The organism is Corynebacterium tuberculostearicum (genome assembly GCF_013408445.1).
Lineage (GTDB): Bacteria > Actinomycetota > Actinomycetes > Mycobacteriales > Mycobacteriaceae > Corynebacterium > Corynebacterium tuberculostearicum.
The window spans coordinates 916568-1031910 of record NZ_JACBZL010000001.1; the positions used below are offsets into that span (position 1 = coordinate 916568).

Annotated in this window: 111 protein-coding genes, 2 tRNA genes, 1 other RNA gene and 1 riboswitch (2 of these 115 running past the window's edge); of the genes, 47 read left to right on the forward strand and 67 right to left on the reverse strand. The window is 59.9% G+C overall.

The features are described from left to right. The 4 genes in view from BJ985_RS04330 to lspA are tightly spaced (at most 60 nt apart) and all read right to left on the reverse strand, a layout consistent with a single transcriptional unit that may run on beyond the window. Positions 1-118, reverse strand: partial view of an HNH endonuclease signature motif containing protein gene (locus BJ985_RS04330; RefSeq protein WP_179386704.1) — the start only. 920 nt of this gene lie to the left of the window's left edge; only the first 118 of its 1038 coding nucleotides appear in the window; it begins with the start codon at positions 116-118; its stop codon lies beyond the left edge, outside the window. 60 nt (positions 119-178) lie between these two features. Continuing rightward, on the reverse strand, positions 179-715 hold the full coding sequence (locus BJ985_RS04335) for a hypothetical protein (RefSeq protein ID WP_040425205.1): 537 nt from the start codon (positions 713-715) through the stop codon (positions 179-181). Next, positions 712-1638: an RluA family pseudouridine synthase gene (locus BJ985_RS04340; RefSeq protein ID WP_179386705.1), complete on the reverse strand. Its 927-nt coding sequence runs from the start codon at positions 1636-1638 to the stop codon at positions 712-714. The genes BJ985_RS04335 and BJ985_RS04340 overlap by 4 nt, the downstream gene beginning before the upstream one ends. After that, positions 1631-2122 (reverse strand): signal peptidase II, encoded by a 492-nt coding sequence (gene lspA, locus BJ985_RS04345; RefSeq protein ID WP_373366767.1) that lies wholly within the window; start codon positions 2120-2122, stop codon positions 1631-1633. The genes BJ985_RS04340 and lspA overlap by 8 nt, the downstream gene beginning before the upstream one ends. A 41-nt stretch (positions 2123-2163) precedes the next feature. Here lspA and BJ985_RS04350 point away from each other — a divergent pair, with 41 nt between their 5' ends. Continuing rightward, on the forward strand, positions 2164-3105 hold the full coding sequence (locus BJ985_RS04350) for a hypothetical protein (protein ID WP_179386706.1): 942 nt from the start codon (positions 2164-2166) through the stop codon (positions 3103-3105). On the opposite strand, the gene BJ985_RS04355 is transcribed toward BJ985_RS04350, so the two are convergent. Continuing rightward, positions 3106-3756 carry a WKL family lipoprotein gene (locus BJ985_RS04355; RefSeq protein ID WP_179386707.1) on the reverse strand — a complete coding sequence of 217 codons (651 nt, stop codon included), beginning with the start codon at positions 3754-3756 and terminating at the stop codon, positions 3106-3108. Positions 3757-3864: 108 nt separating this feature from the next. Here BJ985_RS04355 and BJ985_RS04360 point away from each other — a divergent pair, with 108 nt between their 5' ends. Next, complete coding sequence (locus BJ985_RS04360; RefSeq protein WP_179386708.1) at positions 3865-4758, forward strand: asparaginase; 894 nt, start codon at positions 3865-3867, stop codon at positions 4756-4758. Here BJ985_RS04360 and BJ985_RS04365 read toward each other — a convergent pair. Continuing rightward, a complete protein-coding gene (locus BJ985_RS04365) occupies positions 4755-6143 on the reverse strand; it encodes a DNA polymerase IV (RefSeq protein ID WP_005324549.1) in 1389 nt (462 codons plus the stop codon). The two genes, BJ985_RS04360 and BJ985_RS04365, sit on opposite strands and share 4 nt — an antisense overlap. 158 nt (positions 6144-6301) lie before the next feature. Between BJ985_RS04365 and BJ985_RS04370 the strand changes: the two genes are divergently transcribed. The 6 genes from BJ985_RS04370 to BJ985_RS04395 all read left to right on the forward strand — a co-directional run bounded on the left by BJ985_RS04370 (position 6302) and on the right by BJ985_RS04395 (position 12573). Then, the gene (locus BJ985_RS04370; RefSeq protein WP_179386709.1) at positions 6302-7282 is read left to right on the forward strand and encodes an ABC transporter ATP-binding protein; all 981 of its coding nucleotides are present in this window, start codon (positions 6302-6304) and stop codon (positions 7280-7282) included. A gap of 9 nt (positions 7283-7291) precedes the next feature. Next, complete coding sequence (locus tag BJ985_RS04375; protein WP_150851776.1) at positions 7292-8353, forward strand: ABC transporter substrate-binding protein; 1062 nt, start codon at positions 7292-7294, stop codon at positions 8351-8353. Between the two features lie 3 nt (positions 8354-8356). Then, the gene (locus BJ985_RS04380; protein WP_179386710.1) at positions 8357-10021 is read left to right on the forward strand and encodes an ABC transporter permease; all 1665 of its coding nucleotides are present in this window, start codon (positions 8357-8359) and stop codon (positions 10019-10021) included. Further along, a complete protein-coding gene (locus BJ985_RS04385) occupies positions 10011-10634 on the forward strand; it encodes a metallophosphoesterase (RefSeq protein WP_179386711.1) in 624 nt (207 codons plus the stop codon). The genes BJ985_RS04380 and BJ985_RS04385 overlap by 11 nt, the downstream gene beginning before the upstream one ends. Before the next feature lie 65 nt (positions 10635-10699). Continuing rightward, complete coding sequence (locus tag BJ985_RS04390) at positions 10700-11344, forward strand: GntR family transcriptional regulator (protein WP_005324538.1); 645 nt, start codon at positions 10700-10702, stop codon at positions 11342-11344. After that, on the forward strand, positions 11341-12573 hold the full coding sequence (locus tag BJ985_RS04395) for an MFS transporter (RefSeq protein ID WP_005324537.1): 1233 nt from the start codon (positions 11341-11343) through the stop codon (positions 12571-12573). The genes BJ985_RS04390 and BJ985_RS04395 overlap by 4 nt, the downstream gene beginning before the upstream one ends. Positions 12574-12644: 71 nt before the next feature. On the opposite strand, the gene ileS is transcribed toward BJ985_RS04395, so the two are convergent. Further along, positions 12645-15815: an isoleucine--tRNA ligase gene (gene ileS / locus BJ985_RS04400; protein WP_179386712.1), complete on the reverse strand. Its 3171-nt coding sequence runs from the start codon at positions 15813-15815 to the stop codon at positions 12645-12647. 288 nt (positions 15816-16103) lie between these two features. On the opposite strand from ileS, the gene BJ985_RS04405 reads away from it, so the two are divergent. After that, entirely contained in the window at positions 16104-17105 is a 1002-nt protein-coding gene (locus tag BJ985_RS04405; RefSeq protein WP_034668492.1) for an HNH endonuclease signature motif containing protein, read from the forward strand. A gap of 75 nt (positions 17106-17180) precedes the next feature. On the opposite strand, the gene BJ985_RS04410 is transcribed toward BJ985_RS04405, so the two are convergent. The 21 genes from BJ985_RS04410 to BJ985_RS04510 all read right to left on the reverse strand — a co-directional run bounded on the left by BJ985_RS04410 (position 17181) and on the right by BJ985_RS04510 (position 39118). Further along, the gene (locus BJ985_RS04410) at positions 17181-17402 is read right to left on the reverse strand and encodes a zinc-binding dehydrogenase (RefSeq protein WP_179386713.1); all 222 of its coding nucleotides are present in this window, start codon (positions 17400-17402) and stop codon (positions 17181-17183) included. A 101-nt stretch (positions 17403-17503) separates the two neighbouring features. After that, positions 17504-18679: a DivIVA domain-containing protein gene (locus BJ985_RS04415; RefSeq protein WP_179386714.1), complete on the reverse strand. Its 1176-nt coding sequence runs from the start codon at positions 18677-18679 to the stop codon at positions 17504-17506. 203 nt (positions 18680-18882) lie between these two features. Next, a complete protein-coding gene (locus tag BJ985_RS04420) occupies positions 18883-19176 on the reverse strand; it encodes a YggT family protein (RefSeq protein WP_150850916.1) in 294 nt (97 codons plus the stop codon). Between the two features lie 76 nt (positions 19177-19252). Further along, positions 19253-19705, reverse strand: coding sequence for a cell division protein SepF (locus tag BJ985_RS04425; protein WP_005324522.1), 453 nt, complete (start codon positions 19703-19705; stop codon positions 19253-19255). A 104-nt stretch (positions 19706-19809) separates the two neighbouring features. Then, positions 19810-20508, reverse strand: coding sequence for a YggS family pyridoxal phosphate-dependent enzyme (locus tag BJ985_RS04430; RefSeq protein ID WP_179386715.1), 699 nt, complete (start codon positions 20506-20508; stop codon positions 19810-19812). After that, a complete protein-coding gene (gene pgeF / locus BJ985_RS04435) occupies positions 20508-21239 on the reverse strand; it encodes a peptidoglycan editing factor PgeF (protein WP_179386716.1) in 732 nt (243 codons plus the stop codon). The genes BJ985_RS04430 and pgeF overlap by 1 nt, the downstream gene beginning before the upstream one ends. Before the next feature lie 24 nt (positions 21240-21263). Next, the gene (gene ftsZ, locus BJ985_RS04440; protein WP_179386717.1) at positions 21264-22583 is read right to left on the reverse strand and encodes a cell division protein FtsZ; all 1320 of its coding nucleotides are present in this window, start codon (positions 22581-22583) and stop codon (positions 21264-21266) included. A gap of 314 nt (positions 22584-22897) precedes the next feature. Then, entirely contained in the window at positions 22898-23569 is a 672-nt protein-coding gene (locus BJ985_RS04445) for a cell division protein FtsQ/DivIB (RefSeq protein ID WP_179386718.1), read from the reverse strand. Continuing rightward, positions 23569-25032 carry a UDP-N-acetylmuramate--L-alanine ligase gene (gene murC / locus BJ985_RS04450; RefSeq protein ID WP_179386719.1) on the reverse strand — a complete coding sequence of 488 codons (1464 nt, stop codon included), beginning with the start codon at positions 25030-25032 and terminating at the stop codon, positions 23569-23571. Before murC ends, BJ985_RS04445 begins: the two co-directional genes overlap by 1 nt. Then, a complete protein-coding gene (gene murG, locus BJ985_RS04455; protein ID WP_179386720.1) occupies positions 25033-26133 on the reverse strand; it encodes an undecaprenyldiphospho-muramoylpentapeptide beta-N-acetylglucosaminyltransferase in 1101 nt (366 codons plus the stop codon). 23 nt (positions 26134-26156) lie between these two features. Continuing rightward, positions 26157-27557: an FtsW/RodA/SpoVE family cell cycle protein gene (locus tag BJ985_RS04460; protein WP_179386721.1), complete on the reverse strand. Its 1401-nt coding sequence runs from the start codon at positions 27555-27557 to the stop codon at positions 26157-26159. Positions 27558-27586: 29 nt separating this feature from the next. Further along, positions 27587-28999 carry a UDP-N-acetylmuramoyl-L-alanine--D-glutamate ligase gene (gene murD / locus BJ985_RS04465; RefSeq protein WP_308936798.1) on the reverse strand — a complete coding sequence of 471 codons (1413 nt, stop codon included), beginning with the start codon at positions 28997-28999 and terminating at the stop codon, positions 27587-27589. Positions 29000-29019: 20 nt separating this feature from the next. Continuing rightward, on the reverse strand, positions 29020-30126 hold the full coding sequence (gene mraY / locus BJ985_RS04470; RefSeq protein ID WP_179386723.1) for a phospho-N-acetylmuramoyl-pentapeptide-transferase: 1107 nt from the start codon (positions 30124-30126) through the stop codon (positions 29020-29022). Between the two features lie 30 nt (positions 30127-30156). After that, positions 30157-31686, reverse strand: a complete 1530-nt coding sequence (locus tag BJ985_RS04475) for a UDP-N-acetylmuramoyl-tripeptide--D-alanyl-D-alanine ligase (protein ID WP_005328922.1) — start codon at positions 31684-31686, stop codon at positions 30157-30159. A 2-nt stretch (positions 31687-31688) separates the two neighbouring features. After that, positions 31689-33224, reverse strand: coding sequence for a UDP-N-acetylmuramoyl-L-alanyl-D-glutamate--2,6-diaminopimelate ligase (locus BJ985_RS04480; protein WP_179386724.1), 1536 nt, complete (start codon positions 33222-33224; stop codon positions 31689-31691). A gap of 9 nt (positions 33225-33233) precedes the next feature. Then, positions 33234-35105, reverse strand: coding sequence for a peptidoglycan D,D-transpeptidase FtsI family protein (locus BJ985_RS04485; protein ID WP_373366783.1), 1872 nt, complete (start codon positions 35103-35105; stop codon positions 33234-33236). Between the two features lie 195 nt (positions 35106-35300). Next, positions 35301-36098: a cell division protein FtsL gene (ftsL, locus tag BJ985_RS04490; protein ID WP_005324501.1), complete on the reverse strand. Its 798-nt coding sequence runs from the start codon at positions 36096-36098 to the stop codon at positions 35301-35303. Beyond that, the gene (rsmH, locus tag BJ985_RS04495) at positions 36095-37135 is read right to left on the reverse strand and encodes a 16S rRNA (cytosine(1402)-N(4))-methyltransferase RsmH (RefSeq protein WP_049377658.1); all 1041 of its coding nucleotides are present in this window, start codon (positions 37133-37135) and stop codon (positions 36095-36097) included. Before rsmH ends, ftsL begins: the two co-directional genes overlap by 4 nt. A gap of 158 nt (positions 37136-37293) precedes the next feature. Further along, entirely contained in the window at positions 37294-37728 is a 435-nt protein-coding gene (gene mraZ, locus BJ985_RS04500) for a division/cell wall cluster transcriptional repressor MraZ (protein ID WP_005324499.1), read from the reverse strand. A gap of 450 nt (positions 37729-38178) precedes the next feature. Then, the gene (locus tag BJ985_RS04505; RefSeq protein ID WP_005328929.1) at positions 38179-38577 is read right to left on the reverse strand and encodes a DUF3040 domain-containing protein; all 399 of its coding nucleotides are present in this window, start codon (positions 38575-38577) and stop codon (positions 38179-38181) included. A 109-nt stretch (positions 38578-38686) separates the two neighbouring features. Then, positions 38687-39118, reverse strand: a complete 432-nt coding sequence (locus tag BJ985_RS04510) for an SAV_6107 family HEPN domain-containing protein (protein ID WP_179386725.1) — start codon at positions 39116-39118, stop codon at positions 38687-38689. 228 nt (positions 39119-39346) lie between these two features. Between BJ985_RS04510 and BJ985_RS04515 the strand changes: the two genes are divergently transcribed. From BJ985_RS04515 to BJ985_RS04525, 3 genes are read left to right on the forward strand one after another with little or no spacing between them, the layout of a single operon-like run. Then, positions 39347-39901 carry a GNAT family N-acetyltransferase gene (locus BJ985_RS04515; RefSeq protein ID WP_049377659.1) on the forward strand — a complete coding sequence of 185 codons (555 nt, stop codon included), beginning with the start codon at positions 39347-39349 and terminating at the stop codon, positions 39899-39901. Positions 39902-39951: 50 nt separating this feature from the next. Then, a complete protein-coding gene (locus BJ985_RS04520) occupies positions 39952-41031 on the forward strand; it encodes a polyprenyl synthetase family protein (RefSeq protein WP_179387578.1) in 1080 nt (359 codons plus the stop codon). 8 nt (positions 41032-41039) lie between these two features. Continuing rightward, positions 41040-42530 carry an alpha-(1->6)-mannopyranosyltransferase A gene (locus BJ985_RS04525; protein ID WP_179386726.1) on the forward strand — a complete coding sequence of 497 codons (1491 nt, stop codon included), beginning with the start codon at positions 41040-41042 and terminating at the stop codon, positions 42528-42530. Here BJ985_RS04525 and BJ985_RS04530 read toward each other — a convergent pair. Then, positions 42499-42903, reverse strand: a complete 405-nt coding sequence (locus BJ985_RS04530) for an Rv2175c family DNA-binding protein (protein ID WP_080970387.1) — start codon at positions 42901-42903, stop codon at positions 42499-42501. The genes BJ985_RS04525 and BJ985_RS04530 overlap by 32 nt on opposite strands. Positions 42904-42913: 10 nt before the next feature. Here BJ985_RS04530 and BJ985_RS04535 point away from each other — a divergent pair, with 10 nt between their 5' ends. Further along, complete coding sequence (locus tag BJ985_RS04535; protein ID WP_049377662.1) at positions 42914-44266, forward strand: protein kinase domain-containing protein; 1353 nt, start codon at positions 42914-42916, stop codon at positions 44264-44266. Here the strand turns inward: BJ985_RS04535 and BJ985_RS04540 are convergent. Together BJ985_RS04540 and BJ985_RS04545 are read right to left on the reverse strand one after the other, a co-directional pair. Next, the gene (locus BJ985_RS04540; RefSeq protein ID WP_179386727.1) at positions 44263-45651 is read right to left on the reverse strand and encodes a class II 3-deoxy-7-phosphoheptulonate synthase; all 1389 of its coding nucleotides are present in this window, start codon (positions 45649-45651) and stop codon (positions 44263-44265) included. The genes BJ985_RS04535 and BJ985_RS04540 overlap by 4 nt on opposite strands. Positions 45652-45695: 44 nt before the next feature. Then, on the reverse strand, positions 45696-46205 hold the full coding sequence (locus BJ985_RS04545) for a polyadenylate-specific 3'-exoribonuclease AS (RefSeq protein ID WP_049377664.1): 510 nt from the start codon (positions 46203-46205) through the stop codon (positions 45696-45698). Between the two features lie 74 nt (positions 46206-46279). On the opposite strand from BJ985_RS04545, the gene BJ985_RS04550 reads away from it, so the two are divergent. Beyond that, a complete protein-coding gene (locus tag BJ985_RS04550) occupies positions 46280-47461 on the forward strand; it encodes a glycosyltransferase 87 family protein (RefSeq protein WP_179386728.1) in 1182 nt (393 codons plus the stop codon). Here the strand turns inward: BJ985_RS04550 and BJ985_RS04555 are convergent. The 12 genes from BJ985_RS04555 to ctaC all read right to left on the reverse strand — a co-directional run bounded on the left by BJ985_RS04555 (position 47367) and on the right by ctaC (position 60573). Further along, positions 47367-48458 carry an acyltransferase family protein gene (locus tag BJ985_RS04555; RefSeq protein WP_236587099.1) on the reverse strand — a complete coding sequence of 364 codons (1092 nt, stop codon included), beginning with the start codon at positions 48456-48458 and terminating at the stop codon, positions 47367-47369. The genes BJ985_RS04550 and BJ985_RS04555 overlap by 95 nt on opposite strands. Before the next feature lie 65 nt (positions 48459-48523). After that, positions 48524-49264, reverse strand: a complete 741-nt coding sequence (locus BJ985_RS04560) for a lysophospholipid acyltransferase family protein (protein ID WP_179386729.1) — start codon at positions 49262-49264, stop codon at positions 48524-48526. A gap of 23 nt (positions 49265-49287) precedes the next feature. Further along, the gene (locus tag BJ985_RS04565) at positions 49288-50220 is read right to left on the reverse strand and encodes an ROK family protein (RefSeq protein WP_179386730.1); all 933 of its coding nucleotides are present in this window, start codon (positions 50218-50220) and stop codon (positions 49288-49290) included. Between the two features lie 38 nt (positions 50221-50258). Next, positions 50259-51362 carry a glycosyltransferase family 4 protein gene (locus BJ985_RS04570; RefSeq protein ID WP_179386731.1) on the reverse strand — a complete coding sequence of 368 codons (1104 nt, stop codon included), beginning with the start codon at positions 51360-51362 and terminating at the stop codon, positions 50259-50261. Next, the gene (locus tag BJ985_RS04575) at positions 51363-52406 is read right to left on the reverse strand and encodes a C40 family peptidase (protein WP_179386732.1); all 1044 of its coding nucleotides are present in this window, start codon (positions 52404-52406) and stop codon (positions 51363-51365) included. Between the two features lie 114 nt (positions 52407-52520). Beyond that, positions 52521-53150 carry a C40 family peptidase gene (locus BJ985_RS04580; protein ID WP_005324468.1) on the reverse strand — a complete coding sequence of 210 codons (630 nt, stop codon included), beginning with the start codon at positions 53148-53150 and terminating at the stop codon, positions 52521-52523. Positions 53151-54111: 961 nt separating this feature from the next. Next, the gene (gene qcrB, locus BJ985_RS04585) at positions 54112-55734 is read right to left on the reverse strand and encodes a cytochrome bc1 complex cytochrome b subunit (protein WP_179386733.1); all 1623 of its coding nucleotides are present in this window, start codon (positions 55732-55734) and stop codon (positions 54112-54114) included. Beyond that, on the reverse strand, positions 55734-56954 hold the full coding sequence (qcrA, locus tag BJ985_RS04590; protein WP_005324466.1) for a cytochrome bc1 complex Rieske iron-sulfur subunit: 1221 nt from the start codon (positions 56952-56954) through the stop codon (positions 55734-55736). The genes qcrB and qcrA overlap by 1 nt, the downstream gene beginning before the upstream one ends. Next, complete coding sequence (qcrC, locus tag BJ985_RS04595) at positions 56951-57838, reverse strand: cytochrome bc1 complex diheme cytochrome c subunit (RefSeq protein WP_005324465.1); 888 nt, start codon at positions 57836-57838, stop codon at positions 56951-56953. Before qcrC ends, qcrA begins: the two co-directional genes overlap by 4 nt. Before the next feature lie 53 nt (positions 57839-57891). Then, complete coding sequence (gene ctaE / locus BJ985_RS04600) at positions 57892-58503, reverse strand: aa3-type cytochrome oxidase subunit III (RefSeq protein ID WP_430516378.1); 612 nt, start codon at positions 58501-58503, stop codon at positions 57892-57894. Positions 58504-59048: 545 nt separating this feature from the next. Next, entirely contained in the window at positions 59049-59480 is a 432-nt protein-coding gene (gene ctaF, locus BJ985_RS04605; RefSeq protein ID WP_005328946.1) for an aa3-type cytochrome oxidase subunit IV, read from the reverse strand. A 19-nt stretch (positions 59481-59499) separates the two neighbouring features. Next, on the reverse strand, positions 59500-60573 hold the full coding sequence (gene ctaC, locus BJ985_RS04610) for an aa3-type cytochrome oxidase subunit II (protein ID WP_005324460.1): 1074 nt from the start codon (positions 60571-60573) through the stop codon (positions 59500-59502). Positions 60574-60963: 390 nt separating this feature from the next. Between ctaC and asnB the strand changes: the two genes are divergently transcribed. Then, positions 60964-62886, forward strand: a complete 1923-nt coding sequence (gene asnB / locus BJ985_RS04615) for an asparagine synthase (glutamine-hydrolyzing) (RefSeq protein WP_005324458.1) — start codon at positions 60964-60966, stop codon at positions 62884-62886. Positions 62887-62952: 66 nt separating this feature from the next. Here asnB and BJ985_RS04620 read toward each other — a convergent pair whose 3' ends face one another. Further along, positions 62953-63297 (reverse strand): HesB/IscA family protein, encoded by a 345-nt coding sequence (locus tag BJ985_RS04620; protein ID WP_005324455.1) that lies wholly within the window; start codon positions 63295-63297, stop codon positions 62953-62955. 141 nt (positions 63298-63438) lie between these two features. Here BJ985_RS04620 and BJ985_RS04625 point away from each other — a divergent pair, with 141 nt between their 5' ends. After that, the gene (locus tag BJ985_RS04625; RefSeq protein WP_179386735.1) at positions 63439-64131 is read left to right on the forward strand and encodes a DUF3043 domain-containing protein; all 693 of its coding nucleotides are present in this window, start codon (positions 63439-63441) and stop codon (positions 64129-64131) included. Between the two features lie 12 nt (positions 64132-64143). Beyond that, a complete protein-coding gene (locus BJ985_RS04630; RefSeq protein ID WP_179386736.1) occupies positions 64144-64938 on the forward strand; it encodes a nicotinate-nucleotide--dimethylbenzimidazole phosphoribosyltransferase in 795 nt (264 codons plus the stop codon). 8 nt (positions 64939-64946) lie between these two features. Here BJ985_RS04630 and BJ985_RS04635 read toward each other — a convergent pair whose 3' ends face one another. Beyond that, positions 64947-66044, reverse strand: a complete 1098-nt coding sequence (locus tag BJ985_RS04635; RefSeq protein ID WP_218840687.1) for a branched-chain amino acid aminotransferase — start codon at positions 66042-66044, stop codon at positions 64947-64949. A gap of 103 nt (positions 66045-66147) precedes the next feature. Between BJ985_RS04635 and BJ985_RS04640 the strand changes: the two genes are divergently transcribed. The 3 genes from BJ985_RS04640 to thiC all read left to right on the forward strand — a co-directional run bounded on the left by BJ985_RS04640 (position 66148) and on the right by thiC (position 70417). Then, on the forward strand, positions 66148-67635 hold the full coding sequence (locus BJ985_RS04640; RefSeq protein ID WP_179386738.1) for a leucyl aminopeptidase: 1488 nt from the start codon (positions 66148-66150) through the stop codon (positions 67633-67635). A gap of 38 nt (positions 67636-67673) precedes the next feature. Further along, positions 67674-68210, forward strand: coding sequence for an isochorismatase family protein (locus BJ985_RS04645; protein WP_179386739.1), 537 nt, complete (start codon positions 67674-67676; stop codon positions 68208-68210). A 316-nt stretch (positions 68211-68526) separates the two neighbouring features. Beyond that, positions 68527-68637, forward strand: a riboswitch (TPP riboswitch). Further along, positions 68636-70417, forward strand: coding sequence for a phosphomethylpyrimidine synthase ThiC (thiC, locus tag BJ985_RS04650; protein ID WP_179386740.1), 1782 nt, complete (start codon positions 68636-68638; stop codon positions 70415-70417). Its footprint overlaps the riboswitch before it by 2 nt. Here thiC and BJ985_RS04655 read toward each other — a convergent pair. Beyond that, complete coding sequence (locus BJ985_RS04655; RefSeq protein ID WP_179386741.1) at positions 70409-70819, reverse strand: oxidoreductase; 411 nt, start codon at positions 70817-70819, stop codon at positions 70409-70411. The two genes, thiC and BJ985_RS04655, sit on opposite strands and share 9 nt — an antisense overlap. Before the next feature lie 125 nt (positions 70820-70944). Here BJ985_RS04655 and sucB point away from each other — a divergent pair, with 125 nt between their 5' ends. The 7 genes from sucB (at position 70945) to BJ985_RS04690 (ending at position 80614) form a co-directional block, all read left to right on the forward strand. Then, positions 70945-72990, forward strand: coding sequence for a 2-oxoglutarate dehydrogenase, E2 component, dihydrolipoamide succinyltransferase (gene sucB, locus BJ985_RS04660; protein ID WP_179386742.1), 2046 nt, complete (start codon positions 70945-70947; stop codon positions 72988-72990). A 293-nt stretch (positions 72991-73283) separates the two neighbouring features. After that, positions 73284-76127 (forward strand): aminomethyl-transferring glycine dehydrogenase, encoded by a 2844-nt coding sequence (gcvP, locus tag BJ985_RS04665; RefSeq protein ID WP_179386743.1) that lies wholly within the window; start codon positions 73284-73286, stop codon positions 76125-76127. Between the two features lie 2 nt (positions 76128-76129). Continuing rightward, complete coding sequence (gcvT, locus tag BJ985_RS04670; RefSeq protein ID WP_179386744.1) at positions 76130-77242, forward strand: glycine cleavage system aminomethyltransferase GcvT; 1113 nt, start codon at positions 76130-76132, stop codon at positions 77240-77242. A 36-nt stretch (positions 77243-77278) separates the two neighbouring features. Continuing rightward, positions 77279-77671, forward strand: a complete 393-nt coding sequence (gene gcvH, locus BJ985_RS04675) for a glycine cleavage system protein GcvH (protein ID WP_179386745.1) — start codon at positions 77279-77281, stop codon at positions 77669-77671. A gap of 80 nt (positions 77672-77751) precedes the next feature. Then, positions 77752-78555 (forward strand): lipoyl(octanoyl) transferase LipB, encoded by an 804-nt coding sequence (gene lipB / locus BJ985_RS04680; RefSeq protein WP_179386746.1) that lies wholly within the window; start codon positions 77752-77754, stop codon positions 78553-78555. Positions 78556-78682: 127 nt separating this feature from the next. Then, complete coding sequence (lipA, locus tag BJ985_RS04685; protein WP_005327094.1) at positions 78683-79747, forward strand: lipoyl synthase; 1065 nt, start codon at positions 78683-78685, stop codon at positions 79745-79747. An 81-nt stretch (positions 79748-79828) separates the two neighbouring features. Further along, complete coding sequence (locus BJ985_RS04690) at positions 79829-80614, forward strand: DUF4191 domain-containing protein (protein WP_179386747.1); 786 nt, start codon at positions 79829-79831, stop codon at positions 80612-80614. A gap of 76 nt (positions 80615-80690) precedes the next feature. On the opposite strand, the gene BJ985_RS04695 is transcribed toward BJ985_RS04690, so the two are convergent. Beyond that, the gene (locus BJ985_RS04695) at positions 80691-81164 is read right to left on the reverse strand and encodes an RDD family protein (RefSeq protein WP_005328129.1); all 474 of its coding nucleotides are present in this window, start codon (positions 81162-81164) and stop codon (positions 80691-80693) included. A gap of 118 nt (positions 81165-81282) precedes the next feature. Here BJ985_RS04695 and glnA point away from each other — a divergent pair, with 118 nt between their 5' ends. From glnA to BJ985_RS04720, 5 genes are all read left to right on the forward strand, one after another. After that, positions 81283-82716: a type I glutamate--ammonia ligase gene (gene glnA, locus BJ985_RS04700; RefSeq protein ID WP_179386748.1), complete on the forward strand. Its 1434-nt coding sequence runs from the start codon at positions 81283-81285 to the stop codon at positions 82714-82716. Between the two features lie 337 nt (positions 82717-83053). Next, the gene (locus BJ985_RS04705) at positions 83054-83959 is read left to right on the forward strand and encodes an Abi family protein (protein ID WP_179386749.1); all 906 of its coding nucleotides are present in this window, start codon (positions 83054-83056) and stop codon (positions 83957-83959) included. A gap of 172 nt (positions 83960-84131) precedes the next feature. Next, complete coding sequence (locus tag BJ985_RS04710) at positions 84132-85103, forward strand: TDT family transporter (RefSeq protein WP_179386750.1); 972 nt, start codon at positions 84132-84134, stop codon at positions 85101-85103. An 18-nt stretch (positions 85104-85121) separates the two neighbouring features. Continuing rightward, positions 85122-85331 carry a hypothetical protein gene (locus BJ985_RS04715; protein WP_005324418.1) on the forward strand — a complete coding sequence of 70 codons (210 nt, stop codon included), beginning with the start codon at positions 85122-85124 and terminating at the stop codon, positions 85329-85331. After that, a complete protein-coding gene (locus BJ985_RS04720; protein ID WP_005324416.1) occupies positions 85331-85705 on the forward strand; it encodes a hypothetical protein in 375 nt (124 codons plus the stop codon). The genes BJ985_RS04715 and BJ985_RS04720 overlap by 1 nt, the downstream gene beginning before the upstream one ends. Positions 85706-85707: 2 nt before the next feature. On the opposite strand, the gene BJ985_RS04725 is transcribed toward BJ985_RS04720, so the two are convergent. The 4 genes from BJ985_RS04725 to thrC are packed head-to-tail and all read right to left on the reverse strand — an operon-like array spanning position 85708 to position 88686. After that, positions 85708-86253 (reverse strand): NUDIX hydrolase, encoded by a 546-nt coding sequence (locus BJ985_RS04725; protein WP_179386751.1) that lies wholly within the window; start codon positions 86251-86253, stop codon positions 85708-85710. Positions 86254-86282: 29 nt separating this feature from the next. Next, complete coding sequence (locus BJ985_RS04730) at positions 86283-87116, reverse strand: trypsin-like serine protease (RefSeq protein WP_179386752.1); 834 nt, start codon at positions 87114-87116, stop codon at positions 86283-86285. After that, on the reverse strand, positions 87094-87240 hold the full coding sequence (locus BJ985_RS04735) for a hypothetical protein (RefSeq protein WP_179386753.1): 147 nt from the start codon (positions 87238-87240) through the stop codon (positions 87094-87096). The genes BJ985_RS04730 and BJ985_RS04735 overlap by 23 nt, the downstream gene beginning before the upstream one ends. 3 nt (positions 87241-87243) lie before the next feature. Further along, positions 87244-88686 carry a threonine synthase gene (gene thrC, locus BJ985_RS04740; protein WP_179386754.1) on the reverse strand — a complete coding sequence of 481 codons (1443 nt, stop codon included), beginning with the start codon at positions 88684-88686 and terminating at the stop codon, positions 87244-87246. A 39-nt stretch (positions 88687-88725) separates the two neighbouring features. Between thrC and BJ985_RS04745 the strand changes: the two genes are divergently transcribed. Further along, a complete protein-coding gene (locus BJ985_RS04745; RefSeq protein WP_179386755.1) occupies positions 88726-90033 on the forward strand; it encodes an MFS transporter in 1308 nt (435 codons plus the stop codon). Positions 90034-90047: 14 nt separating this feature from the next. On the opposite strand, the gene BJ985_RS04750 is transcribed toward BJ985_RS04745, so the two are convergent. The 6 genes from BJ985_RS04750 to BJ985_RS04775 all read right to left on the reverse strand — a co-directional run bounded on the left by BJ985_RS04750 (position 90048) and on the right by BJ985_RS04775 (position 96448). After that, entirely contained in the window at positions 90048-90755 is a 708-nt protein-coding gene (locus tag BJ985_RS04750; RefSeq protein WP_005324405.1) for an AAA family ATPase, read from the reverse strand. 10 nt (positions 90756-90765) lie between these two features. Further along, positions 90766-90984, reverse strand: a complete 219-nt coding sequence (locus tag BJ985_RS04755) for a hypothetical protein (protein WP_040425194.1) — start codon at positions 90982-90984, stop codon at positions 90766-90768. Between the two features lie 145 nt (positions 90985-91129). Further along, positions 91130-91579, reverse strand: a complete 450-nt coding sequence (locus BJ985_RS04760) for a hypothetical protein (protein WP_236587100.1) — start codon at positions 91577-91579, stop codon at positions 91130-91132. Positions 91580-91589: 10 nt separating this feature from the next. Continuing rightward, positions 91590-91934, reverse strand: a complete 345-nt coding sequence (locus BJ985_RS04765) for a Cgl2226 family protein (protein WP_179386756.1) — start codon at positions 91932-91934, stop codon at positions 91590-91592. Between the two features lie 97 nt (positions 91935-92031). After that, a complete protein-coding gene (locus BJ985_RS04770) occupies positions 92032-95103 on the reverse strand; it encodes a bifunctional [glutamine synthetase] adenylyltransferase/[glutamine synthetase]-adenylyl-L-tyrosine phosphorylase (protein ID WP_179386757.1) in 3072 nt (1023 codons plus the stop codon). A gap of 7 nt (positions 95104-95110) precedes the next feature. Beyond that, positions 95111-96448: a glutamine synthetase family protein gene (locus BJ985_RS04775; protein ID WP_150850861.1), complete on the reverse strand. Its 1338-nt coding sequence runs from the start codon at positions 96446-96448 to the stop codon at positions 95111-95113. 192 nt (positions 96449-96640) lie between these two features. Here BJ985_RS04775 and BJ985_RS04780 point away from each other — a divergent pair, with 192 nt between their 5' ends. After that, the gene (locus tag BJ985_RS04780) at positions 96641-97699 is read left to right on the forward strand and encodes a DUF2786 domain-containing protein (protein ID WP_005324399.1); all 1059 of its coding nucleotides are present in this window, start codon (positions 96641-96643) and stop codon (positions 97697-97699) included. Between the two features lie 136 nt (positions 97700-97835). After that, a complete protein-coding gene (locus tag BJ985_RS04785; protein ID WP_179386758.1) occupies positions 97836-99572 on the forward strand; it encodes a CYTH and CHAD domain-containing protein in 1737 nt (578 codons plus the stop codon). A gap of 59 nt (positions 99573-99631) precedes the next feature. Here the strand turns inward: BJ985_RS04785 and BJ985_RS04790 are convergent, their stop codons facing one another. Continuing rightward, the gene (locus BJ985_RS04790) at positions 99632-99820 is read right to left on the reverse strand and encodes a hypothetical protein (RefSeq protein WP_179386759.1); all 189 of its coding nucleotides are present in this window, start codon (positions 99818-99820) and stop codon (positions 99632-99634) included. 259 nt (positions 99821-100079) lie between these two features. Between BJ985_RS04790 and BJ985_RS04795 the strand changes: the two genes are divergently transcribed. Further along, complete coding sequence (locus BJ985_RS04795) at positions 100080-101354, forward strand: galactokinase family protein (protein WP_179386760.1); 1275 nt, start codon at positions 100080-100082, stop codon at positions 101352-101354. 12 nt (positions 101355-101366) lie between these two features. Here the strand turns inward: BJ985_RS04795 and BJ985_RS04800 are convergent, their stop codons facing one another. The 5 genes from BJ985_RS04800 to BJ985_RS04820 all read right to left on the reverse strand — a co-directional run bounded on the left by BJ985_RS04800 (position 101367) and on the right by BJ985_RS04820 (position 106236). Then, on the reverse strand, positions 101367-102761 hold the full coding sequence (locus tag BJ985_RS04800) for an RNB domain-containing ribonuclease (RefSeq protein ID WP_179386761.1): 1395 nt from the start codon (positions 102759-102761) through the stop codon (positions 101367-101369). Positions 102762-102786: 25 nt separating this feature from the next. After that, positions 102787-103234: RNase P RNA component class A (rnpB, locus tag BJ985_RS04805), an RNA gene on the reverse strand. A gap of 15 nt (positions 103235-103249) precedes the next feature. Continuing rightward, positions 103250-104380 (reverse strand): bifunctional RNase H/acid phosphatase, encoded by a 1131-nt coding sequence (locus tag BJ985_RS04810; protein WP_179386762.1) that lies wholly within the window; start codon positions 104378-104380, stop codon positions 103250-103252. Then, on the reverse strand, positions 104380-105096 hold the full coding sequence (locus BJ985_RS04815) for a zinc ribbon domain-containing protein (RefSeq protein WP_005324390.1): 717 nt from the start codon (positions 105094-105096) through the stop codon (positions 104380-104382). Before BJ985_RS04815 ends, BJ985_RS04810 begins: the two co-directional genes overlap by 1 nt. Beyond that, the gene (locus BJ985_RS04820) at positions 105097-106236 is read right to left on the reverse strand and encodes a Nif3-like dinuclear metal center hexameric protein (protein ID WP_179386763.1); all 1140 of its coding nucleotides are present in this window, start codon (positions 106234-106236) and stop codon (positions 105097-105099) included. Positions 106237-106331: 95 nt separating this feature from the next. On the opposite strand from BJ985_RS04820, the gene BJ985_RS04825 reads away from it, so the two are divergent. Then, positions 106332-106823: a low molecular weight protein-tyrosine-phosphatase gene (locus BJ985_RS04825; RefSeq protein WP_179386764.1), complete on the forward strand. Its 492-nt coding sequence runs from the start codon at positions 106332-106334 to the stop codon at positions 106821-106823. 43 nt (positions 106824-106866) lie between these two features. Here BJ985_RS04825 and BJ985_RS04830 read toward each other — a convergent pair whose 3' ends face one another. Continuing rightward, on the reverse strand, positions 106867-107073 hold the full coding sequence (locus BJ985_RS04830; RefSeq protein WP_179386765.1) for a hypothetical protein: 207 nt from the start codon (positions 107071-107073) through the stop codon (positions 106867-106869). On the opposite strand from BJ985_RS04830, the gene BJ985_RS04835 reads away from it, so the two are divergent. The 5 genes from BJ985_RS04835 (at position 107036) to BJ985_RS04855 (ending at position 110673) form a co-directional block, all read left to right on the forward strand. After that, positions 107036-107135: transfer RNA gene (locus BJ985_RS04835), tRNA-OTHER, on the forward strand. The two genes, BJ985_RS04830 and BJ985_RS04835, sit on opposite strands and share 38 nt — an antisense overlap. Further along, positions 107092-107841: an SURF1 family cytochrome oxidase biogenesis protein gene (locus BJ985_RS04840; protein ID WP_179386766.1), complete on the forward strand. Its 750-nt coding sequence runs from the start codon at positions 107092-107094 to the stop codon at positions 107839-107841. Before BJ985_RS04835 ends, BJ985_RS04840 begins: the two co-directional genes overlap by 44 nt. 446 nt (positions 107842-108287) lie before the next feature. Then, positions 108288-108686: a helix-turn-helix domain-containing protein gene (locus BJ985_RS04845; RefSeq protein WP_179386767.1), complete on the forward strand. Its 399-nt coding sequence runs from the start codon at positions 108288-108290 to the stop codon at positions 108684-108686. A gap of 138 nt (positions 108687-108824) precedes the next feature. Next, on the forward strand, positions 108825-109022 hold the full coding sequence (locus tag BJ985_RS04850) for a hypothetical protein (protein WP_179386768.1): 198 nt from the start codon (positions 108825-108827) through the stop codon (positions 109020-109022). Positions 109023-109480: 458 nt separating this feature from the next. Next, a protein-coding gene (locus BJ985_RS04855) for an IS3 family transposase (protein WP_100067808.1) occupies positions 109481-110673 on the forward strand; the annotation gives its coding sequence in 2 pieces (ribosomal slippage) (positions 109481-109760 and positions 109760-110673; 1194 coding nt in all). A 30-nt stretch (positions 110674-110703) separates the two neighbouring features. On the opposite strand, the gene BJ985_RS04860 is transcribed toward BJ985_RS04855, so the two are convergent. Continuing rightward, positions 110704-110856: a hypothetical protein gene (locus tag BJ985_RS04860; protein WP_179386769.1), complete on the reverse strand. Its 153-nt coding sequence runs from the start codon at positions 110854-110856 to the stop codon at positions 110704-110706. Between the two features lie 488 nt (positions 110857-111344). Between BJ985_RS04860 and BJ985_RS11695 the strand changes: the two genes are divergently transcribed. The 4 genes from BJ985_RS11695 (at position 111345) to BJ985_RS11865 (ending at position 114438) form a co-directional block, all read left to right on the forward strand. Beyond that, entirely contained in the window at positions 111345-112115 is a 771-nt protein-coding gene (locus BJ985_RS11695) for a PH domain-containing protein (protein ID WP_179387580.1), read from the forward strand. Between the two features lie 63 nt (positions 112116-112178). After that, positions 112179-112616, forward strand: coding sequence for a hypothetical protein (locus tag BJ985_RS04870; RefSeq protein WP_179386770.1), 438 nt, complete (start codon positions 112179-112181; stop codon positions 112614-112616). Positions 112617-112656: 40 nt separating this feature from the next. Further along, positions 112657-113277, forward strand: a complete 621-nt coding sequence (locus BJ985_RS04875) for a hypothetical protein (protein ID WP_179386771.1) — start codon at positions 112657-112659, stop codon at positions 113275-113277. A 342-nt stretch (positions 113278-113619) separates the two neighbouring features. Next, a complete protein-coding gene (locus BJ985_RS11865) occupies positions 113620-114438 on the forward strand; it encodes a tyrosine-type recombinase/integrase (protein WP_179387581.1) in 819 nt (272 codons plus the stop codon). On the opposite strand, the gene BJ985_RS04885 is transcribed toward BJ985_RS11865, so the two are convergent. Both BJ985_RS04885 and BJ985_RS04890 read right to left on the reverse strand, forming a co-directional pair. After that, positions 114398-114470, reverse strand: a tRNA-Val gene (locus BJ985_RS04885). The genes BJ985_RS11865 and BJ985_RS04885 overlap by 41 nt on opposite strands. 68 nt (positions 114471-114538) lie before the next feature. Further along, positions 114539-114937: a DUF3052 domain-containing protein gene (locus BJ985_RS04890; protein WP_005324380.1), complete on the reverse strand. Its 399-nt coding sequence runs from the start codon at positions 114935-114937 to the stop codon at positions 114539-114541. Between the two features lie 337 nt (positions 114938-115274). Here BJ985_RS04890 and aceE point away from each other — a divergent pair, with 337 nt between their 5' ends. Further along, positions 115275-115343, forward strand: partial view of a pyruvate dehydrogenase (acetyl-transferring), homodimeric type gene (aceE, locus tag BJ985_RS04895; RefSeq protein WP_179386772.1) — the 5' end (the start) only. The gene runs 2679 nt beyond the window's last position; only the first 69 of its 2748 coding nucleotides appear in the window; the start codon lies at positions 115275-115277; the stop codon falls past the right edge of the window.

A 115343-nucleotide genomic window follows, 5' to 3' on the forward strand; every position in this document is an offset into this window, starting at 1 on the left:
CAGCCGTGGCATCGGGCATGCCAGCGGCGGTAAGGTCCGCGGCGGAGGCATCGGCGGCCTCGGCGAGGATGTCCATCGCCGAGTTGAGCGCCGCGATATAAGCCCGAATGTGTTCCATGCCCTCTATGCTAAAAGCGCTGGGCGGCCACCGCGCGCCACAGGTCCCAGGAGGGCGATATTAGCTGGGAGGGCGGATGGCGAAGCTGCCCCAGGCGGCGTCCGCGGGTGCGGGTTCGACGGCGGCGACGGAGGGGGTGGAGGCGACGTCGGCAAGCTGCGCGCCCGACCCCCACACCACGGCGGCGCTCACCGCGGAGGGGCGCTGGCCATAGGAGGCATCGATGCGGTCGAAGGCGCGTTGGATGACAGCGGCGCGGTCCTCGCCGGCGGTGGGTTCGGGGACGTCAATGGGGGCGGTGGAGCCGATAAGGATGGCATCCATGCGCGGGGCGGCGGCGACGGCGGCCGCGGCGGCTACGGGTGGCAAATCCTCGTCGAAGGTAACAAGGGCGTAGGCAGGCGCGTCCGGAATGTCGCTACCGGATACGCGCGCAATATACTCCGCGCGCGTCTCGCCATCCGGTCCGAGCTGATCGCCTTGTACTTGCGAAGAAGCCTGGGTCCCTAGGGCGCCAAAAAGCGCGAGCGCGGCCAAGAAAAGCACCGCAAGCACCGCCAGGGCCGCTAGCCGACGCCGCCGGTAGACCTTCCTCATCCCCGCAGAACCTCCAAAGCGTGCTCGAGATCGGCCGGGTACGGCGCTTCAATCTCGAACCACTTGCCGGTGCCGGGGTGGGTAAAGCCGAGCTTTACCGCGTGCAGCCATTGACGCTGAAGCCCAAGGCGCTTAGCCAAGTTGGGATCCGAGCCGTACATTGGGTCGCCCACGCACGGGTGGCCGGTGGCGGACATGTGCACGCGAATCTGGTGGGTGCGGCCGGTCTCTAGGTGCACCTCGATGAGGCTGGCCTCGCGGAAGGCCTCGATGAGGCTGTAATGGGTGATGGCCGCTTTGCCGTCGTCAAGCACGGCGAATTTCCAGCCCGACTTGGGGTGGCGGCCGATGGGCGCATCAACGGTGCCCTCGATGGGATCCGGCAGCCCCTGCACCACGGCGTGGTAGGTCTTTTTCACGCTGCGGTACTTAAAGGCGTGCTTGAGCGCGGAATAGGCGCGCTCCGAGGAAGCCACGACCATCACGCCTGACGTGCCCACATCGAGGCGGTGCACGATGCCCTGGCGCTCGGTCGGCCCGGACGAAGCCACGGTATAACCGGCCGCGCGCAGCCCACCAATCACCGTCGGCCCGTCCCACCCCACGCTGGGGTGCGCGGCCACGCCCACCGGCTTATGCACGCAGATGATATCGGCATCGTTGTAAAGCACGTCCATGCCCTCGACCAGCTCTTCGCGCGGCAGCAGCGGCTTTTCTGGCTCCGGCAAAAGCACGGAGACCACGTTGCCGGAAATCAAACGCTCGGACTTGCCCAGCTCCTGGGAATCGATGGTCACGCTGCCCTCGGCGCACAACTGCGCGGTGGCGCTGCGGGAAAGGCCAAGGAGCTTGGCCAGGGCGGCGTCGGCACGCATGCCTTCTAGGCCTTCAGGAATGGGGAAGCTGCGCATCTGCCTATTCATGCTCGGCCTTCCTTTCCTCCAGCACCATGGCGATGATGAAGACCACCACGCCGCAGGTAATGGCCGCGTCCGCGATATTAAACACGGCGAAAGAGCCGACCGAAATATAGTCCACCACGTGCCCGAACCAGAAGCCAGGGGCGCGGAAGATGCGGTCGGCGAAATTACCCAGCGCGCCACCGGCAATGAGCGCTAGGCCTACCGCCTGGCCGGAGTGGGTAATGCGCGGGGCGGCAATGGCCACGCCGAGCACAAAGACCAGCTGGATGGTGGTAAAAAGCCACGTCGATCCCTCCCCGCCCATGGAAAAGGCGGCGCCAGGGTTAAAAAGCAGGGTAAACCGGAACCAATCCCCAATAACTGGCAGGGGCTCGCCCTCCGTAAGGGTGGAGAGCATTATTTGTTTTACGGCTTGGTCCACCAGCGCCACGGCAATGACTACCGCGGCGATAAGTCCTGTCTTGCTCCTTCGTTTTTGACTCACCCGCTCTATTCTAAACGGGAGCGTCCGGTATTTTGGTAAGCGTGTTTCGAGTCAAAGTTTTTGCAGCCCTGACCACAGCCGCCGTAGCGCTTACGGCGTGTTCCTATGAAAAGCCGGGACCCGCGGTAGAACAGCCCGTGGGCCTGACTATCGACGCCCCACGCGTCACCGTGGACAATCCCGGCACCGGGGAGAAAAAGCTCCTAGAATACCGCGATATCGACTCCACGCAGGACGTGAACTACCGCGTTACCGAGGGTTTTTCGCAGGACTTGCTCAAAAAGTCCGCGGCCGAGAAGTTTCAGGCCTCCGACGTCAAATCCACCACCACTACCCTGCCGCTATCGGCCAAGGTAGATAAGGCCAGCGAGGACGTCGAAGATCAGCTGCCGGCCACCCGCAATGCCTTCGTCACGGCTGGTGCGCCGGAAACTTCTGGCGACACCGACGTCTCCTCAGCCGAGGGATTTCAATTTGGCTGGCGCGGCCAAAATACCGGCCAGATGAATTCCTTGCGCCTTGCCGCACCCCAAGAGGCCACGGATGAAGCCCGTGGCTCTGTCGAACAGGCGATCATGAAGCTGACGGCCCTGCCCGTGGTTTTCCCCTCCGAGGAGGTGGGTAAGGGCGCGAGCTGGACGGTGGATTCGCGCGTTACCGGCGAGTCCACCCTGCTGCAGACCACGCGCTATACGGTCGCTTCCATCGAGGGCGACCAGGTCAAGCTCAACGTAGAGGTAGAACAGCGGCCGTCGCTAGGCGCGCTGTCCTTTGAGGGCCAGGCCCAGGGCACGGAGTTGGAGGACAAGGAGCTCAAGGTTGTGGACTCCCGCACCCAGTCCAAGGGCAACATCACGGTGGACCTGAGCAAGCCGCTGCCCGTGGGCGGTGACGTGTCTTTCGACACGAAGGTCATTTATGGCGCCGCCGGCTCGGAGCTGCGCGTGGTGCAGTCGAGCCTGACGGAGCTGAACTTCACCTAGTTACTCGGCCGGGGCTTCTACAGGGGCCTCGGCTGGAGCTTGCTCGGCGCCGGCAGCCGGGGCGTCGCCTTCAGCCGGGGCAGCATCGCCCTCGGCCGGTGCCGGGGCGGGTGCAGAGGCACCGGCGCCGGTATCCGCGCACATTTCCGGAACCTGCTCCGGCGGCACGGTGTTTTGGATGAGCGTGCAAGCCCACGCCTTGGAGAGCTTCCAGGTGCCGTCTTCGTACACGAATTCCACCTGTTCAGCGGTCTGCTGCTGGCCGTCAGCGGTGGTGAAGTTCACGGTGGTCAGCACGGACTGCGGGTCATAGCCCGGAAGCACAGGATCGACGACCTCGAACTCGGCGCCGGATTCCGCCTTGGACTGTGCCATGGTGTCAAAGATTTCCGGTGCGGTCTCGCCGCCCTGCACGGTGGCGGTCTTTTCCTGCTCAGAGGCGTTCGGATCCGTGGCCTTGGCCAGGATGGCGTTGAGATCCGCCGGGGATGGCAGCGCTGGGGCGGCGGAATCGCCGTCGGAAGAGGCGGATTCCTGCGCCTCGGTGTTGGTGGCGGCGGTATCGTCCTGCTCGTCGTCGGAAGAGCAGGCGGCCAGGGCGGTGGCCGCGGTCAGTGCGAGGCACGCGGCGCTAAACTTGCGGAATTTCACTTCTAACTCCTCACGTCTGGGTTCTAAACTCCCATCAGTTTACAGCTGCACCAGCCTTTTCCGGGCTGCGCCCGCCGCGTGGGCGGAGATTTCTTTAACCTTGAGTGCATGACCCGACTTGCTTTGATCGCCACCGGCGGCACGATCGCGTGCACCACCGTGGCCGATGGTTCCCTGGTTCCCACAATCTCCGGCGCGGACCTTGCCGCTGAAATCGACGCCGAGGTAGTGGAGTTTCGCCAGCTCGACTCGTCCTCTATTACCCTGGCGGACCTCGATGAGCTCATTGCGGTGGTCAACGAGCACACCGCGCGCGAGGACATCGGTGGCGTGATCATCACCCATGGCACCGACTCCATGGAGGAAACCGCGCTGGCGTTGGAGATTTTCTGTGGAGGGGAAAAGCCCATCGTGCTTACGGGCGCGCAGCGCGCCTACGATCACCCCGCGGCGGACGGCCCCACCAATCTGCGGGCTGCCCGCGAGCTTGCGGCCAGCGGGCACCCTGGGGTTTTCCTCTGCTTTGGCGGTGAGACCATCCCGGCGCGCGGTGCGCGCAAGCGTCACACCAGTGACCTGCGCGGGTTTGAGTCGCTGCCCGTTCCTGGCACTACCCCTCGGTTGCATCCTGCCCCGCTGGCGTCGCAGCGTATCGAGATCATCCCCGCCTATCCGGGAGCGGGGCGCCTGCTGGTCGACGCCGTCGTAAACTCCCCCACCACCGGTCTCATTGTGGAGGCCATGGGCTCGGGAAATATGGGCGAGGACATGGGCCGCGCGCTTGCCGACGCCCTCCACGCCGGCCTCCCCGTCATCATTTCTACCCGCACCCCCTATGGCCCGACGGCGCTGGCTTACGGTGGCGACGGCGGTGGCGCGAGCCTAGGGAAACGCGGCGCCATCAACGCCGGATGGTTCCGCCCGAGCCAAGCGCGAATCCTGCTCGCGGCGGCGCTGGCCACCGGCACCGATCCGGCAGAGCTTTTTGCTCAGGAGGGCTAGTCCTCGCTGGTCAGCCAGTCTTGCCAATCCAGCGAGTCGAGCGGGTCTGCTGGCACGAGCGCGGGATCATTAGCCGCGAAGGATTTGGTGCGGCCAGGACCCGTGGCGCGGGTTTCAAAGCGCACGCTGACTACCCCGTGGCCGGCGCCTTGAATCCAACCGTGGCCGTAATCAGGGTGGAAAACATCCTGCGTGGCGTGCCACTGGTTATCGGTTTCTTCCTCCACCGTCACCGTAGGCGCTGGAATGGCCGGTGTTGCGTCGTCGCTCACCCCAGTTTCATAGTCCGTATCCGCCGGTGCAGGGCGCACTATTTCGCGGTCGAGCTCCGGAAAAAGCACGTCTTGGCGAGCGGTCTCTAGCCCGGAATAGCTCACCCCTACCAGGCGGATGGGCCCCAGCTCATCGGGGTAGCGGGCAAGCTTGAAGGCGGCGGCGGTGAGCACGGCGGCGTCGTCAGTCGCGTAGGGCAAGGTGGTCGAGCGCGATTCGATATGAAAATCCGCCATGCGCAGCTTTACCGTTACGGTGCGCGCGCCGCGCCCATCCTTAAGCAACCGGCGGTGCGCACCCTCCGCCGCGCGAGTGATGGCTGCATCGACCTCAGGGGCGGTCTGCAGGTCTTTCGGGTAGGTGTGCTCGGTAGAAATCTGTTTAGAAATAGCGCGCGGCGCCACCTCACGGTCATCAATGCCGCGGGCCAGCTGCCACAGCTGCAGCCCCACCACACTGCCGATGGAAATCTCTACTTCCTTGCGCGTCATCGCCGCTAGCTGCCCAATGGTTTCTACGCCGATGGACTTGAGCTTCGCCCCAGTCACCGGGCCGACTCCCCACAGCTTGTTCACCGCAAGGGGGTGCAGCATATCTAGCTGGCGCTCCGCCGGAATAACAAAGGTGCCGTCGGGCTTCGCTTCGCCGGAGCCAATCTTGGCAAATTGTTTGCCCGAGCCCGCCCCAATGGAGCACGGCAGACCCGTCTCCTCCCGAATGAGCGCGCGCAGCTCATCCGCCCAGCGCTTGACCTCCTCCGCGCTCGCTCCTTCCAAGGCGGCGGGTTCCATAAAGGCTTCATCGATAGAAAGCTGCTCGATAACCTCCACGTGTTGCGCGATGATGCCAAATACGCGCCGCGAGGCTGCTGAATAGACTGCCCGGCGCGGCTGCACCACCACCGCGCGAAGTCCAACAAGCTGCTGCGCGCGGTACATCGGCATGGCCGAATGCGCACCGTACACGCGCGCCTCATAGGAGGCGCCGGCCACCACGCCGCGCCCGCTGGTACCTCCCACCAGGACGGGACGCCCCTGCAGGGTAGGCCGGGTCAGCTGCTCGACGGAGGCGAAAAACGCGTCCATGTCGATGTGTAGAACCCAGCGTTGCATGCGGCCCAGTCTAATAGGCGCACCTCCACATGCACTCCTGGGTGTTTGCGTGCCGTTAATTAAAGCTTTTATTTCTTTCCATCTTCACGTCACCCACATGCAATATTGCGGCCTTATCTTTTTCGAGGTTATTTCTTGAAGAAAGTATTTCGCTGATTATGAACTCACCCCACGTCATCTTGCGCGGCGTTAAGCGCGAATTCGCCGATAATACGGGCCTCCACGAGACCGATCTAAGTATCAACCGCGGTGAATTCATCTCTATTCTGGGTCCCTCCGGCTGCGGTAAGTCCACCCTGTTGCGCTGCATAGCCGGATTAGAAACGCCTGACGCGGGAACCATCTCCTTCGGAGAGATGGAGGTATTTGGTCCACGAACCAACGTGGCCGTCAATAAGCGCCGGCTGTCTATGGTCTTCCAAGACCTCGCACTGTGGCCGCACATGACGGTGGAAAAGAATATCGAGTTTCCGCTGACCACCCCAGGCAATAAGGTGGCGGCAGGCCAGCGGGCCGAGAAAGTCCGCGCCTGCATGGACATGGTGGGCATCGCTTCCAAGGCGAAGGCGCGGCCGAACCAACTTTCCGGTGGCCAACAGCAGCGCGTTGCCATCGCCCGCGCGTTGGTTTCTAATCCAGATGTCCTGCTTATGGATGAGCCGCTCTCCGCCCTCGACGCCGCGCTGCGCGTGCAAATCCGCGCAGAGCTCACCCAGCTGGCACAGGAGCTGGGGCTCACGGTCATCTACGTCACGCACGACCAAGCCGAGGCACTTGCCATGTCGGATCGCGTCGTTGTCATGAACCAGGGCCACATCGAACAATTCGCGGATCCGGTCACCATTTATGAAAAGCCGGCCACCGATTTCATCGCTGGCTTTGTAGGCACCATGAATCGCCACCCACAGCTGCCCAATGTGCGTCCAGAAAATCTCACCGTCACCACTGCGGAGGAGGACACCGGCGCCTCCCCGCGCCGGGTCGAGGCGCAGGTTCTTGGCGCTCACTACATCGGTGGGCGCTACGAGTTGCGCTGCGATGTTCCCGGGTCCGAGGAGCCGTGGGTGGCGTATTCACCGCATCGCTTCACTCGCGGCGAGACCGTCTACCTCAACTATCCATCTTCTCTTTCTGCATAGGAGCCACAAATGTTTACCAAGAAGTTCACCGCCACCATCGCCACCACCGCTGCTGGTGCGCTCGCCTTGACCGGTTGCGGATCCGTCGAGGACAGCGCCGATACCGCCACCGACCAGTCCACCTCTTCTGCCGAAAAGTGGCAGGCACCTGAAGGCCTGTCCGGCGAGGTGGATTACTACTCGGCTAACCCGCAGGGGCTTACCGACGCCCTCGTGGAGGCCTTCGAAGAAAAGACCGACGTCCACGTCAACGTCTTTGCCGATACCACCGGCAAGATCACCGCCAAGCTCAAGGCCGAGGAAGCCAACCCGCAGGCTGACGTGGTCTACCTCGCCTCCTGGGCGGCAGCTAGCAAGCAGGAAAAGTCCGGCGCTCTTGAAAAGTACACGCCGGAGGGAGCGGACAAGATTGAGTCCAAGTGGGCGTCGGAAAGCGGGGCGTTTACCGGCCGCGATGGTTCGGCCCTAGCGCTGGTAACCAACACCAACGTCGTGGACGAGGCCCCGAAGGACTGGGAGGACCTCACCGATGAAAAGTACAAGGACCAAATCATCATGCCGGACCCGCGCGAATCCGGTACCGCAGCCGACCTCATCGCGGCCATGGTAGATCAGTGGGGCGAGGAGAAGACCTGGGATCTCTTTGACAAGCTCTTTGACAACGGCATGATCGTCCAAGGCGCCAATGGCCCAGCGCTGGACCAGGTCACCTCCGGCTCCCGCGGCATCGTCCTCGGCGGCGTGGACTACTCCGCATACTCCGCGCAGAAGAAGGGCGAGCCGCTCGAGGTTGCTATCCCAACCTCCGGCACCACGGTTACCCCGCGCCCAGTCATGATCCTCAAGTCCTCCGATAACAAGGAAGCCGCAGAGGCATTCGTGGACTTCATGTTCTCCGATGAGGCGCAGGAGATCTCGGCCTCCAAGAACATGATCCCGGCTAATAAGGACATCGCTCCAAAGAATGGCCCGAAGCTGGATGAGATTAAGACCCTCAACGATGACCTCGATGGCCTGGTTTCTCAGTCCAAGGACATCAAGGAAACCTTTGCTAAGCGCTACCTGAAGTAACCGATGAGCTCCACCACCACTCCCCAACGTCGCCTTGGGATCTACGGGGTCCTTCTCATCTTGCTTGTCCTCGTCGCCGCGCCGCTAGCCTCCGTGCTGGTCAACGCGGCCGTGGGCTACCACGATGAGCCCTCAGCCCTAGGCAGCATTGTCCAACCGGGCATGCTGCACATCCTTGGCAATACCGTCCTGCTCTCCGTGCTGGTCGTGGCTTTTGCCACGCTCATGGCCGCGCCGCTCGCCTTCCTCCGTTCGTGGACGCGGTTTAGCAGGGCCAATTGGATCGAGATCGTCATCATGATCCCGTTTATGACCCCACCCTTTGCGGCAGCGATGGCGTGGATGGATTTCACCCGCCGCGGTGGTGTGGCCGAGATGCTGCTCGGCCACGGCGCCGGCAAGCTCGCCCACGATGCCATCTACTCGGTGTGGGGAATGGCCTTCATCATGGCCGCGGAGCTCTTTCCATTCTTGTACCTCATCCTGCGCACCTGCCTGAATTCCATTCCGGCGTCCACGCTGGAGATGGCACAGATAGCCGGCGCGAGCCGCTGGCAACAAGCCGTGCGCATCATCGCTCCGAACATAATCGGCCCCTTTTCCCTCGGCGCGCTGATTATCTTCATTAAGGCCGCCGGCGAGTTTGGCACCCCAGTCACGCTTGGCAACGCCATTGGCTACAAGGTGCTCGTCTCCTCCATCTATGAAGACGTCACCATCGACCCCCTCGATTTTTCCAGCGCCGCTGCCTCCTCGTCGGTGCTCTTTGCCATCGGCGTGGCCGCCTGGGCTTTCCAACAGTGGATTTCACGCCGCGACCTCTCCGGCGGTGGCCGAGTAAGCCGCCCCGTACATATCCGCCTCGGCTCGGTCGGCACCGTCTTCGGCGCTGTGGTGACCGCAATAATCTTCATGGCCGCGGTGGTCATCCCCTACCTTTCCATCACTTTGGCCGCGATGACCATTCTGCGCTCGGCCCCGCCTACGCCTAATAACCTGACCTTCGATTACTTTTCCATCGTTGTGCAGATGCCCACCGCTCAAGAGGCACTTGTTCGCTCCATCGGACTAGGCGCCCTTGGCGCGACCACCGCCGTTGCTCTCGGCGTCCTCGTCACGGTACTCACCCGCCGCCAAAGCACCATTACCGCAAAATTCAGCGATTTCTTGGCTATCGCCCCCGACACCGTTCCCGGCATTGTCCTGGCCATTGGATTTATTTTGCTGTGGAACTCTCCCTGGCTGCCATGGTCGCCCTACGGCACTATGGGCATGCTAGTTATGGCCTTCACCGTGCTCTTTTTGCCCATGGCCATCCAAAACATCAAGGCTTCAGCAGACTCCGTCTCCCCTACCGTCTACGAGGCCGCTGCTATTTCCGGCTCCTCCACTCTGCATACCTTTGGGCGCATCACCCTGCCACTGCTTGCCCCTGGCATCTTCGCTGGCTGGCTCCTCGCCTTCTTCGTAGGCATCCGCGAGCTGGTCATGTCCTCACTCATTCGCCCGAGCCAAGTCAACCTCTTGGCTCCGTGGATCATGAACCAATTCGATCAAGGCCACCGTGCCGAGGCCATGGCCATGACGCTCATCGGCGTCGGAACCTCCACCGTTGTCTTGGTAGCTATCACCTGGTGGCAAAACCGAAAGGCCGCACATGCCCGCTAGCATTTTTGTCTTTGCCGATCTGCACCTAGGCCGCCCGGGCGCCCCTGGGCTGGACTGGGCCCTGCAAGAACTCGAAGTTGCCGCCAATAGTGGAGCCACGGCGTGCGTATGCTTGGGCGATATCATTGACCGCAACGCTGAGGCGTCCGAATTCGTGCCCCAGGCCCGCGCCGTAATGGCCCACGCTGCCACACTGTTCGGCGAGGTCCACTTCATTTCCGGCAACCACGATACCCACCACAATCTGGACTTCCCGCCCGAGGTCACGGTCCACGGCACGCAGGTGCACTCCTTTCGCATAGGAAACACCACGGTTCTAACCGCAGCGGTGGCCACCGATCCGGACCCGCGCCGACTCCAGCTTCCGCCGCGCCCGAGCGACGGCCCCGTCCTCGGCCTCCTACATTCTTCCGTCACCGGTGAGTTTTCTAAAGGCACCTGCCTGCCGCTTTCCGTGGCTGAGCTACAGGCCAGCGAGGCCGATGCCTGGATCCTTGGGCACGTCCACACCCCGCACACGCTTGCCGACGCCCCCTTCATCGGCTGGGTCGGCATGGGCCACGGCTTACTCTTCGACCCCGATACGTGCCACGTCACACGTTTGCCTAGCTAGATCCGTTCCCCACAAAGTGCCACTGCACGCTTGCTTGCATGCAAGCTTGCATGCAAGATGGATGCATGTCCAATGAACGAATGCAGCCCGCCGCGGAGCGCGCCTATGACTTCGTCAAAGAGAAGATCATTGACGGCTCCTTCGAGCCCTCGCAGATGCTTTCCGAGGCCTCCCTGGCTACCGAAATGGGAATTAGCCGCACCCCGATGCACGAGGCTTTCCTGCGCCTAGAGGTCGAAGGCTTTCTGCAGCTCTACCCCAGGCGGGGTGCGCTCATCGTGCCGATCAGCCCGCAAGAAATCCGCGAGGTCTATGAGGCACGCTTGCTCGTGGATAGGCACTGTGCTGAAAAGATCTGCGCAATGTCTGATGCCGAGCGCGCGGACATCGCTGATCAGCTAGATGCGACCATCGCGGAGCAGGACACTGCGTTGGATGGCGCAGACCTGCATGCCTATACGCATCTTGATGCGCGTTTCCACCAGATCATCATGGATGGCGGTGCCAATAGCCTGCTGGCCGGGCTGGGACACCAGCTGCGCGAACGCCAGCAGCGTTTTACCGCCACGGCCATTGGCCGCAACGTGGCTCGCGCCCGCACCTTCGTGGATCAGCACCGCACGCTTGCCGATGCCCTCCGCACCGGCGACCTCGACGCCTACCTTTCCGCATTGGACACCCACCTAACCAACTCGAGGAATCAACTATGACCGAAAAGTTTGCCAAACACTCATGGTTTCCCGTCGCTGGCAGCATGGTCGCTGTCGCGTGGGGCGGCAATGAGTTCACCCCTCTCCTAGTCATGTACCGCGAGGAGTCACACTTCTCGCAGGTCACCGTCAATGGCCTCTTGGCCGCCTACGTGCTCGGCATCGTGCCTGCGCTGCTGATTTCTGGCCCACTTTCGGACTACATTGGCCGCCGCCCCACGATGCTGCCTGCCGCACCACTATCGCTGCTCGGTTCCTTCCTTTTGTCCATCGCACCGAACGAGCCACTCGTCATCGCCGTGGGCCGCATCATGTGCGGCTTGGCTTTGGGCATCGTCATGGCGGTCGGCTCCACGTGGGTGGCAGAGCTCATCACCCGCGCCGGCGGCGATCCTGCCGCCGGCCCGCGCCACGCCTCCATGTGCCTGACATTAGGCTTCCTCATCGGCGCCGGCCTCGCATCGGTGCTGGCCCAGTGGGGTCCGTGGCCGACCCACTTGGCGTATATCCTGCACATCCTCCTCACCGTTGCCACCGCTATCTGGCTGATGAAGACCCCGGAAACCCGCCCGCCGCGTGGCGCTACGGTAAAAGACACCTTCCTTGACTTAAGCATCCGCGACATGCTGCGCATGCTGCACATTCCCTCCGCAGCGCACCACCGCTTCGTGCGCATTGTTCTGCCGGTCGCCCCGTGGGTCTTCGGCTGCGCTGGCGCCGCCTATGCCCTCCTGCCCCAGCTTCTGTCCGAGTCCGCTGGCGATGCCCCCATCGCTTTTTCCGGCCTGATGACCGTTATCACCTTGGGCTGCGGCGTTGGCATCCAGATGCTCGGCAAGGTTATCGATACCAGCCGCTCGGCCCGCGCATCCGCAGTCGCCATGGGCGTTATCACCGTGGGCACCATCCTCGGCGCGGTTGCCTCCCATACTCGCTCCCTGCCGCTCGGCATCGCCGGCGCAGCGGTCATGGGTGCAGGCTACGGCCTCGCCCTTGTCGCCGGTCTCTCCGAGGTCCAGCGCATCGCCCGTGCCGAAGAACTCGCCGGACTCACCGCCGTGTACTACTCGGTCTCCTATACCGGCTTCTTCATCCCCATGGCCTTCAGCGCACTCGCGCCGCTGCTCGGCTTTACCACCCTATTCCTCATTGGCGCCGTGCTCGCACTGTGCTGCCTCGTTAACGTCGTCCTCGGCTGGCGTGCTCACCTGCCCGGCCCGGTCCGTTAAGTCCTATCACTCATAAAAAATTGCCCAGCCGCACTGGCTGGGCAATCATTTTTTCGGTGGCAACGTACGCGCTACTGCTTGACGACGGTAGCCTTAACCCCCTTCACCACCTCGTGCACGTCCGCACCATCGAGCGCCTCGGTGGTTACCTGGAAATCGGTGGCGAGCACTTCACCGGCGATGTGGTCGGCGTGACGCTCCGCCCAAGCCTTCTTCTCCTCTGGGACAGAGAGCACGGCCGCGATGCGGTCCGAGACCTCGAACCCAGAAGCCTTGCGGGCATCCTGGAGGCCGCGGATAACGTCCGCCGCCCAGCCTTCGGCCTCGAGCTCTTCGGTCACCTCGGTATCGAGTACTACCAGGCCGTCGAGGCCCTCGATACGCGCGGTGGACTTCGGATTCGCTGCCTGCAGGCGCTCGGTGTACTCATCCGGGCCAAGCACGATATCGCCGTCCACTACAACCTCTTCGCCGCGGCGTTCGTAGTTGCCCGCCTTGAGGTTCTTGATGGCGCGCTGCACATCCTTGCCCAAGCGCGGGCCGGCGACCTTCGCGTTGCAGACAACCTGGAAGGTGCCTACCGAATCGACGTCGTCAGTAAGCTCAACTTCCTTGACATTGACCTCGTCGCGGATGATATCGGCGAAGTCCGCCAGGCGCTGCGCCCCATTGAGAGCCACCGTCAGCTTCGGCAGTGGCAAACGGTTGCGCAGCTTATTGGACTTGCGCACCGAGGATGCAGCCGAAGCGACCGCGCGGGTCGCATCCATTGCAGACACCAGATCTGCATCGGACGGGTAGTCCGCAGCCTGCGGGTAATCCGCCAGGTGCACCGAACGCTCACCGGTCAGTCCACGGTAGATAACCTCCGCCACGTGCGGCAGCAGCGGCGCCACCACGCGAGTCACGGTCTCCAGCACGGTGTACAAGGTATTAAACGCCTCAGGATGGGCGTCCTCGCCCTCCCAGAAACGATCACGCGAGCGACGGACGTACCAGTTGGTCAGGACGTCGGCAAACAGGCGTACTTCTTCGGTTGCCGTGGCGATATCGGTATCGGCAAGCGCCGCGTTGACATTGGCCACGACGTCGTGGGTCTTGGCCAAGATATAGCGGTCCAAAACATGCGTGGAGCTGGTGTCGAACTTTGCTTCCTTCTCTGCGTAGAGCTGCAGGAAGGTATAGGCATTCCAGATAGGCAAGATTGCCTGGCGCACGCCCTCGCGAATGCCCTGCTCGGTCACGATGAGGTTGCCTCCGCGCAGGATAGGCGAAGACATCAGGAACCAGCGCATGGCATCCGAGCCATCGCGATCAAAGACCTCGTTGACGTTCGGATAGTTGCCCTTGGACTTAGACATCTTAAGGCCATCGTTGCCCAGCACGATGCCATGGGCCACGACCTTCTTATACGCCGGGCGATCAAAAAGCGCGGTGGACAGCGCGTGCATCACATAGAACCAACCACGCGTCTGACCGGAGTACTCCACAATGAAGTCGGACGGCGAGTGGGTTTCAAACCATTCCTTATTCTCGAATGGGTAGTGCTTCTGCGCAAACGGCATCGAGCCGGACTCGAACCAGCAATCCAGCACGTCTGGCACGCGGCGCATCATCGACTTACCGGTCGGATCATCCGGGTTCGGGCGCACCAACTCGTCGATATGCGGACGGTGCAGCGACTCCGGGCGGACACCGAAATCGCGCTCCAGCTCATCCAAGGAGCCGTAGACATCCATACGCGGATAGTTGTCGTCATCGGACATCCACACCGGGATAGGCGCACCCCAGTAGCGGGTACGGGAGATATTCCAGTCGCGCGCACCCTCGAGCCACTTGCCAAACTGGCCATCTCGGATGTGCTCCGGCAGCCACTCAATCTCCTTGTGGTTGAGCTCCACCATGCGATCGCGGAACTCGGTCACCTTCACGAACCAGGCCGGCAGCGCCATGTAGATAAGCGGCTCGCCCGAGCGCCACGAGTGCGGATAGGAGTGCTCGATGGTTACGTGGCGCACCACTCGCCCAGCAGCCTTCAAGTCCTTGATGATGTCCTTATTCGCATCAAAGACCAGCTGGCCCTCATAAGGCGGAACCTGCGAGGTGAACTTGCCGTCCTCGTCCACTGGGATAACCAGCTCGATGTCGTACTGGTTGGTGGTATTCATGTCGTCTTCACCAAACGCAGGAGCCTGGTGTACCACACCGGTGCCGTCCTCAGTGGTGACGTAATCAGCGATCAAAACCTGGTAGGCATTGCGCAGATCCGGGAAGAAGCCGAAGATAGGCTCATAGGTAAAGCCCTCGAGTTGCGCGCCGGTAAACGTCTCCAGTACCTCGGCCTCCCCTAGTTCCTTCTCCAAGGTGGCCAGCAGGTTTTCCGCCATGATGAAGGTACGGCCGGCGAAATCACCCTCCGTAGCCTTAAAGAGCACGTAAGTAACCTCTGGATGAACCGCCAAGGCCTCGTTCGAAGGCAAGGTCCAGGGGGTGGTGGTCCAGGCGAGGAAAGAGGCGTCGGCAAGCGCAGGGTGCTCCGCCAACGTCTTTTCTGCCGCGCTTCCCTCGCGCGCGCCCTCTACTGGGAAGGTAACGGTTAGGGTCGGATCCTGGCGCATCTTATAGGAATCGTCCAGGCGGGTCTCCTGATTGGACAAAGAAGTGTGCTCCGCCCAAGAGTACGGAAGAACTCGGAAGCCCTTGTAGATAAGGCCCTTGTCATAAAGCTCCTTGAACGCCCACATGACCGATTCCATGTAGTTGATATCCATGGTCTTGTAGCCGTTGTCAAAGTCCACCCAGCGGGCCTGGCGGTTGACGTACTCTTCCCACTCGTCGGTGTACTCCAGCACGGACTTAGCGCAGTATTCATTGAACTTTTCCAAGCCCATGTCCTCGATCTGCGCCTTTTCAGTGATACCCAGCTGCTTTTCCGCCTCCAGCTCAGCGGGCAGACCGTGGGTATCCCAGCCGAATACGCGAGGTACGTAATTGCCAGCCATCGTGCGGTAGCGCGGGACGATATCCTTCACATAACCCGTCAGCAGGTGGCCATAGTGCGGCAAGCCGTTTGCGAATGGAGGGCCATCATAAAAGATGTACTCGGGGCAGTCCTTTGTCTTTTCTAGCGAAGCCTGGAAGGTATCATCCTGCTTCCAGTACTTCTGGACTTCCTCTTCCATATCTGGGAAGCGGCTGGAGCCGCCGGTCATATCGACCTTGGGGTAAATCTTCTTCGCCATAATTATCCTTCACTCTTAACACGGTGCAGGGACGCGCCTTAAAGGCTCGCGGTACCACCCTGCTTGAGCCCGAAGGCTCCGCTTCGTTTCGGTGAAGGAGTTGACGGTCCCACCCGTTCAGTTCTACTGGGCCACACTGGCTGTTCTTCTGAATTACTCCCCGGTGATGGCCGGATCACTGCGTGTAGGCCACAGTATAGCGCCCCAGAATCTTCGTGCACAAGAAGTTATCCACAGGCTAAAAACTTTCCCTTGTGGGGGCTTGCGCGGGGAAATAAATTGTGAGTCGTGAACGCGCTAGATACTTACCTCGCAGCCATGGCACCCGGGATGGACATCGTCCTCGGGTGCGCAGGCATGTCCGAGGACGACCTCTGCGCGCGTGGCGCCGCTGAAAAGACGGCCCGCGAGTTGGCATTGCTCAAAGAGGCGTACTGCGGCACGACCAAGTTCACAAGGAAGCGTCGTCGTGCTATCGAAGGAGCTCAGCACAATGGGCATTCCATCGTTGCGTTATCCATCATTGAAAAGTATGCACGCAAGATGCCCACGCTTTTCGACGCATGGGTCCTCCGCGAACAGCTATGCACCACCAAGGCCACAGCAGCGGCACTAGAAAAGCTGGCGCAATCCAAGGTTCCGAAGAAAAAGCGCAAGGTAAAGCCTGGTGTACGCATCATCCGCCGCAAGGATGCGCCGTGGACGTTAGCTATCGACGGCTCGTCCTCGTTCATTGCAGACCTCCACGCGGCGGTGGAGAACCAGGATAAAAAGCCGCTGGATGTGGTGGAAGATACCTTCTTCGGCAGCGATACGGGGCAACGAAGCACGGTGGTAACCAATGTCATCGTGCGCTTGGAAGACTACGTGCGCATCGTCAACGGTGATGGCGAGGAAATCACCTTGCAGATGACCAACGGAGCAACGCTTACGGGAGCGCAGTATGTGCGCCGCACGTTAAAGGAGCATGGGCTCATTACCCTGGTGAGCCCCTATGAAGGCGCGGTGAACCTGTACCGCACGGAGCGCTTCGCCAATGCCAAGCAGCGGTTGATGGCGGGCGCGGAAAATCCGGTATGCCCATGGCCGCGCTGCGCTAAGCCTGCTGACGAATGCCAAATTCACCATTTGGAGCCGTGGTTGCACGGTGGATTGACCAATATCGCGAACTTATCCACAGCCTGCGCGTACCACAATGGCGCGAACGATGACGATCCCAATGCCCCGCCGCTGCGCGGGCAACTTGCCCGAACCAACGGACGGATTCGGTGGCAACCGCCCGATTGCTAGAGCCCGACTGCAGAATAAGGCGCCTCGTGCGCCTTATTGGCATGCCTGCAACCGAAAGCTTGGGGTCTCGCGGCGTTAGTCCTCGCGAAAGGCTGCGCGCACAGCCTCCCCCTCGGGGGATTCAGTTGACTTGGCTTTGTCGGCGCGATGTTTATGCGCCCAGTCCAGGATAAAGCACACGAGTCCGATGCCGGCGGCGGCAAAAACGATATACAACGACCAGTCGGCTCCCGAGATAACGAAGTTGACCAAGGCCACGAATGCCACGAGGGCGAGAACTAAAGCGGCAACGAGCACAGTGGTTCCTTTCGTTAGGAGCGGGCTAAAGCACGACGGTCTAAAACAACAATAGCGCCCCCGCCGCGGTGGCGGGGGCGCTAGAAAGAACGGGGCGCGGTTTAGTTGTTGCCAGCCTCGCCGTTCGGTGCTGCGGTGCCGCGGGTAGCCAGCTCTTCCAGCTGAGACTCCAGCAGGGTCTTCAGGCGGGTGCGGTACTCGCGCTCGAAGGTGCGCAGCTCGGAGATGCGAGCCTCCAGCGCGGTCTGCTGCTGCTTGACGGTGTTCATAACCTCGGTGTGCTTGCGCTCGGCATCGGCCTGCAGCGAAGCAGCCTTCTCCTCAGCCTGGCGGATTTGCGCCTCTGCGCGGGAGGAGGCATCAGACTCGGTCTGCTTTGCCTTAGCCTCAGCGTCAGATACCAGCTTCTTGGAGCGGGAATCTGCGTCCTGCAGCTGGGCGTCGTACTTCTTCTGGGCGTCGGCAAGCTGTGCCTTGGAGCGGGAATCTGCATCGGTCAGCTGCTTCTCGGCGGCGGTGCGCGCCTCGGACAGCATGGACTCGGACTCCGCACGAGCCTCGGAGGTCAGGCGGTCTGCCATCTCCTGTGCCAGACCCAGAACGCGGGCAGCCTGCATGTGGGTTTCCGGGGTAGCCAGGCCATCGGCGGTCTGTGCAACACCAGCGCCTGCGATACCCGCTGCCGCTGCACCAGCCTTGGAGGAACCAGCTGCGGAAGCCGACTTCTTCAGCTCATCGTTTTCCTTCTTGGAAGCCTCGAGGTCCTTCTTTGCCTGGGCTGCCTCGGCGCGAGCTGCCTCGGCGTCCTTCTTGGCCTGAGCCGCTTCATCGCGGGCTGCCTTCAGGTCTGCGGAAGAGGAAGCAGCAGCGGAGCCAGATGCCTGCGCCTTGGAAGCCTCAGCCTGGGCAGCCTTAACCTGCTCCTGTGCCTTCTTGGTCTCTTCCTTGGCACGGGAAACCTCGGACTTGGAGTCCGCCAGCTTGGTTTCGTACTCGGCGCGCAGCTTAGCCTCAATCTCCTTGCGCAGCGCAGCCTCATCGGTGCGGGTGGAAGCCGCAGTTGCGGTACCAGCAGCACCGGCGCCAGCACCCGCCTTGGCCTGGGAGTTCAAATCGCTAACCTGCGCCTGCAGGTCTTCGTTCTCATCCTGCAACTGGGCAAGGGCGTCCTCTACGAGGTCGAGGAACTGATCCACCTCGTCTTCGTTGTAGCCACGCTTGCCAATCGGCGGCTTGCTGAACGCGACGTTGTGAACATCAGCTGGTGACAGTGGCATGTCTTCTCTTCCCCTTCAGGTTGGTACAACCCCGGAGCTTCCAGGGCCTTAGGAGTGCGGTTCAGGTCTAACTAAACCTTCCCCACAAAGGTACATGTGGTTCATAATACGGGTTATCGCGATTTATCGTAACCAAACGCCCACAATAATCGACGCCCCGCCGAGTCTCAACGTTTACCACAGGTTTCGAGGCGACGGGGGTGCTACGTCAGGAAAATTATCCGCAAGATCATTGTGAGTATCGAGAGCAAGACGAACAGTACAAGCACCGATACATCAAGCGCTACGCCACCCATTTGCAGGGGCGGGATCAGGCGGCGCAACGCCTTGACCGGCGGGTCCGTAATCACAAACAGAGGCTCCGCTACAACCATGAACCAGCGTGGAGGGTTGAACTGCCGCGAGAAGGACTGGATCATCTCAATAATGATGCGGGCGATGAGCACCCACGTATAGATCCGCACGAGCAGGATAAGAATAATTCCGAGTTGTGTCACAATGACCGAGCCTATCGAATAAACCCCCGCGGGTGCCCAATCGGCACTCCACGGGGGCTAAATGAAACGTGCTGCTTTAGCGCAGGCCTGCGGCGCGCTCGAGTTCGTGCTTTGCAATGTCCGCAGACTTCGGCACGATGGAAAAGACCTTGCGCTCAGTGTCCATACCCTTGGTGAGGTTGAGCATACGGCCCTCCAGGCCGAAGCAGAGGCCGGCAGCGAAGTCGATGAAGCGCTTGGCGGTGGCTTTTTCGGCGTCGGTAAGCTCGAAGACCACGGCATCGCCGTCGCGGAAGGGCTCGCCTACCTTGGCGGCGTCATTGAAAGACGTCAGGGAAATAGCCACGATGGTCGGGACGAATTCCTCCTGTACCGGGGCCGGCTCGTAGGACTGCGGGGCGCGGCGAGGTGCGTAGGCCGAGGAGCTATTTTCGGAGTAACGCGGCTCCTCGTTGTAGTAGGCATCGTCTTCTTCGATGTCCACCGGGCCCAGCCCGAAGAAATCCTTCGTCTTATCAATGAATGACATTTTTGGGTCTCCCTCTGACCTAAATTTGTACAAGTCTAAACGCGTAAAATGTGTCTGGTGTGACTCATGTGATTTACGCCGTGAAATGCGCTTTTGCGATGTTTTTAACCTACTGGCCGCGGCCCCATGATACTGGTTCCGACACGCACGATATCACTGCCCGCAGCAATTGCCTCGGCCATGTCCGCACTCATGCCAGCAGACATTTTCAGCGGTCGATCGAGCTCAGATGACAAGCGATCTACCTCTCCGCGGACGTTTCGGAATACCTCACCAGCATCGGCATCAAGTGGCGGAACTACCATGAGTCCGGCAAGTTCCAAGTGCTGCGCTTCTTCTACGGCACGCACAACCTCATCGAGGGCGTCCGGTGTTACCCCGCCTCGAGCGCCATCGCCGTCGGCGGAGACTTGGATGAAGACCGGCAGATTGCTTTCGCGTTCGCCTCGTTCCTTGGCTAAGGAAACGCCTCGCTCCAGTGCGTGGGCGAGTTTGAGGGAATCAAGCGAATGCACGCTGGCTGCCCATCGGGCTACATGGTTGGCCTTCTTGGTTTGGATTTGGCCAATCATGTGGAAACGCAGCTGCGGCAGCTCAGCGGCCTTGGCACGGGCCTCTTGTTCCCGGTTTTCGGCGACGTCGGTAACTCCTAGATCTGCCAGCAGAGAAATATCCGCAGCTGGGTGAAATTTCGTTACGGGCAACAGCTGGGGTGGTTTTCGCCCTGACTGCGCTGCTAGCCGTTCAATCTCGGCGCGGGTGGCCGCTAAATTTTCTTGTAGCTGTGCCTTTCGGTCTGACATTACTTAGCCTCCAACCAAATTAGTCCAGCCTGGCGGCCGGTGGTTCCTTCGCGCCGATAGGAAAAGAAGTCTTCGTCTTCAATGGTGCAGCGCGGGTCGGATTCAATCGCGGTGATGCCTAGCCCCATGAGCTGCCGAATCAGCCCTGCTCGCACATCGATGCCCCACGTGCCCTTCGACGTCCGAGTCTTGGAGCCGGGCAAGCGGCGCTCGACGTCAGTGGCCATTTCCTCGGGCACTTCGTAGTTCTTTCCGGAAGCAGCCGGCCCCATAACTACCTGAATACGCTCGGGCTGTGCGCCAAGCTTCTGCATTTCGCGCACGGTATTGACCACAATGCCGTTGCGGGCACCCAAGCGGCCGGCGTGGGCAGCGGCGATGACGCCAGCGGCGACGTCGACAAGCAGCACCGGCGTGCAATCCGCAACGAGAACGCCTAGCCCGAGGCGTCGCTGGGTGGTGACAATTGCGTCTGTGGCTGGCACGGGCTCGTCCTGTGGACCATCGACGACGGTGACGGTATTGGTGTGCAGCTGTTCCATCCACACGATGTCGTCCAGACCGGTCACGCGCTTCAGGCGCTCGCGGTTAGCAGCAACCGCGTCGGGGTCATCGCCGACATGGTGCCCCAAGTTAAAGGAGTGGTATGGAATAGCAGACGCCCCGCCAGCACGGCTAGTAAAAACCATGCGGACGGGGCGTGTGGTGCGATGTTCCTCGTTTACTGGCATGCACACCAGCGTAGCGCTTTGCGCTTAGCGCATGAAGGAAGGCACGTCCAGATCGTCGTCGCCGTCATCGTCACGACGCTGGGATGGGCGGGACAAACGGTAGTCATCGCGGCGCTCCTCGCGGGAGAAACGGTCAGAGTTGGTGAACAGACCGCTAGATTCTGGGCGACGCTCCTCGGCAGGACGCTGCGGGGTGTAGCGCTCTCGCTCCTGGCCGGCGCGCGGCTCGTAGGAGTGGCGCGGGGAGTAGTCATCCTGTGCCGGCTGAGCGGCAGCAGGCTGCGCCGGTGCCGGGGTGACGGGCTCTGCGGTCTCGCGCTGGCGATTGTCAAAAAGGGAGCCGGGCTTGCGCTGTTCCTGCTGCGGCTGCTGCTGCGCGGCGACCTGGGTCATATTGGCCTCGGCATCGAAGCCGGTGGCGATGATGGTGATGCGGATTTCATCGCCCAGGGTGTCATCGATGATGGTACCGAAGATGAGGTTGACGTCTTCGTCAGCGCGCTCTTCCACCATGGAGGCAGCGGCGTTTACTTCGTGCAGGCCGAGATCGGAGCCGCCGGCGATGGACAGCAGCACGCCCTTGGCGCCTTCCATCGTGGATTCCAACAGCGGGGAGTTAATGGCTTGCTCAGCAGCGGTCATGGCGCGGTTATCACCGCGGGCGGAACCGATACCCATGAGCGCGGAGCCAGCGTCAGACATGACGGAGCGAACGTCCGCAAAGTCGACGTTGATCATGCCCGGGATGGTGATCAGGTTGGTAATACCCTGCACACCATTGTGCAGCACCTCATCGGCAGCGCGGAAAGCCTCAACGATGGAAAGCTCTTCCCCACCGAGCTGCATCAGGCGATCGTTCGGGATGACGATGAGGGTATCGCAGACCTCGCGCAGCTCCTCAATACCGGCCATGGCCTGGCGGGTACGGCGAGCGCCTTCGAACTTGAACGGACGGGTGACAACACCGACGGTCAGCGCACCCATTTTCTTCGCGATAGACGCCACGACTGGAGCAGCACCGGTGCCGGTGCCGCCACCCTCGCCGGCAGTCACGAAGACCATATCGGAGCCCTCGAGGGCGTCTTCAATTTCGGACTTGTGGTCTTCTGCGGAGGTCTTGCCTACCTCAGGGTTAGCGCCGGCACCGAGGCCGCGGGTGGCCTCACGGCCAATGTCGAGCTTGGTATCTGCGTCAGAGAAGATGAGGGCCTGGGAGTCAGTGTTGATGGCGACGAACTGAACGCCCTTGAGGCCTTCTTCGATCATGCGGTTCACGGCGTTGACGCCGCCACCGCCGACGCCAACGACCTTGATATCCGCGAGATTGTTATTGGAAGAGATCATGTGAGTTGGTCTCACCTTTCGCTACTTTAAGTCTGCACGTGCATTAAACGAGGAATGTAATGCGGTCCGCCGAGGGCGAATCGCGTTCCTTTCCATCTTTAACGACAGCGGTGTAATTTTCACGCACATTTTCCGCGTGTCGAGACCCTCAAGTTCCACTTTAGGGTTTCTCACCTGCGGTTTTATAAGTCACATCCGTATCATCCGCCCCATGGTTCAGGCACTGAAATGGGCCCGTGCAGCGCACACGCCTAAGCGGTGCTGCACGGGCCCACAAGAGCGATAAAGGCACCTACGGGGGCACCCGTCGCGCCCTATCCGCGGGTGGTGACCAACTCAGGGTTGGAAATATTCCACTCGCGGCCTTCCATCTTCAACACTGTGGCAAAGGCATGCGCCTTGTCCTCATCGTTAGAATCGCTGGCACCCCAGAAGACGCGCCGGTCGTCTTTAGTGGTGAAAGTCAGCGAGTATTCGCCAGCAACTTCGAGTTTTGCTACCTGGTTGCGGACGTCGTCGGAAAGCGCTGCAATCGCACGCACCGCATCCTGGGTTTGCGGGGAGCCGCTATCGACGGAGCCCGTCACCTCAACCGCGCCCGCGGGAGGCTCAGCGGAGGTAAACTCCTCGCCTTTATCATCGATCAGGAAGGGCTTATTATCGCGCTTTACAAACGCCACGGCCTTGTGCTCGGCCACGTTGATGGTCAAGGTCGAAGGGAAATCACGAGAGACGGTCACCGAATCGACCCAGTCCAATCCAGCAACGCCGGAAGCTGCCTCGCGCGCGTTCACGCGCAGCAAATTCTCGCCCTCCGGAACCCCGGAGGCTTCCTCCACCTGTGCGGGATCGAGTTGGTGGACGCCTTCCACCTGAAAATTGCGCACCTTCAGGACGGGAACGGTCCACATCACGGCGGCCGCTATAAGGGCCACGGCGACAATTGCGGCGATGACCCCAGCGATGAGCTTTGCGGATACGCGCACTAGCTTGCCCGCAATTCATCGAGGATTTCCGCTGCCACCATGGTTACCGAGCCAGCACCAATGGTCAGCACCACATCGCCTGGCTCCACCACCGACACGACGTCGCGGGCGGCGGCGGAAAAATCCGGCTCGAAGATGACCTGCATGTCAGCGGGCATCTTATCGGTAATGATGCGAGAGGTAATTCCCTCCACGGGCTGTTCGCGGGCGCCGTAGATATCGAGTACCACGGCGGCGTCGGCAAGCGAGAGTGCCTGGGCAAACTCGGCGTCGAATTCCATGGTGCGTGAGTACAGGTGCGGCTGGAAGCAGGCAATGACGCGCCCGCCGTGGCCTTCCGCCTCAACCTTGGCGCGCGCGGCCCGGAGCACCGCCGCAACCTCGGTGGGATGGTGCGCATAGTCATCGAAGACGCGCACGGGTTTGCCCTGCTTGTCGACGCTCCCCCGGTACTCAAAGCGCCGGCGCACACCGCTAAAGTCAGCCAAACCCTCGGCGATGGCGGCCGGGGTGCCACCGGAGAGCACACCGGCGATCAAGGCACCCATGGAATTGAGCACCATGTGGTGGCCTGGGATCTGCAGCTCGTAGCGCACGGTTTCAGAAACGCCAGGAAGGTCGAGCTTGACGGTGGTGTCCATGCCTTCCGCGGTGGTCTCTTCGCGGACCAGCTCGGCGGCCAGTGGCACAGTAGAGGTAAAAGACTTCTCCGCCGAGCCGTAGGCCACGACGTTGATGCCGCGCTCCAGCGCCCGCTCGCCAGCGCGGGCAGCGTGCTCGTCTTCGGCGCAGACAACGAGGTAGCCGGTCTCCGGGGTGACCAAGTCAGCAAAGTCATCGAAGACTTGGAAGTAGGCTTCCTCGCTGTGGAAGAAGTCGAGGTGATCAGGCTCGATAGTCGTGAGCACCGCGACGTCCGGGCTATAGCGCAGCAGCGAGGCATCGGATTCATCGGCCTCGGCGACAAAAGCTTCCCCGGTGCCACCGTGGGCATTGGTTCCCGCGCGATTGAGCTGGCCGCCGATGGCAAAGGAGGGATCGAGACCCGCGTGTTGCATCGCGCTCACGGTCATCGACGTGGTGGAGGTTTTGCCGTGGGTGCCAGCCAACAGCACCTGCTTGTGGCCTTCCATCAACGCGGCGAGCAGATCGGAGCGGCGAATCACCGGGATATCGTTATCCTTTGCGGCCACTAGCTCCGGGTTGTCTTGGGGAATGGCGGCAAAAGAAGTAACCACGACGGTGGGCAGTTCGCCAGACAGTCGCAGGTTTTCCGCGGCGTGGCCGATGGCGACCTTGGCGCCCATGGTGCGCAGCACCTCAACCGGGGTGGAGTCTTTGACATCGGAACCTGTTACCACTCCGCCGCGAGCGGCGAGGATTCGCGCGAGCCCCGACATGCCGGAACCACCAATGCCGATGAGGTGGACGCGGCGCAGATCGTAGTGTGCGGGATCGGTCATTTACTTGTCCTTCCTTCCAGCGGCGTCTTCGGCCTCGGATACGCGGGCGGCGATGCGGTCTGCGATGGTATTGGCCACGTCCCCAGCGCTGGCATGGGCGGCGGCGTGCGTCATCGACTCGAGGCGTTGCGGGTCATCGAGAATGCCGCGCACCTCGGAGATGAGTCGCTCTGCGGTCAGCTCCGCGTCCGGGATCTGGATGGCGGCGCCTGCCTCGACCACGTCGCGGGAATTGAGCGCCTGTTCGCCATTGCCGTGCGGCAGCGGAACGTAGATGGCCGGCAGGCCTGCGGCGGATACTTCGGCAACGGTCATCGCGCCGGACCGGCATACGACGAGGTCGGCCACCGCAAGGGCGGAGCCCATGTCCTCGATATACGGCAGTGCGGCGTAGTTCGGGTGTTCCGCGGGCGGGTCATTCTTCTTGCCATAGGCGTGCAGGAGCTGGAAGTCCTGTGCCAGGTCCTCTACCGCTCCGGCAACAGCGCGGTTGATGCTGGCCGCGCCTTGGGAACCGCCGGTGATGAGAATGGTGGGAAGCTCGGCCAAGTTCCACTTGGTGCGCGCGTCTGCGGCCAGGTTGCCATTCGGGTCGTCTGCCAGGCTCGGCCGAACGGGAATGCCAACGACCTCGCCCGGCATGCCAGAATCCGAGTGGGCGTTGAGTCCAATGCCGCCCATCTTCACGCCGAGCTTATTGGCCATTCCAGCCAAAGCATTGGTCTCTAGAACATAAAAGGGGATGCCGAGAGATCGCGCAGCGATATAAGCCGGCCCGGCCACGTAGCCGCCGGTGCCAAAGACGACATCCGCCTCGACATCCTTGAGTACCTGCTTGGCCTCCCCCACCGCGCGAGAGAGGTTAAACGGTAGCTTGAAGAGCTGCGCGTTGACCTTGCGCGGGATTGGCACGGGGGTAATCAGGCTAAGGTCCACGCCGCGGGCGGGAATGATATCGCGCTCGAGGCCCTTTTCGGTACCGAGAGCGGTGATGCGTGCGCCGTGGCGCTCGCGCAAAGCTTCGCCTACGGCGAGGGCGGGTTCAATGTGTCCGGCGGTGCCGCCACCTGCGATGACGACGGAAATAGGCGTGGAATTCATAGCCTAAAGGCTACCAGCGCCACCTATCGATAGCGGCGCTCGGCGCGCGGATAGCGGTGGCCGCTTCCGGTCACGGGGCGACCAAAGCGCTCCTCACGCACGCGGGATCGCGGTTCCTGCGGACGAGCGTGACGACCCTGCTGCTTCTTCTTCGGCTTCGGCACCGGCTGCGGCTCGCCGATGAAAAAGAGGCGGTCGAACAGTGGGCGGCCGAAATTCTGCATGGCGGAAATCTGCATCGGCTCATGACGCGCCACGTTGCACAAGATGCCCATCGAACCGATCGTGATGATCGCCGCGGTACCGCCGGCGGAAATCATGGGCAGCTGAATACCGGTCACCGGCAGCAGGCCAATGACGTAACCGATATTCACGAAGGCCTGCGTGACCACACCGATGGTCAGCGTTGCGGCCAGCAGGGACTGGAACTGGTTCTGCGCGCGCATCGCGGTGCGCAGGCCCACATAACCCAAGGCGGCGAAAAGCACGATGACGAGCGCACCGCCCCACCAACCGAGCTCCTCGCCCACGATGGCGAAAATAAAGTCATTCTTCGCCTCGGGCAGGTAGAACCACTTGGCACGAGATTGGCCGATGCCTACGCCCCAGAAGCCGCCGTCGGCAAGCGAGAGAAAGCCCTGATAGGACTGGAAACCCGTACCTTGAGTATCGGAGATATTGCCGACGAGGGCGTCGAAATAAGTGTGGAAGCGGTTGGACCGGAAGCCGCCAGAAAGGAAGATAAACAGCAAGCCACACACGGCTGCGACGCCGATGGTCGCCGGCACGCGCCAGTCGACACCCGCGAAAATCAGGGTGAAGACAACCACGAGGGCCAAGGACAAAGCCATACCGAAGTCGCCCTGAAAGACGATGAGCAAGAACATAACGCCGGCAATGAGGGAGTACATCATGAAGGGATCCGTCACCTTCATGGATTTGTGCTCCTTATCCGCCAATACGGTCGCACCAAACATGCCTACGGCGACGCGGGCAAGCTCCGAGGGCTGCAGGGAGAACGGCCCCAAGTAAATCCAGGACTGGGAACCTACCTCTTCACGGCCGGTACCCACGCCAGGGATCAGCACCGCGATGAGCAAAATGATGGACAATCCCACAATCCACGGCACGCACTTGCGCAGGGTATGCGGCGACACCTTGAGGCCAAACCAAAAGGCAACGAGGCCCAAGAACACCATCACGCACTGGCGCAATGCTTGGTTCCATACGCCGCCGTCCTCGGTGAGGGAAGTAGCCATGGAAGAAGAAAAGACCATGAGCACGCCAATGCCCACGAGGAAGAAAATGATAAAGCGCAGCAGCTGGTAATCAAGGCCTGCTTCCTGGCGGGCTCGCTCGCGCAGCTCGCGAACGCGGTCGCCAAAACTCTTGGAGCGCGGGCGCTGCTGGGAGGTGGCCGTCATGTGTTCTCCTGATCCTTAAATCTATAGCTCTAGTTGCGGGTAAGCTCCCGCGCGGCCGCGGCGAATACATCACCGCGTTGAGCCATGCCGGTATACATGTCTAACGATGCCGCAGCCGGCGCCAAAAGAACGGTATCCCCGGCGTCGGCGTGTTGCAGTGCAGCCTCCACCGCAGCATTCATGGCTGCGAAAGGCTCCTGCGTTTCGATGACGTCCACTGGGGCATGCGGCGCGTGGGCGGCGAGGGCCCGGGCAACCGCTTCCCTATCCACGCCCAGGACTACCGCGGCTTTGATGTGGGCGGCGTGCTTGGCGACGAGCCCGTCCACCTCCGCGCCTTTCAACTGCCCGCCGGCAATCCAGACCACGGAATTGAGCCCCTTGAGCGCCGCATCCGCCGCATGCGGGTTGGTGGCCTTGGAATTATCGATGAAGGTGATGCCGGAATGCTCATGGACCACAGCGCCGCGGTGCCCGGCGACGGTGTATGCGGACAGCCCCTGTGCAATGGACTCCGGGGTGGCGCCTGCCAGACGCGCGACGCTGGCTGCGGCCGCAGCGTCTAGGACTCCTGCCAGGCCGGCGGGCTCAATGCCCTCTGCGGACGCGAGATCCTCGCGCTGCTCGTTAAGCCGCGAAACAAGGCGGCCGGCGCTTACGCCCACCTCTCCCTGTGTGGGTTCAGCGGCGGTAAAGCCGTAGCGGTCTGTGGTATCTGCGGCGTAGCGCACCGCCTCGGCGTCATCCTTGCCTACCACAGCGACGTCACCGGAGAGCACCTTGGCCTTTGCGCGGGCATAGGCATCGAATGATCCATGCCAATCCAGGTGGTCATCAGCCAAATTCAGTAGCACGCCCACATCCGGGCGCAAGTGGCTGGACCAATGCAACTGGAAAGAAGAGAGCTCGGCGCAGAGAACGTCGACGCGAGGGGTGGCCGTGAGGGCGTCGAAAAGCGAAACGCCGATATTGCCCACCGCCAGTGCGCGCTTGCCGGTGCGCTGGGCATCTGCCTGCATGATCTGGGCCAACATACCGGTAGTGGTGGTTTTGCCGTTGGTTCCGGTAACTACCAGCCAGGTGCGCGGCGCGCCGAAGACGCCCGCGCGATCCAGGCGATACGCGAGCTCCACGTCGCCGATGACCTCTACCCCAGCGTCCTGGAGGGCGACCAACAAGGGCGAATCGGGACGCCAGCCCGGCGAAGTAACCACGAGATCAAAATCGCCTTGGGCGGCAGAATCGACGGAGACGGTTGCTACCCCGTATTCCTCCGCCAATTCCGCCAGCGCGGTCTGGTTGGAATCTGCCACGGTGGTATCCACCCCGAGGCTCGCCAGCATAGCGACGCAACCGCGTCCCGATACTCCCGCCCCGGCCACGAGCACTCGCCCGCGCAACGAGGATGGCAACTCGGTCATCTCTATTCCTCTTTCCTCGATAAAGCTAAAAAGGCATGAGTTTAGGAAGCAAAGCCGACGGCAGACAGCCAGTCGCCGTAGAAGATGCATACGCCGGCAATAGCAGCCATGGCGCTCAGCAGCCAGAAGCGGGTGACGACGGCGGTCTCAGCCCAGCCACCATTTTCAAAGTGGTGGTGGATAGGCGCCATGCGGAAGAAGCGCTTTCCGGTGCTGCGGAAGACGATGATCTGGATAACTACGGAGACCGTCTCAATCACGAAGATGGCGCCGATGATGATCATGAGCAGCTCGGTGCGAGTGGTCACCGATAGGCCGGCGACGAGGCCGCCGAGCGCAAGCGAACCGGTATCGCCCATGAAGATCTTTGCCGGTGCGGCATTCCACCACAAAAAGCCCAAGCAACCACCCAGGCCAGCTGCAGCCAGCACGGCCAAGTCGAGCGGATCGCGAACTTCATAGCACCCCGCCGCTGGCGACACGGCGCAAGAGTTGCGGAACTGCCAGAAGGAAATCAGTGCATAGGCACCCATCACCATCGCGGTGGTGCCTGCGGCCAAGCCGTCGAGTCCGTCGGTGAGGTTCACGGCGTTCGACCACGCAGCAATGAGTAGGTAAAGAAAGACTAGGAAAACGATGGTGCCAATGACGGCACCGCCCACGGCGATGTCGAAGGTTTCAAAATCGCGAACGAAAGAAAGGTTGGTAGACGCTGGGGTCAATCCGTGCTCGTCTGGGAACTGCAGCGCCAGGATGCCGAAGATGAGCGCCACGGCCAGCTGACCTACCAGCTTGGCGGTCTTGTTCAGGCCGAGGTTGCGCTTTTTGAATAGCTTGATGAAGTCATCGGCAAAACCCAAGCCGCCAAGGCCCATCGTGAGGAAATAAACCAAGAGACCAGAGGGGCTAAAACCACCGTTACCGGTCACGCGGGCATAAGTTCCCACCACGAGGTAGGCCACGGTGATAGCCAGCAAAATCGCGAGACCGCCCATGGTGGGCGTGCCGCGCTTGCGCAAGTGCAGTTGCGGCCCGTCCTCGCGAATTTCTTGCCCCTTGCCTACCCCGGAAAAGTAGCGGACCAACATGGGAGTGGTAAAGATCGCGACGAGGAAGCTGAGGATGCCCGCGATAATGATCTGAGTCATTGCTAGAGGTCTTTCTCCTTGTACTGAGGACTAACGGCGATTGAGCTGTTCTGCCACGCGCCACAGGCGCTGGGCATTCGATGACTTGATGAGGACTACATCTTTGGCCTCGCGCCCCGTCCAATCTTCGATGCCGGCAGGCGCTACCCTGATGATGTCTTCGACCGCCGCCGCAGCGGCGTCAACATCCGGGCTGATAGTAGTATTTATACCCCGCGCCTGTGCGGCCTCGACCATGGCCCTCATATTATCGTTGTCTCCCACGGCCACGAGGTGGTCAACGTGGTACTTGGAAAGCACCTCTCCCAATGCGCGGTGGGCGGCCACCGCTTCTCCACCGAGCTCGCCCATCTCACCGAGCACGGCGATGGCGCGGGCATCCGGTCGGGCGGCAGAAGTATAGGCCAGCGCGGCAATGGCCGCGTGCATGGAATCGGGGTTGGCGTTATAGGAATCATCGATGGTGGTTACTCCATCGCGGCGGGTACGCACGTCCATGCGGTGTTCCGAGGCATTCTGGTGCCCGGATAGCGCGTTGGCTACTACCTGCGGGTCCATGCCCGATTCGATGGCAGCCGCGGCCGCTGCCAACGCGTTAGAGACCTGGTGCTTGCCAAAGACCTGCAGCTTCACCGGAAGTGGGTCCGTTCCCGGCGCATGCAGCACAAACGAGGGGCGGGCGACGTCATCGAGCTGGATATCGCTGGCGTAGTACTGGGCGTCGGAAGCCGGCGGCTTATTGGCCGAGTAGTAGACGACCTTGGCTGAGGTGCGCGGCGCCATGCCGGCGACGAAGGGATCATCGGCATTGAGCACAGCGACGCCGCCCTCAGCGGCCGAGGGCAAGGCTTCCACGAGCTCGCCTTTGGCCTGGGCAATATTTTCCCGTGAGCCAAACTCACCCAAGTGCGCGGTACCAACGTTGAGTACCACGCCGACGGTGGGCGCGGTAATGGTGGTCAGGTGACGGATATGACCGATGCCGCGGGCAGACATTTCGGCAACCAGGAAGCGGGTATGCTCATCGCAGCGCAAAGCGGTATACGGCAGGCCGACCTCGTTATTAAAGGAGCCGGGAGGAGCGACGGTGTCGCCCTCAGCGCGGAAAATGGTAGCCAGTAGGTCCTTGGTGGAGGTCTTTCCGGCCGAGCCGGTTACGCCCACGATGTCTAGGCCCTGCTCGGCGGTCAGGCGGCGCGTGACCTCCCGCGCAATATCGGATAGCGCCTGCACCACCGCGGCGGCCGAGCCGTCCTCGTCGTGGGCATAGATATCGGCGTTGGCGGCATCACCGGTTACGCGGCCTTGGGGCTTGACGACGACCGCCGGAACCCCCACCGGCCGCGCAGCCAACACCGCCACTGCGCCCTGCTCGATGGCCTTTTCTGCATAGTCATGGCCATCCACACGGGCGCCGGGCAAGGCAAGGAAGAGCCCGCCCTTTGTCACCTTGCGGGAATCGAATTCGATGAACCCGGTAACGCGCTGGTCTGGGTCAGACACGCAGTCGAGGCTGCCCCCGGTGATTTCGGCAATATCGGCAATAGAAAGTGGAATCATGTCTACTCCTTCGCATCCCCAAGGGTATCGCGGTGCGGGGTTCCGGCCAGCTTTTCCTCGATGGCGCGGGCCATTTCCTCGCGGTCATCAAAATGCAAGGTCTTTCCGTTCACGAGCTGTCCCACCTCGTGGCCCTTGCCCACGACGATGACGGCATCGCCCGGCTCGGCCCAATCGACGACCTCATCAATGGCACGGGCACGGGAGCCTACCTCGCGGATATCGCCTTCTGGGGCGGCGTCACGTGCACCCGCCATCACCGCCGCGCGAATGGTGGCAGGGTCCTCGGAGCGCGGGTTGTCATCGGTCACCACGGTAAGGTCTGCGCGGCTGGCTGCGGCTGCGCCCATGATGGGCCGCTTAGAGCTATCGCGGTCTCCGCCGGCGCCGACGACAATGCCGACGCGACCTGTGGTTCCCTCCAGCTGACCACGCAGGGTGTCGAGCACCGCGGCGATGGCCGCGGGCTTATGCGCGTAGTCCACTACGGCCACAAAGTCTTGGCCGCGGTCGATGCGCTCCATGCGGCCAGGGACTGCGACCTTCTCCACTCCCGATAGGAACTCCGCTGGGTCCTCTCCTACCGCGGTGGCCATGCCGAGTGCCAAGCACGCATTGGCGATATTGAACTCGCCAGGTAGCGGCAGCCGGAAGGTGAAATTGGCGCCGTCATAGTCCAGGGCTACCTCTTGGGCACCGGTGGCCTCGGTGGCGGTTTGGCGCGCGCTGATCGTGGCCGCAGCGCCCTGGGTGTCCACCGTAGTCACTTCGTGGCCCGCGCTCTTGGCGACGCCGCGCATGCGCTCGCCCCACTCATCATCGATGCAGAGGACGGCTCGCTCGGCCGCCTGTTCCCCAGCAAAAAGCTTCGCCTTGGCCTGGAAGTAGTCCTCCATTGTGGGGTGAAAATCGAGGTGGTCCTGGCTCAGGTTCGTAAACCCGCCTACCGCAAACCGAGTTCCGCGCACGCGTCCCAGCTCCAGCGCATGCGAGGACACTTCCATCACCACGTGGGTAACGCCCTCGTTCTTCATGCGCGCGAAAAGCTCTTGCAGGGTCGGCGCCTCAGGCGTAGTGAGTGAGGTGGGAACCGGCGTGCGGTTGATACGGGTACCGGTGGTTCCGATAAGGCCCACGGAATGCCCGGCGTGGAGCAGGCCGGCCTCCAGCAGGTAGCTGGTGGTGGTTTTGCCGGAGGTGCCGGTAACGCCGATAACCGTCAAGTCTCGGGTGGGGTGGCCATAAATCTCGGCGGAGATTGGACCGAGCACGGCACGAATATCCTCTACCACCAAGATGGGGCGGGTCTCTTGGGCCTCGGTAAGCAGGTCGAGTCCGGCGGCGTCGGTAAGCACAGCTGCAGCCTTGGTATCGCGAGCGAACTGCGCGCCGTGTACGCGCGTGCCCGGCAGGGCGGCAAAGAGCGCGCCTTCCGGCAAACGGGAAGAATCCAGCCCGCACGCGGAGACCTCCACGGAGGCATCACCAATGACGCGCCCGCCAGAAAGCTGGGCGAGAGTATCCAAAGAAACGGTCATACTAAGCTCCTATTGTGCCCGCAGGGTCAGCCGCGGTGCTGGTTTCGAAGTCGGAATATTGTCACGATTAAGTAGCCACGAGGCGATATCGCGGAAGATAGGTGCCGCCGACTGGCCGCCGCCTCCATTGCCCTCCACGCCGGACTTAGGCTCATCCACCATGACCGCAACAACGAAGCGCGGATCATCGGCGGGTGCGACGCCGGCAAAGGTGATCCAATAGGCGGAATTCGAATACGCCCCGGTATTTGGGTCCACCTTCTGGGCCGTACCGGTCTTGCCGGAAAGCTGATAGCCCTTAAGCTGCGCATTGCCGGCCGTACCGTTTTGCAGGCCGGCATCATCGTCTTGGAAGACGGCACGGAACATGTCCACCGTAGTCTTGGCAGTCTCCGGGCTAACCACCTGGTTCTTTTCCGGTTCCTCTAGCTTTTCGTCCTTGCCGTCTGGGCCCTTGACCGAGTCAATGATGCGCGGCTCGATACGCTCGCCACCATTGGCCAACGCTTGGTACACGCTGGCCATCTGCAAGGTGGTCCACGACTGGCCCTGGCCAATAGGCAGGTTAGCGAAGGTGCCGCCGGACCATTGCTCCAAGTCTGGGACGCTGCCGGCCGATTCGTTCGGCAGCTCAATACCGGTGGTATTGCCCAACCCAAACTTCTTGAGGTACTCGGCGTACTTTTCTTGGCCCAACTTATCGGCGATCATCAAGGTACCGACGTTGGAGGACTTACCAAAGATGCCGGTGGTGGTATACGGCTCGGTGCCGTGTTCCCAGGCATCATTGACCGTCACGCCCGCCATATCGATGGAACCGGGGACCTGGTGCACCTCATCCGGGGTGGTCACGCCCTCCTGCAGTGCAGCAGCCGCGGTAACCACCTTGGCTACAGAACCCGGCTCATAAGGATGGGAAACGCTGCGGTTTTCAAAGTCCTTACCCTCATCAAGCTGATCCTCAACATTCTTATTGGGATCCACGGTATCGGTATTGGCCATGGCAAGCACCTGGCCGGTGGCAGCATCGAGAACTACTGCTTCCGCACCAGAAGCCTTGGAGTTGGCCTTGGCCTTTTCCAGCTTCTGCTGAACGTAGGTCTGCAGGTCCAGATCCAAAGTGAGGGTGACGTCGCGACCATCAACGGTATCCACGACGTCACGCAGAGTGCCTGGAATCACCTGGCCATCTGCGGAGACGTCCTCGGTGGACTGGCCGTCAATGCCAGTAAGCTCCGTATCGCGCGCGGCCTCGAAACCGAACTGGCCATGGCCGTCCATCGACACCTTGCCCACAACGTTTTCACCAATGGCGCCGTTGGGGTACTGGCGAATGTCTTGGCGGTCCGCTGCCACTCCGTGGTACTTATTGGCGATCTCTACGGCAACGTCCGGGTCGACGTTGCGCACCAGTACCTCATACTGGGTATCGGCTTTGAGCTTATTGAAGATATCGTCCTTATCCACCTTGGAGGTCGAAGCGCCGGAATCCTCAATCAACTTCGGGATTCCCTCAGACATGTCCTTGAGGGTCTCCTCCATCTTCTTGGTGAGGAAGCTATCCAGCTTCTTATCATCCATGCCCTCGGTCGAGCCATCGTTTTGGGCCTCGATCTCGGCCTTGTCCTTTAGCTCATCGCGAAGTCGGGTCGGCGAGACAGTCAAGGAACGAGACTTCATCGTGTAGGCGAGGCGCTGGCCATCACGGTCTAAGATCTCTCCCCTACGGGCCGGCTCAATATAGACGCGCTCGCGCTGCGTTACGGCCTTGGCGGAAAGGTCTGGGCCCCACACAAGCTGCACCCACGCCAAGCGCCCAGCGAGGACGACCATCGCCACGAGCACCACGGATACGATGATGCGCAGGCGTTTGCGCATCATTTTCTTTTGCGGCACCGCGGAGCTGGCAGAGCGGCGCGGGCGGCGCCTAGCCTTACTTGGCGTAGTCACAGTCCAGTGTCACCTTCCCTATTTCCGCCACAATTTCTTGCGTGTATTGATTGTGCCCTACAAAAGTGAGAATGCCCGCGCCACCACGCGCGAGCATCATCTTTTTCACCGATTATTCTTCTCTAGCTACTCGGCGCGGCTGGCATACGGCGCACGGGCAGGAAGGTTAGGTCGCGCATTGTCTTGGGAGGCACCGGCATCGCCGGTCTCGCGGTCCGAGTTGCGGTCGCCGGCATCGCCACCATTGCTGGTGCGCTGCTGTCCCTGTGGCACGGCATTGAGGGAATCCGACATCCCCTCAGTGTCCTTTGGGTCGCTAGAAGCCTGGCCCGGGCGGATTGGTTCACCGTTGACATCAATGAGCTTTTCGGTATCCGGGGTGCCTTCGCGCTTGTCGACGATCTTTCCATCGCCGCCAACTTCCGCAATACCCGGCTGCTTGGGAATAGCCATTCCCATTTCATCCGCGCGGCGCGCAATATCAGCAGAAGAGCTGAGATTCTCCGCATCGCGGTTGAGGGTCTCAATCTGGTTATCCAGTTGGGAATCCTGCACGGTCAGCTGCTGGATGGCAAAGGTTTGCTTGGTAGACAGACCCGACAGCCACATGGCCAAAGCCACGCCGACGATAAGCAGCGTGAGGGAAATGACGCCCAACCGGGTAAGGAGCCCGTTCTTCTTCGTCTGGGGCTGCAGCTGACGGCCACGGAAGCTCACTACCTGCTTCGAACCCAGGCGCTTCGTGCTGCGGTGCGGCACGCGAGTGCGGCTCGGAGCACGCTTGGTGCTAGGACGCTCGCGCAGCGCCGTCGGGGCTCCGGTATCGATTCCGGTGGTGAAGTCTCGGCTGGCGCCCATGGTGCGAGTGGCCTCTCTGTCGCGGCTGTCAGTCTTTAGGTGGTTGCGGCGTGGGATGGTGCTCATTGCCTGCCTCCCGGCGGTAGAAATTCTGGCATTCCCTCGAGTCTTTCGATGGCACGAACACGCACCGACGCGGCTCGCGAATTTTCCGCGACCTCCTCTTCAGAGGCCTTTTCCGCCCCGCGCGTAACGATCTTGAACTTCGGCGCGGTGCCTGGCAGATCCATCGGCAGCCCAGCCGGCGTCTTGGAAGTGGTCAGTTCTTTGAAGGCTGCTTTAACGATGCGGTCTTCCAAAGATTGGTAGCTCATGAATACGGCACGGCCGCCTTCTGAAAGCGCCTGGGTTATGACCGGCAGGACATTTTCGATAGCTTCCAACTCGCGATTGACCTCAACCCGCAGCGCTTGGAAGGTGCGCTTGGCGGGGTGCCCTCCGGTACGGCGGGTCGCAGCGGGAATGACATCATAAAGCAGCTCAACGAGCCGCGCGGAGTTCTCGAAAGGCTCCTTGTCGCGCTCTTTCAACACGGCAGAGGCAATTTTTCCCGCGAAACGCTCATCACCATAGGTTTTGAGGACGCGAGCCAAGTCACCGTGCGAATAGGTATTAAGCACATCCGCCGCAGTAATCCCCTGCGAAGGGTCCATGCGCATATCCAGCGGTGCATCCGCCTTATAAGCGAATCCGCGGTCAGCCTGGTCTAGCTGCATGGAGGAAACACCAAGGTCAAAAAGGGCGCCGGCAATGCCTACGGTGCGGGCCGAATCAAAGATGTCGCCGTCGCCTTCCGCGATGGCGCTGCCCAGCTCATCGAATCGTGCATTAACGCCGACAAAGCGATCGCCATAGGGCGCAAGACGTTCGGATGCATTGCGTAGCGCCTGCTTATCGCGGTCAACGCCTATGACTCGAGCCTCGGGGAAAGATTCCAGGAAGTAGCGAGTGTGGCCACCGGCGCCCAGGGTGGCGTCGACAAGCACTGCCTTATCCCCCGCCGCTTCTACCTGGGGGCGCAGGAGATCGGCCATGCGCTCGCGCATGACCGGCACGTGGCCGTGGTTTTCGGCCACATCATAATTTAGGTCTTTGGTAGCCATGTCTCCCCGCAACCCCCTTTCTCAAATTCCCTGACTTCCAGTGGTGGAAAGCATGCGAGTGCGTATAGGGCCCTGTCCGAGGCAGGTTTCTGATATCGGGGAAGTACACCAGAATCATCCGCCTCGGACAGAGTCCTTACACGCACTCTTGTGCAGGCTTAGAGCAAGCCCGCCAGCACGTCATCGGCATCTGCTGCCGAATAAGCATCTTCAGTTTGCGACTGGTACTCAGCCCACGCGGCTGCGTCCCAAATTTCGAGAAAGTCCACAGAGCCAACCACAACGCACTCCTTGGACAAGTTGGCATATTCCCGATGCCCCGCGGACAACGTAATGCGCCCATGCCCATCCGGCCGCTGTTCGTCCGCACTTGCTGCCAAGTTACGAATGAAAGCTCGTGCTTCTGGGTTGGTTCGAGAAACCGCCGCAGCCTTCCGCGCACGTGCCGCAAATTCCTCCCGCGGGTACACGGCCAGCGAGTGGTCCTGCCCCTTGGTGACCATGAGGCCACCCGCGAGTTCATCGCGAAACTTTGCCGGAAGCGTAAGACGTCCCTTGTCATCGAGCTTCGGAGTGTAGGTTCCGAGAAACATCCCGGCGTCCACCTTCCTTACTCAAAAACTCCGGATTCTCTTACTTCAGAATCGAGACCCTTGAGCCCCTCTTTCCTCCGCTGCGCCCCACTCTACCCCACTTTCCCCCACCTAACCCACTTAAAGCGGCGTGTCCCTCGGATTACTTTCAATTACGTGCAGCTAGATAATGGTTTTTCCGGTGGGAAGAAATCCCGCGAAAGGCCTTGACAGCTCACTACAACCGCCCCACTCACCCCACCCGTAACACCAATATAATGCGCCCCACTCCACCCACCGACCCCATATGCTGTGTTATCGAGGACTTTTAGCTAAGTCCATGGGGCAACCACCCCACCATTGCCCACCCAGCGCCTCACCCGTGGGGCAAAGTGGGGAATTTTGGCGAGATACAAAAATGCCCCGGTTGACCCTCACTGGGCCAACCGGGGCGAACTAAATGAAAAAGCGCTAACGCTCCTCAAAGCGGCGACGGAAGTTTTCCTCCAACTTGCCGCTGACTCCACCACTGCGGGACGCGGACTTCTTTGCACGAGCGCTCGAATAATGGCCCTGGGCAGAATGCCCAGATCCATCTCCGCGCAGCATCCACACACCGGCGGCAAACATCACCAAAAAGCCCGCGATAGAAAGCACGATAAACCACAGGCTTTGCTGGGCGAGAGCAACACCGCCGATAAGCATGCAAAGGCCAACGACGACGAGCGCTACGCCTCGGAGGGTTACCGCACCGCCAGATCCGCCGAACGACGTAGGCTCAGAAACGGAAGCGCCAAACTTAGGATCGTCAGCAAGTAACGATTCCTCAATTTCACGGAGCGTGCGCTGCTCCTGCTCGGAAAGAGACACTGTTCCTCCAACTAGGGATTGAGCTTCGGGCGGTGATAGTTCTATCTATACTAACGCCCAGAATAATCAGTATGTTCCCCAAAAGGTAGTGAGCGCCCCCACGGAGTGACTACGCAGCAAAAGAGCCGAAAGTAGTCCCTGCCTCACTTTCATCCAAAAATTGTGCGGCATGCTGCATGAGGCCATAAACATATTCCTCGCTCGGCGCTTCATCCAGCCCCGAAGACACGCGCGCACGAGTCCGCGAATACCCCTTAAAGGATTCAGCCCACCGCTTGTCTTCCACACCGACGAGCGCTAACCGATCCCATGCACTGGAGGGAAGGCGGCGGCGCCGAGCCACTACAGATACAGCGACTCGTGCGCCAGCAGTACGTAGAGCCGATTGGTACGCCACCTCTAAAGCTTGATCGAATCGCCCCTCAGCCGCATAACCTCGCGCGGCGTCTAATAATTCTCGTGCCTGAAAGAGGAACCGTGCCCGCTTGCCACCTTCTCGCCCAAGAGAACGGGTACGCGTTGCCGAAATAATCTGTGCCATTGTCTTTGCCCTTAACTAAATAAATAACGTCGTTGAACTGCCCCTGACCCTAAGTAAGCCGCTAGACATTTCAACCCCGAGTATAGTTCACCTGTTCGATTCGAGCAATGTTAATAGCTGGACACACGCTTTCCTCAGTCTTCTTGTTCGATTCACTTTTATGAATTTCGAAGAATATAGCGAGCCCTGCTTTCCCCTCCGCCACAGACTTCTGGTGTCATAGGAAGTGTGAGCTTTGAAATTCGCCGCCTAACCCCGCCGGAATTCTCCCTGCTAGCCCCGCAACTGGTGGAAATCTACATCGAGGCAATGCACTACAACCCCGCGATCTTGCATAGTCGCATTTCAAGCTGGCGAAATGACGTGACCCGCCCCGGATTCAGCGCGCAGATTGCCACCCATGACAATGGCATCGTCGGCGTGGCCTATGGGTTCTTAGGTTCCCCAGATAGCTGGTGGGACGCTGAGCTTCGCCGGGGGCTCCTACTACAAGGCGGGCCCACCGAAGAACAGTGGGACATTGTGCGCAACTACTTTGAGTTGGCAGAGATCCACGTCTTGCCGCAGTACCAGGGGCACGGCCTAGGCAGAAAACTTTTAGAGGGATTGCTATGGAATGCTCCGGCGCGCTACGCACTGTTGTCCACACCCGAGGTGCCGAACGAGGATAACGGTGCCTTCCGCCTCTATAGAGCCGCCGGCTTCTTCGATGTCCTCCGTGATCATCTCTACCCCGCCGATGCCCGCCCCTTTGCCATATTGGGCGCGAGCCTGCCGCTGTAAACCTCTGTTATTTCTTGCGCAGCCTAGCCGGTATCGTGTGGGGTGTGACTATGCAGAATATTCCTGAGCTTGCGGAAATCCCCGGTGCGGTGCGCGAGGAACTCGCCACATTCCTTGATCAACGCCGAGGGCAGGTGGCGGAAATTGGTGCCCCGGTAACCAAGGCCGTGAGCTTTTTGGAATCCTTCGTACTTGACGGCGGCAAGCGAGTGCGCCCTACCTATGCTTGGGCGGGCTACCTTGCTGCAGGTCGAGGAGAAGAAGAACCCGCGGCTATGCTCCGCGCGGCCGCCTCTTTGGAATTTATCCAAGCCTGCGCTCTTATCCACGATGACATTATCGATGCTTCAAATACCCGTCGCGGCAATCCTACGGTGCACCGGGGCGTCGAAAAGCTGCACCGCGAATCGGAATACTTGGGGGATCCAGAGTTCTTCGGCACCTCCGTGGCAATCTTGGTGGGTGATTTAGCGCTTGTGTATGCAGAAGACATGTTCCAAGATTCCGGCCTGAGTGCGGCCGCTTTGCACCGTGCCCGCAGCCCGTGGCGCGGCATGCGCACTGAGGTTATCGGTGGACAGCTCTTGGACATCTCTTTGGAGGCGGCAGGGTCCGAATCAGTAGAGCTTGCCAATTCCGTCAACCGCTATAAGACGGCCGCTTATACCATTGAACGCCCGCTGCACTTGGGCGCCGCCATCGCCGGTGCGAGCGAGGAACTTATCGCAGCCTTCCGCGGCTATGGGCACGATATAGGCATTGCCTACCAGTTGCGCGACGATCAGCTGGGTGTTTTTGGCGATCCCGCGGTGACCGGCAAACCTGCCGGTGATGATCTGCGCGAAGGAAAGCGAACCGAACTTTTAGCGCTAGCGCTCCAGCGCGCGGATGAGTCCGATCCACAAGCTGCTGCTACCCTGCGCAAGCTCATTGGCCACACCTCAGATCCCCAGGAGCTATCGCGCCTGGCCCAGATCATCGCTGATTCGGGCGCACCAGAAGAGATTGAGCGCCGCATCGATTCCCTAACGCAATCAGGCCTGCAGCACCTGCACGCCGCGAAGGTGGAGCCCACAGTCACCGAAACCCTAGAGCAGTTGGCCATCAAGGCTACTGCTCGCCGCAAGTAGGTTGTGCCGTGGCAAAGACGTACTCTTTTCCTATTCCGCGTGCGCTGCCGCTAGGGCTATCTGCCTCCTGCATTTTGCTGCTCGCGTCCTTCTCTGGCGGCGCCACCCGCAACCGTGGAGGACTCCTCGAAGCCTTAAATATCGGCTTCTTGTCCTATGGGCATGGGCGCAATCTCGGCCTCGCGCTGTACTGGGTGGGTATTTTCCTCTTAGCCGCAGCGTGGGTGCTTGCTGGGCGCACCATCATTCGCCCACAGCTCAAAAATCCTCTCCCCGAGGGCGGCTTGCGCGACATCCAGCGCATCCTCATCGCCTGGGTAGCTCCCCTTTTATTAGCCGGGCCATTGGCCTCACGCGATGTGTATTCCTACCTCATGCAAGGTGCTATGGTTCGCGATGGCTTCGACCCGTATACCGAAGGTGCCGCCGTTAACCCCGGACCCTTCCTCCTTGAGGTATCACAAGATTGGCGCAATACCACCACACCTTATGGTCCCCTTCACCTGTGGATAGGAGAACTGGTCACCAGCCTGGTAGGAGATAACGTCACTGCAGGCGTGGTGATCTATAAGGTTCTTTCTCTGCTCGGGTTTATTGCCATCGCCTGGTCAATCCCCCGCATCGCCCGCAAACTCGGCGCGGATCCTGCGGTAGCACTGTGGCTTGGTGTAGCTAATCCAGTTATTATCGTGCACCTTATCGGCGGCATGCATAATGAGTCACTCATGGTGGGGCTCGTGTCTATCGGCCTGCTAGCGGCATTGCATAAGCGCTTCCACGCCGCCCTCATCCTCGTGGGCACGGCCGTGGCTATGAAGGCAACTGCGGTTATTGCGGCACCGTTTATCGTATGGATGATGCTCCACCACTACGCTCCCAAGGGCTCCAGTAAGTGGCGACAACTTGCTGTCTTTGTGCTATCTGGCATCGCCGCAGTGGCAGAAATCATCGCCGCAGTAGCCCTCATCACGTGGGTTTCCGGCACGTCATGGGGCTGGCTATCGCAGGTAAGCGGCAATTCCAAGGTGATTAACCCGCTAGCCGGCCCCACCTTGGCCACCGATATTATCTTCCCAGCGGTACAAATATTTATGCCGGATGCGTCCTATAACGCCATCCTGGCCGTCCTGCGCAGCATCGCCATGGCCTGCATGCTCATTGGGCTGGTGGCGGTGTGGTGGCTTTGCCGCAAGGACAACCGTGACGCCATTATGGGCACCGCGGCCGCGTACCAAGTTGCCTTTGTTTTCAACGCCGTGACCCTACCGTGGTACTACGCCTCTATCTTTACCCTGATGGGCACCTTCCGGCCGCCGCTCTGGCTCATCAAATTCACCACCGGCGTGGCCCTGTTTATTGGCGTCTCTTTCTCCGGCGATGGCAATCACCAGCTCTACAACTGGTTCTGGGTGATCGGCATGATTGTGGTGGCGTGGTTTGCCACCCAGTGGATCTTTGAAGGCGTGCCTAAAAAGCGGCAGCCTGCGCGCGGCGAATAACCTCGCGGGCAAGGTGACCGTGCAGGGCATCGATCGGGCGGCCCGGCAGCGAGTCATCCTCGGTAAAGAGATGCTTGAAGATTTCGTCGTCCTTATAGCCGCCGTCTGTCAACACGGTAATTGCGGCAGTTACATGCTTGGCAATCACACCCTTGTCGTTGAAGAAGGCCAGAGGTACGCGCTTTCCTTCTGGGGAATCCCAGGCAATGAACTTTCGGTCCTGGAGCAGGTCATAAGCGCGCGTGATGGGTAGGTCTAGCTTTTCTGCCACCTGCTGCATGCTGAGTAGTTCTTCGTTAGCGAGCAAGGAATCGAGGGATTTTTCTTGGTTAGTCACGTTTTCTACTTTAACGCGGGCTAGATGATCGGCCATACTGGGAAGCATGACTAGGTTGGAAATTGGTGACGTTCTGGAGAATCGTTACCGGATCGATCGCCCCATTGCCCGCGGTGGCATGTCTACCGTCTATCGCTGCGTGGACATGCGGCTGGGGCGAGCGGTCGCGGCCAAGGTCATGGACGAGCGCTATTCCGATGACCCGGTCTTTATCAAGCGTTTTTCTCGCGAGGCTCGCGCCATGGCCCGCTTGCAGCATCCCAATCTCGTGGCTATTCACGATTTTTCCGCCGAAGGCGAGCCCATTTATCTCATCATGGAGCTCATCGACGGCGGTACGCTACGCGAGCTACTGGCCGAGGGCGGCCCCTTTCCGGTGCAGGCGGCCACCTCTACCCTTCGCAATGTTTTGCGCGGCTTGGAGGAAGTGCACTCCACTGGCCTTATCCACCGCGATATTAAGCCCGATAATGTGCTTATTACCTCGCACCACCGGGTAAAGGTGGGCGATTTTGGGCTGGTGCGTGCCACCAATGCCGAGGCTACCTCGGACATGATCGTGGGCACCGTGTCCTATCTCGCGCCGGAGCAGGTCACGGGCGAAGAAATTACGCCGGCCTCGGATGTCTATTCAGCCGGCATCGTCCTCTTCGAGCTGCTTACCGGCACCGTTCCATTCTCGGGGGATACTCCCCTAGCGCATGCCACGGCCCGCTTGGATTCTGACGTCCCCGCGCCGTCCTCGCGGATTTCTGGGGTGCCCAAGCTTGTCGACGCCCTCGTGGCCACCGCCACCGCCCGCGATCCCCGCGAGCGCTTCGCCGACGCCGGAGAATTCCTCGAGGCGCTCGATGATGTCTGCCGGGAGCTCGATCTTCCGGACGTGACCATCCCCGTGCCAAGGAACGCTGCCGCGGCGCGCACGGCACAAGCACCCACGGATTTTTCTGGCACTGGGGCCACGGAAATTTTCGAACCCACCCGCAGCATTCCTCAGGGCGAAACGGAGCATCTCGACGGCGGCCCGACTGAAGTCATCCCGCCGCAGCGCCTTAGCTTTGAGACGAAACTGGATTTGCCACAGGCCGGGGCCGCTCCTGAACCGGAGCCGCAACCATTGTCACAACCCCAGGCACAGCCGTATTCCGCGTCCGAGCCCCCACTCGAACCATTTGCGCCGGCAGCTGCCTCTGCGCCTGCGCCGGTACCTGCTCCTGTCCCCGAGCAACCGGTCCAAAGCGCACATGAAGAACCCGCCGAGCGTCCGCTGACCAACCGCAATCCGCTGTCACTAGTGCTGTACTTAGTAGTGGTCGCGATTGCGGTGGGCGCGGTGGCTATCGGCGGGTGGTGGTTCGGCTCCTCGCTCTACGGCATGACGCCGAACCTGTGGATTTAGTTACGTAGCATCTCCGCGATGAGGAAGGACAGCTCGAGCGACTGCTGAGTATTAAGGCGCGGATCCACGGCCGACTCGTAGCGGCCCGGCAGATCCACGTCGGTAATGTCCTCGGCGCCGCCCAAGCACTCGGTGACGTCTTCACCGGTGAACTCAAGGTGTACGCCACCCGGGTGGGTACCCAGTTCGCGGTGAACCTCGAAGAAGCCTTGGACCTCATCCACGATCTTGTCAAAGTGGCGAGTCTTATAGCCATTAGAAGCGGTGAAGGTATTGCCGTGCATCGGATCGGACTGCCATACCACCTTGTGGCCGGAGTCTTCCACCGCCTTGACAATGGCAGGCAGAACCGTGCGCACCTTATCGTGTCCCATGCGCGAAATCATGGTCAGGCGGCCTGGCTCGCGATTCGGGTCCAGCCTTTCCGCGTACTCCACGGCCTGCTCCGGGGTGACGCCCGGCCCCAGCTTGATGCCCACTGGGTTACCAATCATCGCCGCGAAGTTCACGTGGAAATCTTCGATGCCACGAGTACGCTCGCCAATCCATACCTGGTGCGCAGAGAGATCGTAAAGCTTGGTATCGCCGTTATTGTCCTGCCCCAAGCGCAGCATGGAGCGCTCGTAATCTTTCAGCAAAGCCTCGTGCGAGCAGTAGATATCGGCCGAGCGCAGGGTGTCATCGTGCACGCCACAGGCATTCATGAAGTTCAGTCCGTTTTCAATCTCCCGGGCCAAGTCCTGGTAGCGGGCACCAGCGCGGGAATTGCGCACGAACTCGCGGTTCCACTCATGCAGGCGGTAGAGATCCGCAGTGCCGGAAGAGGTCAAAGAACGCACGAGGTTCATTGCCGCCGAAGAGTTCGCGTAAGCGCGGATCATTCGGGCTGGGTCGTGGCGACGAGCCTCATCGGTCGGCTCCACGGCGTTGACAATGTCACCGCGGTAGTTCAGCAAACCATTGGAGTCCGTATCGGAAGAACGTGGCTTGGCGTACTGGCCAGCGATGCGGCCGAGCTTAACCACGGGAACGGATGCGCCATAGGTCAACACCACGGCCATCTGCAGCAGCGTTTTCACATTGCCACGGATATGCGGCTCAGTATTGGACTCAAAGGTCTCCGCGCAATCGCCACCCTGCAGCAAAAAGGCGTTACCCAAGGCAACGTCTGCCAGCTTCTTCTTGAGCGCCTCGATCTCGGGCGCAACCACGATGGGCGGCACGGACTCGAGAATCTTGCGCACATTATCTGCCTGGGAAGGATCCCAGCTGGGCTGCTGCTTTGCGTCACGCTTGATGACGTCCTGGAAAACCTCGTCGATGCCGGCGGGCAATGGCGGAAGGTCTGGCAGAACGCCTTGCGGAATATCTACTGTCCAACTCACACTGCTATTTAACCATCAAGCGCCTATCGCGCGTTAGTTAAATTCTAGATATTAATTCTATTGCCCTTAGACAGCGGAAGTACCTGGGCGCAGGCACGGAACTTGGCGAGGTTATGGCGGGCGTCGACAAGCGCATCGTGATTGCCCTTAGGAACGGCCGGCAGGCTGGGACGCCCTGCAAATTCCCAATACTGCTTCAGCTCGCGGGTATAGCGTGGCATGCGCTTTGGCAGTCCGGCCATATCGCCCCACAGCTGCGCCAAAACCACATGATCATAAGCGCCCACCCAAGCCCACAGCTCTACCGGAGTTGAGCTCTGGGTCAGGAACTCGAAGACCTCCGTGCGAATGGTCTCCAGAGGCTTCCATACTGGGTCCCGCGGGCTGGGCAGCTTGGCCAGTACATTGTCTTTGACCCAAGAATTGGCCTTGGACGGATCGAAATCCGTAGACACGGCGTAGTACTCGCTGCCATTCTCACCGACGATGCCGATGGAGACCAATTCAATGGTTTGTCCATCTTCGATAAATTCGGTGTCATAGAAGTAGCGCACGTCTCCCAAGCCTAGTGCCGCCTAGTCTGCGGCGATAAATTGGCCCCTTAAAGAGACGGTTGTAGACTTCTGGCGTGAAGAAATCTTTGTGGTTTACTGCTTTGCCCTTGTGCCTCTCTGCCCTCGTGGCTCTTTGGTGGCTCATTGATATTCCGGAGCTTTTCTCCGGCCATTTTTCCACGTATTACCACATTGACCTGGACGTTTACCGCGAAGGCGGGGCCGGCTTTGGCGGCAACCTCTATTCCAAGGACTACTTCGTTGGCAGCAATCGGGATGTCTCTCTTCCCTTCACCTATCCGCCCTTTGCGGCGCTGCTTTTTGCCCCACTGAGCTGGATTCCCCTCACTGCTGCAAGCATCCTGGTTTCTATCGCCTCCTTTCTTGCCCTGTGGGTCTGCGTTGCCCTGGTCCTGCGCTCTCTTGGCTGCCCGGGATGGGCAGGCTGGGCGCTTCTAGCGGCAATGCTTACTGAACCGATTACGGAGACCTTCAGCTTCGGGCAGGTCAACATCCTGCTCACCGCACTCGTAGTGGTCGATATTCTCTGGCTGCGCCCTGGACGCGGCAGGGGCGTGCTTACCGGTATCGCTATGGCGATCAAGCTCACACCTGCGGTATTCCTTGCCGTATTTTTCGTCCGCCGCGAATGGCGCGCATTTTTCAGCGCCCTCGGTTCCTTTCTGGCAGCAGGGCTCATCGCCTTCGCCTGCAATCCACATAGCTCCATCCAGTACTGGAGCGAAACGCTACGCGATTCCAACCGCATCGGTGGACTTGCCTATAGCTCCAACCAATCGCTCCGCGGCTTCTTTAGCCGCCTAATCCCCGAACACGCTGAAAAGCTGTGGCTTGTAGCCGTAGTCCTCGTCGTCGCCATCGTGTGGTTTGCCATGGAGCGCCTCTCCCACGAAAACCAGGCGGTACTCATGCTGCTGGCCGCATCAGTATCGCTCCTGTGCTCGCCGGTGTCATGGTCGCATCACTTCATCTGGCTGGTATTGGCGGGCGTACTGCTAGTGGCGCGGCGCCACTGGGCGCTCGGTGCGCTGACGTGGCTCGCGCTTTTGGCCCGCGGACATTGGCTTGTCCCCCATGCCAATGACCAAGAGCTGAACTGGGCATGGTGGCAGCACATTGTGGGCAACGACTACGCCATCGTTACCGCTCTGCTGGTTCTTTGCTCGCTACCATTGGCTCTACGACGGGCCGGCGCTTATCAATCCGCGGCGGAACCAGCGTCCAGCCAAGGATAGGGACCTTCCCTAGGGCCCAGAGCGCTACCGATGCCGCAGCGGAATAGAAGAAGCACATCCCGATCCAGAACCAGGTGTTTTCCATCGGCCACTGGCCAGAAAGGCTCACCACATAATCGCGGTGGGCCATGAAGAAGCCGTACCCCAGCGTCATGCCGATTGGGTGGGCCAAGTAAATGGGCAGGGTATGCCGGCCCACGAACTTTACAAAAGTGGACAGAGCCGGAACATGGCTAATAAGGACAGCACCGACGATGCCCGCTGGGGTTTCAAGCGTCTGCTCCGCAAAGCGGATCAACAGGTCTAGATCGCCTCGGCCAAGAATGTCCCCACCTGGCAGTGGCCACTGCACCGCTACCTCGCCTTCGACGGCATTCCAGGTGTGCCGAATGGTAAGTCCCGCGATGTAGCTGATGATTGCCGCGCCATATGCCCACATAGAGGCCTTGCGGAAGGTGCCTTTGAAGGGTGCTTCGGCGGCGTCGGCAAACCGCGTAATAGGCCCACGCAAATAGGCCGCACCGACGAAGATGGGCAAGAACATGATTGCCTTGCCAATAAAGTAATAATGATCCTGCCACGCTATAAACAGCAGCGGTGCAAAGCTCAGGCCAATGCCTGCCCACGCGGGCAACTTGCGTACGGCCCACAAAAATATATTGAAAAAGATAAGCGCGTGAATGAACCACGCCATGGTATGGCCCAGCAGCAGGTTATAGAGCAGATCAGTAAGCTGCAGATAGGGATCACCAAATACCCAGTGGTACTCGATGCGCTTAGTCCACAGCTCAACGGTCATCCACACCGTATAGGGCACGAGGAAAAACCATAGGCGGCGGGTAAAAAGCTCGCTGAAAGAATAGCGAAAGATCTTGGTAGAGAAATAGCCGGATACGAGGAAAAACAGGGGTAGGCGGAGCGGGTCCAGCCACACATTTAGGTCAGCCAACCACGTTAGCTCACCTTCCGGAACCACCAGCGTGACGTGCAAGAGCACGACGCCGATAATGGATACGCCTTTAGCGGTATCTGGCCAAGCTAAGCGGGCCTTGGGAATAGTGATTACCTCCCCTTGTATTCGGCGCCGGCGGGGTAACCATGGCCGGCTTTGAGCGAAGCCTTCACATCGGAGGCGTACACATCAACATAAGGCTTATCGCTCAGCTCGGCCAAATTGCGCATCACAAAATCCGTAAAGGCGCGGATAGTCTCATGCTCGGCCGGATTCATCCCGCGCTCCTTGGCCCACTCATGTGGCCAGATGGGGTCTCCTACCCGCACGCCAACCTTGAAAGGACGGGGAATCCACGAGCCAATGGGATTGGCCTTGCGCGAATTGATCATCGCAATGGGAAATACTGGCTGATTAGTCTCCATGGCGATGCGCCCCATGCCGGTACGGCCCTTGTACACACGGCCATCTGGGGAACGAGTTCCTTCCGGATAGATACCGAAGAGATCGCCGCGGGACAAAATGCCCTCTGCGGTTTCCACGATGGCGTCGCCTGCGTCCTCGCTATCGCGCTCAATGGGGACCTGGCCTACCGAGGTAAAGAACCACTTTTGCAGGCTGCCAACAAGACCAGGAGTGGTGAAGTATTCCGACTTAGCTGGAAAGGTGATCTGGCGCGGGCACACCAAAGGAAAGAAGAAGGAATCCATGACCGCCTGGTGATTCGACACCAAAATCGCAGGGCCTTCAGCGGGGATTTTCTCGATGCCCTCGGTCCACGGGCGATTCCATACTCGCAGGGCGGGTCCGAAGAAGATGTGCTTAAAAGCCCAGTACCACTTGTTTTTCATCGCCAGGTCGTCCTTTGTTAGTTTTAACGGCCGCTGCGGGCCAAATCGGCTACGCCAATCATACCCGCTGCCGACCCTAATTCTGCGGTGGCAACACGTGCGAGGGGGCGATGCCCTGCCCCGACAATATCCTGCCCCATGGCTTGGGCAGCGCCCTCGAGATAGAGGTCCGCATCTTGGGATACGCCGCCTCCGAGCACGATGAGCTCCGGATCCAACACGTCAGCAACAATGGATAGGCCCTGGCCCAGCCACCGGCTGAAGTCTTCCATTACCGCTACGGCAAGCGGATCTCCACGGCGCGCCGCCTGGGTAATTTCCTTACCGGTGGGATCAGCCGGCAGCGAAGTCTCATAGCTTCCTCGCAGATCAGCGCAGGTATCCGGCAACGCGGTGCCGGAGGCATAGCGTTCCAAGCAGCCGCGCTTGCCGCAGGAGCACTGCCGGCCATTAGGGACTACCACGATATGCCCAAATTCTGGAGCGGTACCAAACGCACCGCGGTAGATGGTGTCATGCGTCATCAGTGTGGCGCCGATACCAGTTCCTACCGCAAAGAAAACCCAATCCTCCGCCCCCCGGCCAGCACCAAAGCACCACTCACCCCACGCGGCGGAATTAGCATCATGCTCCAAACGCACGTGCATCCCGAGCTTCTGCGAGAGCGATTCCCGGACATTAGCGTGCCGCCAGGGAAGGTGCGGGGCGAAGCGCACTACCTCACATGTAGGATCCAAAAATCCCGCCAAGGCGAGGCCAACGGCGTCCACCTCATAGTCAGCGCGCAGCTCATTAACGATGCCCACAATGTCCGCTTCCAGCTGCTCGGCGTCCATAGAAGTAGGAACCGTGCGGCTCGCGAGAATCTCACCCTCCCGAGTGATCACTCCACCGCGCACGTTGGTGCCACCGACGTCGAAGCCGATAGTCAGATCGGCGGAGTTGTTCTTAAGCATGCATAACAGAATATACCGACAACCGGGTTAGGGTCACATCAAGACATCAGCTGCCGCAAACGCTGCCCCATTATCCGCCACGTCCAATTCTCTTCCACATGGCGACGCCCCGCCTGCCCCATGCGAAGCCTACGTTGCGGGTCGGCCAAGAGAGCTTTCAACGCTCCAGCTAGTTCCGGCACAGCTCCGCCCTTGACGACGACCCCCGTCTCCCCCGTTACCGTCTCCGGTGCACCACCGGAGTCTCCAGCGACAACCGGCAGGCCGCACGCTTGGGCCTCCAAATACACGATTCCCAAGCCCTCGACGTCTAGCCCACCGCCACGGGTGCGGGCCGGCATGGCAAATACGTCTGCTGCATGCAATGCAGTCTCAATGCTTTCCGCTTCCTGAATCACTGCGTCTGGACAGTAAATTTCCGCCAACTGTTCTAAAGCCGCGCGGTAGCGTCCGCGCCCGATGAGCAAGAGCTGCGCATCCGGAAATTCTTCACGCACTAGAGGCATAGCACGTAGCAGCTGATCCTGCCCCTTGCGTGGAACGAACCGCGAAATGCAGACGATGGTCGGGCCGTCGACTCCAAACTCAGCTTTTGCCGCTGCGCGTTGCTCCGGCGTGGCTGGAGAAAGGCCTTCCACGCTCACTCCGGAGGGCAGGTGCTCCCAGCGCGGATTCGGTCCAAATGGTCGACGCAACCGACGCAGGGTGTAGTCGGAGATATAGGTAATCACGTCAGCATGGTCACCAATGCGGCGCAGGCACTGCCGAGCCACGGGCACCATCGACCACCCCACTTCGTGTCCGTGCGTCGTAGCTACCACACGGGTGGCGCCCGCCTCTTTTGCGGCCTTGCCCATCAAAGCAAGGGGCGCGGCTGCACCAAACCAGACGATGTCAATATTTTCTGCGCGGATGATCTCCTGCATCCGACGCACCGTGGCGGGCGTCGGCAACATCACGCGGCGAGGCCAGCGGATGACCTTGTAGTTCACCCCGGCATCGAATTCTGCCGGCGATTCCTGAGTTGAGGCGAAGACCACGACATCGCGCGGATCTAAGGTCGCTACGAAATCTCGCAGGTAAGACTGAATCCCGCCAATCTTTGGCGGGAAGTCATTGGTTACCAGCAGAACGCGGGCCACTTAGTACCGAGCCGTTCCGGTAATCGGCATGGACTTCAGCGGTACTACCTGAACAGGCACGCCATAGGTAGAGGCATGGACCACCTGACCATTACCGATGTACATGCCCACGTGCGTTACCCCAGGATAATAGCCCACGATATCGCCCGGCTGTAGGTCTTCCAACGGTACCGATGTGCCACCTGCAATCTGAGCCTGCGACGTACGCGGAATGGACTTGCCAATCTGCTGATACGCCCAGAACATCAGGCCGGAGCAGTCAAACTGATCGGGGCCAGCCGCACCCCAGCCATATGGGGCGCCCAGCTTCGACAACGCTGCGGAAGCAGCGCCGTCTGCGACCTCGCCCAGATCCATATCCGGCTTATCAGATCCGCCGAACTGGCCTTCCCAAGCCTCGCGTTGCTGTTCATCGAGGGCGTCGACCTGCTTCTCGATGTCCTTTTGCTGCTTTTCCAGCTCCTCTTTCTCCTTGAGGAGCTCCTCGCGTTGCTCTTCCAGCGCCTTCTTTTCCTCGCGCACCTTGGCAGCGGCGTCGGCAGCCTTATGCTTTTCCTCTTCCGCCATGGAAGCGGCATTAGCCTTTGCATCAAGAGTGCGCTGGGCCTTGCGGGAAAGCGCGCCGAGGTAGCCCATGCGCTCTACGGCATCGGAGGGATCTTCTGCTGCCAAGGCCCCAGACACTGCCGAACGGGAATCACCACGGTAGCGCGACTGTGCGATGCCATTGACACGGTCCTGCTGGGTGGAAACATCGCCTTTCGCCTCGTCCGCACGCGTTTGTGCCTCAGCGGCGGCCTGCTCAGATTCAGCAACCTCAGCATGCTTTTCCTCGAGCTTGACCTCGAGCTCTTTTACTTCTTCATTCTTGGCAGAAACCTTGCGCGCAACTTCGCCAACGCGCTTTACCAAGGCGTCCACATCTTCGGTGGCGCTCTCCTGTTGTGGAGCCGCCTCCTGCGCAACAACCTGCGAAATCCCAGAAACCGACGAAACAGCAAGAGCCGCCACAAGTGCAGCTGCAGGAAGTACTCGTTTAGACACGTAAGGACCCTTAGACTAAGAAAATTTTAGAAATCGTATTAACTATAGCGGGTTTTACCCCCTAATGCACGACAAAGCCCTCCCCGCGAAGGGGAGGGCTAGATCCGCTGCTTCTTAGAAGCGAACTGCGGAGTGAATCGGCATGTAGTTCAGGTCGCGCTCCTGAACTGGGACGCCGGAGTTGAGGGCGTCGATGATGGTGCCGTGGCCGGTGTAGATACCAACGTGGGAAGCGCCACCGTAGTAAGCAATGATGTCACCCGGCTGCAGCTGATCCAGCGGTACCGGGGTACCGGCGGCAGCCTGTGCCTGAGAGGTACGCGGAATCTGCTTGCCAGCCTGAGCGTATGCCCAGCTGGTCAGACCGGAGCAGTCAAAGGCGTTCGGGCCAGCGGCGCCGTATACGTACGGGGAGCCGATGACGGAGCGTGCTGCAGCCAGTGCCTTCTGGCCAACGGTCTGCTGTGCCGGAGCGGCCTGCTTGTGGCCAGCTGCTGCGTAGTTGGTGTTCTGCTGGTTAGAAACCTTACCCAGGGACGGAACGTAGCGGTCGATGTTCGGAACCTGGTCAATGTTCGGGACGTTTTCCAGACCTGCTACCTCAAAGCGGTAGTCAGTATTAGGTACGACGACCTCTGCTGCCTGTGCGACGCCCGGTGCGACGACGGCGGCGGTTGCAGCCAGTGCTGCAGTAGATGCGATGCGACGGGTGTTCTTCATGCCCTGACGACGGTGCTGTGCCATGAGTAAAACTCCAAATCTTCCTGCGCGCCTACTCCCCTTGTAAAGGAAGCTCTGACCCTGGGGGACTAGCGTTCGTTGGGAATCCGTTCCTTTAGGATTTCCTCCGCTCGGCCCCTCAGTAGGAGGGGCCAGATGCGGCGCTGTAATTCTTCTGTTTAGATTGAGCACCTTTTCGGGCGGTAACTCAATGTCTCGAATAGGTTACGAAATCATCACAAGCAATGTCCATTCGCGACACCAAAATAACGTTTGTTATCGCTTCGTTACCTTCCGTTGACCTTGTCGAGATTTAACCTCCACACGGACGCTAGTTCCCACCAGAATTAGAGGCTTTAAGGTCACAAGCTGCACAAACGACAGAGGATGACAGACACCCGACCAAGAATTACCCTTACTAAGAAAACGCTTAACAATTAAGAGAATTCTAAATTGTGACTTTCAGCACTAAGACATTTTGGCAGCCCCTTCTTCCCCACCAATTGACTCCTCTACCGCACGCCTAGAGCCTAGTTTTCATCGCAACTGCGCCCCGCTTTGCCGCCTTTCCTTGCGGTGGTTCTAGCTAAACCGCTTTCCGACGCCCCCTAACGCGCTCAATCGACGAGCGAAACGTGCTTCCAGCAAACAAAGACTTCCGGCATCCACACCCATCTGAGCCCACGCACTAGGCTCCTAAAGCTACAAAGCATGAGAGAACCACTAACCACCGACAATTCGCGCACCAGAACACGTACTAAACCGACTACACAACAAGCTTCAGCAGCAGCCCTTCAAATGCTTCAAGATTCATAAAGACTCACAGAAGCGCAACAGCTCCCCCTTCAAAATCTCTTGTTGCAGCTAGAAGAATAAGGACTGGGTTCGGAATTGATCTTTACATACGCAAGACCCGCCCTTGCTCCTTTAATAGGAGCAAGGGCGGGTCTGTGAGCGTGTTTCGAGAAGTCCTCAGGAAAAGCGGTTAGATGCGGCCGTTTTCCTCGTCCTCACGGCGGTTAGCCTCGTTGAGGCGGCGGAACATCTCCGCTTCCTCGTCGTGGTTATCCGAGTGGATTTCGTGCACTCGGTGCATGAGGGCCGGATCATCAGGGCTGAAGGTGCCCTGAGTCTCGGAGTCCGCAAAGCCAAGCTGGTTGAGCTGCTTCGGCACCTGAGCGCCTGCGTACTCGAGCGGAACCGGGTGACCATCGGCGTCAACCGGGCCGAGTGGCTGGTGAACCTCAATGAAGGCACCATTCGGCATCTGCTTGATAACGCCGGTTTCAATACCGTGCTCCAGCACCTCACGGTCAGAGCGCTGCAGACCAACGCAAATGCGGTAGGTCATGAAGTACGCAATCGGTGGCAGCACGATGAGGCCGATACGACCAACCCAGGTCATTGCGTTCAGCGAAATCTGGAAGAAGTGTGCCACGTGGTCGTTACCACCGGACAGGGTAACCAGCAGGAAGAACACGATGGCAGCCGCACCAATAGCGGAGCGGGTAGGAACATCGCGCGGACGCTGCAGTAGGTTGTGGTGTGCATCGTCACCGGTGAACTTCTTCTCCAAGAACGGGTAAGACATAAGCAGGACGACCATGAGGCCACACAGCAGAGCTACCCAGAACGCGGAAGGAATGGTGTAGTTACCGAGGTAGAGCTCCCATGCCGGCATGACACGGGCAACACCGTCAGTCCACAGCATGTAAATATCCGGCTGAGAACCAGCGGAAACCTGGGATGGGTTATAAGGTCCAAGCGTCCAGATGGCGTTGATGGTCAGCAGACCAGACATCAGCGCCAGTACGCCAGCAACCATCATGCCCATACCAATAGCCTTGGTGGCGAAGACCGGCATAATGCGGACGCCAACCACGTTGTTCTCTGCACGACCCGGTCCAGGGAACTGGGTGTGCTTCTGGAACCAAACCATAATCAGGTGGGCTGCAATCAGGCCAAGGATGATGCCCGGAATAACCAGAACGTGCAGGATGTAGAAACGATCCAGCATCAGGTCAGACGGGAAGTCACCGCTGAAGATTGCCCAGTGCAGCCAGGTGCCGATAATCGGCAGGCCCAGGATGATGGCCGACATGATTCGCAGACCAACACCGGAAAGCAGGTCGTCCGGCAGGGAGTAACCAAGGAAGCCCTCGATCATGCCCAGCAGAATAAGTGCGCAACCGATGATCCAGTTTGCCTCACGCGGACGACGGAATGCGCCGGTGAAGAAGATGCGCAGCATGTGCGCAACCATGGACATCATGAACAGCAAAGCTGCCCAGTGGTGCATCTGGCGCACGAACAGGCCACCACGAACTTCGAAGGAAATATCCAGCGCGGTGGCATATGCGCGGGACATTTCTACACCGTTAAGCGGTGCATAGGTGCCGTCGTAAATGACCTTGGTGATGGAAGGGTCGAAGAACAGCGCCAGGTAGATACCGGTCAGTACAAGAATGATGAAGCTGTATAGCGCCATCTCACCGAGCATGAAGGACCAGTGGGTCGGAAAGACCTTGTTCAGCTGAGTCCTCAGCACGCCGGCGGCGCTATAGCGCTCATCCATGTTGTTGCCCATTTGGGCGAGTTTATTGCTCATTATGACTTACGCTCCCAGAATGCCGGGCCGACAGGCTCAATGAAGTTGCCCTGTGCAACGAGGTAGCCCTCGTCATCCACCGTGATAGGCAGCTGTGGCAGTGCACGGGCAGCCGGGCCGAAGACCGGCTTGCCGTAGTGCAAAGCGTCGAACTGCGACTGGTGGCACGGGCACAGGATTCGGTTGGTCTGCGCCTCATACAGAGAGGTCGGGCAACCGATGTGGGTACAGATCTTGGAGTAGGCGTAGTAATCGCCGTGGTGGAAGTCTTCCTGACCTTCGCGCTCGATTGCCTTCTGAGCGTCATTATGACGCAGGCGAATCAGCATGACCGCATTGCGGTTGCCGTGAATCGAGTGCATGTGGTGCTCGTAGACATCGCGCTCGGCATCGTACTTGTCGCCATCGTTAACGTCTTCTTCTGCCAGCGGGAAGACGGTCTCCATGCCGCCTGCCGCCAGATCCTCCGGGCGCACACGAACCAAGCGGGTAACACCCTTGGTGCTGTAGTGCTCACCGGTTTCGCCAGAGTGCTTCTCGGCGATAGTACCGGTGTCGCGCGCCAGGTAGAGCTTGACGCCTTCATTGTGCATGGTCCAACCGGAAGTCCACAGAGTGCCGTCACCGGCATAGTTCATATTGTGGCGAACCTTCCAAGGGTTCTTAATTGCGCCGCCCAGCGGAGCAATCACGGTAAGACCGAACAGAACGCCGGCGCCGCCCAACAGACCCTGAACGGTCTTGCGGCGACCCAGAGTGGAGGTCTTCCAAGAATCGTTCAGAAGAGCGGTCAGGGTACGGCGGTCAACTTCTTCGGAAGGACCGTCGTGACGACGCTGAACGGAAATCTCCTCAGGGAGAATCTTCTTAACGTACTGAACGATGGCGATGCCCAAGCCGCAAATTGCGAGGGCTGCAGTAATACCCAGCAGAGGGGTGTAGAGGGTGTGCCAAATGTGGCCCTCCTCCCCTAGCTGCTTGTACTGCCACGGCCAGAACAGGTAAACGCCGAGGAATCCGAGGCCTCCGATGACGGACAGGAACAACCAGATAGCAACGTTACGTCCAGCGCGCTTTTCAGCCGGGTCACCTTCGACTGGGAAGCGCTCCTTGCGGAACGCAACGGTGACGTCGTCGAGCTCGGTACCAAGAGCAGCGAGTTCATCGTTGCTCATCTTGTCGAGCTCAGCGTTAGTGTAATTCTTCTTCACATTGCTCATGAGCGCGATCCAATCCACATAGCGGCAGCGCACAGGGCGCTAATGCCGATAATCCACATTGCCAGGCCTTCCGCTACTGGGCCAAGACCGCCGAGGTCCCAACCTGCTGGGGAAGGAGTTTCCTTTGCAGACTTGAGGTAGGCAATGATGTCCTTCTTCTCATCTGCGGTGAGCTGGCGGTCGGAGAACTTAGGCATGTTCTGCGGACCAGTCAGCATTGCCTGGTAGATTTCCTGCTCGCTTGCCGGAGCCAGCTCCGGAGCGAACTTACCGGAGGACAGGGCGCCGCCCTGGCCGGTGAAGTTGTGGCAGGAAGCGCAGTTCATGCGGAAGAGCTCGGAGCCCTTCGCTACGTCTTCTGCCTGGATTTCGCCATTGTAGTTAGCACCACGCAGCGATTCCTGAGCAACGCTTCCGTCGTCGTTGTAGACAATGTCTGCGCCGCCGCCGTTGGCTGCAACATATGCAGCCAAGGCCAGAGTCTGCTGCTCGGTGTAGCGAGGAGCCTTACGCTCTGCCTGGGCGTCGTTAGACATCATCGGCATACGGCCGGAGTGCACCTGGAAGTACACGGAGCCAGCACCGATACCAACGAGGGACGGACCGCGACCTTCGATGCCCTGCAGATTGGCACCGTGGCAGGTGATACAAGCGGTGTCATAGATGTCCTTACCCTCTTGGACGAGGGCTTGGTCATCTTTTTCCGCCGTGGCGACCTGTGCGTCCGGGGTCAAGGCAGAAGCCAAGACGCCCGCACCGGACAGGCCAATCGCCAAAGCGAAGCCACCGGCAAGGGTACGCTTCGCCTTGCGGCGACGGCGGGTCTTCTTAGCCGCCGCAGTGGTCTGCTCCACTGCCACGGACTGCGAATTGTTATCCATCATTTTCCTTTAGATAACTCGAACACGGGAGGACTGTTTGGGGATCTTGGCCAGTGCTACTGGACCAAGTAAATAACGGTGAAGACGCCGATCCACACAACGTCAACGAAGTGCCAGTAGTAGGACACTGCCATTGCTGCGGTCGCCTGTGCCGGCGTGAACTTGGACTTAGCAACGCGCGCGAGAATGATTGCAAAAGAAATCAGACCCGCGGTCACGTGCGCAGCGTGGAAGCCGGTGATGATGTAGAACACCGAACCGAAGACGCTGGACTGCACAGTCACACCTGCGTGAATCAACTCGGTCCACTCAAACGCCATGATGCCTAGGAACACAACGCCCAGTACCAGCGTCACGGTGTACCAGAGTCGAAGCTTGTAAACGTCACCCCTTTCTGCGGCAAACACGCCGAACTGCGAGGTCACAGAAGAAGAAATCAGCACTGCCGTAATGAGGAAACCCATGGGCAGGTTGATATGGGCGGTGTGCTCCGCCCAATCGCCTTCCTGACCGTTTGCTCGCGAGGTAAACCACATCGCGAACAGTCCGGCAAAGAACATCAATTCCTGAGACAGGAACACGATAGTGCCGACACTGACCATATTGGGTCGGTTCAGTGAGGCAGCACGTGGTGCTGTCATACCTTGGTTAGAAACTACGCTCGTCACAGTGGCTATTATGGCCGTTCCGGGCGCTGAAGTCACCTCGATTCCCCCCGCTTTCTCCATTCTTTTTTGATGCTTCGTCCAGCAAAAGGCCAGCAAGTCAGAGTCAAAAACTTTATTTTTCCAAACGGGAACTTTTCACCCCGCTTTCCGACGTCCCATTGATGCAGGTGACACCACACGTCGGGCCCTACCCTGAAATTCCGAAGCACCCCGGCCACCCGACGCCTCCACTTATCGATGCACCAGTCCGTGTACCCGCCCCCGTTGCCTGGAGAGATAAATCACACTCCACGAGCTCCCTAAACGCCCCGCTTTACAACTTTCGAACGACCCCCGCAAAAATCGGCTCCTACGTGCCAGAATGCAGAAGAAGTGCCATCGCGAACATGCAGCAAGATCAGCCACTCCTCCCCCACCGGTAAAACTTTTGAAATTCTCGGGAACTTTCTTGCGTCGCGAACGACGCTGGATCGCCAAAGCCCTCCTAGCCATAGTGACTAGGAGGGCGGAGAAGTTTTAGGCAGGGATTCCTTTACATCGAGGAATTAGTGCTTTTCCTTCGGCAGGCCGTACTGGAGGGACAGGCCGGTGCAGGCCGCGATGAGGCAGACAGCGCCGAGGGCAATCAGCCAGAAGTAGAGGAAGATGATTCCCAAGCCAAGAAGGCCAATGGCGCCAGTCATAGCCAGCGGCCAGATGGAGCCTGGGGAGAAGAAACCAAGGATGCCAGCGGCATCTTCAGTTTCTGCCTCTTCCCAATCCTCTGGCAGGACGTCACTGCGGTCATCGGTGAAGTGAAGGTAAGCACCCAGCATCATGCACAGCAGGAAGGCAAGGAACATGCCCACGATGCCAACCCACTCGGCACCGTAGAGGTAGCCATCGTCCTTAACGAAGGTGACGCCGAAGATGTAGACAATCAGCGAGACAAGAAGGTACGTCGCGATTGAGTAAAAGACTTTCGATGTTGCACGCATTGTGTTGTGTCCTTATCTCTTATGCCGCGGTGTTTACGTAGTTGTCGCCCTTAGCGGTGTCACGCTCGCCGGAGAACGGGTGGGTGGTTACCGCATATGGGTCCTGGCCGATTTCTTCCAGGGCTTCCGCGTTGGTGGCCTCTGGGTTGTCCTCACGGAACTTCAGGTAGGTATTGAAGTCCTCCGGAGAGACAACGCGGATTTCAAAGTTCATCATCGAGTGGTAGGTACCGCACATCTCGGCACAACGGCCAACGAATGCGCCCTGCTTCTCAATCTTTTCCACCTGGAAGCTACGCTCCTGAGCGTTTGCCTCTGGGTGTGCGTAGACGTCGCGCTTGAACAAGAACTCCGGTACCCAGAATGCGTGGGACACGTCGCCGGAAGCGAGGCGGAACTCAATCGCAGTATCGGAAGGAAGAACCAGAACCGGAACCTCTTCGGTGGTACCGACGGTCTCAATCTTGTTGTAGTTCAGGTAGGAAAGGTCGCCCATGGACTTACCGTGGATTGGGTTCGGGTTGTCCACGCCCTCAGGGTCGTGAGCGGTCTTCTCTGCCTCAGCCTGACGCTCCTTGTCGGCGCCGTCGTAGTTCTCACCATTGACGTGATTCTCGGCGTAACCGAACTTCCAGTTCCACTGGAACGCAGTAACGTCAACGACAACCTTCGGATCCTTATCCAAGGCGGTGACCTTCTGCTGAGTCTGAACGGTAAAGAAGAACAGGCCCATGATGATGAGGATCGGGACGATGGTCAGGACCATCTCCAGCGGAACGTTGTACTGGATCTGGCGCGGGAACTCGCCCTTGCCATCCTTCTTTGCCTTCTTCGCGCTCCAGCGGAAGATTGCGGTGAGGAACAGGCCCCACATAATAAAACCAACGATCCATGCCGCAACCCAGACCCAAATCCAGAAGTTGTACATGGCCTCTGCCTCAGGGGTAATACCCTTCGGCCAACCGAATCCCAGGAGGTTCTCTACAGCAGTTGGCGCCTGAACGTCACAACCTGCCAGAGCGAGTCCACCCAGGGCAAGTGCGCCAGCTACGCCCGCCTTGCGGGCAAAGGTGCGCTTATTACGCTGTCCCACGTGTGTTCTGCCTTTCTGTCCACACAAAACTTCTCGAATACTCACAGAGCACTCTTACCCAATCAGAATAGAGGATAATTGCCAGATTCCCAGCCTGTTTAAAGGCGTAAAAGGGCACCTAGTGCACTCATTTCATATTCTCTTTCTGGTAGGTTACCGCCCCACCTGCACAATGTTCCAACCGCACCCCCAGCAGCCACAGAATCCATGTGCGCCAATTCACAGGAATCGGACGGAACCATCATCCGAAAGTTCGCACCCCTATCGGGGAAGCTAATTCCAAGGCAGTCGGCAGGTTTCCTTAAGCCGTGGCGTGTTCTGGTTTCACGCTCTCTGGCCGTAAAGTGGGTGACTAGCAATAGACGCTTATTTATAAGGAGCAATCTTTTCATGTGCGGACTTCTTGGCATGCTCGCCGCCACAGGCAACGTAGATAAGTACGTTGACGCGCTGGAACGTTCCCTGCCCTGCATGCGCCACCGCGGCCCAGATGCGGCCGGCACGTGGCATGACGGCGATGCCGCTTTCGGCTTCAACCGCCTGTCCATTATTGACCTGGAGCATTCCCATCAGCCCCTCCGCTGGGGCCCAGAGGACCAGCCCGACCGCTACGCCATGACCTTTAATGGTGAAATCTACAACTACGTGGAGCTGCGCGAGGAGCTCAAGGGTCTCGGCTACACCTTCCACACCGAGGGCGATGGCGAGCCCATCGTGGTGGGCTACCACCACTGGGGCAAGGACGTAGTCAACCACCTGCGCGGCATGTTTGGCATCGTCATCTGGGATACCCACACCAAGACGATGTTTGCTGCTCGTGACCAATTTGGCATTAAGCCGCTGTATTACGCCACTACCGAGGCGGGCACCGTTTTCGCTTCGGAGATGAAGTGCATCCTTGAAATGGCGGACGAGATTGGTCTAGAGCTCAACCTTGACCGTCGCGCCATTGAGCACTACGTGGACCTGCAATACGTCCCGGAGCCAGAATCCCTCCACGCGAATATTCGCCGCGTTGAATCCGGCTGCACTGTCACTCTTCGCCCGGGCGAAGATGTTGTCGCCGAGCGCTACTTCAAGCCTCGCTTCCCTGTACAGCAGGTAAAGCAAGGCGAAGAGCAGCAGCTATTTAACCGCATTGCGGAGGCGCTGGAAGATTCCGTCGCTAAGCACATGCGCGCCGACGTCACCGTGGGTTCCTTCCTATCTGGCGGTATTGACTCCACCGCTATTGCCACCCTGGCCAAGCGCCACAACCCGGATCTACTGACCTTTACCACCGGCTTCGAGCGCGAGGGCTATTCTGAGGTCGATGTCGCAGCGGAGTCCGCGGAAGCTATTGGTGTGGAGCACATCGTCAAGATTGTCTCCCCCGAGGAATATGCCGAGTCCATCCCGAAGATCATGTGGTACCTGGACAATCCGGTGGCTGACCCCTCGCTGGTGCCGCTGTACTTTGTGGCGCAGGAGGCCCGCAAACACGTCAAGGTAGTTCTTTCCGGCGAGGGCGCGGACGAGCTTTTTGGCGGCTACACCATCTACAAGGAACCACTGTCCCTCGCCCCGTTTGAGAAGATCCCTTCCCCACTGCGTCGCGGACTGGGCAAGCTCTCGCAGGTTCTACCCGAGGGCATGAAGGGCAAGTCCCTGCTCAACCGTGGTTCGATGACGATGGAAGAGCGTTACTACGGCAATGCTCGTTCCTTCAACTTTGAGCAGATGCAGCGCGTTATCCCGTGGGCAAAGCGCGAATGGGACCACCGCGAGGTTACCGCCCCCATCTACGCCCAGTCCGAAGACTTTGATCCGGTCGCACGCATGCAGCATTTGGACCTATTCACTTGGATGCGCGGTGACATCCTGGTCAAGGCCGATAAGATCAATATGGCCAACTCGCTGGAGCTGCGCGTGCCATTCTTGGACAAGGAAGTCTTCAAGGTTGCAGAGTCCATCCCTTATGACCTGAAGATTTCGCACGGCACCACCAAGTACGCCCTGCGCAAGGCCATGGAGCAAATCGTCCCGGCGCATGTTCTGCATCGCAAGAAGCTGGGCTTCCCAGTGCCGATGCGCCACTGGCTGGCCGGCGATGAGCTATACGGCTGGGCCCAGGACACCATCAATGAGTCCCAGACCGAGGACATCTTTAATAAGAAGGAAGTTCTCGAGATGCTCAAGGAGCACCGAGATGGCGTTTCCGATCACTCCCGCCGCTTGTGGACCGTCCTGTCCTTTATGATCTGGCACGGCATCTTTGTGGAAAAGCGCATCGATCCACAGATCGAGCAGCGCGACTACCCGGTCAAGCTCTAAGAGCCTTCCACACATACAAAGAGGGTGGGTGCCAGTGGCACCCACCCTCTTTGTATTTCCTTCTCTTTAGTTGAAGGAATCGCCACAAGCGCAAGAGCCGGTGGCATTCGGGTTATCAATGGTGAAACCCTGGGACTCAATGGTGTCAGCGAAGTCAATCTTGGCACCGGTCAGGTAGGGAACGGACATCTTGTCCACAACGAGGTTTACGCCGCCTACCTGGTCAACCTTGTCACCATCCAAGGTGCGGTCATCAAAGTAGAGCTGGTAGCGCAGGCCAGCGCAGCCACCAGGCTGTACGGCAATGCGCAGGGAGAGATCGTCGCGGCCCTCCTGATCAAGCAGCGCCTTTGCCTTTGCGGCTGCTGCTTCGGTCAGAATGACGCCGGTTGCGGAAGCTGGAGCGGTCATCACTTCTCCTCAATAAGTATTGGATTCGTTGCCACTACCCTACCCGGTTAGTTCAGGTGGGAAAAGGTAGCCCATACCTTCAACACCATCTGCGCCGGGCCTATTCCCCTATTCACACCTAAACCTTGTAGTGTGAGGAGCGTGAAACTCCCGTGGCAAAAAGATGACAAGACCTCCACTGAGCCTGCTCCTGTACAGGACAAAGCTCAGGCAGAAGTTCAGGAAGTGCCCCAGCGCAAGGGCTATACCCCACCGAAGGGTCGTCCTACGCCAAAGCGCTCAGAGCAAGAGATTGCGCGCGGCGTAAAGCGCGATCCCCATGGCATGTCCGATGCACAGCGTTACCAGCATCGCAAGGACATGAAGAAGTCCATGAGCAAGGACGAGTGGAAGGAATATAAGAAGAAGGAGCGCCAAGAGCGCCAGCAGGCCAACCGCGAGCAGCAGGCCCGCATGGCAGAAGGCGATCCGCGCTTCCTGCCCGCGCGCGACCAGGGTGAAGTGCGCGCCTATGTACGCGATTGGGTGGATGCCCGCCGCAGCCTGAGCAACTGGGTCATGCCGATGGCCCTGGTGCTCATCGTGGTCATGTTCTTGACCTACGCGGTACCCAGCATTGCGACGATCATCAATGCGGTAGCGATGGTTATCCTCGTTATCTTCGCCATCGAGGGCGTCATTTTGGCCCGCCGCTGCAATAATGCCGTGCGCGCCAAGTTCCCTGGCACCACCGAAGCCGGCTTTAGCCTTGGTTTTTATGCGTATTCTCGCGCCAGCCAGCCGCGCAAGTGGCGCATCCCGCGCCCTCGCGTGGAGCTCGGCGCTGACGTTTAGGGAGGGCTACTCATGGCCATTGCGCAGCCCGATAAGCAGGCACATACCGCACAGGACGCACGGCTCGCCCCTTGGGGGCGCCTGACCGACGCCGCTCAATGGCTGGCTGCTTGCCAAGGCGCGGCGCCTGCCCATGAGCCGCGGCGCGTGCGGGCCGTAATTTTCGCGGAACAGGAGACTCCCCTTCCGGCCGCTGAGACCGCTGCGCGTCGCGCCGAGGCCGGGCTGAATGTAGTCACCGTGACGGATTATTCCCAGGCCTACAGCCTTGGAGCCGCTACGGCAGATGCGGAAATTGATGCCGGGGCTGACCTCCTCATCCCCGGCGGCGAAGAGCTCGCCCGAGTACCGGCCGTAGTAATGGCAACTATGACGCAGACGGAGCCGGTAGTGGTCGTCGGCAAGCAGCGCAGCGTGGAAGACTGGAAGCGCGAGGTTTGCGCTATCCGGGACGCTATGTTCCGCGCCCGCAACCTCGAAGGCATGGAGCTGGTTGAATCGTGCCAGTCTGCGGTTCTAGCAGCCACGGTGGGGTTCATTGCCCGAGCCGCGGAACGCCGTACGCCCCTGCTTGTCGACGCCCCCTTGACCGCCACCGCCGCGCTCCTTGCTGAGCGCGATAACCCTGGCGTGAAAGACTGGCTCTTCGCCACCACGCTGTCCACTGCCCCTGCGCATAAGTTGGCGCTGGAAAAGCTAGGGCTCCACCCCCTGATGGAACTGGGAATGGAGCCACAACCTGCGCTCGGCGCGCTCGCGGCGCTGCCGATGCTGCTCACCGGAGTGGAGATCGCCGCGGAGGCCTAAGCAGGGGACTACTTCACTAGGGTATGGAGCCAACCGTGGGTATCCTCCACTGCGCCGCGCTGGATTCCGGTGAGGCGCTCGCGCAGGGCCATGGTGATCTCACCCGCTTCGTTGCCATTGACCTGGAAGTCGGCAGAGTCTCCCATCACGTGGCCCACCGGAGTGATAACTGCGGCAGTGCCACAGGCAAAGGCCTCTGACATAGCGCCGGATTCGGCATCGCGCTGCCACTCTTCGGTAGTGATGCGGCGCTCGGTAACCGTGTAGCCCAAATCCTGCGCTACCTGCAATAGGGATTCGCGGGTAATGCCGGGCAGCAAGGAACCCGATAGTTCTGGTGTAACAATCTCCGCGCTATCACCAGAGCCATACACAAACATCAGGTTCATTCCGCCCATCTCCTCGATGTAACGGCGCTCAATGGCGTCCAACCAGACCACTTGGTCACAGCCCTTTTCATCCGCCTGGGCCTGCGCCAAGAGCGAGCCTGCGTAGTTGCCCGCAAACTTGGCCGCGCCGGTGCCACCGGGTGCTGCGCGCACGTAGTCAGTGGACAGCCACACCGAAACTGGTTTAATCCCGCCGCTGAAATAGGAGCCCGCTGGGGAGGCAATGAGCACATAGCGGTAGGAATTGGCGGGGTGAACACCCAAGGAGACCTCGGTGGAAATCATAAACGGGCGCAGGTACAGCGCTGCTTCCCCGCCGGCTTCTGGTACCCAGTCCTGATCCACCTCCACCAATTGGCGCAGGGACTCAATGAAATCTTCCTGCGGAAGCTCGGGCATAGCCAGGCGCTCAGCAGAATTGATAAAGCGCTGCGCATTGTGGTCCGGCCGGAAGGTAGCGATAGAACCATCCGGCTGACGGTAGGCCTTGATGCCCTCAAAGATTGCCTGCCCATAATGGAAAACGTTGCTGGCAGGTTCCATGGTCATCGGTCCGTACGGGCGCACCTGAGCATCGTGCCAGCCCTTTTCTTCGGTCCAGTCAATGGTGACCATGTGGTCCGTAAAGTGCTTGCCAAAGCCGGGGTTGGCGAGGATCTCTCTCAATTCTTCCGCGGACGTGGGGTTATCGGTACGAGTAATCGTGTAATCAAGCATGCCCACAATCTACCCCTTTATCTATAGCGAGGCAGGAATAAGTTCATCGCCGCGCGGTACAGTGGAGGGAAGATTGATAAGCCTTTCCATAAAGGAGGACACAATGGCACAGACCGATCTACCCGCACGCGGCCACTTTCCCCAGGTAAAGCTGGGAAAGAAGGTTCCTAAGAAAGCAGAAGCACTGCTGATCGCTGCATTCGAGGGCGAAGGCGGCCTCGAACTGCCAGGCACCGATCTACTTGGGGGCGCAGCGCTGCGCTCCACTTATGAAGCACTAGTGGCCGTAGGGGCCTCTGGCAAGGCCGGTGAGGTCACGCGCGTGCCGGCTCCGGCTAAGACCGGCGTGGCCTCCATTATCGCCGTTGGCTTGGGCGATGCGGAAGAGGTAGACGATGAGACGCTGCGCCGCGCTGCCGGGCAGGCCGCGCGTTCCATCACCAAGGTGGGGGCCGTAGCCACCTCGCTAGGCGATTTTGGTATCACCCCAGTGGTAGAAGGCCTCATCCTCGGCGGCTATAAGTACTCTGGCCTGCGCTCTGAATCGGCCGCGGAAACCACCACCTACACCGTGGTGGCGGAGAAGTCCGCACAAGAGGAATTCGACGGCGCCAAGATTACCGCCGAGTCCGTCCTCATCGCCCGCGACCTCGTCAATACCCCTTCCAACCTGCTCTACCCAGAAACCTACGCCGCGTTCCTGTCTGCCCAAGCGGCAGAAGCCGGCCTTGAGGTGGAGGTGTTGGATGAAAAGGCACTGGAAAAGCAGGGCTTTGGCGGCATCATGGCCGTCGGCCGTGGGTCCGCACGTCCGCCGCGCTTGGTCCGCTTGAGCTGGAAGCCGAAGAAGGCCAAGCGCCACGTCGCCCTAGTAGGCAAGGGAATCACTTTCGATACCGGCGGTATTTCCCTCAAGCCGGGCGCCAAGATGTGGGACATGATTTCTGACATGGGCGGTTCCGCTGCAATGGCCGCGGCCATCATCGCTGCGGCAAAGCTGAATCTGAAGGTGGGCATCACCGCTACCCTGCCGCTGGCAGAAAACATGCCGGGCAGCGATGCCACCCGCCCGGGTGACGTCATCACCCACTACGGCGGCATTACCTCCGAGGTTCTCAACACTGATGCGGAGGGCCGCCTCGTGCTTGCCGACGCCATTGCGCGCGCCAGCGAGGACAAGCCCGATTACCTCATCGAAACCGCGACCTTGACCGGTGCCCAGATGGTCGCCCTGGGTGAGCGCACCGCCGGCGTGATGGGCTCGGAAGAATTCCGCGATCGCATGGCCGAGATTGGCCGCGAGGTGGGCGAAAAGGCATGGGCCATGCCTTTGCTAGAGGAACACGAGGAATCCGTGAAGTCCGCCAGCGCCGATATCCGAAATATCAACGCCAAGCGTGAGGGCGGCATGGAATACGCCGGCACCTACCTCCAGCACTTCGTGGGCGAGGGAATCGAATGGGCTCATATCGACGTGGCAGGCCCTTCCTTCAACACCACGGGCGCTTATGGATACACCCCGAAGATGGGCACCGGCGTACCCACCCGCACGGTAATTGCCGCCCTGCGCGAGATTGCTGAATCAAAGTAGCACCACAACAGGCTTAGTGCGTTTAGAATCCTAGAGGCATGAAGCCTGCTTTAATCATCGTTGACGTACAACATGACTTCTGCCCCGGCGGCGCCTTAGGCACTGAGCGGGGCAATGAGGTTGCTGCAAAAATCGCCTCCCTGCAACAGGACTACGAAACCGTCGTAGCCACGCAGGATTGGCATATCGATCCGGGTTCTCACTTTTCAAAGGACCCGGATTTTGTCGATTCTTGGCCGGTGCACTGCGTAGCCGAGTCCCACGGGGCGGCCATGCATGAGGCCATCGGGCCGGCGCAAGCCTACTTCCGCAAGGGAGAATACACCGCCGCCTATTCCGGATTCGAAGGCGCTGCGAACGGCACCTTGCTCGCCGACTGGTTGCGCGAGCATCAGATAGACGCCGTGGACATCGTGGGCATTGCCACCGATCACTGCGTGCGTGCCACGGCTGCCGACGCCCTTAAAGAAGGCTTTACCGTCCGCGTACTGCGTGAATATTGCTCCCCAGTGGACGAAGCCCGCGGCGAAGCCGCGTTGCAAGAGTTGGCCGCTGCCGGCGCCACCATCTGCTAAACACAGGAAAACGCCTACGGCCCTCGAACCGAATCTGGTCCGAGGGCCGCTGGCGTCTCTCTACAAGGTGTTTCCATGTATCGGCTAAAGTAGCCGCCCTCTGGAAACGGGAGGGGTTCTCTCTATCTCTCTCGCATGCGCTCTCTCAAACGCATGAATTAAGTATGGAATGCCGATATTGGATCCGGGTGTCAAGTACCTGAAAGTTTCCTGTTGAATTGTGCCACCAAGGCTCCTACTACCTCACCTCGGCAAATGCGTCTCCACCAAATTGGCGAAAGCTCTGCGCTACGCGAGACGATTGTTATAGGGTGATCTGCGTCCCCACGGGTGCCCGAGCACGGGCTGAGAGTGCGCTAAAGCTGCGCATAGACCGTTCGAACCTGTTTGGTTAATACCTACGAAGGAAGAGAGGAGCGCTTGCCATGACGGCTGCCCCAGAAAACCACCCTAAGCATTCCTATTCCCCCATTCACCACGACGGTCTAGAAGTTCCAGAGACCGAAATCCAACTGGATGATTCCCCACAAGGCCCCAATGAGCCCTTCCGCGTCTACCGCACGCGTGGGCCAGAATGCGCACCTGAAGTGGGGCTACCGACCCTGCGCAGCGAGTGGATTAGCGAGCGCGGAGATACCAAAGAGTACGCCGGTCGCGGCCGCGAGCTGGCTGACGATGGACGTGCCGCACAGCGCCGCGGGGCGTCTTCCCAAGAGTGGAAAGGCTCTAAGCGCCCGCCGCTTAAGGCTCAGCCTGGGCGCCGCGTAACTCAAATGCACTACGCTCGCCAAGGAATCATCACCCGCGAAATGGAATTCGTAGCACTGCGTGAGCACTGCGATCCGGAATTCGTTCGCGCTGAGGTAGCTCGCGGCCGCGCCATTATCCCTAATAATGTCAACCACCCCGAGTCTGAGCCCATGATCATTGGGCGAAAATTTCTCACCAAAATCAACGCCAATATTGGAAACTCCGCGGTTACCTCCTCCATCGAGGAAGAAGTGTCCAAACTGCGCTGGGCTACCCAGTGGGGCGCGGACACCGTAATGGATCTTTCCACTGGTGACGATATCCACACCACCCGCGAGTGGATTCTGCGCAATTCCCCAGTTCCCATTGGCACCGTGCCTATTTACCAAGCATTGGAAAAAGTCAATGGCGTGGCAGAGGATCTGACCTGGGAAATATTCCGCGATACCGTCATCGAGCAATGCGAACAGGGTGTGGACTATATGACCATTCACGCCGGTGTGCTCTTGGCGTATGTACCGCTAGCAAGCAATCGCGTGACCGGCATTGTCAGCCGCGGTGGCTCCATCATGGCGGGATGGTGCCTTGCTCACCACAAAGAGTCATTTCTGTACGAGCACTTCGATGAGCTGTGCGAGATTTTCGCTCAATACGATGTTGCATTTTCGCTTGGCGACGGCCTGCGCCCCGGCAGCCTTGCCGATGCCAACGACGCCGCCCAATTTGCAGAGCTAAAGACTATCGGCGAGCTTACCCGCCGCGCCTGGGAGTATGACGTCCAAGTCATGGTGGAAGGCCCCGGACACGTGCCGCTCAACATGATTCAAGAAAACAACGAACTCGAACAGGACTGGGCTTCAGATGCCCCCTTCTATACCCTCGGCCCTCTAGTTACCGATATCGCCCCTGGCTATGATCACATCACTTCTGCCATCGGTGCCGCCCATATCGCAATGGGTGGTACAGCCATGTTGTGCTATGTCACGCCGAAGGAGCACTTGGGACTGCCCAACCGCGATGATGTAAAAACTGGCGTCATTACTTATAAGATTGCGGCGCATTCAGCGGACGTTGCCAAGGGACATCCAGGCGCCCGCGCTTGGGACGATGCCATGAGCAAGGCCCGCTTTGAATTTCGCTGGAATGACCAATTTGCGCTCTCCCTCGACCCAGAGACCGCGCAGGCCTATCACGATGAAACGTTGCCTGCTGAGCCAGCAAAGACCGCACACTTTTGTTCCATGTGTGGGCCGAAGTTCTGCTCCATGCGCATTAGCCAAGACATCCGCGAGATGTTCGGCGGGCAAATGGCCGAGCTGGGCATGCCGACGCTGGGCGACCAGGTCCGCGCGGCAGCCCACGGCTCAGCACCAGAGGAAGGTATGCAGGAAAAATCCGCCGAATTCCGCCGCAACGGGTCTCAAATTTATTTACGCGAGGATGCTGACCTAGCTTAGCTCTCGCCCTGTATCGGGATTTTCGCCGCGCTCAAATCGGGCGCGGCGTTGCCTTTGCTCTTCCCTTTTGCGCAAGATGCGCTGCCTTTCCATGCGATCGCGCATGCGCTGCGGATAGCCGGTTTCTTCTACATCATAAATATCGCAGCTCAATAGTTTGGCCACCGCATCTATGCCTTTCGGCCCGCCAATACGGCGCCGGATAAAATCGCCGTTTTCATCCACAACGACAACGGACATCTCATTGACTACCGTTTCCGGCTCCACAAAGGCTTCTATAAAAGCCTTTCCGGCGGCCCATTGTTGCAGATCCTGCGCGTCTTCCGGGCGGACGGTCTCCCCCGGTCCGCGGGGTGGTCGCAGCGACGATCTGGACTTATTGCGGCGGAAAGGGTTGAACATAATTGCCTAGCTTACCCGGAAGGAGGGTAGTTACTAACCCCACATCTGCACGAGGGTGAGCATCACGCTGTAAGATTGTCGGGTAGCGATAGAACACTTCCAACTTTCGAGGAGTCTTATAACTCATGGCGAACTCCGTTGAGATGCCCGAGCTGGGCGAATCCGTAACCGAAGGCACCATCACGCAGTGGCTCAAGTCCGTCGGCGATACCGTCGAGGTAGACGAACCACTGCTCGAGGTCTCCACAGATAAGGTCGATACCGAAATCCCCTCCCCCGTAGCCGGCACCATTATTGAAATTAAGGCTGACGAGGATGACACCATCGAGGTTGGCGAGGTCATCGCCATCATCGGTGACGAGGATGAGGCAGGCTCCGCATCCAACGACTCCTCCGCTGATAAGGGCGAGGAAAAAGCAGAAGAAAAGAAGGAAGAGCCGAAGGCTGACTCCTCCAACGGCGGCTCCGGCGACGCAGCCGACGTGGAAATGCCAGAACTCGGCGAATCCGTCACCGAAGGCACCATCACCCAGTGGCTGAAGTCCGTTGGCGACACCGTCGAGGTAGACGAACCACTGCTCGAGGTCTCCACCGACAAGGTCGACACCGAAATTCCTTCCCCAGTAGCAGGCACCCTGGTAGAAATCCTCGCCGACGAGGACGACACCATCGAGGTCGGCGAAGTCATCGCCCGCATCGGCGACGAAAACGCCACCGCATCCTCCTCCGAGGCCAAGCCAGAGCCACAGGAAGAAAAGAAGGAAGAGCCAAAGGCCGAAGAAAAGGAAGAGCCGAAGGCTGACTCCTCCAACGGCGGCTCCGGCGACGCAGCCGACGTGGAAATGCCAGAACTCGGCGAGTCCGTCACCGAGGGCACCATCACCCAGTGGCTCAAGTCCGTCGGCGACACCGTCGAGGTAGACGAACCACTGCTCGAGGTCTCCACCGACAAGGTCGACACCGAAATTCCTTCCCCAGTAGCAGGCACCCTGGTAGAAATCCTCGCCGACGAGGACGACACCATCGAGGTCGGCGAAGTCATCGCCCGCATCGGCGACGAAAACGCCACCGCATCCTCCTCCGAGGCCAAGCCAAAGCCACAGGAAGAAAAGAAGGAAGAGCCAAAGGCCGAAGAAAAGGAAGAGAAGAAGCCAGAACCGAAGGCTGAGGAGAAGAAGGAGTCCAAGCAGGATTCCTCCCTGAACACCTCTGCCAAGGTCAATAACGGCGACAACGTTCCTTATGTCACCCCGCTGGTACGCAAGCTGGCTGAAAAGCACGGCGTAGACCTCAACACCGTTGAGGGCACCGGCGTAGGCGGCCGCATCCGCAAGCAGGACGTGCTCGCCGCTGCTGGCGAGGGCGATGCACCTGCCAAGTCTGGCGCACAGTCCGATAACTCCCCACGCGCTCGTTGGTCCACCAAGTCCGTGGATCCGGCCAAGCAGGAGCTCATCGGCACCACCCAGAAGGTCAACCGCATCCGCGAAATCACCGCCGCCAAGATGGTCGAGGCGCTGCAGATTTCCGCGCAGCTGACCCACGTCCAGGAAGTCGACATGACTGCCATCTGGGATATGCGCAAGAAGAACAAGCAGGCGTTCATCGACAAGCACGGTGCCAACCTGTCCTTCCTGCCATTCATCGTGAAGGCTACCGCCGAGGCTCTGGTCTCCCACCCGAACGTCAATGCGTCCTACAACCCAGAGACCAAGGAGATGACCTACCACTCGGACGTCAACATCGCTATCGCCGTTGACACCCCGAAGGGCCTGCTCACCCCGGTCATCCACAAGGCACAGGACATGACCCTGCCGCAGATCGCTCAGCAGATTGCAGAGCTGGCCGATAAGGCCCGCAATAACAAGCTGAAGCCGAACGATCTCACCGGTGCTACCTTCACCGTGACCAACATCGGCTCCGAGGGCGCCATGCTCGATACCCCGATCTTGGTTCCGCCACAGGCCGGCATCCTGGGCACCGCGGCTATTGAAAAGCGCCCGGTCGTTGTCAACGAGAATGGCCAGGACGCCATCGCCATCCGCCAGATGTGCTACCTGCCATTCACCTACGATCACCAGGTAGTGGACGGTGCGGACGCAGGCCGCTTCATCACCACCATCAAGGACCGCCTGCAGACCGCAGACTTCCAGGCAGACCTCGAAGTCTAAAGGTTCTATCGCCGCTTAAAGCCTCTTAGCCCCACTGCGGGGCTAAGAGGCTTTAGCTATATCTGGGGTGCCAAGTGGGGGTGACGGATCCGAAAACGCCGGACTAATCCATCCCTTTTTATTCGAGGTGTTGAGGGAGCCTCGCCCCTAAGCCCATGGTGAGCGCACTGGGCGCAGTTCTATACAGTGACGCGCTGCATAAAAGTTTCCAAAGGGGGATCGGTTCACCGATTGTTAAACATATAATTGGGGCGGTTACAGCCACTGTCCCCCTATTAAGGAGTCTCACTGACATGGAATTCATCTCCCGCCACCTAGGGCCGGATTCTGCGGAGCAGGCCACCATGCTTGCGAAGGTAGGCTACGACAGCGTGGACGCGCTGGTCGATGCCGCCATTCCCTCAAAGATCCGCGCCGCAGAACTGCCTCAGCTTCCTGAGGCACTCTCGGAAGATGAAGCGCAGGCTACATTGCGGGAGTACGCCAACCAGAACACCGTGCTGAAGTCCTTCTACGGACAAGGCTTTTCTGACACCCTCACCCCCGCGGTCATCCGTCGCGGTTTATTGGAAGATGCGGGATGGTACACCGCCTATACCCCGTATCAGCCAGAGATCTCCCAGGGTCGTCTTGAAGCGCTATTGAACTTCCAGACCATGATTGAGTCCCTGTCCGGACTGCCCATCGCGAATGCTTCTTTGCTGGACGAGGCCTCCGCCACCGCGGAAGCCGTGGGGCTTATGTCCCGCGCGGTCAAGAAGGGTCGCCGCGTGGTGTTGGATTCTCGCCTGCACCCGCAGGTGCTTACCGTCGCCGCGGAGCGCGCCCGCGCAATTGACCTTGAGGTAGAAATCGTGGACCTGCGCGAAGGCCTCGTGGGCGAGGATCTCATCGGCGCAGTAATCGCCTACACCGGTACCGAGGGCGATATCTTTGACCCCTCCACCATCATCGAGGAGCTGCACACCCGCGGCGCTCTGGCTACCGTGGCCACCGACCCGCTTTCGCTGCTCCTGCTGGAGGCACCTGGCTCGCTGGGCGCCGATATTGTGCTCGGTTCTTCCCAGCGCTTTGGCGTTCCGCTCTTCTTCGGCGGCCCGCACGCTGCGTACATGGCGGTCACGGAAAAGCTCAAGCGCCAGATGCCTGGCCGCATCGTAGGCGTGTCCAAGGACGCGGATGGTCGCCCCGCTTACCGCCTAGCGCTGCAGACCCGCGAGCAGCACATTCGCCGTGAACGCGCTACCTCCAATATCTGTACTGCGCAGGCACTACTGGCTAATGTCGCCTCCATGTACGCCGTCTACCACGGCCCGCAAGGCCTCAAGGCCATTGCCCAGCGCGTCCACGCGCTCGCTTCCTCCTTTGCACAGTCCGTTAAGGATGCTGGAAAGCAACTCGTGTCCGAGGACTTCTTCGATACCGTTACCGTCGCCGGCGTAGACGCCGCCACCATCAAGGTTGACCTCCAGAAGGAGGGCTACCTCGTGCGCGTCATTGGCGAGGACAAGGTATCGGTGTCCTTTGGTGAGTCGGCAACCAAGGAGGACGTCGCTAAGCTCGCCCAGGCCTTCGGCGCCGAAACTGCTGAGGCCGACTTTGCCCTGCCGGAGAACCTGCAGCGCGGCGAGGAGCCGCTCCAGCACGAGATCTTCAATCGCATTCACTCCGAGACCCAGATGCTGCGCTACCTGCGCAAGCTGGCCGATAAGGACTTGGCGCTCGACCGCACCATGATTCCGCTGGGCTCCTGCACGATGAAGCTCAACCCCACCGCCGCCATGGAACCCATCTCCTGGCCGGAGTTTGCAGGCATCCACCCCTACGCACCAGAAGAAACGACCGCCGGTTGGCGCGCATTGGTAGAAGAGATTGAGGGCTGGCTGGCCGAGGTCACCGGCTACGCCAAGGTCTCCATCCAGCCCAATGCCGGCTCCCAGGGCGAGCTGGCCGGCCTCTTGGCCATCCGCCGCTACCACGTAGCCAATGGCGATAACGAGCGCGATGTAGTGCTCATCCCAGCTTCCGCGCACGGTACCAATGCGGCTTCGGCAACGCTGGCTAACCTGCGCGTTGTTGTGGTCAAGACCGCCGAGGACGGCTCTATTGACCTGGCAGATTTGGATGAGAAGATTGCCAAGCACGGCAACCACATCGCCGGCATCATGGTGACCTACCCCTCCACCCACGGCGTCTTTGACCCAGAAGTCCGCGACGTATGCGATAAGGTCCACGCGGTGGGCGGCCAGGTCTACATCGACGGCGCGAATATGAACGCGCTGACCGGCTGGGCCCGCCCAGGCCAGTTCGGCGGCGATGTTTCCCACCTCAACCTGCACAAGACCTTTACCATTCCGCATGGCGGTGGCGGCCCGGGCGTGGGTCCGGTTGCAGTGGCCGAGCACCTTATCCCCTTCTTGCCCACCAACGCCGCGGATCCGCAGCTGGATGCCACCACCGCTACCCCGGTTGGTCAGGGCGTGCCGATTACCAATACCAAGTATGGCTCGGCGGGTGTGCTGCCGATTTCCTGGGCGTACCTTGCTATGACCGGTGCACAGGGACTGGCCCAGGCCTCCGCCCACGCGATTTTGGGCGCGAACTACCTGGCCAAGTCCTTGGAAGATTCCTTCCCTGTGCTCTACACCGGCAACGCTGGCTTGGTTGCGCACGAATGCATCCTGGATCTGCGCGCGCTTACCGACGCCTCCGGGGTCACCGCCGCCGACGTAGCCAAGCGCCTCGTGGACTTTGGTTTCCATGCCCCCACCCTCGCCTTCCCGGTGGCCGGCACCCTCATGGTCGAGCCCACCGAGTCCGAAGACTTGGGCGAGCTGGATCGCTTCATTGAGGCCATGCGCACCATTCGCGCCGAGATCCAAGAGATCATCGACGGCGAGGTTTCCTACGAAGGCTCCGTTATCCACCACGCACCATTTACCGCAGAGTCCATCGGCTCCGATACGTGGGAGTACGCCTTCAGTCGCGAAAAGGCCGCGTGGCCCGTGAAGTCCCTGCGCCACAGCTACAAGTACTTCCCGCCGGTGCGCCGCATCGACGAGGCCTACGGCGACCGAAACCTGGTCTGCAGCTGCCCACCACCAGAAGCTTTCGACATCGACGATTCTGAGGAGTAACCATGACCGAACTACTCACCTCCCCGCTCCATGCTGAGCACGACAAGCTCGGCGCCACTTTCACGGCCTTCGGCCCGTGGAACATGCCCTTGAAGTACCAAAACGAGCTGGATGAGCACCGCGCGGTGCGCAGCACCGCTGGCCTCTTTGACCTATCCCACATGGGCGAAATTTGGGTCAACGGCGCCGACGCCGGCAAGTTCTTGTCCTATGCCTTCATCTCCAACTTCGAACCCCTCAAGGTGGGCAAGGCCAAGTACTCCATGATTACCGCTGAAGACGGCGGCATCATCGATGACCTGATTACCTACCGCTTTGAAGAGGACAAATTCCTCGTCGTCCCGAATGCCGGCAACGCCGATACCGTATGGGACGAGCTCAACAAGCGCGCCGAGGGCTTCGATGTTTCCCTGAAGAACGAGTCCCGTGACGTCGCCATGATCGCCGTCCAGGGCCCTAAGGCCGCAGAAATCCTCGTCCCGCTGGTAGAAGACAATAAGCAGGACGAGGTGTATAACCTCGGCTACTACGCTGCCACCATGGGCAAGGTAGCGCGCACCTTTGCCATTATCGCGCGCACCGGCTACACCGGTGAGGATGGCTTCGAGCTCATCGTGTATAACTCCGATGCCCCACAGCTGTGGGAAGAACTGCTCAAGGCCGGCGCGGAATACGACCTTAAGCCGTGTGGCCTTGCCGCCCGCGATTCCCTGCGCCTCGAGGCCGGCATGCCGCTCTACGGCAACGAGCTCTCTCGCGATATCACCCCGGTAGAGGCGGGCATGGCGCGTGCTTTTGCCAAGAAGGAGGCCGATTTCGTCGGCGCCGAGGTCATCCGCCAGCGCGCCGCCGAAGGCCCGCAGGTAGCTATCACGGGTCTTACCTCCACGCAGCGCCGCGCCGCGCGCGCCGGAGCCGAAGTATTCATGGGAGACAAGAAGGTCGGAACCGTCACCTCCGGCCAGCCTTCCCCCACCCTGGGGCACCCAGTGGCTATCGCTCTGCTGGAAACCAGCGCCGAACTCGAGCCCGGCGCCGAAGTCGAAGTAGAGATTCGCGGCAAGCGCTATCCTTTTGAAGTAACCGCGTTGCCGTTCTACAAGCGCGACAAGTAAACATCTTTTCCACCGGCCCGAAAGGACTACACCACCATGGCTACCCTTCCACAAGATTTCTCCTACTCCGAAGACCACGAGTGGGTCAACGCCACCGCTGACGCCGTCGCAGGCGCTACCGTGCGCATCGGCATTACCTCCGTCGCTGCCGATCGCCTGGGCGAGGTTGTCTTTGCCGAGCTTCCGGAGGTGGGCGACACCGTCACCGCCGGCGAGTCCTGCGGTGAGGTCGAGTCCACCAAGTCCGTCTCTGACCTCTACTCCCCTGTCACCGGCACCGTCAAGGCCGTTAACGAGGCCGTGTACGATGACTACGCGGTCATCAACAACGACCCGTTTGGTGAGGGCTGGCTCTTCGAGGTCGAGGTAGATGAGGCCGGCGAGCTCATGGATGCCGCCGCCTACGCATCCGCCAACGGCCTAGACTAATTCGGCCCCACGCGGGAGGGTGTGCCACGCGCATCCTCCCGCTTTGCTTTGCCTACCGCACCAGAGGAAACTTTGAGGCTATGACTGCACCACGCGATCCTTTCTTCCCCGCCGAGCGCTCTATCCGCGCCTCCGATAAGCCACTAGAGGTCCGGTTCTTGGGCCGGATGGACTACCAAGAGGCGTGGGACTACCAGGCCGAGGTAGCGGCCGCCCGCGCCAAGGGCGAGCAGGGCGATGTGGTGCTCGTGGTTGAGCATCCCAATATCTATACCGCCGGCAAACGCACCCAGCCAGAGGATATGCCCGATAACGACCTGCCCGTCATCACCGTGGACCGCGGCGGGCGCATCACCTGGCATGGCGAGGGCCAGTTGGTCATCTACCCCATTATCAAGCTGGCTGAGCCTGTCGACGTCGTCGACTATGTACGCCGCTTGGAGGAAGCCACCATCCAGACGGTCCGCCAGATGGGCGTGACCACCGCTGGACGCATCGACGGCCGCTCGGGCGTTTGGGTTCCCTCCACCACGCAGGCCAAGGATCCATCCGCGCCGAAACGCGACCGCAAGATTGCCGCGCTCGGCATCCGCATTACCCGCGGGGTGACCATGCACGGCTTGGCGCTCAATTGCTGCAATACGCTGGACTATTACGACCACATTGTGGCCTGTGGCATCGATGACGCCGACGTGACCACCCTGTCTCTAGAACTGGGCCACCAGGTCAGCCTCGAGGACGCCACCCAGCCGCTGTTGCAAGCGCTGGACGACGCCCTCTCGGGCCGCCTCATCGTTGCCGACCACACCTTCGGCTCAGCCCCGGATCCCACGAAGCTGGCTAATGAAAGGGCACGGGAGAGGCGTCGGCAAGCGCAGCAGTAGCCCTCGTTCGGGGCTGGCGCGGAATAGGATGTGACCGCGGCGACATATACCTAGAAGAGCTATTAGCCATCACCACCGTCAACCGATAAAGTGAGTTTTTGTGACTGTAAAGCCTGAAGGACGCAAGATGCTCCGCATTGAAAAGAAGAATGCGGAGTCACCCATCGAACAAAAGCCACGCTGGATTCGCAACCAGGTCCGCACCGGCCCGGGCTACGAGGACATGAAGTCCCGCGTGGCCGGCGCCTCCCTGCACACCGTGTGCCAGGAGGCAGGCTGCCCGAATATCCACGAGTGCTGGGAATCCCGCGAGGCTACGTTCCTTATCGGTGGCGATAAGTGCACCCGCCGCTGCGACTTCTGCGATATTGCCACCGGCAAGCCGGAAGAACTAGACCGCGACGAGCCGCGCCGCGTGGCCGAAAACATCCGGGAAATGGACCTTAACTACACCACCATTACCGGCGTTACCCGCGACGATCTTCCTGATGAGGGCGCTTGGCTCTACGCCGAGGTCGTGCGCAAGATTCACGAGCTCAACCCGCATACCGGCGTGGAAAACCTCACCCCGGACTTCTCTGGCAAGCCGGACCTTCTGGAAGAGGTCTTTGAGGCCAAGCCAGAGGTCTTCGCCCACAACCTGGAAACCGTGCCGCGCATCTTTAAGCGCATCCGCCCGGCCTTCCGCTACGAGCGTTCCCTGGACGTTATCCGCCAGGCCCACGACTATGGCCTGATTACCAAGTCCAACCTGATTTTGGGCATGGGCGAGACCGAGGATGAGGTCGAGGAAGCATTGCGTGACCTGCGCTCTGCTGGCTGCGATATCATCACCATCACCCAGTACCTGCGCCCCGGCCCGCGCTTCCACCCGATTGAGCGCTGGGTGCGCCCAGAGGAATTCGTCGCCCATTCCAAGCTGGCCAAGGAGCTCGGCTTCGGCGGCGTCATGTCCGGCCCGCTGGTGCGCTCGTCCTACCGCGCCGGCCGCCTCTACGTGCAGGCCATGGAAAAGCGCGGCTTCGAGCTGCCAGAAAACCTCAAGCACCTGGCTGAGACCTCCCAGGGTGCCACCGCCCAAGAGGCCTCCACCCTGCTGGAGAAGTACGGCCCCTCGGAAGAGACTCCCGTGACCACCCGCATGGCCAAGACCCCGGCTAATGCGAATTCGGCGGCGGCCACCATCCGCTAAACCGAACGTTTTCATAACGGCCTGCGCTTTTCGCGTGGGCCGTTTTAACATTTATGCCCGTTGACCTTTAAAGTAGGAGCCATGGCGAAAGATGACAAGGCAGCACTAAAGGCTGCAAAGAAGCAAGAACGCGCGGCCAAGCGCCAGCAGCGTAAGCAAACCTGGTCCCAAATGTGGCAAGCATTCAATATGCAGCGCAAGCAGGATAAGGCGCTTATCCCCATCATGCTGGGTGCCTTCCTGGGCATGGGCTTGCTCTTCTTCCTCATTGGCCTGCTTTTTAGCGGCCAGTGGTTCATGCTCATCCTCGGCTTGGGCATCGGCGCGCTGCTCGCCATGTTCCTCTTTACCCGCCGCCTTGAACGCGATATGTACAAGCGCGTGGAGGACCAACCGGGCGCTGCCGGCTGGGCGCTGGAGCAGCAGCTGCGCAATACCGTGGGCATCGTATGGTCCGTCAAGACCGGTGTGGCCGCCACCCGCCAGCAGGATCTTATCCACCGCGTCATCGGCAACGCCGGCGTCATCTTCGTGTGCGAGGGCAATAAGAACCGCGTACGCCCCACCTTGAACCAGCTGAAGAAGCGTGTAGACAAGATCGCCGGCGGCGTTCCCATCTACGAAATCTTCGTGGGCAACGGCGAGGACGAGGTTCCCGTATCCAAGCTGCGCAATAAGGTCATGAAGCTGCCACGCAACTTCAATAAGAACGAAACCTACGAAAACATCCGTCGCATCGAGGCCATGGATTCCATGCCGGGTACCACCCCAGGTATGCCCAAGGGTCCAACGCCCCACCAGGCGCAGAACATGGCCGGCATGAATCGCCGCATGCGCCGCGCCCAGCAGCGCAAAAAGAATAAGTAGGGCGCCTAAAGCGAATCCCTGCTACACCGTCTACGGCGTAGCAGGGATTTTCTTATACCCAGAAAAGTCGGGCACCTTAGGAGCGAATGACGATGGTGCCGGTGGCGCGGTCGTGCATGCCGCGTCCATCCGCATCAACCATGGCCGCTGGGAACAGCACACCGGTAAGCACTGTGCGCAACGCCGCGCGCCATAGGCCCACGTGGGCACCGGGGACATCGAGTCGCGCCACGCCCATCCCCAGCAGCAGCATGCCGGGGGTGCGGGCAAAGAGCCAACCACACACGATTCCCATGATGACCCACAGGGCGTAGCCCAAGAAGGCCACGCCACCAAGTTCCGTGGTGAACATGTGGATCAGGTTGGCAATGAGCATGCACACGATCCAGTCAATGGCCACGGCGCCGGCGCGGCGGCCAACGGGGGCCAGTGACCCCGGCCCGGACTCCGGAAGGCCGAGCTTTTCGCCCGGCCAGCGGCCGGGGCCTTCCATGTCATCGTATTCGCCCGGAATATTCGGCCCGTCGAGCCACGTACGCTTATCTGCCATGCTCACCAATCTAGCGGGCACAAAGTGAGATGTGAAACGAGGGGAATCGCGATGCCTCGGGTGCGAACCTAGTAGGCTATAGAGAGACAATTCACCGGTCAACAACGAGGAGACAAACGTGTCTTTCGAGACAGTGCAGGACATCGTCCAATTTATTAAGGACGAGGACGTAAAGTTCGTCGATATCCGCTTTACGGACGTCCCAGGCACCGAGCACCACTTTTCCATCCCAGCAGATGAGTTCACCGTAGAAGATGCCGAAAGCGGCCTCGCTTTCGACGGCTCCTCTATCCGCGGATTCACCACCATCGATGAGTCCGATATGACCCTGCTGCCGGATCCAGCCACCGCGCATATCGATCCGTTCCGCACGGCCAAGACCCTGAACATCAAGTTCTTCGTCCACGACCCATTTACCTTTGAGCCTTTCTCCCGCGACCCACGCAACATCGCGCGCAAGGCAGAAGAGTACCTGCAGTCCACCGGCATTGCCGATACCTGCAACTTTGGCGCTGAGGCCGAGTTCTACCTCTTTGACTCCGTGCGCTTTGGCACCGACGTACAGCACGGCTTCTACGAGGTGGATTCCGATGAGGGTTGGTGGAACCGCGATAGCGAAACCAACTTCGACGGCACCCCGAACACCGGCTACAAGACCCGTATGAAGGGCGGCTACTTCCCCACCGCGCCGTATGACAAGCACGGTGAGGTGCGCGACGCCATGGTAGAGAACCTGCAGAAGGTTGGCTTCGATGTCGAGCGCTTCCACCACGAGGTCGGTGCCGGCCAGAATGAGATCAACTACCGCTTCAACTCCATGTTGCACGCGGGCGATGACATCCAGACCTTCAAGTACGTGGTCAAGCAGACCGCGGCACAGTGGGGCAAGACCGCAACCTTCATGCCTAAGCCGCTGGCTGGCGATAATGGTTCCGGCATGCACGCCCACATGTCCCTGTGGAAGGACGGCAAGCCTCTCTTCCACGATGAGGCTGGCTACGCAGGCCTTTCCGATATCGCCCGCTACTACATCGGCGGTATCCTCCACCACGCCGGTGCAGTTCTTGCGTTCACCAACCCGACGCTGAACTCCTACCACCGCCTGGTGCCAGGCTTCGAGGCTCCGATCAACCTGGTGTACTCCCAGCGCAACCGCTCGGCCGCTATCCGTATCCCGATTACCGGTTCCAACCCGAAGGCCAAGCGCATCGAGTTCCGCGCACCGGACCCATCCGGCAACCCGTACTTGGGCTTTGCCGCCATGATGATGGCCGGCATCGACGGCGTAAAGAACCGCATTGAGCCGCACGCTCCAGTTGATAAGGACCTCTACGAGCTGCCGCCGGCAGAGGCTGAGTCCATCCCGCAGGCACCGACCTCCCTCGAGGCTTCCTTGAAGGCCCTGCAGGAGGATATGGACTTCCTCACCGAAGGCGATGTCTTCACCGAGGATCTCATCGAGACCTACATCAACTACAAGTACGAGAACGAGATCAACCCGGTTCGCCTGCGTCCTACCCCGCAGGAATTTGAAATGTACTACGACTGCTAGAGCTACGCTTGCCGACGCCCCCTCTCGCCACCGGCTTTCCGCCTTCCTAGGCTCCCTAATTGCTGAGTGCCGATTGGGGGCCTTGCAGATCTATGTGCACTTTGGCTTCAGAAGTTTTGCACCCAACATTGACAAGCGCCCTCGGTTCTTGGCGGTGCCCCACTCCTTGTTGTTTGACTATCGCAGCGTTTTCAGATGCATGGCACTTGAGCAAAACCTTGCGCAAATGATTACTAAGATTGCGCATTTTGCGCTATACTTTAGTCAATCGATACCCCCTCCAAGCTTCCCATAGGAACAGCTCAATATGAGAGGGGGGCTTTGCTATTCTGAAGCAATGAACCGCAGGAAGAAGTTCCTTAGCATTGAAGAACAAGTTAGTTTAATTCAACGCCGTGGGTTAACCCTTCCTTCCGAAAAATCTGCTAAAGATTTCCTTGAGCGTCAAAATTACTACCGCTTTTCGGGCTACATGCGGTACTTCCAAGAAGACATAGCCGGTGACGAAGCCAGATTCTTTCCTGGCACCCAGTGGGATGAAATAGTTAATATCTACCGGTTGGACATCGAACTTCGTTCTCTTCTTCTCCGCGGGCTCCAAGAAGCAGAGCTTGCTGCCAGGACGGCCTTTGCGCTCAGCGAAGGTGAAATCCATTCTCCTTATGAGAAGTATCTTCAGCCCACTGCTTACCGGCGCCCACCAAGTCCGGCCATGCGGCCCACACACGATCTAATTATCAGTGAGCTCAAGCGGTCTAAGGAACCATACCTCCATAAATACCAAAAGGACTCAGGGTCCGACACTGAAAGGTGGGTTTACGATGTTCCAATTTGGGTGGCCGTCGAGGCATTGTCCTTTGGTACGTTGTCGAAAGCGATAAGCTTCCGAAACGACCACAACCAGGTTTACGCAAAGACTTGTTCCATTCTTGGCGTAAAGAAACAATATTTGGCGCGCCAATTGCGCTCTTTTACATTCGTGAGAAATAAGTGCGCTCACTCAGCTCGGTTATGGAACAGTTTCGTCTTGGACCAACCTGCAGTATCCAATGCTACGAAGCGGCGTGCTGAGAAAGTTTTAGGTCAAAATTACGGCGAGAACTCGCTACTAGCAGTAATTGTAGCCCTTGATAACTTTCTCTTCCTTACAAATTCGTGGGTTGGATTTTTGGATGAGTATATGAAGCTGGTCGAACGAAATCCGGATTTCCACCAAGGTATAGCGAATCCTCATCATTCATAGCCTCCTTGCTGTATGAACACGCAATGGTATTCCAGCCCTTTTCTTGCGACCCCAGACACACATTCACGTGGGTTTGACCCCCGCCCCTAAATGCACGCTTAGCGAGAGTTCTCACCAGCAAAAACGACAGCAAAATTCTGATAACCCGACCGAAAGAAATTAACATGTGGGTGTGACTAATAGATTCCGCCAACTCCCAGCCCCTGGCCCCGCGTGGGGAGGCAGCCTCATGGGCACCTCCATCGTCTCGCGCCTGCTCGTGGAAGAAGGCATGATGATCCTGGCCGGCATTTTTGCCGCCATCGCGTGCGTCATCTTTGTCGTTCTCACCGCGGGCTTCTTGCGCTACCGCCACCCCAGCTTTGAGCGCACCACTATGGCGGAGTGGTCGATGTTTTTCATCGGAATCTTGGCGCTCGGTGCCGCGCTTTCCGGTCTGACGGATATCCCTACCTTCCGTCTCGTGGGCTTTTGGATCGGTGGCCCGGTTACGGTTATTACGTGGGCTATCCAGCTCACGCGCTTTCATGGCGAGCCGAAGTTCACCTGGGGCCTGCCGCTGGTCGGCCCTATGATTTCGGCTTCCGTTTCCGGTTGGCTGGCTAATGATTACGGCCCGCTCTACCACGTGATGGGTACGGTATTTTTCTTCATGTCCCTGGTGACGGCGGTGCCCACCTTCGCCCGCGTGTACTGGGCGGCATGGCACGGCAAGGTGGATTTCACCGGCGCCAAATCAGCCACCGCATGGGTCCCGCTAGGCGTGGTGGGCCAGTCCACCACGGCAATGCAGATTCTCTTCCCCGGCACGGTGTCCATCTATTACGGCGTTACGGCCCTTATCATCGCCATTCCACTGTCCATCTACGCGATGTTTACCTTCTATCCCAATGTGGCTCGGTGGGTTCCGTACTCCCCGGCGTGGTGGTCTTGCACGTTCCCGCCGGGAACCGTGAGCATGGGCGGCCACCAGCTGGCATTAGTCAATGGCTCCGAGCTTATCGACGCCATTGCGCTCACCATCCCCGTCCTCCTCACCGCACACTGGATGCTGTGCTCCACCCGCTTCCTCAGCTGGGTGTGGGAAGGAAAGAAGGAAACCGGCCCTGAAGAGCCACTTATTAAGTCTGGGCCCAACAGGTAGCAAGGAGGCGCAGCCACTATGCGAGACGCCAGCTTCAAACGAGGAAAGCGCCGCAAAGGCCGCCGCACGCGTGAGGCGCGACCGCGACGCGAGCACTGGAGCAGGGAATACGCAATCTATGCGGAAGATTCCTGGGGCATAGATGACTTGGGGCCCGAGGGCGGCGAGAATTCCGTGCGCGCCTATTCCGGCGGCCGCGCAGATGGTAACTGTCGCCGGCGCCGCTGATGCTTAGCTGCTCCCCCATCACCTTCATCGCTTGGGATCGCGCCAACCTGGCTGCGGTGAGAGACGTACTCGCCAGCCTGCAGCGAGACGGCATCTACCTGCGCCGCGGCCGCCTGCTCTTGGAGACGTCCTGGCTTGGCTCAGGCGCGCGGGACTTCTACGCCACTGCATGGCGCTGGGGCGCACAGGACTGCCCGCTCCTTTATGACCTAGCCCGGCGCGGGAAGCTCTTGCTTACTATCAGCGATACCGTGATTTCCTGCGGCAGCAAGGACGACATGGCCGATGCGCGCGCTGGCATTGCACAAGAACTCATCGCCGCCCAGAATCCGCAGCAGTTGTGCGGGCTGCTTGCCGACGCCGCAGAAGACTAGCCCTAGAGCCCCGGTCGTTCGCTGCGCTTCATCCAGCCCATGCGCGGGGCAAAGCCGCGGGGATGCTTCATTTGGGCTACGGCGTCGGCAATCATGAGGCGGTGGCGGCGCGACACGCTATCGGGAAGCTTCGCCACGGAGAACCACCCAGCCTCGGTATTTTCTTCGTCGCTAATGACCGGCTCTGCGCCTTCCGCTACTGATACGCGCAGTGCGGTTCCCATAAAGGTGCACTCATCCCCGTTGGGGTAGGTCACGGGGCCGGACTGTCCCACGCCCAATAGCGCTTCCACCTTAGCGTCGAGACCGACTTCCTCTTTGATTTCTCGCAGCGCGGTGGTAGTAATTTCCTCGCCTGGCTCGCAGATTCCTTCCACCGGGGTCCACGTACCGTTATCGGAGCGCTTTACTAGCAGTACGGAGGGGACTTCCCACAGCGCGGCGTCTGCCGGAACATCGCGGATGATGATGGCGCTGCAGGCTGGCACAAAGATCTGATCGTGGCCAATCTTTTCGCGCAGCTGAACAATAAAATCTGGAGTCGGCATGCCACCTAGCGTAGACCAGTGCGGCGCACTTAGGCCATGGGTCCCAAGACCTCTTTGGCTAGAACCTGAATATCGGTGGCCAACGTGAAAGACAGCTCCATGTCCGTCTGCGTGGTCTCGCAGGTGTGGCCTTCTTCGAGGCGTTGCGTCGTTCCGGAGACCACTCCCACGATGGTTTGTTCTCCTTCTACTTCGCCATACACCGGACCACCGGAGTCGCCATTGGTACTGCATACGCGCGCCCTAGCGGCGATCGAATCCCGCTGGAGTTCCCCCGAGTTCAGCTGCGCCATCGCCGCACCATGGATAAGCGTGCCACAGGTCTCATCAGTCACGCGGCCAAGCTTGCACATATGAAGCGGCAGGTGAGCCAAGGACGTGGCGACGCTATTTTCTACCGCACCGGGGACGTAGTAGTCAGCGCTGCCGGTGATCTCGATAAAGGCCACATCGAGGTCGTGGCTGTCTTCGGCATAAAAATCAGAGTAGATGACCTCGCCGATAGGCTCGGCGGGGTAGCTAAAGTCGCCGTCGGCAGTGCCGGCCCAGACCTTATCGCCGGGTTTGCCGCAATGGGAAGCGGTGACGGCGATCGTGCGGGCGTCGGCAAGCGTAAATGACCACGCCGCGGTGCAAGACTGGTAGTTGAAGTAGGCACCCGGCTGCGGTTCATCGCCGGAGAGATCCAAGGCGGTGCCCGGAGCGAGCGGCGCCGTGGCCGGGGAATAGGACTCATTGGGAATGAGGTTTTTAGAAGACAGGGCGGAGAAACTTGGCTCTTCCCCACCCCGCACCGGGCTGCAGGCCGCAAGGAACGCGGCCGTGCACGCTACAAAGACGCTAGTTGCTCTCCGCGTCCGCATCCCCGACGTTGTCCTTGTTCTCTTCTTCCGCATCCATCTCCGCCTGGGCTTTGAGATCGCGGATGAACTTTTCCGGATCAAACTCGGTGTAGTGTTCCGGGCCGGCAAAATTTTCTAGGGCCATGGTCTAAACCTCCGTTTTCTGAATCGACGTGGTGATGTAATCCTTGACCGCCGCGGCATCATTAGGCAAGTCCTTGACGTGCCGCTCAGTATCGAGGATGCCGGCAAAGCGTTCGGGCGGCTCGGGGGCGGAGCCGATGGCTTCCGTGATGGTCTCAGCAAACTTCACCGGCAGCGCAGTCTCTAGACACACGATTGGCGTTTCTACGCCCTCGCGCTGTGCGCCGCGGGCCACCTTGATGCCGTCGGCCGTGTGCGGATCCGCCAGGTAATCAAAGCGCTCGTGCACGTCCTTGATGGTGGCTAGGCGATCGGCATGGCTGGAAGAACCAGACAGGAAACCATAGTCTTCGCGGGCAGTGGCAATCTTCTCCTGGTCGATGCTAAAGCCGCCCTCTTTCACCTTAGTGCCGAAAAGCTCCGCGGTTTCGGCTGCATCGCGGCCGAGCAAGTCAAACGCAAAGCGCTCAAAGTTCGAGGCGCGCGAAATATCCATCGACGGCGAAGAGGTTGCCATGGTCTCTGCGGCTGGGCGCGGCCGATAGTTGCCGGTGCGGAAGAACTCATCCAGTACGTCGTTCTCATTGGTGGCCACGATGAGGCGATCAATGGGAAGGCCCATCTGGCGAGCGATGTGGCCGGCGCAGATATCGCCAAAGTTACCGGTGGGAACACTAAAGGAAACCTTCTGATCGGCGGTTTCGGTGACCTTGAGCCAGCAGGAGATGTAGTAGACCACCTGGGCCATCAGCCGTGCCCAGTTAATGGAATTGACCGCGCCGATGCGGTAGGCGGCCTTAAAATCAGCATCTCCCGATACCGCCTTGACCACATCCTGGCAATCATCGAAGACGCCATCGAGAGCGATGTTGAAGATATTCGGGTCATCCAGCCCAAACATCTGCGCCTGTTGGAAGGCCGTCATCCGGCCGGCTGGGGTGAGCATAAAGACGCGAATGCCATGGCGCCCGCGCATCGCATACTCTGCAGAGGACCCCGTATCGCCGGAAGTAGCGCCCAGAATATTGAGGGTCTCGCCGCGGCGGGCGAGCTCATATTCAAAGAGCTCACCCAAAAGCTGCATGGCCATGTCCTTAAATGCTGCAGTTGGCCCTTCGGATAGATGGCCGATGAAAAGGCCCTCGCCTAGTTCGGTGACGGGAACGATTTCCGGGTCCGCGAACTTAGGGCTGGTATAGGCGCGGGCGGCGATGGCCTCGATGTCTTGCGCTGGAATATCGTCAATGAAAAGCTTAAGTACCTCGGCCGCAAGCGCCGCGTAGCCTTTGTCCGCTAGGAGCCTGCGCCATGAATTTAAAGTGGCGGAATCTAGCTGTGGGTAGCTCTCCGGCAGGTATAAACCGCCATCGGGGGCAAGCCCGCCGAGGAGAATATCTGTAAAAGATGCGGGCTGACGGGCGGTATCGCGGGTCGAAATGTACTTCACACAAAAGAATCTTAGTAGTTAAGGCGTAAGGTATCAGCCATGTCGCAGCCGAATCCCAGAGAAGTCATTACCACTCAGGCTTTAAGCATTTGGGTAGCCGCCATGGCGGTCTACCTCGTAGCGATTACCGGCCGTACCTCTTTCGGTGTGGCTGGTTTGGATGCCATTGAGCGCTTCGATGTCGACGCCGGTCGTATCGCAGTCTTTACCTCTGTGCAGTTGGGCGTGTACGCCCTAGCCCAAATCCCCACCGGCATCTTGATTGATAAATTTGGCCCCCGCCTACTCCTCGTGGTCGGCGCCGTTATTATGGGTGTGGGCCAAGTGGTGCTGGGCTTTACCACCAGCTATGGCGTTGCCATTGCCGCGCGCGTGCTCATCGGCGCGGGCGATGCCACGGCATTTCTCTCCGTGATGCGCATCCTGCCCTATTGGTTCCCGCTGCACCGTACGCCTATGTTTACCCAGGTGACGTCGTCGCTGGGGCAGATGGGCCAGTTCATTTCCGCGGTTCCCTTCCTGTGGTTGCTGGGTGCGGCCGGCTGGACCGCCGCCTTCGTCACCCTTGGCGCGGTAGGCATCCTGGTAGCCATCGCCGCCATCGTGGCGGTAGCAGACTCACCAGAGAAGTTGGGCATTATCCCCACGGAGAAGGAACCACCCAACTCGCAGGCCACCAGCATCCCGGCCCGCCTGAAAGTGGTATTCCGCTCCCCGGTGGCCTGGCAGGCTTACTTCATCCACTACATCGGCATGCTCCCGCTCATCGTCTTTGTCATGCTGTGGGGCATGCCCATGATGACGCAGGGCATGGAGATGTCCAAGGCCAAGTCCAGCCTGGTGCTCACCTTGCTGGCGGTGTTCTTGGTCTTCGTTGGCCCCTTGCACGGCAAGATTTCCTCCCGCGCGCAGCATGTCCGCCCATGGCTTAGCCTCGGGTTTGTCGCGGTTCACGTACTTGCGTGGTTGCTTTTCTTTGCCTTTGGCACCGACAGCGGTTTGGCCGCAATTTTGGTGGTGTCCTTCATTACTGCGCTCTGCACGCCAACGGCCAACTATGGCTTCGATATCGTGCGTGAGCGCATGGACCGCTCCGTGGTGGCCACCGCTACGGGCCTAGGCAATATGGGCGGGTTTACCTCCGGCATGTTGGGTGCGCAGCTCTTCGGCATGGTCTTGGACCACTCCTCCGACGCCCCTGATTACTCCATGCCGGATTTCACTGCCGCCGCGGCTGCGGTGCTAGCCGTTTGGGTAGTAGGCATGATTGGCGTGGTCATCACCCACTTCCTTCGCCGCCGCGCCGGCGAAGACGGGCCTTCTGTCACCATCGTGGAGGTTTCCTAAAAGCCCTCGGATGTTTACTCCGGGTTGAGGATAAAGCGAATGGTCCCCTCAGGGTCTGCCAAAAGCTCCCGAGTAGCCGCCACGGCTTCCGCTTCATCGAAGGCGATGCGTTCAAAGCCAGTATCGTTGAGCTCCACAATGTCCGCACCAGGGCAGGCAAGAAGAATCGGCGAGTGCGTGGCGATGATGACTTGCGCGCCGCGGTCAACCGCTAGGGCAATTTCCCCTACGAGGGCTAGTTGCCGGATAACGGACAGCCCTGATTCTGGCTCATCAAGGATGTACACGCCTTGGCCATTGATGTGCTCGTAAAGCAGGTCGAAGACGGATTGTCCGTGCGAGCGGCGGGACAAATCCACATTCTGAGAAAGAGTCGAACGGCCGCCACGTTCGGCCGCTGAATCCCCACGTCCAATCAAGTACTCGTGCTTTTCGGCGCGCAAGAAGTAGGCGCGCTGGATAACTTCCTCTGTATCGCAGCGAATGGGGCTACGAGGAACGATTTCATCTGGGTCGTCCATCCGGCCGCCCGCAGGTGAACAGCCCAAATCGCTAGCCACGCCAGCGAGCAAGCTCGATTTACCAATGCCGTTTTCTCCTACAAAGACGGTGACGGGGCTTCGCAGCTTGAAGCTGCCCAAATCAGCTAAATAGTCGAAGACGGGCAGCTCGGCGCGGTAGTCATCAGGCTTAAACTTCAGGCTTAGGGCATCAACCAGCATGGGCCCTAGGTTAATTCAGTTCATCGAGTACGCGCAGCGCATCTTCCTGCGCTGCCGCCGCGCCAAAGTTTTTCAGGTGGCCACCCAAGTCGCCGGCCGGAACTGACTGGGCGATGGTATCGGCCGGCACGGTATTGACGGCATAAGCCACCCCTACCCCGCCGGTGATGGGGATGGCAATGGCGGCGAGTACTCCCGCCGCGGTCGACAGCGTGGTCTTGAAAGTCATAGTCTCCTCCAGAGGCTTCGGCACCGAGCACCCTGCCCGTTACCAATTTGTGATGTTTTACCTTAGGAAGAGTTACTGCCAAGGCCATGCCGCCTAGCTGCGGGTTGCCTGAATTTTCGCGCCCAGTTCGCGAGGAAATAAAGGGCTAGTTTGCTGGATAGCTCTCGGCCACGATGCCATCGCTGGCCGGCATCACAAGGCCTCGCTCAAATGCTACGAGGACTGCCTTTTCATCTGATTCGCTGATGTCACCAGACTCCACCGCACTGTTGAGCTCGCGCTCGAGGTAGACGCGCACATCGGATTTGCCGTTTTCCGTCTGGGTAATATCCCGCGGGACGGAATTGAGCGGGATGCCCAGCGCCTTCGCCAGGGAGGTCACGCGGTTGGCGTCGGTGGAATCATCGGCCTTGATGTCACCATTGACCTGTGCGGGCATGTCTTCCTGAACCACGCCACCAGCCACGGCCTCGCCCACCGTCTTCGTCCCCTTGGGGGGATTATCGCGATTGGTAGCCCACACCCCGACAGCGATAGCCACGATGACGGCCACGGCTACAAAGGCCCACAGGTAGATGAGCTTATGTCGATACACTCCGCTGATTTTAGCCATGGTAACCAGCGCCATCGCCAAAGGAACCGTAGTCATTGCCGCGGGGGTTCTCGCCGCGATCATTGAGGGCGTCGATGATGGAGCGGATGGTGGCCTCTCCTATGCGGTCGGCGCGCCCCCACGAGCGAGGGGCCTGGCGGGAATTGTGCGGTGCTGATTCTGGCCGCGGCGGCACTGGCTTTTCCTCCCGCGGCGTGGAGACCTCGATGGTCAAGGTGGTGCCATCAAGGTGGAGAGCGTCACCGTCGCGCACGCCCGCGGCACGCGCCGCGGAAAGCAGCGCGGATAGTTCGCCCACCGTGGCGTTGTCCACATCGAGTTGCAGCTTAAAAGACATAACTAGCCAGTCCTTTCCTATTCCCATCCCACTTTAGAGTCCGAAAGTGCAAAAAGTAAGGCCACAATGCGCACATCGGGGACTTTCAAGGCTAACTCTAAGAATGCTCGAAGGATTCCTCCTCGCCCCAGAAGACCTCATCTACAACCTTCCGGGCATGGCGGGTAAGTTTCAGATAGTTTTCTAAAAACTCTTGGTTCTCCTCCGGCGGCCAGCCGGCGGCACCGGCTACCTGGGCCAGCTGCGGGCCGGGCCCGGGCAACTGGTCGACGCGCTTGCCGCGCACGAGCACCAATGCATTGCGGGCGTCGGTAGCCATAAGCCAGGCCTCGCGCAGATCCGAGACTTGCTCGGCAGACAAGATTGCGTTCTCCTCTAAGGCATCGAGCACGCGCAGTGTGGACGGATCGTGCAGTTGGGCATACTCGTGGGCATGCATCATGGTCAGGAGCTGCACAGTCCATTCAATATCTGAGAGCGCACCGCGCCCCAACTTGGTATGAGTATTACGGTCCGCACCGCGCGGCAGACGCTCATTGTCCACGCGCGCCTTCATGCGCCGGATATCGCGAATGGTCGAGGCGCTCGCGCCGCCTTCTGGGTAGCGGAAGCTATCGACCATGGATATAAATCGCTCGCCTACTTCCCTATCGCCAGCCACGAAGGCCGCGCGCAACAAAGCCTGCAGCTCCCACGACTCGCCCCACTCGCGGTAGTAGCGCTCATAGGAGGAGATGGTGCGTGCCACCGCACCAGAACGGCCCTCCGGGCGCAGGCCCAAATCGACGTCCAGTGGTGGGTCGCCTGAAGGCTTAGACAGGCGGCGCCGAAGCTTATCGACGATCCCGATGGCCCACTTCACGGCCTCCCCTTCCGCACCAGAGTCATCGGCCGGTTCGCTGGGTTCTGCCACCACAAGCACATCCGCATCTGAGCCAAATCCCAGCTCCATGCCTCCCAAGCGGCCCATGCCAATGACGGCGATGCGCGCTGGCGGCTCTGCATCTTCGTTGGCAAGGCGCCACGCGCGCACCTCGGCGCGAAGTGCAGCCTCAAGGACGGCATCCCAAATTGTGGATAGCTCATGACATACCTGCTTGACCGGCATGAAGCCCAGCAAATCCGCACTGGCGATGCGGGCCAGCTCCACTCGGCGCAACGAGCGCGCCACCGCCACCGCTTTATCCGGGTCGGCGTGGCGCTTGCTGGAATTAACTAGCGCCTTGGAAACCTGTTCGGGCTTGGTTTCTAGCAATTTGGGGCCAGTGGCGCCGTCGGAAAGCTGCTTGACCGAATCCGGTGCGCTAATAATCAGATCAGAGGTAAACGGCGAGGTACCCAGGATATGCATGAGCCGCTGGCCCACAATTCCTTCATCGCGCAGCATGCGCAAGAACCACGACCTATCGTTCGCGGCCTCCGAGAGCTTGCGATAATTCAACAGGCCCATATCGGGGTCTGCGGTATCAGCCAGCCATTCCATCAAGGTTGGCAGCAAAATCGCTTGGATGCGTGCCTTGCGCGAGGTTCCCGCCGCCAAGGAGGTCAGGTGCTCGAATGCGCGCTCGGGGTGGTTATAGCCCAACGCGGCCAGCTGCAGCTTGGCGGCCTCCGGCGAAAGCTTGAGCTCATCGGCGGACATGGTGACCACGGAATTAAGCAGCGGCCGGTAGAACAGGCGCGAGTGCAGCTCGGAGATCCGCAGGCGGATACGGCGCAGGTGCGACAGCATGCGCTCGGCCGCCGACTTGGTGCCCTGTGGATAAAAGCCGGCGATGCGCGCCAGCCATTTCATTCCCTCTTCATCGTCCTTTTCCGGCAGCGTGTGCGTGCGGCGGAAGCGCTCTAATTGCAGGCGGTGCTCGAGCAGGCGCAGAAACTCATAGGCTTCAATGAGCTGGGTGCCGTCCTCGCGGCCGACGTACCCCGCTGAAATCAGCGCCTCCAGCGCCTCCACCGTGGAAAGCGCGCGCAGCGTCTCATCGGAGCGACCATGGACCAACTGCAGGAGCTGGACAGCAAATTCGATATCGCGCAGGCCGCCCACGCCCAACTTGAGCTCGCGGTGCTTGAGCTCCTCGGGAACATTGGCCAGCACGCGGCGGCGCATGGCCTGTACGTCCTCAACAAAGGACTCGCGCTGCGACGCCGTCCACACCATCGGTCGGATCTGGTCCAAATAGTCCTGGCCTAGCGGGAGGTAGCCGGTCATAGCGCGCGCTTTAAGGAGCGCCTGGAATTCCCACGTCTCCGCCCACCGCTTGTAGTAGGCCACGTGAGATTCCAAGGTGCGCACCAATGCGCCTGACTTTCCCTCGGGGCGCAGGTTCGCATCCACCTCGAAGAAGGTGGTGGATCCAATGCGATTAAACTCCGCCGCCAGCCGCGTGGCTCGAGGGGTTGCCTCGCTGCCGACGAAGATGACGTCCACATCGGAAATATAGTTCAGCTCGCCTGCGCCGCACTTGCCCATCGCCATGACAGCCAGCTGTGCATCCAAGGGGGCATCGCCGTAAATGGTGCGCACGGCACAGGCAAGGGAGGCGGTCAAGGCGGCGTCGGCAAGCGCGGTGGTCAGCGCCGTAATCTGGCGAAATCCTACCTCCGGCTGCAGCTTGGTCTGGCCCTTGCGTGAATGGAAGGTACCCGCCACATCGCAGGCGGCAATGCGCATCATCAAAGTGCGGTACGTCGTGCGCAGCGCCTGCTTATGCTCCCCCTCGCCGGCGCGGTAGGTGCCCGGCGCGCTCAAGTCTTTGCGCGCCGGATCGGGACGGTCAATGTCCTCCGCAAAGTCCGCGGGCTCGGCATCGACGGCACCGAGCAGGCTTTGCAGCATCTCTTCAGACTGTGGAAGAGGTTTTTCTAGTTCTCGCCACAGCTCAGGGTGCGCCGCGAGGTGATCGCCAAAGGCAGTCGACGCACCCAGTAGTGCGAAGAGGCGCACGCGCAGAGTTTCATTGGAACGCACGGCATCATCGAGCTCAGGGGCTTGTTCATAGATGCGGATCAGGTTATTGAGAGCCAGGTCAGGGTCGCCCACGGCAGCGAGGGTCCACAACAGATCCACCGATTCCGGATTCTTCCACCCCAGCTGCTCAATATCCTGGGCAGCATGCGGGCGAGTAAGGCCTAGTGTGGCCGGTGAAGGCACAGCAGCAGGACGCATTTTTCTCCTAGAAGTTCAGGTTATTGCGCAGCTCAAAGGTGGTGATTTGGCTCTGATAGTGATGCCACTCATCCCACTTGGAGCGCAGGAAGAACTCAAAGACGTGCTCGCCCAGGACTTCTGCCATGAACTCTGATTTTTCAAATTCTCGCAAGGCCTGATCCAAGCTGGTGGGTAGATCCTTATAGCCCATCGCGCGGCGCTCGCGACGAGTGAGCTGGTGGACATCGTCCTCGGCCGGATCATCGAGCTCGTAGCCCTCGCGGATGCCTCGCAGGCCAGCCGCCAATAGCACCGCATAACCCAGGTAGGGGTTCATCGAGGCATCAATGGAACGGATTTCTACCCGGCGCGATTCTTCCTTGGTCAGCCGGTAGGTGGGAACGCGGACCAGCGCGGAGCGATTCGATACTCCCCAGGTGGCTGCGCCCGGCGCCTCGTTGCCGAACATCAGGCGCTTATAAGAATTGGTCCACTGATTCACAATCGCGGACATCTCCGTGGAGTGCTCCAGGATGCCGGCGATGAACTGCCGGCCGGTCTGGGACAAAGAGAATTCATCGTCCGGATCGTGGAAGGCATTGGATTGGCCTTCAAAAAGGCTCAAGTGGGTGTGCATGCCTGAACCCGGCAGGTGCTCGAAGGGCTTAGGCATGAAGGTGGCGCGCACGTTGGAATTGGTGGCCACCTGCTTGATCACATGCCGGAAGGTCATGATGTTATCGGCCATGGTGAGCACGTCCGCATGGCGCAGATCAATTTCTTGCTGGCCCGGCGCGGTTTCGTGGTGGCTAAACTCCGTGGCGATTCCCAGCGATTCCAGTGCTAGCATTGCCTTCCTGCGGAACAGCGGGGCGGTATCGTGTGTTGCTTGGTCGAAGTAACCGCCGTTGTCCGTGGGCACCAAGTCGGTGAGTTCGCGGCCGCGCTCGAAAAGATAGAACTCGATTTCTGGTGAGGCCATGCAGGTAAATCCATCGTTGGCGGCCTCGGTTACCTGGCGGCGCAGGATATGGCGCGGGTCCACCATGGAGGGCTGGCCGTCTGGCTGCGCGATATCGCAAAACATGCGGGCCGATTGCAGGTCCGGCTCGTCCATATCAAAGGGCAGAATCTGGAAGGTAGAGGGATCTGGCAGCGCGATGGTGTCAGACTCAGAGATGCGAGAAAAGCCCTCTACGGAAGAACCATCAAAGCCAACACCTTCTTCAAAGGCCGATTCCAACTCGGACGGGCTCATGACCACGGATTTGAGGGCGCCCAGAATATCCGTAAACCACAGGCGGATAAAGCGGATATCGCGTTCCTCAACGGTGCGCAAGACAAATTCGTGTTGGCTATTCATGCTTTAGACCTTACCGGCTCTCCCCCGAGGGATGTGCAGTTCATGCGACAGTTTTTCCAGGGCGAAATGTGCAGGTCGCAAGAGTATCCAGGGGGTGGCTAGCGGGGGCTTTTCCGGCAGGATCCAGCGTCAGCGCATGCTTTGCTAAGTGGGCAAGCGAACACACGTACACCTCTTAAAGGACGAAACTTTATGACCACCCACTGCGATGACCTTTCTGCTCACGTAATCGAACGCCTCATCACCGCCGCACAACAAGGTTGGGCGCCGGCGGACCTAGAACACGTCTTAGGTCCGCACGCCTACCCCATTATTTACCGTGCGAGCCCCCATGTACCGGCACGAATTACCTCCCCTGCGCTGCGCAAAGCATGGCTCCAGATGGCCCCTCCGCAGGAGAATTTCATTCCGCGCGATAAGCTGCGCGCCATTATTAAAGAGCTCATCCACTTGCCAAGGCTGCGCGATACGGAGCTTCTAGCCTCCGGCGAATCCTTGCGGGAGGATGGGCTTAGCGATAAGCAACGCAAAATCCGCGAAAAGGTGCTAGGCCTTTTGCGAAAAGCGGAATCTACCAGCTTTGAGGATGAGGCCGAGGTCCTCATCTCTAAGGCACAGTCCCTGCAGCAGAAGTATCGCATCGAGGATCTCCTTACCTCCGAGCTACCTGATCTTATTTCCCACCGCGTGCACATCCACCCGCCGTATATCAAGCACCAGGCTTCCCTGTTAAGCACTATCTCTGACGCCAATGGATGCACTACTCTCCTTATTCATGACAAGGGCTTGGCCTGCGTGATTGGCGCTCCTGCCGACGCCGCCCATTGCGCCGACCTCTTCGCCTCTCTTAACCGTCAATGCGATTGGTTCATGCGCAATGGTGACGGCGCAGAAATTGCCCGCGCTACGGGCTCTACCGCCGCCTATCGCCGTAGTTTCCGGCTCTCTTATGCCGCCCGCATTGGTGAATTGCTCACTCAAGCAAATGAGGATGGCATCGCAGATAACCTGCGGGAGTCGCAGTACTGCTCACACCATGCAGAGACTGTAGCCACCCAAACCCTTCCGGCACTGCAGGCGCGCACCGATCATGCCATCGATACCCGCAATCGTCTCTTCCCCAACCTGACGGAAATGTCGCTTTCCATGAACAGCATGCACGGCATCAACGATGGCATTGCCGCTGCCGATAGATCTCACTTAGGCGGCGATTCTTCCGGAATCGGTCCGGTCCCCGAAATCACGCAGTAATTCTGCCCTGCTCAAGGCCATTCTTCCTTCCCGTTCCCTGCTAGCGAACGGGGGCGAGGAGTGGCACCGCAGCGAATGCTTAACGGGTAAGATCACCGGTGAGATTTATTTGGTCTAGAAAGTAAAAGGTACGTGAATGTCTACACAGTCTTTTCTCGAAGTTGAAGCGAAATTCTCCGTAGCCGAGTCCACTCAGCTCCCTGAACTGACCCGCCTCGAGGGAGTTGACCACGTTGCAGACACGCGCCACCACGCGCTTTCTGCCATCTACTACGACACCGAAGACCTCCGCCTCACCCACGCAAAGGTCACCCTCCGCCGCCGTACCGGTGGCAATGATGATGGCTGGCATATCAAGATTCCTAGCGAGGCTGGCCGCACCGAAATCCATGCCGAGCTGGGTGAACCTGTCGATGGCCGCTACGAAGTACCGGAGGAGCTTCTCCACCAGGTTCGCTCCATTATCCGCCACAACGAACTCACCCCGATTGCGCAGGTAGACAACAAGCGCACCGAGATGGTCCTAGCGGATGCCGACAATAAGCCGGTAGCAGAATTCTGCGATGACCACGTCACCGCCTTTTCCTTCCTTCCAGGTGGCCAGCAACAGTCGTGGCGCGAGTGGGAAGTAGAGCTCGCTGGTGAGCTTCCTGGCACTGAGGAAGGTACGCAATTCATTCGCCGTGCCACTTCCCTGCTTATCGGTGCCGGTGCGCGCGTTTCTTCCTCCCCATCCAAGCTGAAGTCTGCTTTGGGCGATTCCTACACCAATGCCCCGCTGCCTCCAGCCCTGGTATCGCCGGATGTGGACCCAGACTCCCCTGCCGCGGCCGTCATCACCGCGCTGCAAGCCAACCGCGACAAGCTAGTTGATTATGATCCTCGCGTGCGCCGCGATGAGTGGGACTCGGTTCACCAGATGCGTGTTGCCACCCGCGAACTGCGCAGCCACCTGCAGACCTTCCATGGCATCGTTGTCGGCCCAGAAATCGACAAGATTGAAGCCGATCTCAAGGAACTTGCCGGCATCTTGGGCGTTGCTCGCGATGCGGAAGTTGTGGAAGAGCGCTGGCAGAAGCTGCTGGAGTCCGAAGATTCTGACACCTTGGATGACTCCACCCGCGAGCACATTGCGCAGGATATGGGCAACGCCTACCGCCGCGCGCACCGCCGCGTTATCGCAGCTCTTGATTCCGAGCGCTACCTTGAGCTGCTGGAGTCTCTTGATCGCCTGCTCGCAGACCCGCCAACGGCCGATAAGCAACAGGATTCCGCCCCAGCAGCAAGCGAGGCGGAGCAGCCGGAGGAGCAGTCCCCTGCGGAAGAGGACGCCGCTGCTCCTACCGAATCCAGCGAGGACAGCGCACCTGCTGCAGACAAGGCCGAAAAGAAGCCAGAGAAAAAGAAGTCCAAGGACAAGTCCGCCGACATGGACACCGTGATGGCGCAGCACCTTGAAAAGGCCTATAACAAGCTGGTCAAGCGCCATAAAAAGGCCGTGGAGAACTGGGATAACCAGGAACTGTCCCTGCACGAGCGCGAGGATTATTTCCACGATATGCGCAAGGCAGCAAAGAAGCTGCGCTATGCGGCTGAAGCAGCTGGTTCTGCCACCAGCCTCAAGACCAAGCGCCTCTACAAGGCCTGCAAGCAGATGCAGTCGGTGCTCGGTGACTTCCAGGATTCCGTGACCTCGCGCGATAAGCTGCTCGAGTTGGCAGAGTCCGCTCGCCGTCGTGGGGAGAATACCTTTGGCTATGGCCTGCTCTACCAGCGCGAGCGAACCATTGGCCTAAAGGCTCTCGATGATTACGCCGAGTCTTTCAAAGACATCAAGGCCGCGTTTAAGCCGCTGCGCAAGAAACTAAAGTAGCCGCGCTTCCCGGGCAGGTGCTGGGAAACACGGCTTAGAAAGAGTTGGCTGGGAGTTATTTACTTCCAGTCATCTTCTTCGTCTGCGGCATCTGCCGCTTCATTGCGGGCTTGGGCGATTTCGATGGCGTTTTCTGCCTCTTCGCGGGTGTCATACGGGCCCATCCGATTTTCCCAGCCAGAGGTCTTGCCTTGGCTAACTTCCTTAGTGGTGGGATCAAAGAACCACTTCTGGTCTGCATCGCTCATGAAACTATCCTCTCAGTCGTAGCACCAGCGGCACCGGCTAAGTGCCGCCGCTGATATGGTTTGTGCCCACACTACCCACGCTGTCTCATCGATGCCCGCTAGAATGTGGGGCAGCACAATTCTTTTATACGATTCCATGTCGTATTCCCCGCCACCGCGCGAATAGGTGGCGGGCGTTCGTTGCTTTAAACGCGCCACCGCGTGCGCAGGGCAACGAAGACTACTGGTCCCAGAACCTGGAAAAGGAGCTTTAGCACCCATGCCACTGTGGTCAACGCCTGCAGAGCCCGTAGCCGAGCGCGCCGCCCGAGCACATACCGAACTGACAGGCAGCGCTCCAACGCATACCGCCAGCGCGCCGGCAACGTGGTCCCTTATTGGTGAACATATTGACCACTTCGGCGGCATTGTCGCCATGTGTGTGGGAAAGTTGCGCGCTGCAGCGGCGGTAGGCCCGCGCACCGACGGCGTGGTGGCCGTCCATTTCCACCCAGCTCAGGGCGAGACTGCTCATGACTCGATTAGCTTGCAGGCGCTTGCAGAGCTGGCAACGGCGCAACAGCCCACCACGGATGCGGAAGGCCAGCCTGTTATTCCGCCGGCACCACAAGGTGGGTTGGCGGCCCGCGCGGGTGGCATTGTCCACACGATGATTAATCGTCAGTTGCTCTCCCGAGAGACGGCGGGTGCGGATATCACCATTGCCACGGATATTCCGGAGGGCGCGGGTGTGGGCGCGGATGCCGCTGCGGACGTCGCGGTGGCGCTCGCGCTCATGGGCGCGGATGCGGACCTCGATGCGCCGTTGAGGGCCCGGGTGGCGGATGTCTGCACCCAGGCCGTTTCGACCTTCGCAACGCGGCCGCCACTGCGCGCACGGCACAGCGCTGCGCTGCGCAGCACGGGTGAGGGCGTGTGCATCATGGACTACGCCGATGGTTCTGTCACCCACGCCCCGCACGTGGTGGGCCGCGAGATGTCCGCCTTTGCGGTAGCGGTGCCCGAAGATTTTTCCGCGCAAGAGGAAAAGGCCATCGCCGATATCCGCCAGCGCCAGCGCTTTATCGATGATGCGTGCCACTCCTTTGGCACCGATTCGCTGCGCCTGCTTCCCGACGCCCAACAGCGCGTCCTCGACTGGCTCAAGGCCGTGCACAAGGTCTACGGCGAGGAAGGCCGCCCGAGCATCAGCGCCGCCACGGAGTGGATGGCCTTTTATGAGGAAGAAACTGAGCGCGTAGAAAAGTTTGCGCGCTGCCTGCGCTCGCACCGCGGCGCGGAGCTCTTCCCTATCCTGTTGCAGTCGCAGTCTTCCTTGGCCAATATCTACGGCTTGGATTCGGCAGAAAAACTCGCCGAATTGGTCACGGTTCGCGGTGCCGTAGCGGGTCGCTCGGCGCATGCCGGTACCTCCAACGCGGTCATCGCTTATGTTCCGGCGAAAAGCGCGCACAATTTCGCAGCCGACTTGGCGGAAGACGGCCTTCTTGTAGTTGAGCTGCAGCCAGGCGAGGCCGCCCGCGGCGAAGGTTAGGAGCCTTGCCGGCTAGTCGGCCGGCCAGGCAAAAAGAACCTCGCGCGAATCAGTATCCGCCGTCACCAGCGAAACGGTGGTCTCACTGCCGGTTTCCGGTGCGCCCACGCATTGGGCGAAGACGGGTGGCTCCGGTACGAAAATCCGCGCCTTGTCCCGCTTCGGATCGCCGCGGACCACAGTGGCTGAGAAATTGGTGCCAAGCCAAGGTCGCAGCACGGTCGCCTCAGTCAGGTTCAGGCAGGCCTTATCTACTTGGGAGGCGAGCTGCGAGGTCGAACGCATCGCCCCGATGACCTCCGTAGCGCTGCCTGTTACCCACTCGGGAACCTCGTAACCGCCGCACAGCGCTAGGCATACCTCCGTGGCGAACCTATCGGAAAGGCGCCGCAGCGGCGCGGTGACGTGGGCATAGTAGCCACCAATACCGGCATGTACCTGCGCCTCTTGCTCGCCTAGCCAGGCATAGTCGGCTCCGCGCAAAAGGCTTTGGGCCTCGCGCATGACGGCCATGCCGCGCGGGGAATCAGCATCGACGGTGAGGAGGAATTGGGGAATGGGGGCGTCGCCAAGCGCAAAGCCTAGGGCCTGCGCCTCGGCGCGAAATTGGCGCTCGTGCTCCGGTTCGGCCGCGGGCAGGGTGCGCAAGAAGCCCACGCCGGCTTCCTGCATGAGGCGTCCAGCGCACATGCCGGCAAGCAGAGACATCTCCGAGTTAAAGTCCATCACCTCATAGCGCGGCTCGATGATGAGCTCAAAGGTACCGTCCTCATTTTCCACCACGCGCTGGGAGGGCAGGCGCAAGGAAATGGCCTCTCGGCGCAGGGAAGATTCCTGGCGCAGCCGGCCGACCACCGGCAGCAGCGCGATGGATGGGTGGAGCGTGTCGGCCGCGAGGTCCGCATGCGCGCCTTCATAATCCAGGCGGGCCTGGGAGTAAATCAGCGCGCGCTCGACGTGGAAGGACTCCACCTCGCCGTTGCCATCCAAGTCAAAGGTCCACAGCACGGCCGGTTTATCGGTGCCAGGCAGCAGCGAGGCTCGGTCCTCGGAAAGCTCTGGCGGGTGCAGGCGCGCGGGTTCATCGGGAAGATAGATGGTCTGGCCGCGGCGGAAGGATTCGCGCTCCAGCTCGCTGCCGGGCTCAATGAAAGCAGCAACGTCCGCGATGGCATAAAAGACGCGGTAGCCGCCCTCGCGTTCTTCGATGTAGACCGCCTGATCCAAGTCCATGGAGCCGGCGGGATCCAGGGTCACGAAGGGAATTTCGCGGGCGTCGCGGCGCCAGTCGGCGTATCGGTCCTGCGCGCGGGCGGCCTGAGCAGTGGCCTCGGCCGGAAAATCGGTGTCCACCGAAAATTCTGTGGCAATGGCGCGGAAATCGAGCGGGGCGGCATAGAGCTTCATGCCCACCACCATAAACGTAGTAGGGCGAATGAGTCGGCCTATAAGCCGGATTCTGTCTAACCGCGGCACTCCCTGAGAAGTACCGCGCGGTGAACATCCATCTAGACCAACCGTTGCCAGTTGGTTCCAGCAGCTACCTTCAGGCTCGAGCGAGCAGCCTTAAAACGCCTGATCGGGCCCCGCAACGTGGCGGGGCCGTGATGCCTTGCTCCCGGTGGGGTTTACCCAGCCACCGCCATCGCTGACGGTGCTGGTGCGCTCTTAACGCACCGTTTCACCCTTACCTTGTGGCTCCAACGTGGCCAAAACCAAGTGGAGGCACGAGGCGGTCTACTTTCTGTTGCACTTGCCCGCGGGTTTCCCCGGGTTGCCGTTAGCAACCACCGTGCTCTGTGGAGTCCGGACTTTCCTCGGCGCCCACGCGGCAGCACGTGGCTGCCCGTTTGAAGCGACGCGATCACCCGGCCGGCTCATTCGCGTTCCTTATTCTAGCGCAGGCCTGCCAGGTGGCCCACATCGTTAAATCCGTGCACCATAGAGCCGCCTTCCCAGAATTCCACCCGCGAAATGGCAGCCAGGTCGAGGAAGAGATGCCCAAAGGTGGCAGGGCCGGCATCGAGTGCTTGGCGGATGAAGGACTTAATCGGGTTGACGTGGCTGACCACCAGCACGGTCTTGCCCGCAAAGCGCTCTTGGAGCTCCTTGCGGGTGGTGCGCACGCGGCGGTTGACCGCCTGCAGCGATTCGCCGCCCGGACAGGCGACGCTCGCATCGTGCAGCCATTCCTCGTGGAGTTCCGGATCGCGCTGGTGGGCCTCGGCCGCGGTCTTGCCTTCCCACGCACCGAAGTCCACCTCGATGAGGCCGTCGACGGTCTCTACCTCGATATCGCGGCCATTGGCCACGGCCGCCGCGGTCTCTTGGCAGCGGCGCAGGGGCGAGCAGACGATGGCGTCAAAGTCGGCGTCGGCAAGCGCCTGCGCAGCGGCGAGCGCCTGCTTTTGGCCAAGCTCCGTAAGCCCCGGATTGGCGCGGCCGGAGTACTGCTTGGCGGCCGACATCTCCGTCTGCCCGTGGCGCAGCAAGATAAAGCGGGTGGTAGGTCCGCGGTCCCCCAGCCAATCGGTGGGGTGCGGCGCGGTGGTGTCCTGCTCCGCGGCTGGGGCTGACTCGGCGTCTTCTTCGCCGGCCACGATGCCTTCCGGGTGCCCGGCGGCCGCGGCATCCATGGCGTCATTGGACAGGGCGTCCGCCACCTTGTTTTTGGCGCGCGGCACCCAGTCCAGGCTGAAAGAGGAAAAGCCGTTGATGTATTCGCGGGCGCGCAGGGCCAGCTTTTGCATATCGGGGTGCTTAATCTTCCAGCGGCCGTTGATTTGTTCCACCACCAGCTTGGAATCCATGTGGAATTCCACCTCGGTAGCGCCCATCTCGGTGGCGGCTTCAAGGCCGCGCAGCAGGCCGTTGTACTCAGCGACGTTATTAGTGGACTTGGTACCTACCACGTAGACAATTTCGCGCAGGATGCGCTGCCCGCTGCCGTCATAGATAACGGTGCCGGAACCGGCTACTCCGGGGTTGCCGCGGGAGCCGCCATCGGCGTAGATGATGACCTTCATTAGACCAGGCGCACCAGGTAGGAGCCGCAATCGCCGCACTGCGGCAGCTCATCGGCCGGGGCATTGCGCACGGCGTTTTGCTCGGCCGGCGGCAAGACAATGAAGCAGCCGCCGCAGGCGCGATTGGCCTTGAACTGGGCGGCACCTACGCCATTTTCCTCGCGCTGGGTATCGTACTCGCTGAGCACTCCAGCGGGCAGCTGATCGCGCAGCTCGCCGATGCGCACGGCCGGATCCTCTTGATTGGCGGCCGCTTCCTTAGCCGCCTCGGCCGCACGGCGCAGCTTTTCCAGTTTGCGTTCGGAATCAGAAACGCGCGCACCGTGGACGTCCAGATTGGAACGCAGCGCGTGCACCTCATTATGCGCCTCCTGCAGCTCGCTCATGAGGTCTGCGATGCGGGACTTGGCGGCGTAAAGATCGTGCTCCAGATCCTTGCGGGTTTCTGGGTCTACTGCGGCGCCGAGCTGGCGCTTATCATCGCGCTCGCGCTGGCGCAGCTTGCGCTCATCGGCCTGGATACGCAGGATTTCGGTCTCCATGTCATCGACGGCCATCTGCGCAGAACCGGAGGCATCGAGCAGGCGCTTGTGCTCCTCCTTGGCCTTGTCATATTCGGCTTGTTCCGGGATTTCCTTCTCAGCGCCATGGCCCTGCGAGCGTTCCAGGTTGGCCAGCTCCAGCAGTACCGGCTGTAGTTCTTGCGATAGTTTCACTTATGACTCCTTTGGGTGCGCAGAGATAGTCCACGGGTCGGTGCGCAGGCTAATAATTTCCGTATCCAGTTCTAAAGCATCCTCTACGATATCGCGCGCCTGGGCCGTCCACGGAAATTCGCTGGCCCAGTGGGCGGTATCGATGACGGCCGGGCCGCCGGCGCGCAGGTGCTCATCCACCGGGTGGTGGCGCAGATCCGAGGTAACGTACACGTCCACGCCTAGCTTCGCGGCCGCGGAGAGGAAGGAATCTCCCGAACCGGAAGACACGGCCACCGTGCGCACCTTCTGGTCCGGATCGCCGGCGGCGCGGATACCCCAGGCGGTCTCCGGCAGGGCGTTGGCCACCTGCTGGGTGAACTCACGCAGGGTCATCTCCTGCGGCAGCTCTCCCACACGCCCCAGGCCGAGCGCCTTGTCCAGATCCTGGTGGCCGGCGGTTTCCGTGATGTCATAGGCCGGCACCTCATACGGGTGGGCGGCGTGCAGGGCCTTCAACAAGGAGGAGCGAAGTGCGGCCGGGGCGACGAACTCGACGCGGATTTCCTCGCCGCGGTGCAGCGCGCCGATCTCGCCCTCGGTGGGGTCAGCGCCCTCCTCCGGCCGGAATTGGCCCGTGCCGGCGATATCGAAGGAGCAGTGGGAGTAGGCACCGATGTGGCCCGCGCCGGCGTCGAAAAGCGCCTGCTTTACCTCCTCAACCGTGGCGACCGGCACGTGCACGCCCCACTTATCCACGCCCTGCGGCTCCGGCACGATGGGCCGGCCGGGGTTGATGCCTACCAGCTCCGCGAGCTTGTCGTTGACGCCCGGCCGAGCCTTATCCGCGTTGGTATGGGCCGCAAAGAGTGCGACGCCATTGCTGACCAGCGTGTGCACTACCTTGCCCTTGGGCGTATCGGCCGCCACGGACTCCACCCCGCGCAAAAGCAGCGGGTGGTGGACCACGAGCATGTCCGCGCCAAGCTCCACCGCGCGCTCGGCCACCGCCTGGGTGCAGTCCAAAGCAAAGGCCACCCGCTTTACCTCCGCGGCCGGATCGCCGCAGATAAGCCCCACGGCATCCCACTTTTCCGCCAAGTGCGGCGGGTAGGCCTCATCGAGTACGCGGCGGACATCGCCCACGCTCACAGCGGACATAGAGGTGCTCCTTTATGCTCGTTTCATGGAATAGTTACTACTGCTATATCCTATCTTCCGCACCACAGTACTATTCGCGCGAAGGGGTTTTCCGCATGACCGAATCCGATACCCGCTCCGGCCTTTACCTCGTCTTTGTCTGCACCGGAAATATCTGCCGCTCCCCCATGGCAGAAATCATCGTGCGCGATGAAATGGAAAAGGACATGCTAGACCTCGTCGCCACCGTAGATTCCTGCGGTCTGGGCGGCTGGCATGTGGGCCAGGGCGCGGACGAGCGCGCGATTGCCGAGCTGCGCCGCGGCGGCCACGATGGCGGTTCCCACCGCGCGGCCAAGCTGGGCGCCGAGCACATGGACGCTGATCTCTTCATTGCCATGGACAAGGGCCACCGCGAGGCTCTCATTGAGCACGGCATCGACCCAGCCAAGATTCGCTTGATGCGCAGCTTCGATCCCAACTCCCCGGAGGACGCGGACGTGGCAGACCCCTATTACGGTTCCACAGCGGATTTTGAAACCACGCGCAAGAATATCGAGGCCGCCGTGCCTGGCCTGCTGGATTGGATTCGCGCTAACCACGACTAAACTAGGCCCCATGCTAAAGACGTTCCTTAAGCCGGGTTGGGTTCTACTGCTGCTGTTCGTCGTGGCCTTTTCCTACCTTGCTTTTACCGTCCTCGCCCCGTGGCAGCTGGGCAAGGACGATGACATTGTGGAACGCAACGAGCTCATCACCCACGCCTATGAGGCCGATCCCCAACCGGTGGAGGACCTCGTGGATGACAACGGCGCCATCAAGGACGATGAGTGGTCCCGCGCCACCCTGCACGGCCATTACCTGCCGCAGGATGAGGTGCTGCTGCGCCTGCGCCCGGTCGATTCCGGCCCGTCCTACCAATCCCTGGTTCCCTTCCGCACCGATTCTGGCCTGACCATCTTGGTCAACCGCGGCTGGGTCAAGGCCGGCGAGGCCAACGCCGTGCCAGATATCCCTGATGCTCCCTCGGGCGAGACCACGCTTACCGGCATGATTCGCGCCGATGAGGCCGAGCACCAGTCCGCCCCCATTAAGCAGGAGGGCTACCAGCAGGTCTACTCCATCCATACGGAGCAGATTGCCTCGCTTATCGACGCCCCCTTGGCCCACGACTACATCCAACTCTCCGCCGACCAGCCCGGCGTGCTCAACCCCATGCCTATCCCGCAGCTCGACCGCGGCAACCACCTCTCCTACGGCTACCAGTGGATCGCCTTCGGCATCATGGCCCCGCTGGGCTTGGGCTATTTCGTATGGTCCGAAATCCGTGAGCGCCGCCGCCTGCGCGAGGAGGAAGAAGCCCTCGCCGCCCTCGATGCCGATGCCTCACCCCCATCCGAGCCCGAGGACGCCTCCGCTGCAGGCTCCGCGCCCGTAGAAACCCCGTCCCCTGCGACCCCCCAGCGCGACGCCCACGCGGCCACTGACGACGCCACCGATACCGCCACGGCCGTTCCCGCCGCGTCCTCCTCGCACGCCGCCAGCCGCCGCAATCGCTCGCGCTACGGCGACTCTAAGCCGGATCACTATGCCAAGTTGAACAAGCGCCGCCGCGAGCGCTACTAGATTCTCTACACCCCCTGCCTGATTCTCTCCACCCCCCTGCCTGGTCCTAGGCCTACGGCAACCACATCAGCGCGCCGTGTCCCCCTTCGACGCATAGCTTGGCCGCACGTGGGCTGACATCTTTGCTCCCAAGCTTCGGTTTTCTCTTCGACGCCTTGAACGATGTCAACGACGGTGGTTTCTAACAGGCTTGTAATTACAAACAATTCATTGCTGGCGAAAGGGCACTGCCCATTCACGCTTCGGCGGAAGGAGGAAATGCGGCCTCAAGATTTTCCGACAGTGCATTTACTGTGATCTTTGCCGTGTCATTTCTGCCCTATCCTCTTCTGTCACCCGCTCCGAGCGGGCTTTCAGTTCGTTTGGCATGTTTATGGAAGTATGCCGTTTGAAATATCACGTTAAGTTCATTTGAACTTTTTTATTTTTGAGGAATAATTGTAGGTGTGAGCCCCCGTTCCAATGGCACAATAGACAAGCTCGGCAGTGTCATCGCCCGACTACTGAACGAAAAGCGTCTACAAAAAAGCGTCACCCAAGCCGAGCTAGCCGAAGCAACTGGAATATCACAAAGTCAGATTTCCAAACAGCTACGCAGTACACGAGACATAAATATCGACGAACTTGGTGCCATCGCTACTGCCCTAGACATGTCACTCGTCGACTTAATAAGTCAAGCGGAGCGAGAAATTAACCCCGCTCCCCACGCTAATGAGATAGACGAGTTGGCTGCTCGTCGAGCAGGTGCCCCTGTGTCCAGCCCGTTTGATTCAATGCCGTTGAGTGCGGATGCCTACAGCGGCCCGGACGAAGATGCAGAAAGGAATGATACCGATGACGATTAGCACGGTAGAGCTGCACCTCCTAGCGGAAAGCATGGGCTGCGGCTAAAGCGCCACACCGGCGGGTGCCCCGGCTGGTACGGCCACCACTGACGCATAATCAGCACTCTGCGCGGCCAATCCATCAGCCGATACAAAATCGTGTTGGCACACAATCTGGGCCACGCTACCCACCGTGCCCCAACCGGCAGCGGCCCCTGCGACCAGCGCTACGAACGACGCGCCGACCAATACCCCGCCCGACTACTCATCAACCTCACGACTTTAAAGCCGCCGCCGTATGGCACCACGGCCACCTCCCCATCGCAGATCAACTCGAAGCTACACAACACCTTCTAGACGTCTGGAAAACCAACTACCAGACAGAAGTAGCCTAATCACGGAAGGACAATTCCACCATGGTCCCTACCCCTTATTCCGAGTACGGCGCCCAGCCCACCCCTCAACCCCGTAAACCACCCACGTGGAAGAAAGTGCTCGCCTGGAGCGCAGTGATCCTCGGCGTGATTGTCGTCTTCGGAAACTTGTCTTCAGGCGGTTTCCGAGGGTTCCTCGCGGGGCTATGCGCCGGGCTAATCTTCCTCCTGCCTGGGGCGTGGTACCTCTTACACGAACGGCGTGAAGCCAACGGCGCGACTCCACTAAATCGCCACTGGTGGTGGATAGTCGCTTCCTGCGTCGGACTCCTTTTTCTAGGAGCCGCCATCGAACCCGAGACAGCAACTAGGACCTGACCCCTGTTTGGTGGACACCTGATATCCAGCCCAGTCGGGCTGGAAGAAAGGTAATCTACCACCATGTCCAGGTACTCCGAACAGTTCAAACGCGATGCCGTGGCCCTCTACGAAAACAATGAGGACCTCTCACTGAACTCAGCATCAGCAGAGCTCGGTATCAACCGTGCCTCGCTGCATTCTTGGATCAAGAAGTACGGCACCGGCAAACGTGCCCGCACAAAAAGCATGCGCGACAAGGTCCAAGCAGCGAATGATTCCGAACGGATCCGCCAGTTAGAAAAAGAGAACGCAAAGCTGCGCGAAGAACGTGACATCCTGCGCAAGGCCGCGAAATATTTTGCCGAAGAGACTCACTGGTGATCCGCTTCCAGTTTGTCTATGACCACCGAACCGAATTCTCGGTTAAGCGGATGTGCCAGGTGTTAAAGCTCAATCGCTCCTCGTTCTACAAATGGGTGCAAACCCGCGAAGAACGCAGGTTAAAGACGTGTTCGGATGCTCTTATTGGTGCAAGAATCAAGACCATCTTCGATGATGAATACGGGCTTTATGGTGCTAAACGCATCGCTGCAAGCCTTAAAGCCGATACGAGCTTTGGCCCGATAAATCACAAGAAAGTCGCACGAATCATGAAATCCATGGGACTTAAAGGCTTTACCAAACGCCGCCGATGCGTCACTACCAGGCGTAAGCCTGGTCACCGCGTCATGCCAGATCTAGTAGGCCGCAGATTCACAGCTGACAGGCCAAACCACGTCTATGTAGGCGACATTACGTACCTGCCGTGTAAGGGCGGCAAGAACATGTACCTGGCCACGGTCATCGACGTCTACTCGCGCAAACTTGTCGGACATGCACTCGCCGATCACATGCGGGTATCACTGGTTATCGAAGCTTTGTCCCATGCCAGGAAAGTCCGCGGAAGCCTTAAAGGGGCAATTTTCCATTCTGATCACGGCAGCGTGTACACCTCACAAGCCTTTAGGAACTATTGCTCGTCGTTGGGTGTGCGCCAGTCTATGGGAGCGGTAGGAACGAGTGCTGATAACGCCCTAGCAGAATCGTTTAACGCCACGCTCAAGCGGGAAATCTTGCGTGACAGGAAAGTCTTTGACAATCCGATCTCCTGCCGCCAAGAAGTCTTCCGGTGGTGCATGCGCTACAACACACGCCGACGGCACTCCTGGTGCAATCTTTCAGCTCCTGACGTCTTTGAAGCCGAGAATTCAGCTACACTGACTAGAGCAGCATAGCTAACCCCCGACGTGTCCACTTTCCGGGGGTCAGGCCCCTAAGCCAAAGGACTCCACAACAAGCGAGCCTTCAACCACCCCGGAGCCCACCACATCTTCAATGCCGCCCACAAGCTCGGCTCCCGCAACCACGTCGACGACTAGAACGACTGAACCGTCATCATCTGCACCTTCAACTTCCATGACACAGGACCCAACGACCGAACAACCCGCACCTGCCCCTGCCCCACAAGAGCAACCGGAACCAGAACAAAATACTCAAGTTCAGCAATTCGCTCCGGCCCCTGAGGTTCAGGAAGAAGCGCCAGCACCTGTCCCTCCACAGCCAGCCCCGGCCTACTCCGAAGGCGGCAATTCCGGGACATGCGCCGACATCGGACACAAGGTATACCGCGGAGACGGTATCTACCTACCCAAGCATGACAGGGACGGCGACGGCGTGGGCTGTGAATCCTACCCGGGTTAAGCCAGCCTCTACCCCTTCAGCATTTCGACGAAAGATACAGAATCATGCCACACTTCGAAGCTCGACGTACCCTCCTCATTGACCCACAGGACTACGCTGCCACAGAAGGAATCAAGGGACCACACCCCAACGTCCTAGCCCACGAACTAGGCGTAACGGTCAAAGTCCTCAAAACTTGGCAATCTCTACACGAAAGGCAAGCAGCATGATTCAGATATCCCGTCACCTCATCGCGCCAGACCACGATGTACTTTCAGCAATCGCACAATTCGTGCAAACCAAGTTCCCGAAGCACGAACTTGATACACACGCAGATCGCGTCTCTGCCCGCCGGAAAGTTTTATGGCAAAAGCAGGAAACCACATTTCAGGCAACTGGTGGACAATTAACCGTAACTGGAAATTGTATGGAAACCGGCACGATTGTCTATAAGACCTTGAAGGCTATAGACGAAATGATTGATGACCACGGATTGGCAGAGTCAGCTCGTACCCACGGCATAAAGTCAGTAGCAAAAGACCACCCACTAAAGAACCAGGTGCTGGATGCGTTAGAACCCGCTGAACGAATCGTGGTTGCTGCCTCAGGGTCCTACGATGGCAAGCTCGCAGTCCTTACTGTTACTGAAAAGCGTATTTTGGTCGTGTCTCGCGACGTGATTGGGCCCCAAGGAGCATCGAAGACTATTGCGCTGGATAAAGTTTCCTCGATTTCAGAGGAAACTGGGGTCACATTGGGGTCTGTCCGTATCTCTACCTCGAATGATGAGATTGAGGTGGAGAAAGTGGCGACTGCTGAAGCGAAGACACTTGTGTCCGCAGCGCGTCGTACACTCGAACAGAATTCTGCGCAGTCACCCGCGCCTGCTGCGGATGATGGTTTGGACAAGTTGCAGAAGTTGGCAGACCTGCACGCCGCTGGCGTTCTCACAGATGAGGAGTTTGCATCCGCAAAGGCTAAGGCTCTCGGCCTTTAGCTCTGCCAGCCCCATGCAGGTGAGTCTAAAAGTCGAAATCTCTCTACAAAAAGGACAAGCACAATGACCAACCAATCCCCCTATTCCCAACAGCCGATACATCCAGCAGCGCCTACACCAGGAAAGGCGAAGAAGCCGGCCTACAAGCGTTGGTGGGTGTGGGTAGCGATATTCCTCGCCATCCTGGTGTTCTTTGCCGCAGCTATCTGGGGAATCTTAAAGGATAGCGAGAAGAAGGACTATAGGGCTTCGCTTGAAGAATGCCGTGAGAAAGTGATTGACCATGCTAAATATCCAGGAGGGGTGAGCTTCCCTGAGGAAATCGATATCTGGTCAACTGACTCCATTATCCTCCCCTCTCGCACTTACCGCGCATACGGAAAAGTTGATTTTCCCAATGGCTTCGGTACTCCTGTACGTCAGTATTACGCCTGCACCATTGTGGTTAGCACGGGGGATATTGAAGATTCCACTGTCGACGTAGATAAGTCACCACGCTAACCATTCCCGAATCCCCTCCTATCTCGAAAGAAAAAGCACTATGACTGACCAGAACCCCTATTCCCAGCAGCAGGAAGAACCGAAAAAGAAGAAGCCGTGGTGGAAGCGCTGGTGGGTAATCCTCATCGCAGTCCTCATCCTCGCCGGTATCGGAAATGCCGTCACCGACGGCGAAAACAATGGCGCCGACAGCGATAGTGGACAACCTACTGCAGAGCAGGCCCCGGCCGAGGACAAGCAAGAGGAGGAATCCAGGCAGGAAGAAGACCCTGCGAACGAGGAAACCCCACAGCAGGAAGAAGCGCAGCCGAAGGAAGAAAAGAAGAACACGGTGAGTGTGGCCGGCCAAGACTGGGAATGCCAGCCAGTGCCGGATGAGACGATGCAGCGAATCATGGGCGGCGATAAGTGGGACGATGGCGCCCACGCCACTGTGGATAAGGCCGTCATGGTCCAGGGCGCGGACAACAACTTCATCGCAGCGAATATCACCTGGGAAGGTGAGGACGATCCGTTTGCCGCGGACTTCACCGCACCAGTGGACGGTAGCGGCCCGATTACTTCCGCCAGCCCTGGCACCGCGGAGTTGTTCAACTGGCCGGAAACGCCTGGCGGTCCGTTCGACGGCACCGACGCCGCTAAGGAATGCCTCGCGCAATAAAACTGGGGGTGGCCCCACGGAGCTGTGCTCGAAACGTGAGGCCCCCCTGGGCTCACGGGGGGATGTGGGCCACCAGCAGTATAAGAAAACCCGCCCCTGGCGCTCGACATGTGGAAGTAGACAGCACCAAAGGCGGGCAGGAATCTCAAACCCAACTACCGCCGCCAACTCAACTCCGCATGGGAACACCACGTACAACCCCACTGGGGCCACAGGAAAGCAAACAGCATCAAACCCTCCGAAGTGCAAGCATGGGTCGGAACGATAGAGAAACAACGCCTCGGACGCGGCGACAACACCACCCCATCAGCAACCCTCGTCCTGAACTGCCACGCGGTACTCATGCAGATTCTCGACGTAGCCCTCAACGACGGACTGATACGGAAGAACCCCGCCAAAGGCGTCAAACTTCCAAAGAAGCCAGGGCCGGTGAAGGTGTACCTAACACAGGAGCAGATTAACGCCCTAGTGCGTGAATGCGGCCCACGTGGTGACATTATTGCCGTGCTTGGCACCTGTGGGCTTAGGTGGGGCGAGCTGGCCGGCTTGCGGGTGCGGGATGTGAACGTGCTACGTCGTCGTTTGACGGTGGCTCAGGCTATTGCTCGCGATGATGCGGGCGAGTGGGTGCCGATGGAGCCTAAATCGTGGGAACAGCGGACGGTGGCAGTGCCGGCGTCGATTATGCCGCTTATTGTGAAAGCGATTGAGAGTAAGGGGCCGGATGAGTTTGTGTGGGAGCGCCCTACGGGTGGGCGTTTGCGGCCATTGGGGCATACGTCGTTTTTCGCTCATGCTGTGAAGCGGTGTGTACGGGATGGGGTGATTCCGGACAGTCTTACGCCGCATGGGCTTAGGCATGTTGCTGCGGGGCTAATGGTGGCGTCCGGGGCGTCGGTGAAGGCGGTGCAAAAGCAGTTGGGCCATAAGTCTGCGATGCTTACTCTGGACACTTATGCGGATTTGTTTGATGGTGACCTTTATGAGGTTGCTGGCCGTATGGATGAGGGGCTTCGTGGAATGTCGTGGGGAGCGGCGCAAGTTTTTCGGATGTCGTGCCGTTGTCGTGGAAACGTGAAAGAGCCCCTTTCCGATTTCTCGAAAAGGGGCTCTGACCTTGTGCGGCCTGAGGGGATCGAACCCCCGACCTATTGGGTGTAAACCAATTGCTCTTCCAGCTGAGCTAAAGCCGCATGCGCTCTTGCGCTGTTAGAAACAGTAGCGCAGGTTGCTAAAGCAACACAAATCGGCAGGTGAAGCCCTACTTCTTGGTGTAGCCGCGCTGCACCAAGCACGAGCCTTGCCACTCCCCTAGGCGCTCCGCCTTGGTCTGCACCAAGCCGGCCAGCTGAGCGGACTCAGAGATGAGCCCAGGCTCAACGGTTCCCGGCTTGCCGGCACCCGGGGTAAGCAGCCAGACTGCACCGTTATCGGCCAGCGGGCGGCTCGCGTCCACCAGTCCATCCACAAGGTCGCCATCTTCTTCGCGCCACCAAAGAAGAACTACATCGCACAGCTCGTCATTTTCTTCTTCCAAGAAGTCATCGCCGAGCACGGCCTCGATCGATTCAGAGATTGCGGTATCGCAATCCTCGTCCCAACCAAGCTCCAGGGCGATCTGCCCTTCCTTGATTCCGAGCTTGACTGCAGCGTCAGCCACTATGCATTTCCTTCCTAATTAAGTGAATGTCTGGTCCGCGTATCGCCCGCATCCTGCGGGTAAATCGCGGCTTAATAGAAGTATTTTAACGCCCACCGGCCCCTTTTACCCGCCTAAGGGCCGCAATTCCCCCATTTTGCAGGCCCTGCCGCCAGCGCAGCTGGCTCCACAGGGTTAGCAAACTACCCTCTTTTACCCCACCGAAATTTACAAAGATACTGGTTATGGCGATGTAACGTACCGCACGTCCCCTTAAGTCGGACTTCACAACGACTGTGGATCTGTGAGCGCGTATCCTAGTAAGCAAACTGTGCAGACCCTTAAATAGGAGGTTTAAATGGCCGAGAAGGACGCCCACCAGGGCGACTCCAACTTCCCCCTCATCCGCGACGGCGTTGCATCGTAT

Bases quoted from the DNA above. Each gene is read 5' to 3' on its own strand.
- BJ985_RS04860 (WP_179386769.1), bottom strand. From the start codon at position 110,856: ATGGAAGTTGAAGGTGCAGATGATGACGGTTCAGTCGTTCTAGTCGTC.
- BJ985_RS04875 (WP_179386771.1), top strand. From the start codon at position 112,657: ATGACTGACCAGAACCCCTATTCCCAGCAGCAGGAAGAACCGAAAAAG.
- BJ985_RS04425 (WP_005324522.1), bottom strand. From the start codon at position 19,705: ATGTCATTCATTGATAAGACGAAGGATTTCTTCGGGCTGGGCCCGGTG.
- BJ985_RS04390 (WP_005324538.1), top strand. From the start codon at position 10,700: ATGTCCAATGAACGAATGCAGCCCGCCGCGGAGCGCGCCTATGACTTC.
- BJ985_RS04485 (WP_373366783.1), bottom strand. From the start codon at position 35,105: ATGATGCGCAAACGCCTGCGCATCATCGTATCCGTGGTGCTCGTGGCG.
- BJ985_RS04775 (WP_150850861.1), bottom strand. From the start codon at position 96,448: ATGAATAGCCAACACGAATTTGTCTTGCGCACCGTTGAGGAACGCGAT.
- BJ985_RS04530 (WP_080970387.1), bottom strand. From the start codon at position 42,903: ATGGCCGATCATCTAGCCCGCGTTAAAGTAGAAAACGTGACTAACCAA.
- BJ985_RS04380 (WP_179386710.1), top strand. From the start codon at position 8,357: ATGAGCTCCACCACCACTCCCCAACGTCGCCTTGGGATCTACGGGGTC.
- BJ985_RS11865 (WP_179387581.1), top strand. From the start codon at position 113,620: ATGCAGATTCTCGACGTAGCCCTCAACGACGGACTGATACGGAAGAAC.
- BJ985_RS04520 (WP_179387578.1), top strand. From the start codon at position 39,952: ATGCAGAATATTCCTGAGCTTGCGGAAATCCCCGGTGCGGTGCGCGAG.
- BJ985_RS04820 (WP_179386763.1), bottom strand. From the start codon at position 106,236: ATGTCCGCTGTGAGCGTGGGCGATGTCCGCCGCGTACTCGATGAGGCC.
- BJ985_RS04870 (WP_179386770.1), top strand. From the start codon at position 112,179: ATGACCAACCAATCCCCCTATTCCCAACAGCCGATACATCCAGCAGCG.
- BJ985_RS04790 (WP_179386759.1), bottom strand. From the start codon at position 99,820: ATGAGCGATGCAGACCAGAAGTGGTTCTTTGATCCCACCACTAAGGAA.
- BJ985_RS04745 (WP_179386755.1), top strand. From the start codon at position 88,726: ATGTCGCAGCCGAATCCCAGAGAAGTCATTACCACTCAGGCTTTAAGC.
- BJ985_RS04430 (WP_179386715.1), bottom strand. From the start codon at position 20,508: ATGTCAGACCGAAAGGCACAGCTACAAGAAAATTTAGCGGCCACCCGC.
- thiC (WP_179386740.1), top strand. From the start codon at position 68,636: ATGACGGCTGCCCCAGAAAACCACCCTAAGCATTCCTATTCCCCCATT.
- BJ985_RS04690 (WP_179386747.1), top strand. From the start codon at position 79,829: ATGGCGAAAGATGACAAGGCAGCACTAAAGGCTGCAAAGAAGCAAGAA.
- BJ985_RS04645 (WP_179386739.1), top strand. From the start codon at position 67,674: ATGAAGCCTGCTTTAATCATCGTTGACGTACAACATGACTTCTGCCCC.
- murG (WP_179386720.1), bottom strand. From the start codon at position 26,133: ATGAATTCCACGCCTATTTCCGTCGTCATCGCAGGTGGCGGCACCGCC.
- qcrC (WP_005324465.1), bottom strand. From the start codon at position 57,838: ATGATGGATAACAATTCGCAGTCCGTGGCAGTGGAGCAGACCACTGCG.
- BJ985_RS04565 (WP_179386730.1), bottom strand. From the start codon at position 50,220: ATGCTTAAGAACAACTCCGCCGATCTGACTATCGGCTTCGACGTCGGT.
- BJ985_RS04365 (WP_005324549.1), bottom strand. From the start codon at position 6,143: ATGCAACGCTGGGTTCTACACATCGACATGGACGCGTTTTTCGCCTCC.
- mraZ (WP_005324499.1), bottom strand. From the start codon at position 37,728: ATGTTTCTCGGAACCTACACTCCGAAGCTCGATGACAAGGGACGTCTT.
- BJ985_RS04780 (WP_005324399.1), top strand. From the start codon at position 96,641: ATGACCACCCACTGCGATGACCTTTCTGCTCACGTAATCGAACGCCTC.
- BJ985_RS04825 (WP_179386764.1), top strand. From the start codon at position 106,332: ATGACCGAATCCGATACCCGCTCCGGCCTTTACCTCGTCTTTGTCTGC.
- BJ985_RS04560 (WP_179386729.1), bottom strand. From the start codon at position 49,264: ATGAAAAACAAGTGGTACTGGGCTTTTAAGCACATCTTCTTCGGACCC.
- gcvP (WP_179386743.1), top strand. From the start codon at position 73,284: ATGGAATTCATCTCCCGCCACCTAGGGCCGGATTCTGCGGAGCAGGCC.
- BJ985_RS04335 (WP_040425205.1), bottom strand. From the start codon at position 715: ATGAGGAAGGTCTACCGGCGGCGTCGGCTAGCGGCCCTGGCGGTGCTT.
- BJ985_RS04830 (WP_179386765.1), bottom strand. From the start codon at position 107,073: ATGGCCGTGCAGGGTGGCGCGGGACCACTCATCGTCCTTGATGGCGCC.
- gcvH (WP_179386745.1), top strand. From the start codon at position 77,279: ATGGCTACCCTTCCACAAGATTTCTCCTACTCCGAAGACCACGAGTGG.
- BJ985_RS04695 (WP_005328129.1), bottom strand. From the start codon at position 81,164: ATGGCAGATAAGCGTACGTGGCTCGACGGGCCGAATATTCCGGGCGAA.
- BJ985_RS04800 (WP_179386761.1), bottom strand. From the start codon at position 102,761: ATGAAGCTCTATGCCGCCCCGCTCGATTTCCGCGCCATTGCCACAGAA.
- BJ985_RS04535 (WP_049377662.1), top strand. From the start codon at position 42,914: ATGACTAGGTTGGAAATTGGTGACGTTCTGGAGAATCGTTACCGGATC.
- BJ985_RS04395 (WP_005324537.1), top strand. From the start codon at position 11,341: ATGACCGAAAAGTTTGCCAAACACTCATGGTTTCCCGTCGCTGGCAGC.
- BJ985_RS04795 (WP_179386760.1), top strand. From the start codon at position 100,080: ATGCCACTGTGGTCAACGCCTGCAGAGCCCGTAGCCGAGCGCGCCGCC.
- BJ985_RS04635 (WP_218840687.1), bottom strand. From the start codon at position 66,044: ATGCTTGATTACACGATTACTCGTACCGATAACCCCACGTCCGCGGAA.
- sucB (WP_179386742.1), top strand. From the start codon at position 70,945: ATGGCGAACTCCGTTGAGATGCCCGAGCTGGGCGAATCCGTAACCGAA.
- BJ985_RS04720 (WP_005324416.1), top strand. From the start codon at position 85,331: ATGCTTAGCTGCTCCCCCATCACCTTCATCGCTTGGGATCGCGCCAAC.
- BJ985_RS04480 (WP_179386724.1), bottom strand. From the start codon at position 33,224: ATGACCGTTTCTTTGGATACTCTCGCCCAGCTTTCTGGCGGGCGCGTC.
- BJ985_RS04580 (WP_005324468.1), bottom strand. From the start codon at position 53,150: ATGGCACAGCACCGTCGTCAGGGCATGAAGAACACCCGTCGCATCGCA.
- BJ985_RS04370 (WP_179386709.1), top strand. From the start codon at position 6,302: ATGAACTCACCCCACGTCATCTTGCGCGGCGTTAAGCGCGAATTCGCC.
- BJ985_RS04705 (WP_179386749.1), top strand. From the start codon at position 83,054: ATGAACCGCAGGAAGAAGTTCCTTAGCATTGAAGAACAAGTTAGTTTA.
- asnB (WP_005324458.1), top strand. From the start codon at position 60,964: ATGTGCGGACTTCTTGGCATGCTCGCCGCCACAGGCAACGTAGATAAG.
- BJ985_RS04765 (WP_179386756.1), bottom strand. From the start codon at position 91,934: ATGTCTTTTAAGCTGCAACTCGATGTGGACAACGCCACGGTGGGCGAA.
- BJ985_RS04475 (WP_005328922.1), bottom strand. From the start codon at position 31,686: ATGATTCCACTTTCTATTGCCGATATTGCCGAAATCACCGGGGGCAGC.
- BJ985_RS04715 (WP_005324418.1), top strand. From the start codon at position 85,122: ATGCGAGACGCCAGCTTCAAACGAGGAAAGCGCCGCAAAGGCCGCCGC.
- BJ985_RS04785 (WP_179386758.1), top strand. From the start codon at position 97,836: ATGTCTACACAGTCTTTTCTCGAAGTTGAAGCGAAATTCTCCGTAGCC.
- BJ985_RS04735 (WP_179386753.1), bottom strand. From the start codon at position 87,240: ATGGCCCTAGAAAATTTTGCCGGCCCGGAACACTACACCGAGTTTGAT.
- BJ985_RS04755 (WP_040425194.1), bottom strand. From the start codon at position 90,984: ATGACTTTCAAGACCACGCTGTCGACCGCGGCGGGAGTACTCGCCGCC.
- qcrB (WP_179386733.1), bottom strand. From the start codon at position 55,734: ATGAGCAATAAACTCGCCCAAATGGGCAACAACATGGATGAGCGCTAT.
- lipB (WP_179386746.1), top strand. From the start codon at position 77,752: ATGACTGCACCACGCGATCCTTTCTTCCCCGCCGAGCGCTCTATCCGC.
- BJ985_RS04770 (WP_179386757.1), bottom strand. From the start codon at position 95,103: ATGCGTCCTGCTGCTGTGCCTTCACCGGCCACACTAGGCCTTACTCGC.
- lipA (WP_005327094.1), top strand. From the start codon at position 78,683: ATGCTCCGCATTGAAAAGAAGAATGCGGAGTCACCCATCGAACAAAAG.
- qcrA (WP_005324466.1), bottom strand. From the start codon at position 56,954: ATGAGCAATGTGAAGAAGAATTACACTAACGCTGAGCTCGACAAGATG.
- ftsL (WP_005324501.1), bottom strand. From the start codon at position 36,098: ATGAGCACCATCCCACGCCGCAACCACCTAAAGACTGACAGCCGCGAC.
- mraY (WP_179386723.1), bottom strand. From the start codon at position 30,126: ATGACTCAGATCATTATCGCGGGCATCCTCAGCTTCCTCGTCGCGATC.
- ileS (WP_179386712.1), bottom strand. From the start codon at position 15,815: ATGGCGAAGAAGATTTACCCCAAGGTCGATATGACCGGCGGCTCCAGC.
- BJ985_RS04730 (WP_179386752.1), bottom strand. From the start codon at position 87,116: ATGCGGACGCGGAGAGCAACTAGCGTCTTTGTAGCGTGCACGGCCGCG.
- BJ985_RS04340 (WP_179386705.1), bottom strand. From the start codon at position 1,638: ATGAATAGGCAGATGCGCAGCTTCCCCATTCCTGAAGGCCTAGAAGGC.
- BJ985_RS04810 (WP_179386762.1), bottom strand. From the start codon at position 104,380: ATGAAGGTCATCATCTACGCCGATGGCGGCTCCCGCGGCAACCCCGGA.
- BJ985_RS04415 (WP_179386714.1), bottom strand. From the start codon at position 18,679: ATGCCACTGTCACCAGCTGATGTTCACAACGTCGCGTTCAGCAAGCCG.
- BJ985_RS11695 (WP_179387580.1), top strand. From the start codon at position 111,345: ATGATTCAGATATCCCGTCACCTCATCGCGCCAGACCACGATGTACTT.
- BJ985_RS04725 (WP_179386751.1), bottom strand. From the start codon at position 86,253: ATGCCGACTCCAGATTTTATTGTTCAGCTGCGCGAAAAGATTGGCCAC.
- BJ985_RS04385 (WP_179386711.1), top strand. From the start codon at position 10,011: ATGCCCGCTAGCATTTTTGTCTTTGCCGATCTGCACCTAGGCCGCCCG.
- BJ985_RS04375 (WP_150851776.1), top strand. From the start codon at position 7,292: ATGTTTACCAAGAAGTTCACCGCCACCATCGCCACCACCGCTGCTGGT.
- ctaF (WP_005328946.1), bottom strand. From the start codon at position 59,480: ATGCGTGCAACATCGAAAGTCTTTTACTCAATCGCGACGTACCTTCTT.
- pgeF (WP_179386716.1), bottom strand. From the start codon at position 21,239: ATGCCAGTAAACGAGGAACATCGCACCACACGCCCCGTCCGCATGGTT.
- gcvT (WP_179386744.1), top strand. From the start codon at position 76,130: ATGACCGAACTACTCACCTCCCCGCTCCATGCTGAGCACGACAAGCTC.
- BJ985_RS04360 (WP_179386708.1), top strand. From the start codon at position 3,865: ATGACCCGACTTGCTTTGATCGCCACCGGCGGCACGATCGCGTGCACC.
- BJ985_RS04460 (WP_179386721.1), bottom strand. From the start codon at position 27,557: ATGACGGCCACCTCCCAGCAGCGCCCGCGCTCCAAGAGTTTTGGCGAC.
- BJ985_RS04510 (WP_179386725.1), bottom strand. From the start codon at position 39,118: ATGGCACAGATTATTTCGGCAACGCGTACCCGTTCTCTTGGGCGAGAA.
- BJ985_RS04620 (WP_005324455.1), bottom strand. From the start codon at position 63,297: ATGACCGCTCCAGCTTCCGCAACCGGCGTCATTCTGACCGAAGCAGCA.
- BJ985_RS04640 (WP_179386738.1), top strand. From the start codon at position 66,148: ATGGCACAGACCGATCTACCCGCACGCGGCCACTTTCCCCAGGTAAAG.
- BJ985_RS04630 (WP_179386736.1), top strand. From the start codon at position 64,144: ATGGCCATTGCGCAGCCCGATAAGCAGGCACATACCGCACAGGACGCA.
- BJ985_RS04750 (WP_005324405.1), bottom strand. From the start codon at position 90,755: ATGCTGGTTGATGCCCTAAGCCTGAAGTTTAAGCCTGATGACTACCGC.
- murC (WP_179386719.1), bottom strand. From the start codon at position 25,032: ATGACCGATCCCGCACACTACGATCTGCGCCGCGTCCACCTCATCGGC.
- ftsZ (WP_179386717.1), bottom strand. From the start codon at position 22,583: ATGATCTCTTCCAATAACAATCTCGCGGATATCAAGGTCGTTGGCGTC.
- rsmH (WP_049377658.1), bottom strand. From the start codon at position 37,135: ATGGCTACCAAAGACCTAAATTATGATGTGGCCGAAAACCACGGCCAC.
- BJ985_RS04655 (WP_179386741.1), bottom strand. From the start codon at position 70,819: ATGTTCAACCCTTTCCGCCGCAATAAGTCCAGATCGTCGCTGCGACCA.